Below are 111,595 nucleotides of genomic sequence, written 5' to 3'. Positions count from 1 at the left end.
GCGCGGGTACTGCAAGGGTACGGGCGGCACGACCCGAAGGAGCCGTACCGCCCGCGACCAGCGACCCGGGAAGCGTCAGACGCGACGACGCTTCGGCGGACGGCAGCCGTTGTGCGGGGTCGGGGTGACGTCCTGGATGGAGCCGACCTCGAGGCCCGTGGCCTGCAGGGAGCGGATCGCGGTCTCACGACCGGAACCCGGGCCCTTGACGAACACGTCGACCTTGCGCATGCCGTGCTCCTGGGCGCGGCGGGCGGCCGACTCGGCGGCCATCTGCGCGGCGAACGGCGTGGACTTCCGGGAGCCCTTGAAGCCGACGTGGCCGGCGGAGGCCCAGGAGATCACGTTGCCGGACGGGTCCGTGATCGACACGATCGTGTTGTTGAACGTGCTCTTGATGTGCGCGTGGCCGTGAGCGACGTTCTTCTTTTCCTTGCGGCGCACCTTCTTGGCAGCGCCCTGACGTCCCTTGGGGGGCATCTACAAACTCCTAGAGGGAGGTGGTCGGTCCTACAGCGAAGACCGTGGACAGGTGTCCGCTGCGGACTACTTCTTGCCCGGCTTCTTCTTGCCGGCGATGGCGCGACGCGGGCCCTTGCGGGTGCGGGCGTTGGTGCTGGTGCGCTGACCGCGGACGGGCAGACCGCGACGGTGACGGAGACCCTGGTAGGTGCCGATCTCGACCTTGCGGCGGATGTCGGCCTGGATCTCGCGACGGAGGTCACCCTCGGTCTTGATGTTGTTGTCGACGTACTCGCGGATCGCGACCAGCTGCTCTTCGGTCAGGTCACGGACGCGGGTGTTCGGGTCGACGCCGGTCGCAGCCAGCGTCTCCTTCGAGAGGGTCCGGCCGATGCCGAACACGTAGGTGAGGGCGATCTCCACGCGCTTGTCGCGCGGGATGTCGACACCGGAAACGCGTGCCATTCAATGGCTCCTGGTGAATCTTCGGAGGTCTTCCACAGAACCGGCTCCCGGCCGCCGTACTAGGTACGAACCGGGTCCCCGGCCTCCGAACCGGGGGTGTCGAGCTGGTGGGCTCGGGCTCTGCGTATGAACATATTCAGCTCGCGTCGCGCGAAGACTCTGCGATAGAGGTGCAGAGGGTGATGGTCGTGCGTCAGCCCTGGCGCTGCTTGTGGCGCGGGTTCTCGCAGATGACCATGACCCGGCCGTGACGGCGGATCACCCTGCACTTGTCGCAGATCTTCTTGACGCTCGGCTTGACCTTCATGGGGTGAGGTTCTCCGGGTCAGTGCCATCGCACCGGGCGGGCCCGGGGCGCGGGCAAGATCTACTTGTACCGGTAGACGATCCGGCCACGCGTCAGGTCGTACGGAGACAGCTCCACCACGACCCGGTCGTCAGGGAGGATGCGGATGTAGTGCATACGCATCTTGCCGCTGATGTGTGCCAGGACCTGGTGGCCGTTCTGGAGCTCGACCTTGAACATGGCGTTCGGCAGAGACTCGACGACAGTGCCCTCGATCTCGATGGCACCTTGCTTCTTGGCCACGCTTCGCCCTTCGAATCGACTACCTTGATCGACTCTCAGGCGATCCCTGGGATCCCCTTGCGGGAGCATGCGGACATGCGGGTGCACGAGAGCCGACGAGTCAGTCTACGTCGGCGCACCCCGAAAGGCGAATCGAGGAAGTCTGCCCTACGGGGGAGATCGTTAAGCGAGCGGGTCCGGTGCCGCGGTGACGCCGTGCTCGGCGAGCTTGGCCCTGCCTCCGTCGGGGGCGGTGAGGACCAGCGGGCCCTGCTCCGTCAGGGCGACGGAGTGCTCCCAGTGGGAGGACCAGGTGCCGTCGGTGGTGATGACCGTCCAGTCGTCCGACAGGACCTCGGTGCGCGGGGTGCCCAGCGACACCATCGGCTCGATCGCGAGGCAGAAGCCCGGGACCAGCTTGGGGCCCTTGCCGCGCCGGCGGTCGACGTAGTTCAGCAGGTGCGGGTCCATGTGCATCTCGGTGCCGATGCCGTGGCCGCCGTAGTCCTCGATGATCCCGTACCGGCCGCCGCCCGGCTTGGGCTGGCGGCGGATGTACGTCTCGATCGCCCGGGAGACGTCGACCAGGCGGTTGCCCTGCTTCATGGCCGCGATACCGGCCCACATCGACTCTTCGGTCACCCGGGACAGCTCGATCAGCTCCGGGGCGTGACCGGAGCCCACGAACGCGGTGTAGGCCGCGTCGCCGTGCCAGCCGTCGACGATCGCGCCGCAGTCGACGGAGATGATGTCGCCGTCCTTCAGGACGACGTCGTCGGAGGGGATGCCGTGGACGACCACGTCGTTCACGGAGGTGCAGATGGTCGCGGGGAAGCCGCCGTAGCCCAGGAAGTTCGACTTGGCGCCGTGCTCGGCGAGCACCTTGCGGGCCACCTCGTCCAGGTCCTTGGTGGTGGCGCCCGGCACCGCGGCCTCACGCGTCGCCGCGTGGATGGCGGCTACGACCAGGCCCGCCGCCCGCATCTTCGCGATCTGCTCGGGGGTCTTGATCTGCACCATGGGGGCCTGCGCTCTCCGTCACTCACATCGGCTGGGGATACCTGTACAACAGTACGGCCGCGGCGCCCCGGGGAGGGCACCGCGGCCGGAAGGGCCGGGAGCTACTTCTCGGCCTTCTCGCGCTTGAGGGCCTCCAGCGCCCGCCGCGTGATCTCGTCCACCGGGCCCAGGGAGGAGATCGTGACGACCAGGCCCTGCGCCTTGTAGTAGTCGATGATCGGCTCGGTCTGCGTGTGGTAGACCTCCAGCCGCTTGCGGACGGTCTCCTCGGAGTCGTCGTCGCGCTGGTACAGCTCGCCGCCGCAGACGTCGCAGACGCCCTCCTGCTTCGGCGGGCTGTACGTCACGTGGAAGACGTGGGAGGAGTCGTTGCGGCAGATGCGCCGGCCGGCGATGCGCTTGACGACCTCGTCCTCGGGGACCTCCAGGTCCAGCACCGCGTCCAGCGTGATGCCCTCGGTCTGCAGCAGCTGGTCCAGGGCCTCGGCCTGCGAGACGTTCCGCGGGAAGCCGTCCAGCAGGAAGCCGTTCTCCGCGTCGGGCTGCTCCATGCGGTCCTTGGCCATCGCGATCGTCACCTCGTCGGGAACGAGGTTGCCGGCGTCCATGTAGGACTTCGCGAGCTTGCCCAGATCCGTCTGCCGACTGATGTTGGCCCGGAACAGGTCGCCCGTGGAGATGTGCGGGACGCCCAGCTTCTCTGCGAGCCGGACGGCCTGCGTTCCCTTACCGGCACCCGGCGGCCCGACGAGGACGATACGCATCAGCGGAGGAACCCTTCGTAATTGCGCTGCTGGAGCTGGCTCTCGATCTGCTTCACCGTCTCGAGGCCGACACCCACGATGATGAGGATGCTGGTCCCGCCGAAGGGGAAGTTCTGGCTTGCCCCGAAGCCCACCAACGCCACTGTCGGTACGAGAGCGATCAGACCCAGATACAGCGAGCCCGGCCAGGTGATCCGGTTGAGCACGTAGCTCAGGTACTCAGCGGTCGGTCGGCCAGCCCGGATGCCCGGGATGAAGCCACCATACTTCTTCATGTTGTCGGCTACTTCTTCGGGGTTGAAGGAGATCGCCACGTAGAAGAACGCGAAGAAGACGATGAGCAGGAAGTACGAAGCGATGTAAATCGGGTGATCGCCCTTGGTGAGGTTCTGCTCGACCCAGGTCTTCCAGCCCGACTTGCCTCCCGCGAACTGCGCCACGAGCGCCGGGATGTAGAGCAGCGAGGAGGCGAAGATGACGGGAATCACACCCGCCTGGTTCACCTTGAGCGGGATGTACGTGGACGTGCCGCCGTAGGAACGGCGTCCGATCATGCGCTTCGCGTACTGCACCGGGATGCGGCGCTGGGCCTGCTCGACGAAGACGACGAGCGCGACCATGATCAGGCCCACCGCGATGACGGTGCCGAACTCGATCCAGCCGCCGGCCAGCGTGCCCTGCTTCTTGATGGCCCACAGCGCGGACGGGAAGGTCGCGGCGATCGAGATGAACATCAGGATCGACATGCCGTTGCCGATGCCGCGGTCGGTGACCAGCTCACCGAGCCACATCACGACCGCCGTACCCGCGGTCATGCAGATGACCATGGTGATCGTGGTGAAGATGGCCTGGTCCGGGACGATGCTCGTGGCGACCGAGCAGCCGCTGAAGAGCGCGCCGCTGCGGGCGGTGGCGACCAGGCCGGTGCCCTGGAGGATGGCGAGCGCCACGGTGAGGTAGCGGGTGTACTGCGTGATCTTCGCCGTGCCGGCCTGGCCCTCCTTCTTCAGGGCTTCCAGGCGCGGGATGACCACGGTCAGCAGCTGAAGGATGATGCTGGCCGTGATGTACGGCATGATGCCGAGCGCGAAGACCGTGATCTGCAGCAGCGCGCCACCGCTGAACATGTTCACGAGGCCGAACAGGCCCTGGTTGCCCTGGGCCTCGTTCACACAGGTCTGGACTGCCTTGTAGTTCACGCCGGGGATCGGGATGTGGGTACCGACCCGGTAGACCACGATGATGCCCAGCGTGAAGAGCAGCTTCTTGCGCAGGTCGGGCGTCCTGAACGCCCGGGCGAACGCGGTGAGCACGGTGCCTCCTGCGACCCCCGCGCAACTGCGTCAAGGGTGACGGTCTGAGGTTCGACGAATACGAAAAAGAACAGTGCAGGCCACCTTACCGGCGACACTGCCCCCCTAGGAACGACCAACCGGGGATACCTCATTGTGAGGTATCCCCGGTCGGGATCGTTTACGTCATCGAGGCGTCGTCCGAGGGACTCAGACGAGCTCGGTGACCGTGCCGCCGGCGGCGGTGATCTTCTCCTTGGCGGAGCCGGAGACGGCGTCGACCGTCACCTGCAGCGCCACGGAGATCTCGCCCTGGCCGAGGACCTTGACGAGGCTGTTCTTGCGAACGGCGCCCTTGGCCACCAGACCCTCGACCGTGACCTCGCCACCCTCGGGGTAGAGCGCGGCCAGCTTGTCGAGGTTCACGACCTGGTACTCGGTCTTGAACGGGTTCTTGAAGCCCTTCAGCTTCGGGAGGCGCATGTGGAGCGGCATCTGGCCGCCCTCGAAACTCTCCGGAACCTGGTAGCGGGCCTTGGTGCCCTTGGTACCACGACCGGCCGTCTTACCCTTCGACGCCTCACCACGACCGACACGGGTCTTGGCGGTCTTGGCGCCCGGGGCGGGACGGAGGTTGTGGATCTTGAGCGGGTTCTGCTCCGCCATGATCAGTCGACCTCCTCGACCGTCACGAGGTGGCGGACGGTGTGCACCATGCCGCGGAACTCGGGGCGGTCCTCCTTGACGACCTGCGTGTTGATGCCCTTGAGACCAAGGGAGCGCAGGGTGTCACGGTGGTTCTGCTTGCTGCCGATGTAGGACTTGACCTGCGTGATCTTGAGCTGCGCCATGATTACGCACCCACCCCGGCACGCGCACGCAGCAGGGCCGCGGGAGCGACGTCCTCGAGCGGCAGACCGCGGCGGGCCGCGATCTCCTCGGGACGCTGCAGGCCCTTCAGGGCCTCCACGGTCGCGTGCACGATGTTGATGGCGTTGTCGGAGCCGAGCGACTTCGACAGCACGTCGTGGATACCGGCGCACTCGAGCACGGCACGCACCGGACCACCGGCGATCACACCGGTACCCGGGGACGCGGGCTTGAGCAGCACGACGCCGGCAGCCTTCTCACCCTGGATGGGGTGCGGGATGGTGCCCTGGATCCGGGGGACCTTGAAGAAGTGCTTCTTGGCCTCCTCGACACCCTTGGCGATGGCGGCCGGCACCTCCTTGGCCTTGCCGTAACCGACACCCACGGTGCCGTCACCGTCGCCCACCACGACCAGCGCGGTGAAGCTGAAGCGACGACCACCCTTCACAACCTTGGCGACGCGGTTGATCGCGACGACGCGCTCGACGTACGCGGTCTTCTCGGCGGCAGCAGCGCCGCCGTCACGGCCCTTCCGGTCCCGCCGCTCGCCGCCACCGGCACCGCTTCCGCGGCGCTGGGGTCCAGCCATTGGATTACCTCTCTCTTTCCGCTAGCTACAAGCGGCTCAGAACTTGAGCCCGGCTTCGCGGGCGGCGTCCGCCAGGGCGGCGATGCGCCCGGCGTACTGGTTGCCACCACGGTCGAACACGACGGCCTCGACACCGGCGGCCTTGGCACGCTCGGCGACCAGAGCGCCGACCTGCTTGGCCTGCGCCGACTTGTCGGCCTCGCCGCCACGGATCGACGCGTCCAGGGTGGACGCCGACGCCAGGGTGTGGCCCTTCAGGTCGTCGATCACCTGCGCCACGATGTGGCGGTTGGAGCGGGTCACGACCAGACGGGGGCGCTCCGCCGTACCGGCGATCCGCTTGCGGATCCGGATGTGACGGCGCTTGATCGCGGCGCGCTTGTAGGCGTCGCCCTTGAGGATCTTCTGCCCGTATGCCATGGCTTACTTACCCGCCTTTCCGACCTTGCGGCGGATGACTTCGCCCTCGTACTTGACGCCCTTGGCCTTGTACGGGTCGGGCTTGCGCAGCTTGCGGATGTTGGCCGCAACCTCGCCGACCTTCTGCTTGTCGATGCCCTCGACCGAGAAACGGGTCGGGGTCTCCACCTTGAAGGTGATGCCCTCGGGGGCCTCGACCAGGATCGGGTGGCTGTAACCGAGAGCGAACTCCAGGTTCGAACCCTTGGCGGTCACTCGGTAACCGACACCGCTGATCTCGAGCTTCTTCACGTAACCCTGGGTCACGCCGGTGATCATGTTCGCCACCAGCGTGCGGGAGAGGCCGTGCAGGGCCTTGCTCTGACGCTCGTCGTTCGGGCGGGTCACCTGGAGGGTGCCGTCCTCGCCCTTAGCGATGTCGATCGGCGCGGCAACGGTGTGGGTCAGCGAGCCCTTGGGGCCCTTGACCGAGACCGTCCGGCCGTCGATGGTGACGTCCACGCCGGCGGGAACCGCGATGGGGAGCTTGCCGATGCGCGACATAGCTGTTTCCTCCGTTCCCTTCTGCTACCAGACGTAGGCGAGGACTTCCCCACCCACGCCCTTCTTGCCGGCCTGCTTGTCGGTGAGGAGCCCGTGCGACGTGGAGATGATCGCCACGCCGAGGCCGCCGAGCACCTTCGGCAGGTTGGTGGACTTCGCGTACACCCGGAGACCGGGCTTGGAGATCCGCTTGATGCCCGCGATGGAGCGCTCACGGTTGGGGCCGAACTTCAGCTCCAGGACGAGGTTCTTGCCGACCTCGGCGTCCTCGACCTTCCAGCCCGTGATGAAGCCCTCCTGCTGGAGGATCTCCGCGATGTGAGACTTGATCTTGGAGTGCGGCATCGACACCGAGTCGTGGTACGCCGAGTTCGCGTTCCGCAGACGCGTCAGCATGTCTGCGATCGGATCAGTCATGGTCATGAATTGGCCTGTGGCCTTTCTCGCCGGGGTTTCCTATATGCGCCATCCCTCTCCCCGTACATGGACGGGACGGGTGCGGTGCGGGGACCTACGGCGTAGTAAGTCGTTCAGGGCGGCAGAGGCCCAACCCTCCTAGCCTAAGCCATGAGGGCAGGCGCCCCTGCCGTCCCGGTTGCTTACCGAGAGGTCCAGGAATCCCTAAAAGTCGGGATTACCAGGAGCTCTTGGTCACGCCCGGCAGCTCGCCACGGTGAGCCATCTCACGAAGGCACACGCGGCAGAGGCCGAACTTGCGGTACACGGAGTGGGGACGGCCGCAGCGCTGGCAGCGGGTGTAGCCCCGCACACCGAACTTGGGCTTGCGAGCAGCCTTCGCGATCAGAGCCTTCTTCGCCATCTCGCTCACGCCTCCTTGAACGGGAAGCCGAGGTGACGGAGAAGGGCACGGCCCTCTGCGTCGTTGGTCGCCGTGGTGACCACGGTGATGTCCATACCCCGGACACGGTCGATCTTGTCCTGGTCGATCTCGTGGAACATGACCTGCTCCGTGAGACCGAAGGTGTAGTTGCCACGGCCGTCGAACTGCTTGGGGGACAGGCCGCGGAAGTCGCGGATGCGCGGCAGCGCGAGCGACAGGGTGCGGTCCAGGAACTCCCACATGCGGTCGCCACGAAGCGTGACGTGGGCACCGATCGGCTGACCCTCACGCAGCTTGAACTGCGCGATGGACTTGCGGGCCTTGGTGACGGCCGGCTTCTGACCGGTGATCGTGGTGAGGTCGCGGATGGCGCCCTCGATCAGCTTGGAGTCGCGGGCGGCGTCGCCCACACCCATGTTGACCACGATCTTGACGAGGCCCGGGACCTGCATGACGTTCTCGTACTTGAACTCGTCACGCAGCTTGCCCGCGATCTCCTCGCGATACTTCTGCTTCAGACGCGGAGTGGTGGTGGTAGCCATCAGATGTCCTCACCCGTCCGCTTGGCAACGCGGATCTTGTTGCCCTCTTCGTCGAAGCGGTAGCCGACACGCGTGACGACCTTCTGGCCGTCCTTCTCCACGACCAGCTGGACGTTGGAGATGTGGATCGGCGCCTCGGTGGTCACGATGCCGCCGGCCTGGGAACCGGTGGCCGTCGGACCGGCCTTGGTGTGCTTCTTGACCCGGTTGACACCCTCGACCAGGACGCGCTCCTCGCGCGGGTAAGCGGCAATGACCTTGCCCTGCTTGCCCTTGTCCTTGCCGGTGATGACCTGGACCAGGTCGCCCTTCTTGATCTTCATGCTTACAGCACCTCCGGAGCCAGCGAGATGATCTTCATGAACTTCTTCTCGCGCAGCTCACGCCCGACCGGGCCGAAGATGCGGGTGCCGCGAGGGTCACCGTCGTTCTTCAGAATGACGGCGGCGTTCTCGTCGAAGCGGATGTACGAGCCGTCCGGACGGCGGCGCTCCTTGACGGTGCGAACGATGACCGCCTTGACGACGTCACCCTTCTTCACGTTGCCACCGGGGATCGCGTCCTTGACGGTGGCGACGATGACGTCACCGATGCCCGCGTAGCGGCGACCGGAGCCACCGAGCACACGGATGCAAAGGATCTCCTTCGCACCAGTGTTGTCGGCGACACGCAGTCGCGACTCCTGCTGGATCACGTCTATCTCCTGATCGTCTGCCGGTTCCCCGGGGGCCGCTCGGCGAGCGGCCCCCGGAGCCTGGCGGAACTGTCCTGCGAGGGGCGCCCCGCAGGAGAATTACTTGGCCTTCTCGAGGATCTCGACGACGCGCCAGCGCTTCGTCGCGGACAGCGGCCGGGTCTCCATGAGGAGGACGCGGTCGCCGACACCCGCGGCGTTCTGCTCGTCGTGGGCCTTGAGCTTGTTCGTACGGCGGATGACCTTGCCGTACAGCGCGTGCTTCACACGGTCCTCGACGGCGACGACGACGGTCTTGTCCATCTTGTCGCTGACGACCAGACCCTCACGGGTCTTGCGGAAGCCTCGGGCTTCGGTGTTCTGCTCAGTCACGTTGCTCTCGCTCATCAGGCGCTCTCCACCGTCTCGATGCCCAGCTCGCGCTCACGCATCAGGGTGTAGATCCGCGCGATGTCCTTGCGGACGGCCTTCAGCCGACCGTGGTTCTCGAGCTGACCCGTCGCCGCCTGGAAGCGGAGGTTGAACAGCTCTTCCTTGGCCTCGCGGAGCTTCGCCAGAAGCTCCTCGTTGCCCAGCTCGCGCAGCTCGGACGCCTTGGTACCGGCCGACATCACGCTTCACCTGCCTCGCGCTTGACGATCCGGCACTTCATCGGCAGCTTGTGGGCCGCACGCGTCAGCGCCTCACGGGCGATCTTCTCGTTGGGGTACGACAGCTCGAACATCACACGTCCGGGCTTGACGTTGGCGATCCACCACTCCGGGGAACCCTTACCGGAACCCATGCGGGTCTCGGCCGGCTTCTTGGTGAGGGGACGGTCCGGGTAGATGTTGATCCAGACCTTGCCGCCACGCTTGATGTGGCGGGTCATCGCGATACGAGCCGCCTCGATCTGGCGGTTCGTCACGTAGGCCGGGGTCAGCGCCTGGATGCCGTACTCGCCGAACGCAACCTGCGTCCCACCCTTGGACATACCGCTGCGCTTCGGGTGGTGCTGCTTGCGGTGCTTGACCCTACGGGGGATCAGCATGACGGTCAGGCCTCCGTTCCGGTGCTCTCAGCCGGAGCGGCGGCGGGGGCCTCGGCCTTGGGGGCCTCGGCACCGGCAGCCTGCTGCGGCTTGCGACCGCGCCGCTCGCCACCGCGGCCACCACGGGCCGGGCGGTCGGCGCCACCGCGGGCCGGGCGGTTACCCGCACGGGCGGCAGCGTTCTCGGCGCGGACCTCGGCGATGTTCTTGACGTCGCCCTTGTAGATCCAGACCTTCACACCGATGCGGCCGAAGGTCGTCTTGGCCTCGAAGAAGCCGTAGTCCACGTTCGCGCGGAGCGTGTGCAGGGGCACGCGGCCCTCGCGGTAGAACTCCGAGCGGGACATCTCGGCGCCGCCGAGGCGGCCACCGCACTGGATCTTGATGCCCTTGGCGCCGGCCTTCATGGCGGACTGCATGCTCTTGCGCATGGCCCGACGGAAGGAGACGCGGGAGGAGAGCTGCTCGGCGACGGCCTGGGCCACGAGCTGAGCGTCGGTCTCGGGGTTCTTGACCTCGAGGATGTTCAGCTGGACCTGCTTGCCCGTGAGCTTCTCGAGGTCACCGCGGATGCGGTCGGCCTCGGCGCCACGGCGGCCGATGACGATGCCCGGACGAGCGGTGTGGATGTCCACACGCACGCGGTCACGGGTGCGCTCGATCTCGACCTTGGAGATGCCGGCGCGCTCCATGCCGGACGTCATCATCCGACGGATGGCGACGTCTTCCTTGACGTAGTCCTTGTACAGCTTGTCGGCGTACCAACGCGACTTGAAGTCGGTCGTGACACCGAGCCGGAACCCGTGCGGGTTTACCTTCTGGCCCATTACCGGGTTCCTTCCTTGCTGCTGACGACCACGGTGATGTGGCTGGTCCGCTTGCGGATCCGGTAGGCACGGCCCTGGGCACGCGGACGGAACCGCTTCAGGGTCGGGCCCTCGTCGACGTAGGCCTCGGAGATGAAGAGGCTGTCGACATCGGTGTGGTCGTAGTTGTGCGCGGCGTTGGCAATGGCGCTGTCCAGCACCTTGCCCACCGGCACCGAGGCGGCCTGCGGAGCGAATCGCAGGACGGCCTGGGCCTCCGTGGCGTCCATGCCACGGATGAGGTCCACCACGCGGCGGGCCTTCATGGGCGTGACGCGGATGTACCGCGCCTGGGCCCTGGCTTCCATGGTTGTCCCTTCAGTTACTTACGTGTCTGAATGCGATCCGCTGCTAGCGGCGCTTCGACTTCCGGTCTTCCTTGACGTGGCCCCGGAAGGTGCGCGTCGGCGAGAACTCGCCGAGCTTGTGGCCGACCATCGACTCGGTGACGAACACCGGGATGTGGGTCTTGCCGTTGTGCACCGCGATCGTGTGGCCCAGCATCGCCGGGACGATCATCGAGCGACGGGACCAGGTCTTGATGACGTTCTTGGTGCCGGCTTCGTTCTGCGAGTCCACCTTCTTGATGAGGTGGTCGTCGACGAAGGGCCCCTTCTTCAAGCTACGAGGCATCTCAACCCGTCCTTAGCGCTTCTTGTTCGTCTTGCGGCGGCGGACGATGTACTTGTTCGACGCCTTCTTGGGCGAACGAGTACGGCCTTCCTTCTTGCCCCACGGGGACACAGGGTGGCGACCACCGGAGGTCCGGCCCTCACCACCACCGTGCGGGTGGTCAACCGGGTTCATGACCACACCACGGACGGTCGGGCGAACGCCCAGCCACCGCTTGCGGCCCGCCTTGCCCCAGTTGATGTTGCTCTGCTCGGCGTTGCCGACCTCACCGACGGTGGCGCGGCAGCGCGCGTCCACCATGCGGATCTCACCGGACGGCATACGGAGGGTCGCCATGGCGCCCTCACGGGCGAGCAGCTGCACCGAGGCACCCGCGGAACGGGCGAACTTGGCGCCGCCACCGGGACGGAGCTCGATCGCGTGGATCGTGGTACCGACCGGGATGTTGCGGAGGGCCAGGTTGTTGCCCGGCTTGATGTCGGCCCCGGGACCGTTCTCCACGGTGTCGCCCTGCTGCAGGTTGCGCGGGGCGAGGATGTAGCGCTTCTCGCCGTCGGCGTAGTGCAGCAGCGCGATGCGCGCGGTGCGGTTGGGGTCGTACTCGATGTGCGCGACCTTCGCCGGCACGCCGTCCTTGTCGTGACGACGGAAGTCGATCACACGGTAGGCGCGCTTGTGTCCGCCACCCTGGTGGCGAACGGTCACACGACCGGCGTTGTTACGGCCGCCCTTGCTGTGCAGGGGACGGACCAGCGACTTCTCCGGCGTGGACCGCGTGACCTCGACGAAGTCGGCGACGCTGGCGCCACGACGGCCCGGCGTAGTCGGCTTGTACTTGCGGATTCCCATTTCTCAGTCCTCGTCCGATATCGGACGATCCGACCCGCTTACGCGGTCGGACCGCCGAAGATGTCGATACGGTCGCCCTCGGCGAGGGTCACGATCGCGCGCTTGCTGCCCGCGCGCTGACCGAAACCGGTCTTGGTGCGCTTGCGCTTGCCCTGGCGGTTGATCGTGTTGACCCCGGTGACCTTGACGTCGAAGACCGCCTGGACGGCCTGCTTGATCTGGGTCTTGTTGGCGTTCGGGTCGACGATGAACGTGTACTTGTTCTCGTCGAGGAGCGCGTAGCTCTTCTCGGAGACGACCGGCTTGAGCAGGACGTCACGGGGGTCCGTGTACGACTTGCTCAGCGGGGTCTCGACGGTGTTCTTGCCCTCGGTGGCGTGACGGCGCGCCTTGGCGACGCGCGCGGCCTTGGCGGCCTTGGCGGCCTTCGAGGCAATGGCGGGGTGACGGATGGCCATCAGACCTCGCTCCCTTCGGTGTCGTTGGCCTTGTTCGGGCCGGCGACGAAGGACTCGAAAGCGGCCTGGGTGAAGACCACGTCGTCCGAGACGAGAACGTCGTACGTGTTCAGCTGGCCCGGCTCCAGGATGTGGACCTGGGGCAGGTTGCGGGCGGACAGCCACGCGGCCTCGTCGGCGCGGTCGACGACCAGGAGCAGGTTCTTGCGCTCCGAGATCTTGCCGAACAGCGACCTGGCGGCCTTGGTGCTGGCGTTCCCGCCCTCGACCACGCCGGAGACGACGTGGATGCGGTTGTGGCGCGCCCGGTCGGTGAGGGCACCGCGCAGGGCGGCGGCCTTCATCTTCTTCGGGGTGCGCTGCGAGTAGTCGCGCGGCACGGGACCGTGCACGACGCCACCACCGGCGAACTGCGGCGCGCGGGTCGAACCCTGGCGGGCGCGACCGGTGCCCTTCTGGCGGTACGGCTTCTTGCCGCCACCACGGACTTCACCGCGGGTCTTGGTCTTGTGCGTGCCCTGGCGGGCAGCGGCCAGCTGCGCGACGACGACCTGGTGGATCAGCGGAACGCTGACCTTGGCGTCGAAGATCTCCGCGGGGAGCTCGACGGAACCGGCCTTCTCGCCCGCCGGCGAAAGGATGTCAACAGTGCTCATCGGTTACCTCAGGCCCCCTTGGCCGCGGTGCGGACCAGGACGAGGCCGCCGTTCGGACCGGGAACCGCGCCCTTGATGAGCAGCAGACCCTTCTCCGCGTCAACGGCGTGGACGGTCAGGTTCTGGGTGGTGACCCGCTCGTTGCCCATGCGACCCGCCATGCGGAGGCCCTTGAACACGCGGCCCGGGGTGGCGCAGCCACCGATGGAACCGGGCGAGCGGTGCTTGCGCTGGGTGCCGTGTCCGGCGCCGAGGCCCTTGAAGTTGTGACGCTTCATGACACCGGCGAAGCCCTTGCCCTTGCTCTTGCCGGTCACGTCGACCTTGATGCCGGCCTCGAACACCTCGGCGGTGATCTCCTGGCCGAGGGTGTACTCGCTGGCGTCAGCGGTACGGATCTCGACGAGGTGGCGGCGGGGGGTGACGTCGGCCTTGGCGAAGTGGCCCTTGAGGGGCTTGTTCACCTTGCGCGGGTCGATCTCGCCGAACGCGATCTGGACGGACTCGTAGCCGTCGACGTCGTTCGTACGGACCTGGGTGACGACGTTGGGGCCGGCCTTGACGACGGTGACCGGAACAACACGGTTGTTCTCGTCCCACACCTGCGTCATGCCGAGCTTCTCGCCCAGGATGCCCTTGATCTGCTTAGCCATTCTCAGCCCACCAGCCTCAGAGCTTGATCTCGATGTCGACACCGGCCGGGAGGTCGAGTCGCATCAGAGAGTCAACGGTCTTGGGGGTCGGGTCGAGGATGTCGATCAGGCGCTTGTGCGTGCGCATCTCGAAGTGCTCGCGCGAGTCCTTGTACTTGTGCGGCGACTTGATGACGCAGTACACGTTCTTCTCAGTGGGCAGCGGCACCGGGCCCGCGACCGACGCACCGGTACGGGTCACCGTCTCGACGATCTTCTTCGCCGAGGAGTCGATGACCTCGTGGTCGTAGGCCTTGAGCCGAATGCGGATCTTCTGTCCCGCCATGGCTACTCAGTAGTCCTGTCTCTTCTCACGCTCTGGAACCCGGTGGTTCCTGCATCCCTAGTTCTCCGACCCACGCGGTCGGGCGTGTCGTACTCCCGCTGACACAGATGCCCCTTGTTCGAACATCCCTGCGGGATTGACACGGCCCTTCCGGAACCGCGGACCGGGGACCTCGGGTCCACCGGGCGCCTGGCCGGTGCCGCGCCCACGCTTCCCGGAAGATTCCCGTACGTCCGTCCCAGTGCTGCCCTAGGGCAGTTAGGACGACGAGTACTGTGGGACTCGCTTCCGGTCCTCCCGGCGGGAGGCGCGCAGCATCAACACTCGACCGAGCAACTCGGACAGTCTGCCATATGGGGCAGGCAGACCGCCAATCGAGCCGAAGAGATTACCCCGAAGGTGACGTAGGTCAAACCGAGGCCCGTGCGGCGTACCCGACGAAGGCGGTCGATCCGGGAGACTCCCCAGCGCATCACTCACGGCAGCTCGGCCCACGTCCCCATCGTCGCCTCCAGGGTCCAGATCCGGACCTCCGCCTGGACGCGGGCCGCGTACAGATCCCGCTCGGCGACGATGCTCAGATCACCGGTGCCGAGCTGCTGGCGTACGGCGTGCTCGGCCAGATCCATCCCCGTCGTACCGCCGTCGCACAACGAGCCGAGGAACGCTCCGTCCCAGGTGCGCTCGTGCAGCACCCAGGGAGCCTCACCCGCCGCGGTCTTGCGCAGCATGCTCAGGAAGGTCCCCGCACAGGTGCGGCGTGCCGAACCGTCCTTGATCTGGAACACGTGGTTGCCGGTCTCCACCACCGTCGCGGTGGGCAGCACGAACCGGACCCTCGCCCTGAGCCGGTCGTCCATCTCCGCGAGGATCCGCGAACGGTGACCGTTCATGTGAGGCACATCGAGGATCTCGACGAAGACCGACGTGTCGAGGAAGTCGACGACAGGGAGCCGGAGCCCCGAGCGGTGCTGTCTGCTCAAGACTCACAGGCTCCTCAGGAAGTCCTCGACGCTGGCCACGCCCGTGTCCCGGGGGCGCACGGCATCCGGCAGGCGGTTCTTCGTCACCGCGTCACCCAGGTCTCCCGCGGCCAGCAGGTCCACGTAGCCGGGGAGCTCTGTGAGGCGAGCCAGCACACTCTCCCCCGACTCCGGGTCCCTGCTGCACACAACGACCCCCGAATGGTCTTGCGCCTCAAGGGAATTGAGCAGCGCGGGACTGTGCGTGGTGAACAGCACGTCGATGCTGCGCCGTTCGGACTCCGCTTTCATCAGGCGCAGCACCCGCGCGGCCTGCGTGGGGTACAGGCCGTTCTCCACCTCTTCGATCACCAGGTGCCGCTGGGCCCGGAGGGGCCCGTCGTCCCCGTCGGAGACCGGGGCACTGAGCAGGGCCGTGCCGAAGGCGAGGAAGCGCAGCATGCCGTCGCTGAGGAGCCGTGCCGGCACGTCGTGGTCAGTGCCGTGGTAGCCCGACTCGCGCAGTACGAGCTGCACGTCACCGAGCCGTGTGTCGACCGTGCTGATGCCTCTCACCGGATACTCGGGCATGCCCGCCACAAGCTCCGTGAGCTGCGCGAAAGCGGAGGGGTCGGTCTCCCGCAACCCCTCGACCGCCGCGCTCAGATTGTCGGCGCTGCGCCGGAGTTCCGTGTCGCGCGCGTTGACGTACTGCCTCATGAGGTGAGGCACCGGGTCCAGCAGGAAGACTTCACGCAGTACGGCCAGGACGTCCTGTGTCGCCCTGTGCACCAGCTTGGTCGCTTCCGTGGTCGCGGGCAGACGTACCGGCACCTGGCTGGTCAGCAGGCGGTCGGCGGCGAACGGGATACCCGGGTCCAGGCCCCGGCGCCCGTTGAAGTACCGGACCTTGAGATCGCTGCGGCGCGGGTCCGCCGGGTCGCTGGCCAGGAGCGAACGGCCGGCTGCGAGCCTGCGCCCCCCGTAGGGGACGCCTTCGACCGCCGTCAGCTCCTCTCTCAGGATCCGCACCTCGGGCTGTACCGCGATCTCCACGTCCAGATCGAAGACCGCCTGGCCCGAGCGGACGCGGCAGCCGAGCTGGAAGCTGTCGTTCCCCAGGGGCGCGCACCCCTCGGCCCCGCCCCGGATGGGCTCCTCGGTGCCGGTTCTCGGGCCGTCCAGCGCATCCCGCACCGGCTCGCCCAGCGCCAGGCGGGACAGCACCATCAGTCCGTCCAGGGCGTTGGACTTGCCACTGCCATTGCGTCCGATCAGCACCGTGAGGTCCTGCAACGGCAGACGCTGGCCCGTGAAGCTCTTGAAAGAGGTCAGGCGCACCTCCTCCAGGCGGGGAGTTTCCACCGCGCGCACCTCTCTCACTAGCTCCGGCCCGGCTCGTCCTGGCGTCCAGCTAAGCAGCAGCCCTCACGAACCGTCCAACGATGACCGGCTACGGCCCGCCGCCAGTCGTTCACGTGCAGTCGTACCAGAGCTTATGCCGCTCTACAGCCGGCCCTCCTCCACCCGACGGCTCTCCACCGGCCCCAGGTACAGCGTCGGCAGGCCCCCCGTGTCGATCAGCAGGCGCTGCACCACCACCGTCGGGTCCACCATCCAGAACCTCAGCCGGTGGACGCCCGGCTCGGTCACGGTGTGCGTGGTCGCCGTCGCGTTGATGTTGTCCGAGGTGTGGCGGGCCCAGACCGTGTTCAGGGCGCCGTCGTCCGCGCCCGCGGTGATGTCGACGGTCCGGACCGGGCCGTCGTCCAGCGAGATGCCGTAGCGCAGGCCCGGGACGCCGGGGAGGGCCGGGTTGCGCGGGGACAGGTGGGCCCACACCGTCACCTCGCCGGGGGCGGACAGCAGCGTCACCTCGTACTCCAGGTGCGGGGAGGAGCCGCCGGGGGTCCGGCTCGGGGACGTCACCGGCCACGGTGTCACGCCCGCCCCGGTCCGTCCGATGCCGTCGATGCGGCGCCACTGGCCGACCGCCCGGTCGTAGTGCCCGGCGTCGATCGCCACGTAGCCGCCGGCCTCCACGAAGCCGCGCGCCCGCACGCCCGACGGGCGCTCCGCCACGCACCGCACCGGCACCGACGCCCCCGCGCCGCGCACCGTCAGGGTCGCCTCCGCGCGGTCGGCGGGCAGGCGTGACCAGTCCACCTCCACCTCCAGGCGGACCTGCTGGTCCACCCGGCCGCGCGGGCGGTCCACCCGCAGCCACGGCGCCGAGACCGACACCTCGTACGGGAAGGGCGTACGGCCCCGGTTGAAGATCTCCACGTACTGCCGGGGGCGGGACTGGTACGGGCTGAACGGCGGCAGGGACGCGGCCGAGGAGGAGCCGCCCGGCCACCACTCCCCCGCGTCCTCCGCGCCGTCCACCGACACGCCCAGCTCCGCACCCGAGGGCACCTCGACGCGCCGCACCGCGGGGAACAGCACGTCCGGCAGCGCCACGTTGTCCTTCTCCGGCTGCTGCCAGCCCGCGTTGGGTCCGTAGCGGTCGACGTCGCCGTAGTCGATGTGAGGCTGGGTCTGGAAGCCCCGCCACTTGCCGCCGGCGACACCGGAGCCGAAACGGTCCGCCAGGGCGAAGTCCCGGCCCAGGGCGGCATCCGCCCGCGCGGCGAGGTCGTTCGCCGCGGCCCGGCCCTGTGCCGCGTACAGCAGGTTCGTGAACTCCGCCTCGCGCAGCGCGTACAGGTTCGCGGTCGCCGTGACCGCGTAGCCGGCCAGTTCGAACCACGCGTCCCGCAGCCGCTGCGGCAGTCTGCGCTCGACGCGTTCCGCGCGGCGGCCCAGCGCGCGCCACTCCTCGGTGACCCGTTCCAGCTCCCGGTGCGCGAAGTAGTAGGGGCTCTGCCGGTCGTCGTACACGACCTGGTCGCCCACGAGGGTGATCCGGCGGTTCAGCAGTTCCGGCTTGCGGCGGGCCTGGAGCCGGCCGTAGTCCGCCAGCAGGGACGCGATCTCCTTCGCCTGCGCCTCGCCGAAGTTCTGGCGGGCGTAGCGCTCCTCCCAGGCGCCGAGGCGCTCCAGCGGACAGGCGTCGGGGTTCCAGGCGTAGGAGAGGAAGAACTCCGTCGGCAGCTCGTTGCCCTTCAGGTCGCCGACGTTGGCCACCCACAGGCCGTGGTTGCCGTAGGCGTGCGCCTGGTGGAGCTGGTCCCAGACGTTCCTGAGGTTGGCGGTGTCGACCCACTTGTAGTTGCGGCCGGCACCGACGTAGTCGAAGTGGTAGTACAGGCCGTAGCCGCCGGTGCGCGGGCTGTCCGGGTGCTTGCGGATGTTGCCCCAGTTGTCGTCCGTGAGGACCACGGTGACGTCGTCGGGGGCGCGCAGGCCGCGGTCCCAGTAGCGCTGGACCTCCTTGTAGAGGGTCCAGACTTGGGGGGTCTCGGCCGCCGGTCTGCCGGTCACCTCCTCGATGATGCGGCGCTGGTCGGCGATGATCTGCTGCATCAGTTCGATGCCGTCGCCGTCGGGCAGGCTGGTGTCGCCGTTGCCGCGCATCCCGAGCGTGACGACGCCCTCGAAGCCCTGGTCGGCCATGCGCTGGATGCCGGCGCGCCAGTACGCGCGGATCGCCTCGGGGTTGCGGCGGTACGACCACTCGCCCGTGCCCCCGTAGGGGTCGGTCCCGGAGCCGGCGTGCCGGTTCCACTCCTCGATGCCCCGCATCATCGGCGCCTCGTGGGACGTGCCCATGACGATGCCGTACTCCGCCGCCCGGCGGTGGTTGTCCGGGTCGTCCTCCGCGAACGCCCGGCCCCAGACCGCCGGCCACAGGTAGTTGCCCTTCAGGCGCAGCAGGACCTCGAAGACCCTCGCGTAGAAGTCTGCGGTGAAGCCGCCGGGGTACCCCGGTGCCTTCCCCTCGCCGAAGTACGCCGGTGCCCAGGTGCCGAGCGCCGGGTTCTCGTCGTTGATGAAGACGCCCCGGTACTTCACCACCGGGGTGCCCTGGGTGAAGCGTCCGGCCGTCACCCAGACCGCGTCGCGCCGGGCCGGCGGTACGTCGTCCCACCAGTGCCAGGGTGAGACGCCGATGCCGTACGAGACGTCGTAGGCCCCGAAGATCGTGCCCCTCGGGTCGCTGCCCGCGATGACGAACGCCCGCTCCACACCCGGCATCGGGTGCTCCACGACCGTCTGCAGCGAGGTCTCCCACCTGCCCCGCACGCCCGTGACGTCCAGCTTCCCGGACCGGATCAGGCCGTCGATCAGCGGGCTGCGGCCGATCGTGCCGAGCAGGACCGGGAAGCGGCCGATCGTCGTGCCCGGGCGCACGCCGGTCACCCGCGCCAGGTCGTCCCGGAGGTCCCCGGCCACCCGTACGACCCCCGGGTGGTCCTCCGCGCTCACCACCACGGGCGCGCCGACCAGCGAGAACACCCCGCCCGTGAACGAGATGTACGCCCCCGGCTCCGTCACCCGGAGCCCGTCCCCCGGGGTGGCGGCCGCCGTCCCCGACGCCCCCACGGGCATCGCGGCCAGCCCCGCGCCGAGGACCGTCCCGCCGAGCACCGTCCTACGGCTGACGTGCGCAGACGACATACCTCACCCCTCCAGCCGCTCCCGCGTCTATTTGCTCACCGGCATGACAAATAGTGAGGGGAGGCGGGGGCGGGGGGAACGGGTCGTACGCGCCGAATAGTTTCGGAGCCGTCAGCGGGCCGCGCCCGCGAGCAGGAAGCCGTCTTCCAGCACCGGGTTGTTCGCCCGGAGCAGGTTGCCGCCCGGCGGGAGGCCGATCGTCCTGCGCTGCGCCCCTGATCCCCGGGTCGCGCACCGACACCGTCAGGGTGCGGGCCGGCTGCCCGGTGATGGCGTTCGAGGAGTCGACCGGCGGCTGGATCCCGTTCACCACGGTCTTCGCGTCCCGCCCGGGGCGCAGCGCCTTCAGCGGCGCGGACACCCGTGCGCCGTCCCCGGTGCCGGGCCTCGTGGCGTGGTCCCAGGTGACCGGCAGGCCGTGCGCTCCACCGACCAGCCCCCGCGGGCCCTCTGTCTCCACGGCGACGCCCTCACCGCCCAGGGTCCGCGACGGCTCCAGCGACCCTTTGAGACCGGGGGCATGAAGCGGCCAGGGGCGCGGGACGGCTTCCGTAGCCGGCAGCGGGAAGTAGTGGCAGCCGTTGACACCGCACCGGCCGCCGTAAGAGCCGGACACGCGAAGAGGCCCGTACGACCGGAGTCGTACGGGCCTCTCGCAGGTCGAGACCTTCGGGTCAGGTACTGGCCCTCAGGCCGTCAAGCCTCAAGCAAGCGGACTTACTTGACGATCTTGGTGACCTGGCCGGCGCCCACGGTGCGGCCACCCTCACGGATGGCGAACTTCAGGCCCTCTTCCATGGCGACGGGCTGGATGAGCTCCACCTTCATCTCGGTGTTGTCACCCGGCATGACCATCTCGGTGCCCTCGGGGAGGGTCACCACGCCGGTCACGTCCGTCGTGCGGAAGTAGAACTGCGGACGGTAGTTGTTGAAGAACGGCGTGTGGCGGCCACCCTCGTCCTTGGAGAGGATGTAGGCCTGCGCCTCGAACTCGGTGTGCGGGGTGACCGAGCCCGGCTTGATGATGACCTGGCCGCGCTCGACGTCCTCGCGCTTGATGCCACGGAGGAGCAGACCGACGTTCTCACCGGCCTGGCCCTCGTCGAGCAGCTTGCGGAACATCTCGATGCCGGTGACCGTGGTGGTGGTCTTCTCGGTCTTGATGCCGATGATGTCGACGGTCTCGTTGACCTTCAGGACACCACGCTCGATACGGCCGGTGACGACCGTACCGCGACCGGTGATCGTGAAGACGTCCTCGATCGGCATGAGGAACGGCTTGTCGACGTCGCGCTCCGGCTGCGGGATCGACTCGTCGACGGCCTTCATCAGGTTGAGGACGGAGTCCACCCACTCCTGCTCGCCCTCGAGGGCCTTGAGCGCGGAGACCTTGACGACCGGAACGTCGTCGCCGGGGAACTCGTACTCGGAGAGGAGCTCACGGACCTCGAGCTCGACGAGCTCCAGGATCTCCTCGTCGTCCACCATGTCGGCCTTGTTCAGGGCGACGACGATGTACGGAACGCCGACCTGGCGGGCCAGGAGCACGTGCTCCTTGGTCTGCGGCATCGGGCCGTCGGTCGCGGCGACCACCAGGATCGCGCCGTCCATCTGCGCGGCACCGGTGATCATGTTCTTGATGTAGTCCGCGTGACCCGGGCAGTCGACGTGGGCGTAGTGACGCGCCTCGGTCTGGTACTCGACGTGCGCGATGGAGATGGTGATACCGCGCTGACGCTCCTCAGGAGCCTTGTCGATGTTGTCGAACGGGGTGGCCTCGTTCAGGTCCGGGTACGCGTCGTGCAGCACCTTGGTAATGGCGGCCGTGAGGGTCGTCTTACCGTGGTCGATGTGACCGATGGTGCCGATGTTGACGTGCGGCTTAGTCCGCTCGAACTTCGCCTTCGCCACTGGGGTCCTCCTGTGGAGTGGTTCTGTACGCCTTACTTCATCGGCGCCAGGTGATCTTTGCTGTAAAGGCCCGGAACCCGGGGCAAACGCTCACGATTGCGGACGTTTGCCCCTGGAGGCTCCGGAGTCAAGCCTACGGCGTGTGAACGCGGTGCGTTACTCGCCCTTGGCCTTCGCGATGATCTCCTCGGCGACGTTCCGCGGAACCTCGGCGTAGGAGTCGAACTGCATCGAGTAGCTTGCGCGACCCGACGTCTTGCTGCGGAGGTCGCCGACGTAGCCGAACATCTCCGACAGGGGCACGAGGCCCTTCACGACGCGGGCACCAGCCCGCTCCTCCATGGCCTGGATCTGGCCACGGCGGGAGTTGATGTCGCCGATGACCTCACCCATGTAGTCCTCGGGCGTGGTGACCTCGACGGCCATCATCGGCTCAAGGAGCACAGGGCTGGCCTTGCGCGCGGCCTCCTTGAAGGCCTGCGAACCGGCGATCTTGAACGCCAGCTCGGAGGAGTCCACCTCGTGGTAGGCACCGTCGAGCAGCGTGACGCGGACACCGGTCATCTCGTAACCGGCGAGGATGCCGAACTGCATGGCCTCCTGCGCACCGGCGTCGACCGAAGGAATGTACTCCTTCGGCACGCGGCCACCGGTCACCTTGTTGACGAACTCGTACGAGGCGTCGCCGCTCTCGATCGGCTCGATCGCGATGATGACGCGGGCGAACTGACCGGTACCACCCGTCTGCTTCTTGTGGGTGTACTCGACCTTCTCGACCGCCTTGCGGATGGTCTCGCGGTACGCGACCTGCGGCTTGCCGACGTTGGCCTCGACCTTGAACTCACGGCGCATACGGTCGACGAGCACCTCGAGGTGCAGCTCGCCCATACCGCCGATGATGGTCTGGCCGGTCTCCTCGTCCGAGTGGACCTGGAAGGACGGGTCCTCCTCGGCCAGGCGCTGGATCGCGACGCCCAGCTTCTCCTGGTCGCCCTTCGACTTGGGCTCGATGGCGACCTGGATGACCGGCGCCGGGAAGTCCATGGACTCCAGGATCACCGGCTGCTTGTCGTCGGACAGCGTCTCACCGGTGGTGGTCTGCTTCAGGCCCATGACGGCGACGATGTCGCCGGCGCCCACCGACTCGATCTCCTCACGCTTGTTGGCGTGCATGCGGTAGATCTTGCCGATGCGCTCCTTCTTGCCCTTGACGGAGTTCAGCACGGAGGTGCCGGACTCCAGGCGGCCGGAGTACACGCGGACGAAGGTGAGCTTGCCCAGGTGCGGGTCGCTCATGATCTTGAACGCCAGCGCGGACAGCGGCTCGTCGTCGGACGGCTTGCGCTTGATGACCGTCTCCGGGTCCTTGACGTCGTGGCCCTCGATGGCCTCGATGTCGACCGGGGACGGCAGGTAGCGCACGACCGCGTCGAGCAGGGGCTGGACGCCCTTGTTCTTGAACGCGGTACCGCAGAACACCGGGGTGACGGTGGTGCCGGTGCCCTTGCCGGACGCGATGGTGATACGACGGATCGCGGCGTACAGCTGCTCCTCGGTGGGCTCCTCGCCCTCCAGGTACAGCTCCATGATCTCTTCGTCGTTCTCGGCGACGGCCTCGACCAGCTTGCCGCGCCACTCCTCGGCGGCCTCGGTGTGCGTGGCGGGGATGTCGACGGTGTCGTACATCTCGCCCTTGGTCGCCTCGGCCGACCAGACCAGGGCCTTCATCTTCACCAGGTCGACGACGCCCTTGAAGTCCGCCTCGGCACCGATCGGCAGCTGCATGACCAGCGGCTGCGCGCCCAGACGGTCGGAGATCATGTCGACACAGCGGTGGAACTCGGCACCGGTGCGGTCGAGCTTGTTGACGAAGCAGATACGCGGAACGCCGTAGCGGTCCGCCTGACGCCACACCGTCTCGGACTGGGGCTCCACGCCGGCGACGCCGTCGAACACCGTCACAGCACCGTCGAGCACGCGCAGGGAACGCTCCACCTCGACGGTGAAGTCGACGTGACCCGGCGTGTCGATGATGTTGATGGTGTGGTCGACGTCCTCCAGCGACCAGTGACAGGTGGTGGCAGCAGAGGTGATCGTGATGCCACGCTCCTGCTCCTGCTCCATCCAGTCCATGGTGGCAGCGCCGTCGTGGACCTCACCGATCTTGTAAGACACACCGGTGTAGAACAGGATCCGCTCGGTGGTGGTCGTCTTGCCCGCGTCGATGTGGGCCATGATCCCGATGTTTCGGACCCTGGCCAGGTCAAGTGAAGTGGTAGCCATACGGCTTCAGTCTTCTCTCGGTCTCGATGTGGGTAGCGACTACCAGCGGTAGTGCGCGAAGGCCTTGTTGGACTCGGCCATCTTGTGGGTGTCCTCGCGCTTCTTCACGGCCGCACCGAGGCCGTTGGAGGCATCGAGAAGCTCGTTGAGGAGACGCTCGGTCATGGTCTTCTCGCGACGGGCGCGGGAGTAACCGACCAGCCAGCGCAGCGCCAGGGTGTTGGCACGGCCGGGCTTGACCTCGACCGGAACCTGGTAGGTGGCGCCACCGACACGGCGGGACTTGACCTCGAGGGTCGGCTTGATGTTCTCAAGAGCGCGCTTGAGCGTGATGACCGGGTCGTTGCCGGTCTTCTCGCGCAGGCCCTCCATGGCGCCGTAGACGATGCGCTCGGCGGTGGAGCGCTTGCCGTTCAGCAGCACCTTGTTGATCAGGGAGGTCACCAGAGGAGAGCCGTAGACCGGGTCGATGATGACCGGGCGCTTCGGGGCGGGGCCCTTACGAGGCATTCTTACTTCTCCTTCTTGGCGCCGTAACGGCTGCGAGCCTGCTTGCGGTTCTTGACACCCTGGGTGTCGAGCGAGCCGCGGATGATCTTGTAGCGAACACCCGGCAGGTCCTTCACACGGCCGCCGCGCACGAGCACGATGGAGTGCTCCTGCAGGTTGTGTCCCTCACCCGGAATGTAAGCGGTGACCTCGATGCCGCTGGTCAGACGCACACGCGCGACCTTGCGGAGGGCCGAGTTCGGCTTCTTCGGGGTGGTCGTGAACACGCGCGTGCAGACGCCACGACGCTGAGGGGAACCCTCGAGTGCGGGCGTCTTGTTCTTCTCGACCTTGTCCTGCCGGCCCTTGCGGACCAGCTGCTGGATCGTAGGCACTACTTCTCCGGTTTCTGTGTGCCGATGGGTACAGCTAACCTGGAACGTCGCCGACCCACGCGGTCGGGTGTGTCGAATCCGCCAGACTCCCACCGCAAGGCGGGAAGGGCGCAGATTACGGTGGCCGCTGACAGCTCGCCATGCGGTTTGCAGGCACGCACAGGAGCCAGGGCACACCCCAGGCACAAGGTCTGAGCGTACCTACCTCATTCGCTGCGGTCAAAACAAATGGGGTGGGCTTCGACACGCCAGCCCTTGACAAGGCCGGGGTTCGATCGGCGGTGTGCGCCAGGTAGTCACGGATCAGCTTGACGTCTTCTTGATCCTTCTGCCTCCCCAGCCGCTCCTTCCAGGTCAGGACTCGCGCAGCGGCGAGAAGGGAATCCCCTGGACCCCGGAAGGCGGCACCTCCGGATCCCCGAACCGCAGGACCGCCTTCCAGGCGTTCCCCCGGGCGACGACGTCCAGATCGTGTTCGCCGCCAGGACCAGGGCGGCCGGTTCTGGCTGGCCGGCTGCGAGAAAGGCGAGAGAAGCCCTCTAAGGAGGGAGAACGTCCTTTCGCCGGCAAGTCCAGCCGGACAGGGGCAGCGCCGCCGCGAGAGCGGCCGTACCGAGCCGCCTCGGCGGGGCAAGCGTCCCGGACGTCCCCAACCGCATGTCCGGGAATCCCGAACGCCATGGATCCCCGGAGCGCTGCCGGAGCATCACCCCCAGAGCCGCCAGAACGGCGGCGGAGAGCGTGATCCAGGGCCGCAGGCGATCCATGTAGGGGAAGACGGTGTAAACGCTCCAGACACGCACCACGACGGCCGCCGGGCCGGGCCGCGTGCGCTGCCAGCCCAGCCCCGGGGCACCACCAGGGCGGCCGTCAAGCCGAAGAAGATCCGGGCCGCCTACTTGACCGTGCGGGACATCCTGCCCGCACACGCCGAAGGGCGGCCACCCCGCAAGGTGACCGCCCTTCAGTTCAAGCTGCTCGCTTACTGGTTGTACGGACCGTAGTCGTAGTCCTCCAGCGGTACGGCCTGGCCGGAGCCCGTGCCGAACGGCGAGTAGTCGATGTCGTCGTAGCCGACGGCCGAGTACATCGCGGCCTTGGCCTCCTCGGTCGGCTCGACCCGGATGTTGCGGTAGCGGGACAGACCCGTACCGGCCGGGATGAGCTTACCGATGATGACGTTCTCCTTGAGGCCGATCAGCGAGTCCGACTTGGCGTTGATCGCCGCGTCGGTGAGGACTCGCGTCGTCTCCTGGAAGGACGCCGCCGACAGCCAGGACTCGGTCGCCAGCGAGGCCTTGGTGATACCCATCAGCTGCGGACGACCGGAGGCCGGGTGACCGCCCTCCTGGACCACACGGCGGTTCTCCTGCTCGAAGCGGGAGCGCTCGACCAGCTCGCCGGGCAGCAGCTCGGCGTCGCCGGACTCGATGATCGTCACGCGGCGGAGCATCTGCCGGATGATGATCTCGATGTGCTTGTCGTGGATCGACACACCCTGCGAGTTGTACACCTTCTGGACCTCGCCGACCAGGTGGACCTGGACGGCACGCTGACCCAGGATGCGCAGCACGTCGTGCGGGTTGGTGGCACCCACGGTGAGCTGCTGGCCCACCTCGACGTGGTCGCCCTCGCGGACTAGGACCTTGGCGCGCTTCGAGATCGGGTACGCCGTCTCGTCGCTGCCGTCGTCCGGGGTGACGACGATCTTCTTGGTCTTCTCGGTCTCCTCGATCCGGACGCGGCCGGAGGCCTCGGAGATCGGGGCGACACCCTTCGGGGTACGGGCCTCGAAGAGCTCGACGACACGCGGCAGACCCTGCGTGATGTCGTCACCGGCCACACCACCGGTGTGGAAGGTACGCATCGTCAGCTGGGTACCGGGCTCACCGATGGACTGGGCGGCGATGATGCCGACCGCCTCACCGATGTCGACCAGCTTGCCGGTGGCCAGCGAGCGGCCGTAGCACATCGCGCAGGTACCGACGGCGGACTCGCAGGTCAGGACCGAGCGGGTCTTGACCTCCTCGACGCCACGGCCGACGAGCTCCTCGATGAGGACGTCGCCCAGGTCGGTGCCGGCCGGGGCCAGCACCTGGCCGTCGACCACGATGTCCTCGGCGAGGCAGCGCGCGTACACGGACGTCTCGACGTCGTCCGCCTTGCGCAGCACGCCGTCGGCGCCACGGTCGGCGATCCGCAGCCGCAGGCCGCGGTCGGTGCCGCAGTCCTCCTCGCGGATGATGACGTCCTGCGAGACGTCGACCAGACGACGGGTGAGGTAACCCGAGTCGGCGGTACGCAGGGCGGTGTCCGCCAGACCCTTACGGGCACCGTGCGTGGAGATGAAGTACTCCAGCACGGACAGACCCTCACGGAACGAGGCCTTGATCGGACGCGGGATGGTCTCGTTCTTCGCGTTCGACACCAGACCACGCATACCGGCGATCTGCCGCATCTGCATCATGTTTCCTCGGGCACCCGAGTCAACCATCATGAAGATGGGGTTGGTCTTGGGGAAGTTCTCGTTCATCGCCTCGGCGACCTCGTTGGTCGCCTTGGTCCAGATCGCGATGAGCTCCTGCGTGCGCTCTTCCTTGGTGATCAGACCGCGCTCGTACTGCTTCTGGACCTTCTCGTCCTGCGCCTCGTAACCGCGGACGATCTCCTTCTTCGCCTCGGGAACGACGACGTCGGAGATGGCCACGGTGACACCGGAACGGGTCGCCCAGTAGAAGCCGGCCGCCTTCAGGTTGTCGAGCGTCGCCGCCACGATGACCTTCGGGTAGCGCTCGGCCAGGTCGTTGACGATCTCGGAGAGCTGCTTCTTGCCCACCGAGTAGTCGACGAACGGGTAGTCCTCGGGCAGCAGCTCGTTGAAGAGCGCGCGGCCCAGGGTGGTGCGCAGGCGGAAGCTGTCACCCTGCTGCCACTCCGGCTCGCCCTCCTCGCGCGCCGGCGGGGTCCAGCCGCGCGGCGGGATGGTGCCCACCGGGAAGCGGATGTCGATCGGCGACTGCAGCGCAAGCTCACCGGCGTCGAACGCCATGATCGCCTCGGCCGTGGAACCGAACGCGCGGCCCTCGCCCTTGGTGTCACGCAGCTCGCCGTCGGTGGTGAGGAAGAACAGACCGAGGACCATGTCCTGGGTCGGCATCGTCACCGGACGTCCGTCGGCCGGCTTGAGGATGTTGTTCGAGGACAGCATCAGGATGCGGGCCTCGGCCTGCGCCTCCGCGGACAGCGGCAGGTGCACGGCCATCTGGTCACCGTCGAAGTCCGCGTTGAACGCGGTGCAGACGAGCGGGTGGATCTGGATGGCCTTGCCCTCGACCAGCTGCGGCTCGAAGGCCTGGATGCCGAGGCGGTGCAGGGTGGGAGCACGGTTCAGCAGCACCGGGTGCTCGGCGATGACCTCTTCGAGGACGTCGTACACGACGGTGCGGCCGCGCTCCACCATGCGCTTGGCGCTCTTGATGTTCTGCGCGTGGTTCAGGTCCACCAGGCGCTTCATCACGAACGGCTTGAACAGCTCCAGCGCCATGGCCTTGGGCAGACCGCACTGGTGCAGCTTCAGCTGCGGGCCGACGACGATGACGGAACGCGCCGAGTAGTCGACTCGCTTGCCGAGCAGGTTCTGACGGAAGCGGCCCTGCTTGCCCTTGAGCATGTCGGACAGCGACTTCAGCGGACGGTTGCCGGGGCCCGTGACCGGGCGGCCGCGACGGCCGTTGTCGAAGAGCGCGTCGACGGCCTCCTGGAGCATGCGCTTCTCGTTGTTCACGATGATCTCGGGGGCACCGAGGTCGAGAAGGCGCTTCAGGCGGTTGTTGCGGTTGATGACACGGCGGTACAGGTCGTTCAGGTCGGAGGTCGCGAAGCGGCCACCGTCCAGCTGCACCATCGGACGCAGGTCCGGCGGGATGACCGGGACGCAGTCCAGGACCATGCCCTTGGGGCTGTTGGAGGTCTGCAGGAACGCGGAGACGACCTTCAGCCGCTTCAGGGCACGGGTCTTCTTCTGGCCCTTGCCGGTGCGGATGATCTCGCGGAGCCTCTCGGCCTCTTCCTCCAGGTCGAAGGACTCCAGGCGCTTCTGCAGCGCCGCGGCGCCCATCGAGCCGTCGAAGTAGGTGCCGAAGCGGTCGCGCAGCTCGCGGTAGAGCAGCTCGTCGCCCTCCAGGTCCTGGACCTTGAGGTTCTTGAACCGGTTCCACACCTCGTCGAGGCGGTCGATCTCGCGCTGCGCGCGGTCGCGCAGCTGCTTCATCTCACGCTCGGCACCCTCGCGCACCTTGCGGCGCACGTCGGCCTTGGCGCCCTCGGCCTCCAGCTCGGCCAGGTCGGACTCGAGCTTCTTGGCGCGGGCCTCCAGGTCGGCGTCCCGGCGGTTCTCGATCTGCTGACGCTCGACCGAGACGTGCGCCTCCAGGGAGGGCAGGTCGCGGGTACGGCGCTCCTCGTCGACGTACGTGATCATGTACGCGGCGAAGTAGATGACCTTCTCGAGGTCCTTCGGCGCCAGGTCCAGCAGGTAGCCGAGGCGCGAGGGGACACCCTTGAAGTACCAGATGTGCGTGACGGGGGCGGCCAGCTCGATGTGGCCCATCCGCTCACGGCGCACCTTGGCGCGCGTGACCTCGACGCCGCAGCGCTCGCAGATGATGCCCTTGAAGCGGACGCGCTTGTACTTGCCGCAGTAGCACTCCCAGTCCCGGGTCGGACCGAAAATCTTCTCGCAGAAGAGTCCGTCCTTCTCGGGCTTGAGGGTGCGGTAGTTGATGGTCTCGGGCTTCTTGACCTCGCCGTGGCTCCACTGACGGATGTCGTCAGCGGTGGCCAGGCCGATCCGGAGCTCGTCGAAGAAGTTGACGTCGAGCACTATGCGTCAATCCCTCTCAGGGTTGTAAGTCTGTGGTCTGAAACGGGGGCCTGGGGGTCGGCGGGGGCCTCACACGGTGGCGAGGCCCCTACCGGACTCCCGTCAGACCTCTTCGACGCTGCTCGGCTCGCGCCGGGACAGGTCGATACCGAGCTCCTCCGCAGCGCGGAAGACGTCCTCGTCGGTGTCGCGCATCTCGATGGACATACCGTCGCTGGACAGCACCTCCACGTTCAGGCAGAGCGACTGCATCTCCTTGATGAGCACCTTGAAGGACTCGGGGATGCCGGGCTCGGGGATGTTCTCGCCCTTGACGATGGCCTCGTAGACCTTCACGCGGCCGGTGACGTCGTCGGACTTGATGGTCAGCAGCTCCTGGAGGGCGTACGCGGCGCCGTAGGCCTCGAGGGCCCACACCTCCATCTCGCCGAACCGCTGGCCACCGAACTGGGCCTTACCACCCAGCGGCTGCTGGGTGATCATCGAGTACGGACCGGTCGAACGGGCGTGCAGCTTGTCGTCGACCAGGTGGTGCAGCTTCAGGATGTACATGTAGCCGACCGAGATCGGGTCCGGGAACGGCTCACCGCTACGGCCGTCGAACAGCCGCGCCTTACCGGTCGGGAGCACCATGCGCTCGCCGTCCCGGTTCGGGATGGTGTGCTGCAGCAGACCCGCCAGCTCGTCCTCACGGGCACCGTCGAAGACCGGGGTCGCGACGTTGGTGCCGGGGGCGACCTGGTCGGCGCCGATGACCTGCAGGCGCTGGGCCCACTCCTCCGCGAGGCCGGAGACGTCCCAGCCGCGGCTGGCGAGCCAGCCGAGGTGGATCTCCAGGACCTGTCCCGGGTTCATTCGGGACGGCACACCCAGCGGGTTGAGGATGATGTCGACCGGGGTTCCGTCCTCCAGGAACGGCATGTCCTCGATCGGCAGGATCTTGGAGATGACACCCTTGTTGCCGTGCCGGCCGGCGAGCTTGTCACCGTCGGTGATCTTGCGCTTCTGCGCGACGTAGACGCGGACCAGCTGGTTCACGCCCGGCGGCAGCTCGTCGCCCTCCTCGCGGTCGAAGACGCGCACACCGATGACCTTGCCGGTCTCGCCGTGCGGCACCTTCAGCGAGGTGTCACGGACCTCACGGGCCTTCTCACCGAAGATCGCGCGCAGCAGGCGCTCCTCCGGCGTCAGCTCGGTCTCACCCTTCGGGGTGACCTTGCCGACGAGGATGTCACCGGCGATGACCTCGGCGCCGATGCGGATGATGCCGCGCTCGTCGAGGTCGGCGAGGACCTCCTCGGAGACGTTCGGGATGTCCCGGGTGATCTCCTCGGGGCCGAGCTTGGTGTCACGGGCGTCGACCTCGTGCTCCTCGATGTGGATCGAGGAGAGGACGTCGTCCTGCACGAGGCGCTGCGACAGGATGATCGCGTCCTCGTAGTTGTGACCCTCCCACGGCATGAACGCCACGAGCAGGTTCTTGCCGAGGGCCATCTCGCCGTTCTGGGTGGCCGGGCCGTCGGCGAGGACCTGGCCCTCGACGACACGGTCGCCCTCGTTGACGATGACCTTCTGGTTGACCGAGGTGCCCTGGTTGGAACGGGCGAACTTGGCCAGGCGGTACGTGATGTACGTGCCGTCGTCGTTGGCCGTGGTGATGTAGTCCGCGGAGACCTCCTGGACCACACCGGCCTTCTCGGCCTTGACGACGTCGCCGGCGTCGACGGCGGAGCGGTACTCCATGCCGGTGCCGACGAGCGGGGCCTCCGACTTAATCAGCGGAACGGCCTGGCGCATCATGTTCGCGCCCATGAGGGCACGGTTGGCGTCGTCGTGCTCGAGGAAGGGGATCATGGCGGTCGCGACCGACACCATCTGGCGCGGCGAGACGTCCATGTAGTCCACGTCCTCGGGGCCGACGTAGTCGACCTCGCCGCCACGACGGCGGACGAGCACGCGGCTCTCCTCGAACCGGAGGTCGTTCGTCAGCGGCGCGTTGGCCTGCGCGATGACGAAGCGGTCCTCCTCGTCGGCGGTCAGGTAGTCGACCTCGTCGGTGACCTGGCCGTCGATGACCTTGCGGTACGGGGTCTCGACGAAGCCGAACGCGTTGACCCGGCCGTAGGAGGCGAGCGAGCCGATCAGACCGATGTTCGGACCTTCGGGCGTCTCGATCGGGCACATACGACCGTAGTGCGACGGGTGCACGTCACGGACCTCGAAGCCGGCCCGCTCACGGGAGAGACCACCCGGGCCAAGAGCCGACAGACGGCGCTTGTGGGTGAGACCCGACAGCGGGTTGTTCTGGTCCATGAACTGCGACAGCTGGCTGGTGCCGAAGAACTCCTTGATGGAGGCGACGACCGGCCGGATGTTGATCAGGGTCTGCGGCGTGATCGCCTCGACGTCCTGGGTCGTCATCCGCTCGCGGACGACACGCTCCATACGCGCCAGACCCGTACGGACCTGGTTCTGGATGAGCTCGCCGACGCTGCGCAGACGACGGTTGCCGAAGTGGTCGATGTCGTCGGTCTCGACGACGACCGTCTCGCCGGTGTCACCGGTGGTCTCGGTCTCGCCGGCGTGCAGCTTCACCAGGTACTTGATCGTCGCGATGATGTCCTCGACGGTCAGGATGCCCGCGTCCAGCGGGGTGTCCGTACCCAGCTTCTTGTTGACCTTGTAGCGGCCGACCTTGGCGAGGTCGTAGCGCTTGGGGTTGAAGTAGAGGTTCTCCAGCAGCGTCTGCGCGGCCTCACGCGTGGGGGGCTCGCCCGGGCGCAGCTTGCGGTAGATGTCGAGCAGCGCGTCGTCCTGGCCCTGGGTGTGGTCCTTCTCCAGGGTGGCGCGCATCGACTCGTAGTCGCCGAACTCCTCAAGGATCTGCTCGGTCGTCCAGCCGAGCGCCTTCAGCAGCACGGTGACCGACTGCTTGCGCTTGCGGTCGATGCGGACACCGACCATGTCGCGCTTGTCGATCTCCATCTCCAGCCAGGCACCCCGGGACGGGATGATCTTGGCGGAGAAGATGTCCTTGTCGGACGTCTTGTCGATGCTGGAGTCGAAGTAGACACCGGGGGAACGGACCAGCTGCGACACCACGACACGTTCGGTGCCGTTGATGACGAAAGTGCCCTTGTTCGTCATGAGCGGGAAGTCGCCCATGAAGACGGTCTGGGACTTGATCTCGCCGGTCTCGTTGTTGGTGAACTCGGCGGTGACGAAGAGCGGGGCGGCGTACGTGAAGTCGCGCTCCTTGCACTCGTCGATCGAGTTCTTGGGCGGCTCGAAGCGGTGGTCCCGGAACGTCAGCGACATCGACCCGGAGAAGTCCTCGATCGGGGAGATCTCCTCGAAGATCTCCTCCAGACCGGACTTGGTGGGGACGTCCTGACCGTTCTCAAGGGCCTCCTCGACCCGAGTCTGCCAGGCGGTGTTGCCGAGCAGCCAGTCAAAGCTCTCGGTCTGCAGCGCGAGCAGGTTCGGAACCTCGAGGGGCTCCTTGATCTTTGCAAAGGAGATGCGCAGCGGGGCGGTGCTGGCGCCGTTGTTCGTATTCGCGGTCGAGGCAGTGCGCGAGGCGGCCAAGAGGGGGTCCTTCCGAGGGCTCGGACTCACTACGCGCGTACCGGTCCCTCTCCCGTACACAGAGACGGAAACCCCAGGTCGGGGGGGCTTCGGTCGACTGTGCTCAAGTGAGGGCAGACCCCTGGTGACGGGCAGGGGACAGCTAACAGGCAGCGCAAAGGGTCAGTGTAGCCACTTGGCACACTGATGTCCAGTGCGGGTTTTCGAAGACCCTCGTTGCCCTCAACGCCCTCTTCAACGCCCTTGGCATGCCTGCCCTCAACGCACGTTGATACTGCCCTCTTCGTCGCCGATCCATGCCTCGGATTCGGATCCTTGTGACGACGCGTCCTGAGAATTGCGCGCTGCGTGCGGTTCGTCAAGGGTTCCTTGCCGATACCGGGGCATCGGGAGACACGACGAAGATCACCTTACCCCTCACGAACAGAGGTGCAAGGCAGCCCAGCCGGACCCCGGGGAACGCCGAAGGGCGACCACCCGGATGGATGATCGCCCTTCGGTGCGTTCGCGTTACAGCCCTACGGGGCCGTTTCGGCGGTCGCGAAGGTCTTACTTGACCTCGACGGACGCGCCGGCGCCCTTGAGGGCCTCGGCGGCCTTGTCGGCCTGCTCCTTGTTGACCTTCTCGAGGACCGGCTTCGGGGTGCCGTCGACGAGGTCCTTGGCCTCCTTCAGACCCAGGGAGGTCAGCTCACGCACGACCTTGATGACCTGGATCTTCTTCTCGCCGGCGCCGGTGAGGACGACGTCGAACTCGTCCTTCTCCTCCTCGGCCTCGGCGGCGGCGCCACCAGCGGCACCACCGGCGACGACGACCGGCGCGGCAGCGGCGGCGGTGACGTCGAACTTGTCCTCGAAGGCCTTCACGAACTCGGAGAGCTCGATGAGGGTCATCTCCTCGAACTGGGCGAGCAGGTCTTCCTGGCTGAGCTTCGCCATGATGGCGGTCCTTCCACTCAAATCGGCAGGTGCCGGATGTACTGGGTAAGGCGGGCGTACGTCGGCCCGCTGCGACCCGCGCCGTTGGCGCGGGTCAGAAAGCGAGCCGAATTACTCGGCACCGCCCTGCTCGGCCTGCTTGGCGCGCAGCGCGTCCACGGTGCGGACGAGCTTCGACGGCAGCGCCTGGAAGACGGAGGCAGCCTGGGACTGCTTCGCCTTGAAGGCACCGGCCAGCTTGCTGAGCAGAACCTCGCGGGACTCGAGGTCCGCAAGCTTCTTGATCTCGTCGGCGGACAGCGCCTTGCCGTCAAGGACACCGCCCTTGATGACGAGATTGGGGTTGTCCTTGGCGAAGTCACGGAGACCCTTCGCCGACTCCACCGGGTCACCGGTGACGAAGGCGACGGCCGTCGGACCAGCGAAGAGCTGGTCGTCCAGCGTGATCCCGGCCTCGTTGGCCGCAATCTTGGTCAGCGTGTTCTTCACCACGGCGTACTGGGCGTTCTCACCGAGCGACCGGCGCAGCGTCTTGAGCTGCGCCACGGTGAGACCGCGGTACTCGGTCAGCACGGCGGCGTTGGAGCTGCGGAACTTGTCCGTCAGCTCAGCAACCGCGGCAGCCTTGTCGGGCCTCGCCATAGAGCCTCGGCCTCCTTCCGGGTGATTCGGACCGCGCGGACCCGAAGGAGGACTGGGTAAAACGAAACGCCCCGGCGCAGGTGCACGGGGCGGACTCGACCGGCCGCACACGCGCTCGGCGCGCGCACTCCGGGAGTTCTTCCACTGTCACCTGCGCGGGTCGCCCACTTTTCAGCGGATCCTTCGGCCACCGCACCCTCGTTCGAGCGTGCGGCAACGACCAGCGGTCTTTGGCTTCTCGGAGAGAGTACGGGACACGGCCTCCTCCGAGCAAATCGACCGTTTACGACCGCTCCACCCGGGGCAACGGGCTCCGCGAACGGGTCCCTCCGGGGGTTGCGGCGCATACGGCCAGGCTGTCACGGGAAGCCTTGGCTCGGACGGACGGGCGGGCGGGGGTTAGCGGGGCGGGCTGTGACGGCGGGCCTTGGCTCGGGTGGGCGGGGGTTTGCGGGGGCAGGCTGTGACGGAGACCTTAGGTCGGGCGGGCGGGCCTCCGCGGGGGCGGGCTGTGACGGCGGGCCGTGCCCCGGACTGGCTGTGCGTGCCGGCAGCCTTCGGCGCGGGCAAGCCTCTGCGAGGGGCACGGCGCGAACGGGCTATTGCGGGGGCGAGCGGTGACGGGAAGCCTTGGCTCGGGGGAGCGCGTTCCTGCGGGGATGGGCTGCGACAGCGGGCTGTGGCTCCGGCTAACGATGCATGCTGGCATGCCTCTACCCGGGCGAGCAGGCCTCGGCGCGAGCGGTCAGGCCCTGGCAAGGCGGGCTGTGACGGCATGCCTTGGCTCGGCGAGCGGAGCTCTGCCGGGAGGCCACGGCGCGTGCGGGCGCGCTGTGACGGGAGATCGGGGCCGGCCGTGCGGGCCCCTGCGGGAGACCGTGGCGGGTACGGGCGGGCCACCGCGACGGAAGGCCATGGCTCGGGCGAGCTATCCATGGCCGCAGCCCCCGGCGCCACAAGCGGGTCAAGCGCGGCAGGCCGTGGCTCGGGCAAGCTGGCCGTGACGGGAGCCCGGGCTCGGACAAGCGGCCCGTGGCCGCAGCCTCCGGCTCGGGCGAGGGGGCCAAGGCTGAGAGGTCATGACGCGCGCGGACAGGCCACGCGACGGGAGGTCGAGGCTCGGGTAAACGACCGGTGGCCGCAGCCCCGGCCCGCGCGAGCGGGCAGGCCGCGCAACGAAGGCTGTGGCTCGGACGAGCTGCCGCAGCCGCAGCCCCCGTCGGCCCGGACGAGCGGGCTCCTGCCGGGAAGCCACGGCGCGCGCGGGGAGGCCGCGCGACGGGAGGCCGTGGCTCGGACGAGCTATCCACGCCGGCAGCCCCGGCCCGGGCGATCGGGCTAAGGACGGAAGACCGTGTTGCCAGAGCGGGCGCCGCACAGCGGGAGGCTGCGGCGTGGACGAGCGACCCCTAGCCGCAACCCCGGCCCGGACAAGTAGGCCTCTGCCGGGAAACCACGGCTCAGATGAGCTAGCCGCAGCCGCAGCCCCCAGCCGGGGCGAGTGGGCCTCTGCAGAGAGGCCGTCGAGTGTTCCCTGGCCTCCGCCGTCCGGGCGGGAGGCCCTCCGGGGGGCCGGGGGCCTCGCGGAGGCGTCCGGTCAGGACGTCGCGCCGGTGCCGCCCGTCAGCGTGCCGCCGGACTTCATCATGTCCGCGAAGTCCTTGGTGTCGCCGGCCGGGGGCGCCTCGGCGGTGACCTTCACGCCGTAGTCGGTGTAGAAGGACGTGTTGGTCATGGCGCCGTTGGCCGTGTCCGCCTTCTCGGTCTTCTTCACCAGCAGGTCCTGGTCGTTGATCCAGATGTCGACCTTGTCGGTGGTGACGCCGGCCTGGCTGAGCTGCTTCTTCAGGGCCGACAGCTGCTCGGCGCTGAGGTTGCTGGTCTTGCCCGCGAGGTCGGCGACGTTCAGCGTGCCCGAGTAGTGGGTGGTGTGGACGCCGGAGACCGTCTCCTCGCCGACCTTCTTGACGTCGCCGGAGGCCAGCAGCATCTTCACGGACTGGTTCGGCGTGGCGTTCTGGATCTGGTCCTTCATGTACGAACCGGAGGCGCCGCCAAGCTTGGCGAGGTCGTCGTAGGAGTACTTGATCCAGTGCTTGCCACCGCCCGCCTGCTGGGCGTACGTGTCGCTCATGTGGGCGTAGTAGGCGTCCGGCAGGTACCGGGCCTCCATCGACTGCGTGCCGGCCTTCTTCATCAGCTCGGCCATCTGGCCGCCGGTGTACGTGATGGTGAGGTTGCCCTTGAGGCCGTCGCCCCAGGTGAGGGCGCCGTTCGCGGTCATCGACATGAGGTCGCCGATGGACGTGGTGGAGCGCACCTTGGCGGAGTCGGCCTTGTCGGTGGACTTCTCCGCGGAACGCAGGGCGGCGATGGGGCTGACGTGCGTCGCGGTCTTGCCGGCCGCCTTCTCACCGCCGTCCTTGCCGGAGTCGGAGGAGCCGCACGCGGCCACTCCGGTCAGCGCGGCCACCACGGCTGCGGCAAGGGCCGCCCGGCGCACGATCGTGCTCATCATGTACTCCCACCCCTAATGCGTGTCCTGTGCCTGCACCGTATGCCAGGCCACTGACAGTCGTGCGAAAAGTCGCACAAAGAAAGGACGGGCCCGGAACCTCCGAGGTTCCAGGGCCCGCCCTTTTTCTTTACGCGTACCTGACGCGGCTACCGGACTGAGCCGAGGGCTCAGACGGCGGCCGGGTCCTCCTCGACGAGGAGGTTACGGGTGCGGTTCGGGTCGACCGGGATGCCGGGGCCCATGGTGGTGCTGACCGCGGCCTTCTTGATGTAGCGACCCTTGGCGGCGGACGGCTTCAGACGGAGGATCTCCTCCAGCGCGGCGCCGTAGTTCTCCACCAGCTTGGTGTCGTCGAAGGACGCCTTGCCGATGATGAAGTGCAGGTTCGAGTGCTTGTCGACGCGGAACTCGATCTTGCCGCCCTTGATGTCGGTGACGGCCTTGGCGACGTCGGGGGTGACGGTGCCGGTCTTCGGGTTCGGCATCAGACCACGCGGGCCGAGGACGCGGCCGAGGCGGCCGACCTTGCCCATGAGGTCCGGGGTGGCGACGACGGCGTCGAAGTCCAGACGGCCCTTCGCCACCTCGTCGATCAGTTCGTCGGAGCCGACGATGTCGGCGCCGGCGGCCTCCGCGGCCGCAGCACGGTCACCGGTCGCGAAGACCAGGACCCGGGCGGTCTTGCCGGTGCCGTGCGGAAGGTTCACGGTGCCACGGACCATCTGGTCGGCCTTGCGCGGGTCGACACCCAGACGGAAGGCGACCTCGACGGTGGAGTCGAACTTGGTCGTGGAGGTCTCCTTGGCCAGACGGACGGCCTCGAGCGGGGCGTACAGCTTCTCCCGGTCGACCTTGGCGTCCGCAGCGCGGAGAGCCTTGCTGCGCTTGCTCACAACTTGCTCCTGTGTGTTCTGAAGGAGTCGTGGTCCCTGGGCCGAGCAGGCCCTGCCACGTGCGACCGGCTACGGCCGCATGACTGCTTGGGGGGTGGGGTCAGCCCTCGACCGTGACGCCCATGGAACGCGCGGTACCGGCGATGATCTTCGCGGCGGCGTCCAGGTCGTTCGCGTTCAGGTCGGGCATCTTGGTCTGGGCGATCTCGCGGACCTGCGCCTCGGTGATCTTGGCGACCTTGGTCTTGTGCGGCTCGCCGGAGCCCTTCTCGATGCCCGCGGCCTTGAGGATCATCTTCGCGGCCGGCGGCGTCTTGGTGATGAAGGTGAAGGAGCGGTCCTCGTAGACCGTGATCTCCACCGGGATGACCCAACCGCGCTGCGACTCGGTCGCGGCGTTGTAGGCCTTGCAGAACTCCATGATGTTGACGCCGTGCTGACCCAGCGCCGGGCCGACCGGCGGAGCCGGGTTGGCGGCGCCGGCCTGGATCTGGAGCTTGATGAGCCCCGTGACCTTCTTCTTCTTGGGAGGCATAGCTCTCCGGGTCCTTTCGGTTCGGGTCCTGCCCGCCTCCGGGGACCACCCGGATGCAGGCATACCGCACAACGATAACGGGTATAGATGCGCGGCTGAAAACCGTGCAGGTCAGGTGGGCTGAACCAGCCCACCTGACCTGCACGGAAGCGGTACGTCCAGAAAGTTCTAGTTCTTCTGGATCTGGTCGAAGGAGAGCTCGACCGGCGTCTCGCGGCCGAAGATCTCCACCAGGCCCTTGACCTTCTTCGAGTCGGGGTTGATCTCGTTGATGGTCGCCTGCAGCGTGGCGAACGGGCCGTCGGTGACGGTGACCGAGTCGCCGACCTCGAAGTCCAGCACCTGGACCTCGACCTTGCGCTGCGGGGCGGGCTTGCCCTCGGCCTCGGCGGCCTCGCGGGCGGCCTTCTCCTCGGCCTCCGGGGCGAGCATCTTGACGATCTCGTCCAGGGTCAGCGGGTACGGGTCGTAGGCGTTGCCGACGAAGCCGGTGACGCCCGGGGTGTTGCGGACGACGCCCCAGGACTCGTTCGTCAGGTCCATGCGGACCAGGACGTAACCCGGCAGCTTGTTCTGCTTGATCGTCTTGCGGTCGCCGTTCTTGATCTGGACGACCTCTTCCTGCGGCACCTCGGCCTGGAAGATGTAGTCCTCGACGTTCAGCGAGACGGCGCGCTGCTCCAGGTTGGTCTTCACGCGGTTCTCGTAACCGGCGTAGGTGTGGATGACGTACCACTCGCCGGGCAGGGTGCGCAGTTCCTCGCGCAGGGCCTCGACCGGGTCCACCGGAGCGGCGGGCTCCTCCTCGGCGGCCTCCGCGACGGCGGCCTCCTCGTCGGTCTCGGCCTCTTCGTCCTCGTCCTCGGCGTGCAGGGCGGCCTCCTCGGCCGGCTCACCCGCCTCGGCCTCGGCAGCCTCGAACTCGTCCTGCTCGTCCGCGCCCTCGACGATGTCGAGCTCGTCGTCCACCGTCTCGGCGGCCAGCCCTCGGGGCTCGGTGGCGTCGTCGTTCAGGTTCGGGTCAGACACGATGGCTGCTTCTTCCTGGATACATAGGGGTGGAACATGCGAAAACGGGCGCCGGTACCACGGCGCCCTTCGCTCTTGGCTCAGCCGAAGACGTACTTGGCCGCGTGGTTGAGCCCATAGTCAATCACGGTCACCAGGGCGATCATGATGGCGACGAAGAAGATCACCACGGTGGTGTACGAGGTCAGCTGGTTGCGCGAGGGCCAGACGACCTTCCGGAGCTCCGCGATGATCTGGCGGTAGAAGGTGGCCAGGCGCTTGAGCGGGCCCTTCTTGGCGCGCTTGCCGCCCTTGCGAGCCCTCTTCTTGGACTCGGACACCTCGTCCTGGGCGTCAGGCGTGTCGATGGAGCCCACGGCGTCCGTCATAATCCTCACCTGATCCCGGGTCATGGCCGTGCCGCGCCCGGTTTCTGAGCCGCACGGCGGTGCATTGCAGTACGTACATGCGCACACATCCTGGCGGTGTGTGTAGCAGGGCCGGAGGGACTTGAACCCCCAACCGCCGGTTTTGGAGACCGGTGCTCTACCAATTGAGCTACGACCCTTTGTGTGTCCCCCAACGTACCGCATCCGACCGGGTGCCCGGTGTGCACCGGCCCGGCGGCGGCTGCTGGAGGCCAACGAGGTGAGAGTGTACGTGGTCCGGGGCGCGGCGTCGAACAGAAAGTGCCCGTTCGGGGCCGCGTGGCCAGAGATCGTCCTGGCCGGGGCCCGGATTCGGACCCGTGTTCACGCCTCGACCCTTCCTGTTCAGTCTGTGAAACCCGTGTGCCGGGCTCATTTCCGGTCTGGAACGATGGGCGGCATGAGCGCTGCAACCCCTCCCACCGAGCGCCGGGTCTCCGCCCGAGTCGGCGCGATCTCCGAGTCCGCCACCCTCGCCGTGGACGCCAAGGCGAAGGCCCTGAAGGCCGCCGGGCGTCCGGTGATCGGCTTCGGCGCCGGTGAGCCCGACTTCCCGACCCCGGACTACATCGTCGAGGCGGCCGTCGAGGCCTGCAAGAACCCCAAGTACCACCGGTACACCCCGGCCGGCGGCCTGCCGGAGCTGAAGGCCGCCATCGCGGCGAAGACGCTGCGCGACTCCGGCTGGGAGCCCGACGTCTCGCAGATCCTCGTCACCAACGGCGGCAAGCAGGCCATCTACGAGGCGTTCGCCGCGATCCTCGACCCGGGCGACGAGGTCATCGTCCCGGCGCCGTACTGGACGACCTACCCGGAGTCGATCCGCCTGGCCGGCGGTGTCCCGGTCGAGGTCGTCGCCGACGAGACCACCGGCTACCGGGTCTCGGTCGAGCAGCTGGAGGCGGCGCGCACGGAGAAGACGAAGGTCGTGCTGTTCGTCTCCCCGTCCAACCCGACCGGCGCGGTGTACTCCGAGGCCGAGACCGAGGCGATCGGCCGCTGGGCCGTGGAGCACGGCCTGTGGGTGCTCACCGACGAGATCTACGAGCACCTGGTCTACGGCGAGGCCGCCGCCGTGTCCCTGCCGGGGCTCTTCCCCGAGCTGCGCGACAAGTGCATCGTGGTCAACGGTGTGGCGAAGACGTACGCCATGACCGGCTGGCGCGTGGGCTGGGTCATCGGCCCGAAGGACGTGGTCAAGGCCGCGACGAACCTCCAGTCGCACGCCACCTCGAACGTCTCCAACGTCGCCCAGGTGGCCGCGCTGGCCGCCGTCTCCGGTGACCTCGACGCCGTGGCGACGATGCGCGAGGCCTTCGACCGGCGCCGCAAGACCATCGTGCGGATGCTCAACGAGATCGACGGCGTGGTCTGCCCGGAGCCCGAGGGCGCCTTCTACGCCTACCCGTCGGTCAAGGCGCTGCTCGGCAAGGAGATCCGCGGCAAGCGCCCGAAGGACACCGTCGAGCTGGCCGCGCTGATCCTGGAGGAGGCCGAGGTCGCGGTCGTCCCGGGCGAGGCGTTCGGCACGCCGGGCTACCTGCGGCTGTCGTACGCGCTCGGTGACGAGGACCTCGTCGAGGGCGTGAGCCGCGTCCAGAAGCTGCTGGCGGAGGCCAGGGACTGAGTCGTCCATTTGTCGTCCATTTCTGGACAGGGGCACTTCCGGATCTCCGGAGGTGCCCCCGTTCCTTTGTGCGAGCAAGACCACGTGAGGGGAAACGGCTACCGGGACAGCGGGGACATACGGCAGGATCTGGGAATGGAGCGTGTACGTGATCTCTCTGAGCTGCCGAAAGCCCATCTGCACCTGCACTTCACCGGCTCGATGCGACCGGGCACCGTCCTGGAACTCGCCGACAAGTACGGTGTCCGCCTGCCCGACGCGCTGACGGAGGCGCTGACCAGCGGGGAACCGCCGAGACTGCGGGCCACGGACGAGCGGGGCTGGTTCCGTTTCCAGCGGCTGTACGACGCCGCGCGCTCCTGCCTGCGCGAGCCGGAGGACATCCAGCGCCTGGTCCGGGAGGCCGCCGAGGAGGACCTGCGGGACGGCTCGGGCTGGCTGGAGATCCAGGTGGACCCGACGTCGTACGCGCCCCGGCTGGGCGGTCTGATCCCGGCCCTGGAGATCATCCTCGACGCGGTGGACACGACCTCGCGGGAGACCGGGCTCGGCATGCGGGTGCTGGTGGCCGCGAACCGGATGAAGCACCCGCTGGACGCGCGCACCCTGGCCCGGCTGGCGGTGCGCTACGCGGACCGGGGCGTGGTCGGCTTCGGGCTCTCCAACGACGAGCGGCGGGGCATGGCGCGGGACTTCGACCGGGCCTTCCACATCGCGCGGGAGGGCGGTCTGCTGTCGGCCCCGCACGGCGGTGAGCTGGCCGGCCCGGCGTCGGTCCGGGACTGCCTGGACGACCTGGACGCCACGCGGATCGGGCACGGGGTGCGGGCGGCGGAGAACCCCCGGCTGCTGAAGCGGCTGGCCGACCGGGGCGTGACCTGCGAGGTGTGCCCGGCGTCGAACGTGGCGCTCGGCGTGTACGAGAAGGCGGAGGACGTGCCGCTGCGCACGCTCTTCGAGGCGGGCGTCCCGATGGCGCTGGGCGCCGACGACCCGCTGCTGTTCGGGTCCCGGCTGGCCGCCCAGTACGAGATCGCCCGCCACTCCCACGGCTTCACGGACGCGGAACTCGCGGAGCTGGCCCGGCAGTCGCTGCGCGGTTCGGCCGCCCCGGAGGAGGTCAGGAAGCGGCTGCTGGCCGGCGTGGACGACTGGCTGGCGCGCCCGGCGGCCTGAGACGGGCGTACGGCGGACAGGGCCTGAAGCAGACCGTCATCTCGACGGGGTGCCCGCCGCCGGGCGGATCGGCCAGGGGCGGGAACGATCCCAGGTATGCGGTGCGCCCCGGCGCGGACGCGTGCCCGGTCCCGGCGCCCGCTCCACACGGCGGCGTCCCGCGCGGGTCGGTGCGGACGGTCAGCGAGGTTCCCTGCCGCAGCCGGCGGCGCAGGCCGGGGCTTTCGTGGACGAGGAGCAGGTCCACCGGTTCGCCGGCGCCCTCGTCGGACGGGACGCCGCGCAGCAGCGGCAGGTGGACGATCGTGTGCGGGGAGCGGGCGGCGAAGGCGAACAGCCCGGCGAGCCGGTCGAGCGGTGCCTCATGGCGTCAGGGTCGCGGGTCGCCCGGCGCGTCCGCGACGGAGATTCCGCCCGCCAGGGTGCGGGCGATGCGGGTGGCGAACTCGTCCACGGGCGGGCGGGCGCCGGTCTCGGTGGCGTCGTAGGCGAACGCGCGCTGGGCGCAGGCGCCGAGGAGGAGGGAGGCGGCGGCGTAGGTGTCGGCGTCGGCACGGACCCGGCCGGCCGCCTGTTCGGCACGGAGGTAGGCGTCCAGGCCCTGGATGGGCAGGTGCGGGCCGGAGCCGATCGCGCGCAGCGCCTCGTCGTGGCGGCGCTTGAGCTGGGTCTCGGCGTAGAGGGAGGCGGCGATCGGGAAGCTCTGCTCGTAGAAGAGGGCGGCCTGGCGGGCGATCTCCGTGAGGTTCCCCGCGAGCGTGCCCCGGCCCGGTTCGGCGGCGAGGCCGCCGAGCAGCGGGGTGAGGCGGGGCAGGCGCTCGGTGAGGACCCGTACGAACAGCTCCTCCTTGCTGTCGAAGTACTTGTAGAGAGCCGCTTCGGAGCAGCCGGCCGCGCGGGCGATCTCCTTGGTGGTGGCGCGGGCGAGTCCGACGGTGAGCATCAGCTCGTGCGCCGCGTCGAGGATGCGGACACGCGCCGGCTTCGTCTCCATGGGGCTCCGATCGGGACTTGACGGGTGGGTGAGTGCCTACCCACCCTAGAGGCCACAGGGATGAGTGAACACTTACCCACCAGTCGGCGGACCAGGGGAGTCGGACGTCACTATGAAGCTCACTGTCTTCGGCGCCACGGGAGGGATCGGCCGGGAGCTGGTCCGCCAGGCCCTGGACGCCGGTCACGAGGTCACCGCCGTGGTACGGGACCCGGCCCGGCTCTCCGTCACCGGCGACCGTCTGGAGGTCGTGCGCAGCGGCCTGAGCGGCTCCGAGGAGCTGCGGCCCGCCGTACGGGGCCGGGACGCCGTGCTGTCGGGCCTGGGCGCGCGCAGCCGCAAGGACGCCGGGGTGGCCACCCGGCTGACCCGTACGGTGCTGGACGCCATGGAGGCGGAGGGGGTGCGCCGGCTGCTGGTGGTGAGCGCCGCGCCGGTCGGCCCGGCCCCGGCGCACGACGGCCCCCTGGACCGGGGGGTGCGGCGCCTGGTGTCGGCGGTCCTCAAGGACGTCTACGCCGACCTGCGGGCAATGGAGGCGGAGCTGGCCCGCAGCGGCACGGACTGGACGTCCGTACGGCCGCCCCGGCTCCAGGACAAGCCGCTCACCGGCCGCTACCGCACCGTCGTCGGCGGCTTCCCGCCCCGGGGACGCTTCATCGGCCGCGCGGACGTCGCGCACGCCATGCTTGCGATGATCGGCTCCGGGGAGACCCTGAAGCAGGGGGTCGGGGTGGCCTACTGAGCGGCGCGGCCCGCCACCGACGGCTCCCGGAACCGCTCCTAGACGCTGACGCCGACGGTCACCGGCTCGTTGACCAGGGTGACGCCGAACGCCTCACGGACGCCGGCGATCACCTCGCGGGCCAGGGCGAGCAGGTCCTCCGTGGTGGCACCGCCCCGGTTGGTGAGCGCGAGGGTGTGCTTGGTGGAGATGCGGGCGGGGCCGCTGCCGTACCCCTTGGTGAAGCCCGCCTTGTCGATCAGCCAGGCCGCGGAGGTCTTCGTACGGCCCTCCCCCGCCGGGTAGGCGGGCGGCTCGACGCCCTCGCCCAGCCGTGCGCGCACGCGCGCGTGGAACGCGGCGAACTGCTCGTCGCTGAGGATCGGGTTGGTGAAGAAGGAACCGGCCGACCAGGTGTCGTGGTCCTCGGGGTCGAGGACCATGCCCTTGCCGGCGCGCAGCTTCAGGACGGCCTCCCGGGCGTCGGCCAGCGGCACCCGGTCCCCCGGCTCCACGCCGAGCGCACGGGCGGCCTCGGCGTACCTGACCGGCGCGGACAGCCCGCCCGCGTCCTCCAGCTCGAAACGGACCCGGAGCACGACGTAGCGCTCGGGGTCGTCCTTGAAGCGGCTGTGGCGGTACGAGAAGGCGCACTCCTCGTTCGTCAGCGTGACGGTCTCGCCGGCCCGCCGGTCGTAGGCGATCACCTCGGTGATCGTCGAGGAGACCTCCTGGCCGTAGGCGCCCACGTTCTGGATCGGCGTGGCGCCCGCGGATCCGGGGATGCCGGCCAGGCACTCGATCCCGGCGAGCCCGGCCTCCACGGTGCGGGCGACGGCGTCGGTCCACACCTCGCCGGCCGCCAGCTCCAGGGTGGTGCCGCGCAGCTCGACCCCGCGCGTGGCGATGCGCAGCGCGGTGCCGTCGAAGCCCTTGTCGCCGATGACCAGGTTCGATCCGCCGCCGATGACCAGCAGCGGGGTGCCGCTGTCGTCCGCCTCGCGGACGGCGGCGATCACCTCGGCGTCGGTGGCGGCGGTCATCAGCCGCGTCGCGGGTCCACCCAGCCGGAAGGTGGTCAGCGGGGCAAGGGGGGCGTCGTGGAGTACCTGCACGGCCCCAAGACTACGAGACGGTCCGACGGCGGCCACGCCGACCGACAGGAGACCGCCGACGGACCCGGACCCGCCTGCACCACCGGCCTGCCGGTCCGGTGCCGACCCGGCGCGCATGACAGCGCGCTGCCGGACGATGCCCTGCCACTCCCCCTCCCACGCCGCACACGCACCCGTCCCCCACGCCCGGGGCGCATGCACGCGTGGCCTTCCCCCGCTGGGCCACAGGTCGACGCGCGGCGCCACCAGGCTGCCCGCGCGGCACGCCTAGCAGCGCGCTCCCGGACGGTGCCCCGCCGCACCCCGTCCCACGCCGCGCATGCACCCCTCCCCACGCCCGAAAACGCACGCACGCGCACGTGCCTGCGAGCCGCAGGCCCACGCGCGTGGCGCACCAGCCTGCCCGCGCGGCGCGCATGACAGCGCGCTCCCGCCCCCGCCGGGCACGCACCCCTCCCCGCACCCGAAAACACACGCACGCGCGCGTGGACCTCCCCTGCGGGCCACAGGTCCACGCGCGCGTGCGGCGTTGTGCGGTGCGGTGCTGTCCTGCACAGGCAACGGCTACGTCAGTCGCCGTGTCGCCTCCTCCCAGCTCACCGGGAGGCCGTCGGCGGAGGTCTGCCAGGTGGCGAACCGGACGTCGCGCATCTGGTCCGCCAGGGCGCGGGACGTCGGCCGGTGGGCTCCGGAGCGGGCGAACTCCCGTAGTGCGGCGGCCGACTCCCAGGCGGACAGGGTCCAGAAGGTCCGCCGCAGGGGCCGGGCCCTGAGGGCGGCCCCGTAGGCGCCCGGTGCGCGGCCGGCCTGCCGCCAGACGGCCGGTGTGCGCACGAGGAAGCGGAGGGCGCCCCACAGGGTGCGGGTCTCGAAGCGCGAGGCGAAGACGTGCGCCTCGGCGCCGGCCGGCGGCGGGTGGGGCACGGTCCAGGGAAGCGTGGGCATCGCGGGCTCCTCGCGGGGTGGTGGCAGGTCAGCGGGAGACGGTCTCGAGGACCGGCGCGGGCGCCTCCCCGGCCGCGGGGACGGCGCCGCGGCGCCCGGGGATCACCAGGGCCGCGACCGCGGCGAGGGCGACCACCGCCGAGCCGGTGACCAGGGCCGGCCGCAGACCGTCGACGAAGCTCTGCGCGGACTCGTAGCCGCCCCGCGCGGAGAAGATCGACGACATCACCGCGATGCCGAGCGCGCCGCCCACCTCGCGGAGCGCGTTGTTGGCGCCGGAGGCGATCCCCTGCTCCTGCGGGCGCACGCTGGCCATGACCAGGCTGGCGGCCGGCGCGAAGTACAGGGCCATGCCGACTCCGCTGATGACGAGGCCGGGCAGCTGGGCGCCATAGGAGACGTCCGTGGTGACGACCCAGGCCATGTAGCCGAGCCCGGCGGCCTGGAGGAACAGGCCCGCGGCGACGACCGGCCGGCCGCCGATCCGGTCGGACAGGAGCCCCGCGACGGGCGCGACGAGCATCGGCATGCCGGTCCACGGCAGCATCCTCAGTCCCGCCTCGGTGGGCGAGTAGCCGAGGACGCCCTGCATGTACTGGCTGAGCAGGAAGATGGAGCCGAACATCCCGACGAACATCAGCAGGCTGGCGGCGTTGATCCCGGAGAAGGACCGGGAGCGGAACAGCCGCATGGGCAGCATCGGGTGCGCCGCGCGGGAGCTGTAGCCGACGAAGCCCGCGAGCAGCGCCCCGCCCGCGCCGAGCGCGGTCAGCACCACGGAGTCGGTCCAGCCGTCGGCGGGCCCGCGGACCAGGCCGTAGACGATCCCGAAGAGCCCGCCGCTGGCGAGGAGCGTGCCGGGGACGTCGAGGCGGGCGCCGGTGCCGTGGGACTCGGCGAGGCGCAGCCGGGCGAGCGGCAGCGCGGCGAGGCCCAGCGGGACGTTCAGCCAGAAGATCCAGTGCCAGGAGACGTGCTCGGTGAGGCTGCCTCCGATCAGCGGCCCGGAGGCGACGGCGAGGCCGTTGACGGCGCCCCAGATGCCGTACACCGTCCCGCGCCGGGCCGCGGGCACGGCCGCCGTGAGCAGGGTCAGCGTGAGCGGCATCATCACGGCCGCGCCGACGCCCTGGACCGCGCGGGCGGCGATCAGGGAGTCGATGCCGGGTGCCATGGCCGCGGCGCCGGACGCGCCGGTGAAGACGGCGAGTCCGGCGAGGAACATCCGCCGGCGTCCGAACCGGTCGCCGAGCGCGGCACCGAACATCAGCAGGACGGCGAAGGTGAGCGTGTACGCGCTCACGGTCCACTCCAGGTCGTCCAGCGCCCCGCCGAGGTCCTCGCGGATGGAGGGCAGGGCGGTGGTGACGACGAGGTTGTCCAGGGACGCCATGAACCCGGCGACGCTCGTGATGACGAGGGCCCATATCCCGCTCGCGCGTGACGGTTCGGTGACGGGTGGTGCTGTCTGCTGTGCCATCGTCCCCCCAAGGGATCATAGTTAGTTATTGATGACTAACTTTCGTGGGCATGCGTGTGCGCATGCTCGTGCCCGCCGAGACGACAGGGCCAGGCCCCTACGCCTCCAGGCGACCCGTGAGCCGGGCCGAGGGATAGAGCCCCTCCCACACCCGGTGCTCGGGCGGAAAACCCATGGCCACCAGGCAGTTGATGAGCATCCCGTGAGCCAGGAAGGCGGTCGTCTCGTCGACGTCCGCGCCGAGCGCCAGCCGCACGGTGTCCCACAGCCGCATCCAGCCGGCCCGTACGCTCTCGCCGAACTCCCGGTCGCCCTCCTGCTCCGCGGCGGCCACGGCGATGTACATCTGCATCTGCATCATCAGCCACTCGGGCCGCTCCGCGATGACCTTGGTGTACGCGTTCGCCATGGCGTGCAGGGCCTCCTCGCCCCGCAGCCCCTCCGACGCCCGCTCGAAGGTCCGGATGGTGTCCTCCACGCAGCGTTCGGCCGCCGCGAGGAAGATCGCCTTCTTTCCCGGGAAGAGCCGGAAGAGGTACGGCTGGGAGACGCCGACCCGCTTGGCGATGGCCTCCGTGGAGGTGCCGTGGTACCCGCCGCGTGCGAACTCGGCGGTCGCCGCGCGGATGACACTCTCGCGTCGCTCCTCTGCGCTCATCCTTGCCATGCCACGAAGTTAGTGCTCAATCACTAACTTCGTCAAGGGTGTGCGGAGCCGTGCGGGAGGACGGCGTGCGCGAGGGGCGCCCCGCCGAAGGAGGACGCCCCGCTCACGCGGCAAGCGGGCCGTCAGGCGAGCCGTACGACCGCCCGGGACATGCCCAGCACCTTCTGACCGGCGCTCATCGCCGTCAGGTCCACCCGTACGGTGTTGTCGTCCAGCTTGGCCGCGACCTTGGCGCTGACCTCGATCAGGGCGCCGTGGTCGTCGTTCGGGACGACGACGGGCTTGGTGAAACGGACGCCGTACTCCACGACCGCGCCCGGGTCGCCGGTCCAGTCGGTGACCACGCGGATCGCCTCGGCCATGGTGAACATGCCGTGCGCGATGACGTCCGGCAGGCCCACCTCCTTGGCGAACTTCTCGTTCCAGTGGATCGGGTTGAAGTCCCCGGAGGCGCCCGCGTAGCGCACGAGGGTGGCGCGGGTCACGGGGAAGGTCTGCGCCGGCAGCTCGGTGCCGACCTCGACCTCGTCGTAGGCGATCTTCGCCGTCATCGGGTCCTCACGCCTCCTCGGCCGCGCGGGCCACGAGTTTGGTCCAGGCGGTCACGACGTGCTCGCCGGCCTCGTCGTGCACCTCACCGCGGATGTCCAGGATGTCGTTGCCCGCGAGGGACTTGATCGCCTCGATCGTGGAGGTGACCGTGAGCCGGTCGCCGGCGCGCACCGGGCGGGCGTAGGCGAACTTCTGGTCGCCGTGCACCACGCGGCTGTAGTCGAGCCCCAGCTGGGGGTCCTCGACGACCTGGCCCGCCGCGCGGAAGGTGATGGAGAACACGAAGGTCGGCGGGGCGATCACATCGGAGTGACCGAACGCCTTGGCGGCCTCGGGGTCCGTGTACACCGGGTTGGTCTCGCCCACCGCCTCGGCGAACTCGCGGATCTTCTCCCGGCCCACCTCGTAGGGCGCGGTGGGCGGGTAGGTCCGTCCCACGAAGGACTGGTCGAGCGCCATGGCCCGGCACCTCCTGATGTCTGCTGTGCTGGCCCCAAATTAGCCGGAAACCGGCCGCGGGACGCGCACGGGGGCGGCGCGGCGGGCGGGTACGGCGGGCTGGGTGCCGAGCCGGTGAAACGCCGTGAGGCCGCCCCCTCGGAAGGGGACGGCCTCACAGTCGAGCCTGATTATCGCGTTTCGCGGTGCGCGGTGTGCGCGTTGCAACGCGGGCAGTGCTTCTTCATCTCAAGACGATCCGGGTTGTTACGCCGGTTCTTCTTGGTGATGTAGTTCCGCTCCTTGCACTCCACGCAGGCCAGCGTGATCTTCGGGCGGACGTCGGTGGCAGCCACGTGAGTGCTCCTATGACGAACGGGTGGACTTGTTCAACGCAAGAAAGAGTAGCCGATCGAAGGACCGACCCCGCAATCGGCTACTGTCAGTAGCGGTGACCGGACTTGAACCGGTGACACAGCGATTATGAGCCGCTTGCTCTACCGACTGAGCTACACCGCTTTGATGAGATCAGCCCCCGCCTCGCGGCGGGAACCTCTCACACCAGAGCCCCAAAACGGAATCGAACCGTTGACCTTCTCCTTACCATGGAGACGCTCTGCCGACTGAGCTATTGGGGCGAGCGATGAAGACATTACACGGTCCGCAGCCGTTCACCCAAATCCGTATCCCGCCGCCCGGCGGAACCCTCCCCGCAGCGAACTCGACGGCCCCTCGGGCCCCTGGAGACGCGGCGCGATCACCGATCGCCCGCGCGCGTGAGCGGCCCGTGTGACCTCCGGGGCGGACCACGCCGGTACGACTATTGCGCTCCTCCGCGTCCCGCGCGGCTCGTCGTCCTAGGCTCGACTCACTCTGCGTGATCTTGGGGCGGTGGACGGCCCCGATTCCCCCACGCCAGCCCGCCCGCCCCCCGGCCCCCACCTGGAGCGCGATGCCCGACAGCCAGCCGCAGCCGCAACCGCCGTCGAACCCGTCGGGGTCCTCCGGGCCCTCCGACCAGGCCGCGCTCCTGCTCTGCGGGGCCCGCCTCACCGACGGCCGGACGGTGGACGTGCGGCTGGGCGGCGGGCGCATCGAGGCCGTGGGCACCACCGGCAGTCTCGCGCCGGGCCCGGCCCGCACGAGCGCCCCGCGCGTGGACCTGAGCGGCTACCTGCTCCTGCCGGCGCCGGCCGAACCGCACGCCCACGGCGACACCGCCCTGTCCGCCGAGCAGCCCGGCCCCGCGTCGTACGCCCCCGAGGACGTCCAGCGCCGGGCCACGGAGGCGGCCCTGCTCCAGCTCGGGCACGGGGCGACGGCGGTACGCGCGCACGTGCGCGTGGGCGACGTCCAGGGGCTCGGCGCGCTGGGCGCGGTCCTCCAGGCGCGCCGGTCGCTGCGCGGGCTGGCGGAGCTGACGGCGGTGGCGATGCCCCGGCTGCTGACCGGGGTTGCCGGGGCCGACGGGCTCGCGATGCTGCGGGACGCGGTGAAGATGGGCGCCGGTGTGGTGGGCGGCTGCCCGGACCTGGACCCCGACCCCACCGGCTACGTGGAGACGGTCCTGGAGGTGGCCTCCGAACACGGCTGCCCCGTGGACCTGCACACCGACGCCGCCGACCCGGCCCGGCTCTCCCGGCTCGCGGCGATGGCGGGGGGCCTGCGCCCCGGCGTGACGATCGGACCGTGCGCCGGTCTCGCGCGCCTGCCCGGCGATGCCGCCTCCCGCGTGGCCGACCAGCTCGCGGCGGCCGGGGTGACGGTCGTGTGCCTGCCCCAGGGCGGCTGCGGCGGCGCCGACCGGCGGGGCACCGCGCCGGTACGGCTGCTGCGTGCCGCCGGGGTGCGGGTGGCGGCCGGCAGCGGTGCCCTGCGGGACGTCTCCAACCCCGTCGGCCGCGGTGACCCGCTGGAGGCCGCGTACCTCCTCGCCTCCGCCCACGGCCTGCGCCCCGAGGACGCCTACGACGCGGTGTGCGCTTCGGCACGCGCGGTGCTGGGCCTGCCGGAGGTCCGGGTGGAAGCGGGCTTCCCGGCCGAACTGCTGGCCGTACGCGGTGACCACCTCCCCGGCGCGCTGTCCCTGGCCTACAGCCGGATCGTCGTCCACCGCGGCCGGGTCGTGGCCCGCACGAGCGCGGTCCGCGAGTACTGCAACTCAGCGGTCACGGCGGAACTGGGCCTGCCGCGACAGGGGCGGGGGGAGCTGTCCTGAGTGGGCGGCGGCACGGGTGGGTGCGGGAGCCGTCCGGGTGCCGCGAGGCCCCGCCCGCCGGCACCGCCTGACCACGCTCGTGGTGCTCCGGAACGCGGTGGTCGACTCGTGCGGCGGATGCGGCTCGCCGGGCGTACGGTCGGTTCCATGCGCATTGTCATCGCTGGTGGTCATGGTCAGATCGCGCTGCGGCTGGAGCGTGTGCTCTCCGCGCGCGGGGACGAGGTGGCGGGCATCATCCGCAGAGCCGAGCAGGGCGACGATCTGCGCGCGGCCGGCGCCGAACCGGTCCTGCTCGACCTCGAGTCCGCCTCGGTGGAGGAGGTCGCGGCGCACCTCCAGGGCGCGGACGCGGCGGTGTTCGCGGCCGGCGCGGGCCCGGGCAGCGGCGCGGCCCGCAAGGACACGGTGGACAGGGGCGCGGCGGTGCTGTTCGCGGACGCGGCCGTACGCGCGCGCGTGCGCCGCTTCGTGGTGGTGTCCTCGATGGGAGCGGATCCCGCGCACCGGGGGGACGACGTCTTCGACGTGTACCTGCGTGCCAAGGGCGAGGCCGACGCCTACGTCACCCGGCAGGAGGCTCTGGACTGGACGATCCTGCGCCCGGGCGCGCTGACGGACGACGCGGGCACCGGCCTGGTCCGGCTGGAGGCGCACACGGGGCGCGGCTCGATCCCCCGGGACGACGTGGCGACCGTCCTCGCGGAACTGGTGGACACGCCGGCGACGTCCGGTCTCACGCTGGAGCTGATCAGCGGTTCGACGCCGGTGTCGGTGGCGGTGAAGTCGGTGGCCGGGAACTGAGCGGGGCCGCCGGCCGTTGACCTGTCGGGCCCGCCTCGGCCCTCCTCGCCCTCCCCGCGCGCGTCCTGACGAGCCGTGGGAACCCCGCCCCGCCTGCCGCCGGCCCGTCAGGCCCTCAGAACAGCGGCAGCTGCCCGGGAAAGTCCGGCACGGCGTACCCGTCCAAGGACGGCTGCGCCGCCCCGAGTTGCGCCGGCTGTCGCGACCCGGCGCAGGAGACCAGTTCCCCGTTCTCCCGCGCCCCGGGCGGGTCGTGCCGTGCGAAGCGGCCCGCGACGACGGCGATGTCGCGGTGGCACACGGGGCAGGTTCTGCGTCGGGAGGACATGCCGTCAGTGTGCCCGAGCGGGCGGTCGACGTACCTCTCCCCCGGCGGCGACGGCGGTGTGATCAGGTCCGGGTCTCCGCCTCCCACCGCTCGGGGCCCACTCCGCGCCAGTCGATCAGCGGCGAGTCGGCCACCTCCTCCGGCTCGATCTCCAGCCCCGCCCGGCGAAGGAACTCCACCAGGTCCCGCACGTTGTGCGCGAGGCCGAGGATCTCGCCGTCCACCCGGACCCGGCGACCGCCGGTCGGGGACGGCAGGTGCACGATGATGGGACGTTTCCCGGCCATGGCTCCAGCATCATCCGGACCGGCCGGGCCCGCACCCGGGCCGGTCATTCGAGAATCCCCAGCGCGGTGTCCGGCCGGCACAGCGGGCACGCGGGGACTCCTTCCTCGGTGAGGGCCCGTACCGCCTGCTCCCGGCCGACGCCCTTGGCCCGCCCGCCGCCGGCGCCCGTACAGCCGCCGACGTGGACGTACACCGCGCTCCGGCCGTTGAGACCGCGCTCGACGGCCCACTCCGCGACGGCCCGCCGGGCGCCGGGACGGCGCTGCCGTTCGGCCTCCCGGCGTTCCTCGTCGGCGATCCACCGGTCCATCAGCGCGAGCTGCCTGGCGGCCTGGTGTTCGACGACGCGGCGGGCGAAGCGCAGCATGTCGAGACGCGTCAGCGGACGGTCCTCGTTCACACGTTCGATTCTAATGAGGTACGGGGCCGGGGCGCGACAGCGGTACCCCGATCCGCCGACACGGCGCTCCGGACAACGACGAAGGCCCCGTGATCCGCTTTCGCAGATCACGGGGCCTCGCTCCCGTGTGGCGGCGCCAGGATTCGAACCTGGGAAGGTAGAACCGGCAGATTTACAGTCTGCTCCCTTTGGCCGCTCGGGCACACCGCCGGGTGGTGCTGCCGCTTCGAACCCGCTTTCGGCGGGGCTCCCCGGCAACGACGTAAACAATACCCGATGCCCGGGGGTGCTTCGCCACCCGGTTGATCTCCGCCCGGCGGAGCACGGGGTGGCTAGGCTGGTGCGGATGCGGACCGGTTACTCCACCGTGCCCGGCGGTCGCCGCCGCGCACGCCGGCACGCACCCGATACGCACCCGCACCCCGATACAAGGAGCCACAGGACATGGCCGACTCCAGTTTCGACATCGTCTCGAAGGTCGAGCGGCAGGAGGTCGACAACGCCCTCAACCAGGCCGCCAAGGAGATCTCGCAGCGCTACGACTTCAAGGGCGTGGGGGCCTCGATCTCGTGGTCCGGTGAGAAGATCCTCATGGAGGCGAACTCCGAGGACCGGGTGAAGGCTGTCCTCGACGTCTTCCAGTCGAAGCTCATCAAGCGCGGCATCTCGCTGAAGGCCCTGGAAGCAGGCGAGCCGCAGCTCTCCGGCAAGGAGTACAAGATCTTCGCGTCGATCCAGGAGGGCATCTCCCAGGAGAACGCCAAGAAGGTGGCGAAGATCATCCGCGACGAGGGCCCCAAGGGCGTGAAGGCCCAGGTCCAGGGCGACGAGCTGCGCGTCAGCTCCAAGAGCCGCGACGACCTCCAGGCCGTCATCGCCCTCCTGAAGGGCAAGGACTTCGACTTCGCCCTGCAGTTCGTGAACTACCGGTAGGAACCACCGGCACAGAGAACGAAGGGTGGGCATCCCGCGCCCCGCGGCGCGGAACCGCGCGGTGCGGTGCCCACCCTCTCGTCTGCCGTACCCCGCCTGCCTCCGCGCCGCGCGGTCAGTCGCGTGAGTTGCCGAACAGGATCCGGTAGACGATCAGCAGCACCAGGGAGCCGCCGATGGCAGCGGCCCAGGTGGCACCGTCGTAGAAGTGCTTGCTGACGGGGTGGTCCAGCCAGCGGGCCGATATCCAGCCGCCGATGAACGCGCCCGCGATGCCGATGAGGGTCGTGCCGATGAAGCCGCCGGGGTCGCGTCCCGGCAGGAGGACCTTGGCGATGGCTCCGGCCAGCAGTCCGAGGATGATCCAACCGATGATGCTCATGCCGTGAACCTGCCCTTCCGCGCTGTGTCCGCACTGTCGGTTCCCTGGGAGTTCCGGCTCCCGGGCCCGCTGCGCGTCGTGCGCGTGTTCGTGCCGTGTCGATGAAGAGGACGTCACGGGGCCACCCGCCGGTTGCCACGATCAGTAGGGTGCGGCCCATGACACGGACCGATGCCCGGCTGCGCCGGACTCTGGGCGTGCGGGACGCCGTCGTCGTCGGACTCGGCTCGATGATCGGCGCCGGCGTCTTCTCGGCCCTCGGGCCGGCCGCGCGGGCGGCCGGGTCGGGGCTGCTGCCGGGTCTCGCCCTCGCCGCGGTCGTGGCCTACTGCAACGCCATGTCCTCGGCCCGGCTCGCCGCCCGTTACCCGGCTTCCGGCGGCACGTACGTGTACGGCAGGGAGCGGCTGGGCCCCTTCTGGGGATACCTGGCCGGCTGGGCCTTCGTGGTCGGCAAGACGGCCTCCTGCGCGGCCATGGCGCTCACCGTGGGCGCGTACGTGTGGCCGGGGCAGGCGCACACGGTGGCGGTCGCGGCGGTGGTGGCCCTGACCGCGGTCGACTACGGCGGGATCCAGAAGTCCGCGTGGCTGACGCGGGCGGTCGTCGCCGCCGTCCTGGCCGTGCTCGCGGCCGTGGTCGTGGTGTGCCTGACCTCCCCACGGGCCGGCGCGGGACGGCTGGACATCGGCCTGTCGACGGGTGCCGGCGGGGTGCTCCAGGCGGCCGGACTGCTGTTCTTCGCGTTCGCCGGGTACGCGCGGATCGCCACCCTCGGGGAGGAGGTGCGCGATCCGGCGCGCACGATCCCACGGGCGGTCCCGCTGGCCCTGGGCATCACGCTGGCTGTGTACGCGTGCGTGGCCGTCGCCGTGCTCGCCGTTCTCGGCGCGGGCCGGCTCGGGCAGGCGGCGGCGCCGCTGGCCGACGCGGTGCGGGTGGCCGGGGCGCCCGGGCTCGTGCCCGTGGTCCGGGCCGGAGCCGCGGTGGCCGCGCTGGGCTCGCTGCTCGCCCTGATCCTCGGCGTCTCCCGCACGACGCTCGCCATGGCGCGGGACGGGCACCTGCCGGGCGCGCTGGCGGCCGTGCACCCGCGCTTCGGGGTGCCGCACCGGGCGGAACTGGCCGTGGGCGCGGTGGTCGCCGTCCTGGCCGCGACGGTGGACGTGCGCGGCGCGATCGGCTTCTCGTCCTTCGGTGTGCTGGCCTACTACGCCGTCGCCAACGCCTCGGCCTGGACGCTGGGCGCGGCCCCGCGCTCGCGCGTGGTGCCCGCGGTGGGCCTGCTGGGCTGCGCCACGCTGGCGTTCGCGCTGCCCGCGGCCTCGATCGCCGTGGGCGCCGGCGTCCTCGCGGTGGGCGTGGCGGTCTACGGCGTACGGCGCCGGCGGCCGGGACGGCACCCGGGCTGACGTACGGGCGTACGCCCGCCTGCGCCCCACCGTGCGCTTCGCTCAAGGGCGGTCCACTTCCTCCTGAGCGCGTGATCCGCCGATACTGGGCGTAGCAGGCACGCCGACCGAGCTGCCTGGAGAGGTACCGGTCATGAAGGTGTTCAACCTGCTGCTCAACATCCTGTGGCTCGTCTTCTGCGGGCTGTGGATGGCGATCGGTTACCTGATCGCCGCCCTGATCTGCTTCGTCCTGATCATCACGATCCCGTTCGGCATCGCGTCGCTGCGCATCGCCGGGTTCGTCCTCTGGCCGTTCGGCCGTACCACCGTGCGGCGGCCCGGCGCCGGGGCGCCGTCGTTCGTCGGCAACGTCATCTGGATCGTCTTCGCGGGCTGGTGGCTGGCACTGGCCCACCTGATCACGAGCATCCCCCTGTTCCTGTCGATCGTCGGAATTCCCTTCGGCTGGGCGAACCTCAAGCTCGTTCCGCTCTCGCTCATGCCGCTGGGACAGGAGGTCGTACCCACGGACCAGGCGTTCGGCGGGCGCTGAATTCAGCCCGCCGTATCGCTCGGGCGGACTCCGTTCAGGCTGTCCACGAGCATCGCGGGCGGCGGATGCGGAGGCTCGGGAACCTGGACCAGGAAAGGCACGTACACCACTTCGCCGTGCCTGAACTCCGCCTTCCAGGAATTCCGGTAGCACACGACATCGTCCGGGTGGGCCCGCGTCGCATAGCACCGAGTCGTCGACTTCGCGGGTGAGCCGCTCGCTCCACGCGCCTCACCTGTCGCGGCGCCCCATGCGCCCAGCGTGACGCAGCAGGTCATCGCCGCCGCGAGACCGCCTGCACGTGAGGCCGCTTGCCGTGTTCTCATCAGCCTGCGACAGTCCGGCGGCCAGGGAGCTTCGGGCACCCGGCCGCCGGACTCTCAAGTTCAGCCGTTGTTGTTGTTATTGTTGTTGTTCCCCCCACCGCCATTGTTGTTGTTATTGTTGTTGTTGTTCCCGCCACCGCCGTTATTGTTGTTGTTATTGTTGTTGTTCCCACCTCCGCCGTTGTTATTGTTGTTATTGTTGTTGTTCCCACCCCTACCGCCGTTGTTGTTGTTATTGTTGTTGTTGTTCCCGCCCCTGCCGCCGTTGTTGTTATTGTTATTGTTGTTGTTGTGGTGGTGTCCGCCGTGGTCGCTCGGTGCCACCGCGTGGATTCCGGTGGGTGCCGGGGCGGCGAAGGCGCTCGACGGTGCCAGGGCGCCTCCTGCGGCCAGAGCTGCCGACGCGGCTATCAGGGCCGCGCGCTTGGCGTACTTCTTCGCCATGATGTTTCCCTTCCGTGGGCATGGACGTCCCGGATCGCAGTCCATTTCGGGGGTGAACTCTCCGGCCAGCATGCCCAGCCGTGGTCGGCGGGCGCATCGGGTGAGCACCCCAAGTTCCACCCGCCTCACCCCACTTCCGACCCCGGCACACCCCAGATGCCGCCCGGCAGCCCACGACAACGCTCCACCAGCGCGGGGCTCTTGATCGGTCTGGATCTTTTGCGCGGCTCCCGGCGCGGGGGGAAACTGCTGGTGATGGACCTTCTAGAGCGAGAGGCCGTGCTACAGGACCTCGCCGGTCACCTGAAGGCAGCCGTGAGCGGCCCTGGACGCCTGGCCCTTGTCCGCGGCGAGGCCGGCATCGGTAAGACCGCCGTCGTCCACCGTCTGGCCCAGCTGGCCGACCCCCACGTCCGCGTCGTGATCGGCGCTTGCGACCCGCTCGCCACACCGCGGCCCCTGGGCCCCCTGCTGGACCTGGCGCCGCGCCTGGGCCGGGAGGTGCGCACCGCCCTGACGGGCACGCTGACCGGCACCGGCCGTTCGGACGAGGTCTACGACTGCCTGCTCGCCGACCTCAGCGCGTACCCCAGCCTGCTGGTCGTCGAGGACGTCCACTGGGCCGACGAGGCCACGATGGACCTGCTGCGGTACCTGGCCCGGCGCCTGCCGGACGTTCCGGCGCTGGTGCTGGCCACGTACCGTGACGACGAGATCGGCCGCACCCACGGCCTGACCGCCCTCCTCGGCACCCTCGCCGGCTATCCGTGGGTGTACCGGCACGATCTCGCCCCCCTGAGCCGCGAGGCCGTCGCCCGGCTGGCCACAGGGCGCACCGTGGACGCCGAGCAGCTGTACCGCCTCTCGGCCGGCAACCCGTTCATGGTCGCCGAGATCCTGGCCGCGCCCGCCGAACCCGTTCCCGCCACGGTGCGCGAGGCCGTCGCGGGCCGCCTGGCGGGACTGTCGGGCCCGGCGCGCAAGGTGGTCGACGTCCTGGCCGTCCTGGGCACCCGGGTCCCGCTGCCCCTGCTGGCCGGTATCCTGCCGGCCCCGGAGGAGGCCCTGGACGAGGCCGCGGCCTGCGGAATCGTGCGGACGCACGGGCAGGTGACGGAGTTCCGCCACGAGCTGACCCGGCTGGCGGTGCAGGAGGCCGTGCCGGCCGCCTACCGCCTGCGGGTCCACCGGCAGGTGCTGGCGGCGATGCGGTCCGGGCCGGTCTCCGCGGAGGACCTGCCGCTGCTCGCGGATCACGCCGACGGCGCCGGGGACCCTGCCGCCGTGTTGGAGTACGCGCCCGCGGCGGCCGTCCGTGCCGCCGCGCACGGCGCGCACCGGGAGGCCGCCGCCCAGTACGCCTGTGCCCTGCGGTACGCCGACCGCCTGCCGCCCGAGCGACGGATCTCCCTGCTGGAGGGCCACTCCCAGGCCTGTCTGCTGTCCAGCCGGCTGGACGAGGGGATCGCTTCGCGCCGTACGGCGGTGTGGCTGCGCCGTGCGCTCGGCGACCGGTTGCGCGAGGGGGACGACCTGCGCTGGCTGTCCTGCTGGTTGTGGCCGGCCGGCCAGGCCGCCGAGGCCAGGCGGACCGGCCTGGACGCGGTGCGGGTGCTCGAAGGGCTCCCACCGGGCCGCGAGTTGGCGAGGGCGTACCTGAACCTCTGCCAACTGGCCTGCTACGGGCACGAGGGCGCGGCGGTGGTCGCCGCCCACGCCGAGAAGGCGATCGCGCTGGGCGAGCGCTCCGGCGATCCGGGAGTCCTCGTCCAGGCACACTTCCATGCCGCGGCGGCGCGCGTGCTGGGCGAGGGGCGCGGCTGGGAGGAGTGCGAGCGGGCGGTGTCCGACGCGGAGGCGCGGGACCTGTCGCCCGACACGGGCCTCATGACGCTCGTCCTGTGCTGGCTGGCCGCGTTGCGGCGGGACACCGCCCGCTCGACCGCCGCCGTGGGCCGGGCCGAGGCCTACTGCCTCGATCACGGCCTGCCGGCCTACCTGCTGTGCGCGAGGGCCTGGGGCAGTTGGGGGCTGCTCCACCGGGGCTTGTGGCCACAGGCCGCCGATGCCGCGGAGAAGGTCCTGTCCCACCCGGGCTCGCCGCCGGCCGCCCGGGCCCTCGCGCTGACCGCGCTGGGCCTGGTGCGGGCCCGCCAGGGCAGGCCCGAGGTGTGGCCGGCGCTGGCGCAGGCGGCGGGCCTGGTCGATGAGGGCTGCCTGCTGGACACGGGCCTGGGGTGGGAGGCCCGGGTCGAGGCGGCCTGGCTGGCAGGTGATCAGGAGCAGGTCCAGGCCGAGGGGCGGCGCGGTCTGGCCGCGCTCGGGGAGCGTACCCATCCCTGGCTGTCCGGTCCCCTGGCCTGCTGGATCCGCCGTGCCGGAGGAAAACCTCCGCGGGTCCCGGCGGCCGGACCGTACGCGCTGGAACTTGCGGGCGACTGGGCGGGCGCCGCGGCCCGGTGGGACGGGCTCGGCTGCCCGTACGACGCCGCGCTGGCCCGTCTGTCCGGTGACGCGCCCGCGCTGCGCCAGGCGCTGGCCGCCTTCGAGGCCCTCGGGGCCCGGCCGGCCGTGGCTCGCGCCCGCTCCCTGATGCGGGTCCGCGGTGTCCGCCCGGTCCGGCGGGGCCCGCGGCCGGCCACCCGGGCCAATCCGTACCGGCTCACCAACCGGGAGATGGACGTCCTGAAACTGCTGGACGAGGGCCTCTCGGACGCCGAGATCGCCGCCCGCCTCTACATCAGCCCGAAGACCGCGGGGCACCACGTGGGCGCCGTACTGACCAAGCTCAACGTCCACACCCGGCACGAAGCCGCCCGCAAGCTCCACCACCCCGGGCGCGGATAGGGCTTCGCGGCGGATTCGTCATCTCAACATCTCAACTGAATTTGCAGTTGAGGTTCTGGCTGCCGGTGAAGGTGTTGTTCCCGTGGGCGGCCTGTCCCGTCGGGTTGCAGATCTGAAGGAGCGGCGGGACGCCGAGGAGCGAGAGAAGTCCCCCGCCGCCTTGCGTCTGAGGCCCGGCGAGGATGTTGTTGTTGTTGGTGTTGTTATTCGTGTTCCGGTCCCCGTTGTTGTTGTTATTGTTGTTGTTGTTCACCCCACCGGCGTTGTTGTTGTTATTGTTGTTGGTATTGTTTTTCGTGGTGGTGTTCGTGGTGCTCTGCGTGTCGGCGCCCCCCTGCGCCCCGCGGTAGGGGGCCTGGAGCAGCGACGTGACGCCCAGGCGGGACAGGAGTCCCGCGTCGCCGTGAGCCTGTGCGCCGCCGGCGCTGAGGAGCACCAGCGTGATCGCGGCGGTACTGATCGTGGCGAACCGCTTGGTGAACTTCACTCGGCCAACCTTTCGTCGTCCCTGGTGCCGCATTCCCAGAGCACAGGATGGCGAGGGCGCGCCTCGGACAATCCCCAGGCGCGCGGTGACGCCCGCGTTTTCCCCCGGACAGCCTCAGGGTTTGCCGCGGATTATCGAGTGGGGAACAGCGGTCGCCTGAACGACGAATACGGATGCGGTCTTCACCGGTCGCCGCCCGCCATCTTCTCGAGCCGGGCGATGCGCTCCGCCATCGGCGGGTGCGTGGAGAACATCTTGGACAGCCCCTGGCCGGGGCGGAAGGGATTGGCGATCATCATGTGGCTCGCCGTCTCGATCCGGGGCTCGGGGGGCAGCGGCAGTTGCCGGGTGCCCGTCTCCAGCTTGCGCAGGGCGCCGGCCAGGGCGAGCGGGTCGCCGGTGAGCTGGGCGCCGGAGGCGTCCGCCTCGTACTCCCGCGAGCGGCTGATGGCCAGCTGGATCAGGCTGGCGGCGAGCGGGCCGAGGATCATGATCAGCAGCATGCCGAACAGTCCGGGGCCGTCGTCGTCGTCCGAGCGGCCTACCGGGATCAGCCAGGCGAAGTTGACCAGGAACATGATCACGGAGGCGAGCGCGCCGGCGACCGAGGAGATGAGGATGTCCCGGTTGTAGACGTGGCTCAGTTCATGGCCGATGACGCCGCGCAGCTCCCGCTCGTCCAGCAGGCACAGGATGCCCTCGGTGCAGCAGACGGCCGCGTTGCGCGGGTTGCGGCCCGTGGCGAAGGCGTTCGGGGCCTCCGTCGGCGAGATGTACAGCCGGGGCATGGGCTGGCGGGCCTGCGTGGACAGTTCCCGCACCATCCGGTAGAGCGCCGGCGCCTCGAACTCGCTGACCGGGCGGGCGCGCATCGCGCGCAGGGCCAGCTTGTCGCTGTTCCAGTACGCGTACGCGTTCGTGCCCAGAGCGACCAGGACCGCGACGACGAGTCCCGCGCGGCCGAAGAAGCTGCCGATGACGATGATGAGTGCGGACAGTCCCCCGAGGAGTACGGCGGTCCTGAGCCCGTTGTGCCGGCGGTGCACGGTGCGTCCTCCAAGTCGTGCAGCTGGGGAACACTCTGATCCAGTGGACCCTCCCGCTGGTGACAACGCCAGGCGACGGCCCCGAGTTCCCCGGTGCGTACGGCGGAGCGGCGCGGCCGTACGGGTTCGGCCGCGCGCGCGTGCCGGCACGAGTGCCCCGCGCGCGCGTGACGACTCCTCAGAACAGTCCGCCGGCCGCGAAGCGGAGGACGAGCTGGGGTGCTCCGGAGAGGGCGACGGCGAGGACCCCGGTGACGGCGAGGGCGGCGGTGACGGGCGCCGGGACACGGTGCCGGGCGGGCTCGCCCTCGGGTGCGCGGAACAGCAGGGCCGTCCACTGGAGGTAGTAGAAGAGGGCGATCACGACGTTGACGGCCATGACGACCGCGAGCCAGCCGAGGCCCGCGTCGACAGCCGCCGAGAACACGGTGACCTTGGCGAACAGGCCGATGACGCCCGGCGGCAGCCCGGCCAGGCACAGCAGGAAGAAGGCCAGCAGGAGGGCGCTGAGCGGGTTGGCGGCGTACAGGCCCCGGTAGTCGCTGATCCGGTTCAGGGCGCGGCCGCGGCCCACCAGGGCGGCCACCGCGAAGGCGCCGAGGTTCACGGCGGCGTACATCAGGGCGTACGCGACCGTGGAGCCGATCGCCTTCTGGGCGTCCTTGGAGTACCCGGCGGCGGCGATCGGCACCAGCAGGTAGCCGGCCTGCCCGACGGAGGACCAGGCGAGCAGCCGTACGGCGCTGTACGCGCGCGTGGCCTGCTGGCGCAGGGCCGCGACGTTGCCGACGGTCATGGTCAGGGCGGCCAGGGCGGCGAGCGCGGGCCCCCAGACGTCGGCGTACGACGGGAACGCGACGACCGTGACGAGGATCAGGCCGGAGAAGCCGACGGCCTTGCCGACGACGGACAGGTAGGCGGCGACGGGCAGGGGCGCGCCCACGTAGGTGTCCGGCACCCAGAAGTGGAAGGGCACGGCGGCCGTCTTGAAGGCGAAGCCGACGAGGGTGAGGACCACACCGGCCTGGGCGAGGGTGTGCAGCTGTCCGCCGACGTGCGGGAGGCGCTGGGCGACCTGGGTGAGGTAGAGGGTGCCCGTGGAGGCGTAGACGAAGCTGATGCCCATCAGGCTGACCGCGGTGGCGGTGACCGAGGACAGGAAGAACTTCAGGGCGGCCTCGGAGGACCGCTTGTCGCCGTGCCGGATGCCGACCAGCGCGAAGGCCGGCAGGGAGGCGACCTCCAGGGCGACGATCAGGGTGGCCAGGTCCCGGGAGGCCGGCAGCAGGGCGGCACCGGCCGCGGAGGACAGCAGCAGGAACCAGAACTCGCCCGCGGGGACGCGCCGCCGGTCGTCGTCCAGGTGGGTGACGGACAGCAGGGCGGCCAGCAGGGCGCCGCCCAGGACCAGGAACTGGATGACGAGGGTGAAGCGGTCGGCGGTGTAGCTGCACGCGCGCGCGGGGCCGGTGAGGCAGAAGGTGCTGCGGTCGCCGTCCAGGAGGGGCAGGAGCAGCAGGGCCGCCGCGGCGAGGCCCGCGACCGAGATCCAGCCGAGCACGGCCTTGCGGGCCTCCGGCAGGAACAGGTCGGCGACGAGGACGGCCAGCGCCACGACGGCCGCGAGGGCGGGCGGGGCGATCGCGAGCCAGTCGACGGACTGGACCAGCGACTCGGCAAGCGGCTGGGCGCTCATCGGGTGCCTCCTGCGAGGAGCTGCTGCACGGCCGGGTCGGTCAGGCCGAGCAGCGCCTTCGGCCACAGTCCGGCGAGGACGGTGAGGGTGACGAGCGGGGTCCAGGCGGCGAACTCGTACCCGTGGACGTCGGCGAGCTTCGGCACCTCGCGCTCCGCGCCCCCCATGCAGACGCGGCGGACCACGATCAGCATGTACGCGGCGGTCAGCAGGGTGCCGAACGCGCCGATCGCCATGAAGGTGAGGAAGGCGGGGCGGCTGAGGCCGGCGGCGGGCCGGAACGCCCCGAACAGGGCCAGCATCTCGCCCCAGAACCCGGCGAGTCCGGGCAGCCCGAGGGAGGCGACGGCACCGAAGGCGAGCAGACCGCCGAGGCGCGGGGCCCTGCCGTACAGGGCGGCGCCGGTCTGGAACCGGTCCGGCGCGGCGGAGCCGCTCGGTGAGGGGTGGTGGCCGGGCGACGAGTGGGCGAGGGTGTCGAGGTCGGTGGTGCCGGTGCGGTCCTTCAGGGCGCCGACCAGGAAGAACAGCAGGCCGGTGATGAGGCCGTGGGCGATGTTGGCGAACAGGGCGCCGTTGACGCCGGTCGGGGTCATGGTGGCGATGCCGAGCAGGACGAAGCCCATGTGGCCGACGGAGGAGTACGCGATGAGGCGCTTGAGGTCGCCCTTCGCGCCCCGCTTGGCGAGGGCCAGGCAGGCCAGGGACCCGTAGACGATCCCGACGACGGCGAACGCGGCGAGGTACGGCGCGAAGGTGTGGAAGCCGTGCGGCGCCACCGGCAGCAGGATGCGGACGAACCCGTACGTACCCATCTTCAGCAGGACGCCGGCCAGCAGGACCGAACCGACGGTCGGCGCGGCGGTGTGGGCGTCGGGCAGCCAGCTGTGCAGCGGCCACATCGGCGCCTTCACCGCGAGCCCGATCCCGATCGCCAGCACGGCGATGACCTGCACGGACGCGGTGAGTGACCGGCCGTTGTCAGTGGCGAGTGCCACCATGTCGAACGTGCCCGCCTTGATGCCGATCAGGAGCAGGCCGAGCAGCATGACCACGGAGCCGAGCAGCGTGAACAGGATGAACTTCCACGCGGCCCGGGTCCGGCCCTCGCCGCCCCAGCGGGCGATGAGGAAGTACATCGGGATGAGCACCATCTCGAACGCGAGGAAGAACAGCAGCAGGTCGAGGACGGCGAAGGTCGCGAGGGTGCCGGACTCCAGCAGGAGCAGCAGGGCGACGAACGCCTTCGGGGACGGGCCCGACGGCGGCTTGGAGTAGGAGTAGAGCGCGCAGAGGAAGGTCAGCAGCGCGGTCAGGACCAGAAGGGGGAGGGAGATGCCGTCGGTGCCGAGGTGGATCCGCACGTCGAGTGCGGGGATCCAGCTGATGTCGGTCGTGGCCTGCATCTTCGACGGGTGGTCGTGGTCGAAGCCGAGCGCGAGGACGATCGCGGCGATGAGGACCGCGCCGGTCACGGTCACGCCGTGCCGGAGCACGGCCTGCTCGGGCGACTTCCCCTTCAGCCCGGGCGGGGCCGGGAGGAGAGCGGCGACGGCGCCGAGGAGCGGGCCGGCGACGACGAATGCCAGAAGGAACTGCATCACGGACTCGTTGATATCGATCACGCCTGCTCACACTCCCGTGGCGACGAGGAGGACGGCGACCGCGAGGACGACGGTGCCGGCGAGCAGCGCGCTCACATAGGTCTGCACGTTGCCGGTCTGGGCGCGCCGCACGGCGGCCCCGAGCAGCCGGGGCAGGGCGGCGGCGCCGTGGACGTAGGTGTCGACGACCTCGCGGTCGAGGAACCGGACGAGACTCGCTCCGGCCTGGACCGGGCGGACGAACAGCGCCGAGTACACGGCGTCCAGATGGAAGCCGGCGGCCGCGTGCCGGTGCAGCGGGCCGAGCAGCAGCCGTGCCGGGTCCGCCGGGTCGGGGGCGTAGGCGATGTCGCCGTAGGCCGGCTCGTGGGAGGCGATGGCCTCGGCCTCGACCAGTCCGGCGTCCCCCTCGGGGTGGGCGGCGACCGCGCCGAGCGGGACGCGGGCGGCCGGCGCGGCCGTGCGCTGCCAGACGCCGTAGGTGAGCAGCCCGCCGGCCAGGGCGAGGCCCGTGCCCAGGACCGAGGTGAGCAGGGTGGGGGTCAGGGCGCGGCCGTCGAACCAGCCGGGCAGCGCGCGGTAGGCGAGCCCGCCGAGAGCGAGGGAGGGGACCGCCAGGACCCAGAGCACCACGGTCATCGTCAGCGGCTGGCGGCCGTGGTCGGGGGCCTCGGCGCCCCGGCCGCGGAAGGCCAGCAGCCACAGCCGGGTGGCGTACGCGGCCGTCAGCACGGCGGTGACCAGGCCGGCGACGAGGACGATCCAGCCGGCCGCGCCGGGGGCGTGCTCGGTGTGGCCCGAGGTCACGTGCTCGGCGGCGCCGAGGACGGACTCCTTGGAGAAGAAGCCGCTGAAGGGCGGGATCGCGGCGAGGGAGAGCAGCGCCACGGTCATCGTCCAGTAGGCGTCCGGGATGCGGTCGCGCAGGCCGTGCATGCGGGACATGGCGGCCAGCGAGTTGGTGCCGGCGGCGTGGATGACCACGCCGGCCGCGAGGAACAGCAGCGCCTTGAAGGCGCCGTGCGTGAGGAGGTGGAAGACGGCGGCACCGCGGTCGCCGACGGCGAGGGCGCCGGTCATGTAGCCGAGCTGGCCGATCGTCGAGTAGGCGAGGACGCGCTTGATGTCGTCCTGGGCGAGCGCGGCGAGACCGGAGCCGGCCATGGTGACGGCGGCCATGACGGCGAGGACCACCATCGCGGCCCGGGAGGCCTCGAAGAGCGGGAGGAGACGGGCGGTGAAGTAGACACCGGCGGCGACCATCGTCGCGGCGTGGATCAGCGCCGAGACGGGCGTCGGGCCCGCCATCGCGTCCGGGAGCCAGGTGTGCAGCGGGAACTGCGCCGACTTGCCCGCGACGCCCGCGAGCAGCAGCAGCGCGATCACCGTCGGGTGGCCGATGCCGCCGCTCGCGACGGCGCCGAGGACCCGGGTGATGCGGAACGAGCCGGCGTCGGCGCCCAGCGCGAACAGGCCGATGAGGAACGGCACGTCGCCGAGCTTGGTGACCAGGAAGGCCTTCAGGGAGGCGGCGCGGGCCTCGGGGGTCTCCCAGTAGTGGCCGACCAGGAAGTAGGAGCAGATGCCCATGACCTCCCAGCCGACCAGCAGCACGATCAGGTCGCCGGAGTAGACGACCAGGAGCATCGCGGAGGTGAACAGGGAGACGAGCGCGGCGTACGAGGGGTAGCGCGGGTCGTCCCGCAGGTAGCCGGTGGAGTAGATCTGCACGCAGGCCGCGACGAACGCGACCAGGACGGCGACGAGCGCGGCGAAGCCGTCGATGTGCAGGGCCAGCTCGATCGGCACGGATCCGGTGGGCGTCAGCTCGGTGTGGGCGTCGACGGCCGCGTCACCGCCCTGCCGCGCGGCGACCAGCGCGGCCAGCACCAGGGAGGCCAGCGGCGGCAGCACGGCGAGCGGGCGGACGAACCCGGGGGCGGTGCGGCCGAGGAGCAGGCCGGCCGCGGCGCCCAGGAACGGCAGGAGGGGGACGAGGACGGCGAGGGTGGTCGTGGTCACGCGGTGGCCTCAGCCTTCCCGGCCGCGGGGGTGCCGGGGCCCTCGGTGCCGGGACCGGCGGCGTCGGGGCCCTCGGCGGTGTCGCGGAGCTTGTCGATGTCGGAGGTGCCGCGGTTGCGGTGGACGGCGAGCACGATCGCCAGGCCGATGCCGATCTCGGCGGCGGCGATGGCGATGGTGAACAGGGTCAGGGCCTGGCCGGAGTGCAGGGTCTCCTTCGCGGCACGGCTGAGCCAGACGTCGAAGGCGACCAGGTTGAGGTTGACGGCGTTGAGCATCAGCTCGACCGACATCAGGACCAGGATCGCGTTGCGGCGGGCGAGGACGCCGTACAGGCCGGTGCAGAACAGGAGGGCGGAGAGTACGGCGGGGTAGGCGAGGTGCATCAGCGGGCGCCTTCCTTCCCGGGGGCCGCGGGGCCGGCGTCGGCCCTGGCCTTGCGGGACAGGACGATCGCGCCGACCAGCGCGGCGAGGAGCAGCACGGACAGGGCCTCGAAGGGCAGCACCCAGTGCCGGAACAGGCTCGCCCCGGTGACCTCGGTGGTACCGGCGGCCGGGCCGCCCAGGTCGATCCAGGTGGCCCTGAAGGCGTCGACGACCACCCACACCAGGGCGACGGCGGCGGCCACCGCGACCGTGAGGGCGGCCCAGCGGTTGCCGGAGTCGGCGTCCGGGGAGCGGCCGATGGGGGCCTTGGTGAGCATGAGGCCGAAGAGGAGGAGGACGACGACGGAACCGACGTAGATCAGGACCTGCACCCAGGCGATGAACTCGGCCGTGAGGAGCAGGTACTCCACGGCGAAACCGCCGAGCGCGACCACCAGCCACAGGGCGGCGTGCACCAGCTGCCGGGTGGTGACGGTGACCAGCGCGGCGCCGAGGGTGACCAGTCCGACGAGCAGGAACGCGATCTCGACGCCGGTCGGGGACAGGAAGCCCGGTGTTCCGGAGGCGGCCACCGTGGTTGCGGCGGGGGTCACGACTCCCCCTCCCGCGGCTCGGCCGGCACCGCCTGGGCGGCGGCCAGCTTCTCCGCGGTCTTGCGGGCGGCGGCGATCTCCTTGGGCTCCTCCGCGCCGGGGTCCAGGGCGGGCGGGGCCGGCACGGTCCACATCCACTCGCGGAGCTTGTCCCGCTCGTGGGTGAGGTCGCGGATGTCGGTCTCGGCGTACTCGAACTCCGGTGACCAGAACAGGGCGTCGAAAGGACACACCTCGATGCAGATGCCGCAGTACATGCACAGGGAGAAGTCGATGGCGAACCGGTCGAGGACGTTGCGGCTGCGCTCGCGCCCGCCGGGGGCGGCGGGCGGGACCGTCTCCTTGTGCGAGTCGATGTAGATGCACCAGTCCGGGCACTCCCGGGCGCACAGCATGCAGACCGTGCAGTTCTCCTCGAACAGGCCGATGACGCCACGGCTGCGGGGCGGGAGTTCGGGCAGGACGTCCGGGTACTGCTCGGTGACGTGTTTCCTGGTCATCGTGCGGAGGGTGACGGCCAGGCCCTTGGCGAGGCCGCTGCCGGGAATGGGGGCCATGGTTAGCTGATCACCACCTTGACGATGCCGGTGAGGGCGATCTGGGCGAGGGAGAGGGGGACGAGGAGGGTCCAGGACAGCTTCTGGAGCTGGTCCTCGCGCAGCCGCGGGTAGGTGACGCGGAGCCAGATGACGAGGAAGGCGAGGATCGCGGTCTTCAGCAGGGTCCACAGCCAGCCCAGGCCGTCGTGGCCCCACGGCCCGTGCCAGCCGCCGAGGAAGAGGACGGTGGTCAGGCCGCACAGGACGACGATCCCGGCGTACTCGGCGAGGAGGAAGAGCGCGAACCGCAGCCCGGTGTACTCGGTGTACGCGCCGAAGATGATCTCCGAGTCGGCGACGGGCATGTCGAACGGCGGGCGTTGCAGCTCGGCGAGTCCGGCGACGAAGAAGACGATCGCGCCGACGATCTGCCACGGCAGCCACCACCAGTGGAAGGCGTGCACGATGCCAGGCAGGGAGACGGTGCCCGCCGCCATCGCGACCGAGGCCGCCGCCAGCAGCATCGGGAGTTCGTAGGCGAGCAGTTGGGCGGCCGTGCGCAGGCCGCCGAGCAGGGAGAACTTGTTGGCGCTGGCCCAGCCGGCCATCAGCGAGCCGAGGACGCCGACGCCCATCACCGCGAGGACGAAGAACACGCCGGCGTCCAGCACCTGGCCGACGGCGCCCTCGCCCGGGCCGATGGGGATGGCGAGGAGGACGAGGAGGTACGGCAACAGGGCGACGGCGGGGGCGAGCTGGAAGACGCGGCGGTCGGCGCCCGCCGGGACCACGTCCTCCTTCTGCGCGAACTTCACGCCGTCCGCGATGAGCTGGGCCCAGCCGTGGAAGCCGCCGGCGTACATCGGTCCGAGCCGGCCCTGCATGTGGGCCATCACCTTGTGCTCGGTCTGGCCCACGATCAGCGGGAAGGTGAGGAAGACGACGAAGACGACCACGAGTCGCAGGGCGACGTCCAACGCGCCGTTCACTGCGGGCCTCCTGCGGGGTCGTCGGGGGTGGTCGGGTCGTGCTCGGGGGCGTCGGGGCGCGGCTCGGGGGCGCGTGCCTGCTCCGCCTCCGGCTCCGGGGCCGGTTCCGCAGGTCGCTCAGGTTCCGCAGGCCGCTCAGGTTCCGCGGGCCGCTCCGGCCCGGCTGCCTTCCGCGGCTCCGGTTCAGCAGGGGTCTCCGGCTCGGCGAACGCCGGGCGGGCGTGGTGCCACGGGGCGTCGGAACTGCGCGGGGCGGTGCCGCGGCGGGCGGGGCCAGTGGCGCCGGCCGGCTCCGTCGGCTCCGTCGGTTCCGTCGGTTCCGTCGGTTCCGTCGGCTCCGTCGGGGAGGGTTCCGGCGCCGTCGTGGGCCGCTGTGAGGCCGAGCCCTGTGCGGCGCTGCGGGCGCGGCGCGGCCGGGCGGGTGCGGGCGTCGGGCCGGGCTCGTACGCCACCGAGGCCTCGGCGGCCGGCCCTTCCGTGGGTCCTTGCGCCGCCGCCCGGGTGGCGTCGCCCTCGGTCGCGGCCTGCTCGCGCGTCGCCGCGTCCTCGGCGGCCGGCACCGCCGACTGGCTCACCGAGCCCTGGCTCGCACTCCGCATCCGACGCGGCCGGCCGGAGGCACCGGCACCGGCACCGGCACCGGCATCAGCACCAGCACCAGCACCAGCACCAGCACCAGCACCAGCACCAGCACCAGCACCAGGAGCCTCCCCGGCTCCGCCCGCGGCTGCGGCCTGGCTGGCCGAGCCCTGGGAGGCCGAGCGGGCGCGCCGTACCGGACGCTCCCCCGCCGCGCCTGCCGCGGCACCTGCCGCCGTGCGGCCCGCCGCCGCCCTCGCCGGGCGGGCCGGGGCGGGTGGGAGCTGGCCCTTCAGGGGGCCCCACTCGTTGGGGTCGGGGACGCCGGGGGGCAGCATCTGCCGGCGTTTGGGGCCGCCGTGCTCGGACTCGCCGGGTTCCTTCGCGCCCGGCCAGGCCTTGGCGACGCGGGCGGCGAGGACGAAGTCCTTGCGGAGGGGATGGCCCTCGAAGGTCTCCGGGAGGAGGAGGTGCTCCAGCCCGGGGTGGCCCTCGAAGACGACGCCGAACATCTCGTGGGTCTCGCGCTCGTGCCAGGCGGCACCGGCGTAGACGCCGACGGCGGAGGGCAGGGCGGGGGCGTCGTGCGGCACGGTCGTGCGGACGAGGAGCCGGCGGACCGGGTGCAGGGCGACGACGTGCGCGCAGATCCGGAAGCCGGTGCCCGGCTCGTCGACCGCGCTCAGCCAGTCGAAGTAGGTGCAGGACAGGGTCGTACGGGCCGTCTCCAGGGCGGAGAGCCAGGCGGACGGCGGTACGTCCACGGTCAGGACGTCGTAGGACTCCTCGGCCGTGGCTCCCGTACCGAAGAGTTCCTCGGCGGGAGCGGGCAGCCAGCCGGCGGCCGTGTTCATCGCGTGTCCCCCTCACCGGCCGGCGCCGGGGGCCGCACCAGGCCGCTCTGGAGGGCGGCGGCGGACGGCCGGGCGGGCCCGCTGCCGTACCGCTCGTCCAGCGACTCGCGGGCGATCTTCTCCTGGAGCTTGAGGATGCCCTGGAGCAGCGCCTCGGGGCGCGGCGGGCAGCCGGGGACGTAGACGTCGACGGGGATGATCTGGTCGACGCCCTTGGTCACCGAGTACGAGTCCCAGTAGGGGCCGCCGCAGTTGGAGCAGGCGCCGAAGGAGATGACGTACTTGGGTTCCGGCATCTGCTCGTACAGGCGCTTGACCGCCGGGGCCATCTTGTCCGTCACCGTGCCCGAGACCACCATCAGGTCGGCCTGGCGGGGGCCCGGCGCGAACGGGATCACGCCGAGGCGGATGAAGTCGTGGCGGGCCATCGACGCGGCGATGAACTCGATCGCGCAGCAGGCGAGGCCGAAGTTGAACACCCAGAGCGAGTAGCGGCGGCCCCAGTTCAGGACGACCTTCATCGGCTCCGGGGCGAGGCGGGCGATCGCGCCCAGCCTCTTCGGCTCGGGCAGGTACACGGGCTCGGCGGGGTTCACGTCCATGCCAGGACGCCCTTCTTGTATGCGTACAGCAGGCCGACGGCGAGGAAGCCGAGGAAGACGAACATCTCCACCAGGGTCGCCGCGCCGTAGCCGGGGGCGGCGAAGACCGTCGCCCAGGGGAACAGGAAGATCGAGTCGACGGCGAAGATCACGTACAGGAAGGCGTACACGTAGTAGCGGACCTGGGTGTGGGCCCAGCCCTCGCCGACGGGGTCGACTCCGCACTCGTAGGTCAGGAGTTTCTCCGGTGTCGGCACGACCGGGCGCAGCAGGCGGCCCGCGCCGAAGGCGACCGCGACGAAGAGCACGCCGATGAGGGCGAGCAGTCCGACCACCGAGTAGGACCGGAAGTAGCCGGCCGCGACGACGTTCACCGCGGCGTACGACGAGTCCCCCAACGTCTCCCGCACCGTCCGTCCCTCGTTCCCTGACCTCGTTGACCTCGTTGACCTGTACGCACGGGAGTCTAGGCCCTGATAAAGAACCGGTAAGCAGCCCGTCAGGCCGTGAGACAGCCGGTACCCGGGATGGGGTGGGGTTTTCCCCCGGCGGCGGAGGGCGGCGTACCGCATGGCGTGGACGGTGCCGGGCACGGCAGGCTGATCAGCATGACCGCTCCCAGCCCCGCCGCCGACCGGACCGGCGGCACCGACGAACGTGACGGCCGTGCCGGTAACCGCGGACACGGCGGACACGACGGACACGACGGCCCGCACCGGCTGCCGCCGCCCCAGCCGGCCTTTGAGGCGCACACCTGGAAGGAGATCGCGTATCTCCTGCTGAACCTGCCGGTGGCGCTGTTCGGATTCACGTACGCGGTCACCGTGCTGGTGGCCGGCGGCGCCCTCACCCTCACCGTGATCGGTCTGCCGCTGCTCGCGCTGTCCCTGCTGGGCGCGCGGCAGCTGGGCAAACTGGAACGGGCCCGGGCCCGCAAGCTGCTCGGGGTGCGGGTGGAGGAGCCCTCGCCGCTGCCGCTCGCCAAGGGCGGGGGCCCGGTGCAGCGGCTGTGGATGGCGCTGAAGGACCCGGTGGGGTGGCGCACGATGCTGTACGACGCCGTCCGGCTGCCCTGGGGCATCCTCACCTTCTGCACGGTGCTGGTCTCGCTGTTCGTGCTGTGGCCGCTGCTGCCGTACCTGGCGCGGGGCATGGCGAACCTGGACCGGGCGATGGTGCGGGGGCTGCTGTCGCCCTCGGACGAGCTGGAGCGCCGGATCGCCGAGCTGGAGTCCGACCGCGGGATCGTGGTGGACACGGCGGCGGCGGACCTGCGCCGGATCGAACGGGACCTGCACGACGGGGCCCAGGCGCGGCTGGTCAACCTGGCCATGGGGCTGGGCCTCGCCAAGGAGAAGCTGCTGGAGGACCCGGACGCGGCGGCGGCGATGGTGGACGAGGCGCACGGCGAGGTGAAGCTGGCCCTCCAGGAGCTGCGCGACCTGGCCCGGGGCATCCACCCGGCCGTGCTCACCGACCGCGGCCTGGACGCGGCCCTGTCGGCGGTCGCCTCCCGCTGCACGGTGCCGGTGACGGTGACCGTGGACCTGCCGGCCCGGCCGGCGGCGGCCATCGAGGGCATCGCCTACTTCACCGTCTCCGAGCTGCTCCAGAACATCAGCAAGCACAGCGGCGCCCGGTCCGCCTCCGTCGACGCGTGGCACTCGGAGGACCGGCTGCTCATCCAGGTCCGGGACGACGGCCGGGGCGGCGCCCGGCTGGACGGGGGCAGCGGGATGCGGGGCCTGGCGGACCGGCTGGGCGCGGTGGACGGCCTGTTCGTCGTCGACTCCCCGGCGGGCGGCCCGACGGTGGTCACGGCGGAGCTGCCCTGGCGGGACCGGCAGGAGTAGCCCCGCCCGCACCTGGCCGGCGGCCGCGGCGGCACGCGCGCGTGAGACGTGAAAGACGCCTCACGCGCGCGTGGCCGCGTTTCCGGGCCGCGCGACCGCGGCGCCCTCCACGGCTCTACGGCTGGGCGGAGCGCGGGGGTGGGGAAAACCCCCCGCTCAAGACGCCGACGGACTCCATGTCCCGGGAGGGCCCGGCGGACGACCCTGGTGGTACGGCTGGAACCGCCGCCGCAACGAGGAGAACGGGACGACACCGATGGTCACGGACTACGGACAGGGATACGCCACCCGCAGCGAGCCGCGGCACCGGCTGCCCGCCGGGCTGCGGGCGCCCTTCGAGGGCCGCAGCTGGCGCGAGTTCGGCTACGTGCTGCTGAGCCTGCCGGTGGCGGTCGTCCTGTTCAGCTGGACGGTGACGATGGTCGCGCTCGGCGCGGGCCTGCTGGTGACCTTCCTCGGCATCCCGGTGCTGGCGGCGGCGCTCGCCGGCTGCCGGGGCTTCGGCGTGCTGGAGCGGGCGCGGGCGCGCGGCCTGCTGGACCTGGAGGTGGCCGACCCGGAGCCGCTGCGGCCGCGCAAACAGGGTGCGGCGGCCTGGATGGGCGCGGTACTCAAGAGCGGCGCCTCCTGGCGGCACGCGCTGTACGCGCTGGTGCAGTTCCCGTGGGCGGTGTTCTCGTTCTCGGTGGCGGTGACCTTCTGGTCCTGCGGCTGGGCGCTGCTGAGCTATCCGCTGTGGTTCTGGGTGTTCCCGGCGTACGCCGGCCAGGGCGGGATCCAGCTCTACGGCGACGCCCACCACAGCGTCTATCTCGACAACCCCTTCGAGATCACCGTGACCGCGCTGGTCGGGCTGGTGTTCACCCTGGCCACGCCCTGGCTCGTACGGGCCCTGACGACCGTGGACGGACTGCTCGTGCGCGGGCTGCTCGGCCCGTCGCGACTGTCGGCGCGGGTGGTGGAGCTGGAGTCGGACCGGGGGGTCGTGGTCGACACGGCCGCCGCCGATCTGCGCCGCATCGAGCGGGACCTGCACGACGGGGCGCAGGCCCGGCTGGTGAACCTGGCGATGGACCTGGGGCTGGCGAAGGAGAAGCTGCGGGAGGACCCGCGGACGGCGGCGCGGATGGTGGAGGAGGCGCACGGCGAGGTGAAGACGGCCCTCCAGGAACTCCGGGACCTGGCCCGGGGCATCCACCCGGCCGTGCTCACCGACCGCGGCCTGGACGCGGCCCTGTCGGCGGTCGCCTCCCGCTGCGCGGTGCCGGTGCGGGTCGAGGTCGACCTGCCGGCCCGGCCCGCGCCCGCCATCGAGGGCATCGCCTACTTCACCGTCTCCGAGCTGCTCCAGAACATCAGCAAGCACAGCGGCGCCCGGTCCGCCTCCGTCGACGTGTGGCGCTCGGAGGACCGGCTGATGCTCCAGGTGACCGACGACGGCGTGGGCGGCGCCGACACGTCCCGGGGCTCCGGGCTGGCCGGCCTCGCCACCCGCCTGGACGCGGTGGACGGCATCCTCATGGTGGACTCCCCGGCGGGCGGCCCCACCCGGGTGATCGCGGAACTCCCCTGGCGCGGCTGACCCCCGAACGGCCCACAGCCGGAACGGCGCCACGCGTGGGCGCTCCGCGCGGCAGAACGGCGACACGCCTGGGCCCGGGGGCGGCGGTACGGGGGCACTCCGAGCGGCTGAACAGGCGGCACGCCAAAGCCCGCCCGCGCGGCAGAACGGCGGCACGGCTGGGCGCGGGGGCCGCGGTACGGGAGCATTCCGAGCGGCAGAACAGGCGGCACGCCTGAGCACCCCGCGCGGCAAAACGGCGTGGCGGCGCAACTCGCTGGGCAGAGCGGTGACACGCCTGACCGAGGGAACAACGCCGCACCCGCGCGGCAAAACGGCCGCACGCCAAAGCGCCCGCACAACCGAAGGCGGTACGCCAAAGCCCGCCCGCGCGGCAGAACGGCGGCACGGCTGGGCGCGGGGGCCGCGGTACGGGAGCATTCCGAGCGGCAGAACAGGCGGCACGCCTGAGCACCCCGCGCGGCAGAACGCCGTAGCGGCGCAACTCGCTGGGCAGAGCGGTGACACGCCTGACCGACGGAACAACGCCGCACCCGCGCGGGAAAACGGCCGCACGCCGAGCGACAAGCGCTGAGCACCAAGCACCCCCGTATCCGCCCGGCGCAGCGCATGCGACCACGTCCGCTCCCCCAGGACACGCCCCGGCGCGCCCCCGGTGTTCCTCCGGTATTCCGCCCGGTCCGGCGGCGGACCGGGCGGATTGCTGGAATGCTGGACCACCGGAAGGACGCCCCGGGCGGTCGGCGTCGCGGGGGATCGGGCTGTGGGGGGCCGGAAGAATCGTGGAGGACAGGGTGCGGGTGGTCATCGCCGAGGATTCAGTGCTGCTGCGGGAGGGCCTGACCCGGCTGCTGACCGACCGCGGGCACGATGTGGTGGCGGGCGTCGGCGACGCGGACGCGCTGGTGAAAACCATCTCCGAGCTGGACGAGGGGGGTGAGCTGCCCGACGTGGTCGTCGCGGACGTACGGATGCCGCCGACGCACACCGACGAGGGTGTCCGGGCGGCCGTACTGCTGCGCCGGCTGCACCCCGGGCTCGGGGTGCTGGTGCTGTCGCAGTACGTCGAGGAGCGCTACGCCACCGAGCTGCTGGCCGGTTCCAGCCGGGGCGTCGGCTATCTGCTCAAGGACCGGGTGGCGGACGTCCGGGAGTTCGTGGACGCGGTGGTGCGGGTCGCCGAGGGCGGCACGGCACTGGACCCGGAGGTGGTCGCGCAGCTGCTCGGCCGCAGCCGCAAGCAGGACGTGCTGGCGGGGCTGACGCCCCGGGAGCGCGAGGTGCTGGGGCTGATGGCGGAAGGGCGGACGAACTCGGCGATCGCCCGGCAGCTGGTGGTCAGCGACGGCGCCGTCGAGAAGCACGTCAGCAACATCTTCCTGAAGCTCGGCCTGGCCCCGAGCGAGGGGGACCACCGGCGGGTTCTGGCCGTTCTCACCTACCTGAACTCCTAGCCGGCCGGACCCGTGTCAGCCTCCCGTCAGCGCCCCGTCAGCCGCTCCCGCTCCGGTGGAGGCGGGTACCCGGGAGGAAGGCCCGGAGCGATCCGTAGGGGGCGACCGGGGCTCCAGACGGGAGCCGGAGGAGAGAACCTGTACACGCGCGGGGAGCGCCTTGACCGGCGCTCCGGCGATGCGGGACATGATGTGCACACAGCGCGACAGGCCGTCTCGAAATGTCGTCCAATCCCTGGATGGCCTCGGGAAGGCGACCCTAACCGACGTAGGGTTGATCCTGGGATGGTCCGTGGGACGACCAGGCCCCGGACAGCCGCCTCGAAGGAGGTCCAGTTCAGTGACCAGCCAGGTCAGCAGCCCAGCGGAGCAGACCGACGGAACCGTCGTGGGAGAGCAGCGCAAACCGGGCGGCGCGAAGGACGTGCGGCGCCTGGACCGGGTGATCATCCGGTTCGCGGGGGACTCGGGTGACGGCATGCAGCTCACCGGGGACCGTTTCACCTCGGAGACCGCTTCCTTCGGCAACGACCTCTCCACCCTCCCGAACTTCCCCGCCGAGATCCGCGCCCCCGCCGGCACCCTGCCGGGTGTCTCGTCCTTCCAGCTCCACTTCGCCGACCACGACATCCTCACCCCCGGTGACGCGCCGAACGTCCTGGTCGCCATGAACCCGGCCGCCCTGAAGGCCAACATCGGCGATCTCCCACGCGGAGCCGAGATCATCGTCAACACCGACGAGTTCACCAAGCGGGCCCTGCAGAAGGTGGGGTACGCCAGCGACCCGCTGCAGGACGGCTCGCTGGACGGCTACAGCCTCCACCCGGTGCCGCTGACCACGCTCACCGTGGAGGCGCTGAAGGAGTTCGACCTCTCCCGCAAGGAGGCCGAGCGCAGCAAGAACATGTTCGCGCTGGGCCTGCTGAGCTGGATGTACCACCGGCCCACCGAGGGCACCGAGAAGTTCCTGAGGTCGAAGTTCGCGAAGAAGCCGGACATCGCCGAGGCCAACATCGCGGCGTTCCGCGCGGGCTGGAACTTCGGCGAGACGACCGAGGACTTCGCGGTCTCCTACGAGGTCGCGCCGGCCGCCAAGGCCTTCCCGGTCGGCACCTACCGGAACATCTCCGGCAACCTCGCCTTGGCCTACGGCCTGATCACCGCGTCCCGCCAGGCGGATCTGCCGCTGTTCCTGGGGTCGTACCCGATCACGCCGGCCTCGGACATCCTGCACGAGCTGAGCAAGCACAAGAACTTCGGCGTGCGCACCTTCCAGGCCGAGGACGAGATCGCGGGCATCGGCGCGGCGCTGGGCGCCGCGTTCGGCGGTTCGCTGGCGGTGACCACGACGAGCGGCCCCGGTGTCGCCCTGAAGAGCGAGACGATCGGCCTCGCGGTCTCGCTGGAGCTGCCCCTGCTGGTGGTGGACATCCAGCGCGGCGGCCCGTCGACGGGTCTGCCGACCAAGACCGAGCAGGCCGACCTGCTCCAGGCGATGTACGGCCGCAACGGCGAGGCGCCGGTGCCGGTGGTCGCACCGCGGACCCCGGCGGACTGCTTCGACGCCGCCCTGGAGGCGGCCCGGATCGCGCTGACGTACCGCACCCCGGTGATGCTGCTGTCGGACGGCTACCTGGCCAACGGCTCCGAGCCGTGGCGCATCCCCGACCTGGAGGAGCTGCCCGACCTGCGGGTGCGCTTCGCCTCCGGCCCGAACCACACGCTGGAGGACGGCACCGAGGTCTTCTGGCCGTACAAGCGGGACCCGCGCACCCTGGCCCGGCCGTGGGCGATCCCGGGCACCCCGGGCCTGGAGCACCGCATCGGCGGCATCGAGAAGCAGGACGGCACGGGCAACATCTCCTACGACCCGGCCAACCACGACTTCATGGTCCGCACCCGGCAGGCCAAGGTCGACGGCATCGACGTCCCCGACGTGGAGGTCGACGACCCGCACGGCGCGCGGACCCTGGTGCTCGGCTGGGGCTCGACCTACGGGCCGATCACGGCGGCGGTACGGCGGCTGCGCGCCGCCGGCGAGTCGATCGCGCAGACCCACCTGCGCCACCTCAACCCCTTCCCGCGCAACCTCGGCACGGTCCTGAAGGGCTACGACAAGGTGGTCGTCCCCGAGATGAACCTCGGGCAGCTCGCCACCCTCATCCGGGCGAAGTACCTGGTCGACGCCCACTCCTACAACCAGGTCAACGGGATGCCGTTCAAGGCGGAACAGCTCGCCGCGGCGCTGAAGGAGGCCATCGATGACTGACGCCACCAACGGGCTGCTCCAGCTGGTCCCCAAGGCTGAGGCCAAGCAGTCGATGAAGGACTTCAAGTCGGACCAGGAGGTGCGCTGGTGCCCGGGCTGCGGTGACTACGCGATCCTCGCGGCCGTGCAGGGCTTCATGCCGGAGCTGGGCCTGGCGCGGGAGAACATCGTCTTCGTCTCCGGCATCGGCTGCTCCTCCCGCTTCCCGTACTACATGAACACCTACGGGATGCACTCCATCCACGGCCGCGCCCCGGCCATCGCGACGGGCCTGGCCTCCTCCCGCCGGGACCTGAGCGTGTGGGTCGTCACCGGTGACGGCGACGCGCTGTCCATCGGCGGCAACCACCTGATCCACGCCCTGCGCCGCAACGTCAACCTGAAGATCCTGCTGTTCAACAACCGGATCTACGGCCTGACGAAGGGCCAGTACTCGCCGACCTCCGAGGTCGGCAAGGTCACCAAGTCGACGCCGATGGGCTCGCTGGACGCGCCGTTCAACCCGGTGTCGCTGGCGATCGGCGCGGAGGCGTCCTTCGTGGCGCGCACGATCGACTCGGACCGCAAACACCTGACCGAGGTGCTGCGCGCCGCCGCCGGCCACCCGGGTACGGCGCTGATCGAGATCTACCAGAACTGCAACATCTTCAACGACGGCGCGTTCGACGCCCTGAAGGACAGACAGCGGGCCGAGGAAGCGCTGATCCGGCTGGAGCACGGGCAGCCGATCCGCTTCGGGGCGGACGGCGCGAGAGGCGTGGTCCGCGACGCACGGACCGGCGACCTGAAGGTGGTGACCGTGACGCCGGAGAACGAGGCGGACGTCCTGGTGCACGACGCCCATGCCGCGTCCCCGACCACGGCGTTCGCGCTGTCCCGGCTGGCCGACCCGGACACCCTGCACCACACGCCGATCGGGGTGTTCCGCTCGGTCGAGCGGCCGGTGTACGACGTCCGGATGGCCGAGCAGCTCGACACCGCGATCGAGCAGCACGGCAAGGGCGACCTGGCCGCGCTGCTGGCCGGCGGGGACACCTGGACGGTCGTCGGCTGATCCGTCCGCCGGCTCAGGAGGCCCGGGGCTGGTTTCCCCGGGCCTCTTCGTATGCGCCGCGGCTCTCGTCGTAGGACCGGCGGCTCTCGTCGTACGCCCGGCGGCTCTCGTCGTAGGACCGGCGGGCCTCCTCCACCGCGTCCATGCGGGCGTGCGCCCACTGGGCGAGGGCCCGGACCTGCTCGGCCGCTTCCCGGCCGAGTGCGGTGAGCGAGTAGTCGACGCGGGGCGGGATGACCGGCTTGGCGTCCCGGTGGACCAGGCCGTCGCGCTCCAGGGTCTGGAGCGTCTGGGTGAGCATCTTCTCGCTGACGCCCCGGCCCCCGAGGCCGCTGATCGCGCGGCGCAGCTCGCTGAACCGGTACGGCCGCTCCAGCAGCTCGATGAGGACGAGGACGCCCCAGCGGCTGGTGACGTGCTCCAGGACCAGGCGGTGCGGGCACATGGCCTCGGCGTCCACCGCGTTCTTGCTTACCGGCATGCCAGTACCTTACTTCAAAGTGGGTACTTTCGCTCGGTTAGCGCCGCCCTTAGGGTGAGTGACATACCCACTGGAGAAGGAGCCACCCCTCATGAGCATCGTCGTCACCGGAGCCACCGGACACCTCGGCCGGCACGTCGTGGAACAGCTGCTGGAGAAGGTGCCGGCCGACCGGATCACGGCCGTCGTGCGGGACGAGGCGAAGGCCGGCGACCTCGCCGCGCGCGGGGTGAAGCTGGCCGTCGCCGACTACAACGTGCCGGAGACCTTCGACGGCCTGTTCGCCGCCGGCGACAAGGTCCTGCTGATCTCCGGCAACGAGTTCGACAAGGGACGCGTGGGGCAGCACACGGTGGTCATCGAGGCGGCCAAGGCGGCCGGCGTGGCACTGCTCGCCTACACCAGCGCCCCGGGCACCCTGAAGGCCGCGCTGGCGGACGACCACCGGGCGACCGAGGAGGTGCTCCTCGCCTCCGGCCTGCCCTACAGCCTGCTGCGCAACGGCTGGTACCACGAGAACTACACCGAGAACCTGGCGCCGGTGCTGGAGCACGGCGCGGTCGTGGCCGCCGCCGGTGACGGCCGGGTCTCCTCGGCCGCCCGTGCCGACTACGCCGCCGCCGCGGTCGCGGTGCTGACCGGCGAGGGCCACGAGAACACGACGTACGAACTGGGCGGCGACGAGGCGTGGAGCTTCGCCGAGTACGCGGCCGAGCTGAGCCGGCAGACCGGCAGGGAGATCGTCTACAACGCGGTCCCGGTGGAGACCCTCACCGGCATCCTGACCGGCGCCGGGGTGCCCGCGCCGGTGGCCGGGATGCTGGCGGGCGTGGACGCGTCGATCGAGAAGGGGGAGCTGGTCGTCTCCTCCGGCGACCTGTCCCGCCTGACCGGCCGTCCGACGACGCCGCTCGCCGAGGCCGTCACCGCCGCGCTCAAGGGCTGACCCCGGCCGGCCGCCCCGGATGTCATGACCGTATGGCGATACGAGCATGACATCCGGGGCGGCCGGCGTTACCTTCGTCCTCGTGCGTCCACGCCGGACGCGCGAGCGAGAAGGAGGGGGACGTGGCAGCGACGTCCGAGGGTGAGCACCGCACAGGTCTGCTGAACGGCTTCGCCGCCTACGGCATGTGGGGGCTGGTGCCCCTGTTCTGGCCGCTGCTCAAACCGGCCGGCGCCATGGAGATCCTGGCCCACCGCATGGTGTGGTCCCTGGTGTTCGTCGCCGTCGCGCTGCTCTTCGTGCGCCGCTGGGCCTGGGCCGGAGAGCTGCTGCGCCAGCCCCGGCGGCTGGGCCTCGTCGCCGTGGGGGCCGCTGTCATCACCGTGAACTGGGGCGTCTACATCTGGGCGGTGAACGCCGGCCACGTCGTCGAGGCCTCGCTCGGCTACTTCATCAACCCGCTGGTCACCATCGCGATGGGCGTGCTGCTCCTCAAGGAGCGGCTGCGGCCCGTGCAGTGGGCGGCGGTCGGCATAGGCCTCGCCGCCGTCGTCGTGCTGACCGTCGGCTACGGCCGCCCGCCGTGGATCTCCCTCTGTCTCGCCTTCTCCTTCGCCACCTACGGCCTGGTGAAGAAGAAGGTGGACCTCGGCGGTGTCGAGTCGCTGGCCGCCGAGACCGCCATCCAGTTCCTGCCGGCGCTCGGCTATCTGCTGTGGCTGACCGCGCACGGCGGGGCCAGCTTCCTGGACGAGGGCGCCGGACACGCCACCCTGCTCGCGTCCACGGGCCTCGTCACCGCCCTCCCGCTGGTCTGCTTCGGCGCGGCGGCGATCCGCGTGCCCCTGTCCACGCTGGGCCTGCTGCAGTACCTGGCCCCGATCTTCCAGTTCCTGCTCGGCGTCCTCTACTTCCACGAGGCCATGCCGGCCGAGCGGTGGGCCGGGTTCGCGCTGGTCTGGCTGGCGCTGATCCTGCTCACCGGCGACGCGCTGCGGTGGGCGAGGCGACCCGCACGGCTCGCGGTGCCGCCGGCCCGAACGGCCGGGACGTCGCCCTCGCCGTCGGCACCCGCATCGGCTGCCGCGCCTTCCACATCTTCCGCGCCCTCCGCGTCGGCTCCTGCTTCGACCGCGGCGGATGCCTGACCGGAGGGGCCGCCGGGACCGGAGTGGTCGGAGTGCCCCCCTCCGCCGACGCGTCCGGCTATAAGTGGGAGCCATGACCGAACAGGCGCCCACCCCCCTGCACTGGAAGCTCGTCATCGACGCGGCGGACCCGCACGCACAGGCCGACTTCTGGGCCGCCGCGCTGCACTACACCCCGGAGGACAACAGCGCCCTCGTCGAACGGCTGCTCTCCCTCGGCGCGCTGGCCGGGGAGGCCACCGTCGAGTACCACGGGCGGCCCGCGTTCCGTGACCTGATCGCCGTACGGCACCCCGACGACCCGTACGACCCCGGGACCGGCACCGGACTCGGGCGGCGGCTGCTGTTCCAGCGGGTACCGGAGCCGAAGACCGTGAAGAACCGGCTCCACATCGACCTCCACGCCGGCCCGGAACGGCGCGCGGACGAGGTGGCACGCCTTCAGGCGCTGGGCGCGCGGGTGGTGCGCGAGGTGAAAGAGCCCGCGGGCCAGTGGGTGCTGATGGCGGACCCGGAGGACAACGAGTTCTGCGTGCAGTGACCCCGGGCGCGCCGGCTCCGCGCAGGAGGGGTCACGCCCGCGCCGCCGCCTCGGCCGCGCGGGCGGTCAGGCGGACCATGCGGGCACGGGCGGACTCCAGCGGGCCCGGGTCGCCGGCGGCGGGGCCCGGCTCGGCGGTGAGGTCCGTCCACAGGTCGATCAGGTCGCGGCCCAGCCGCAGGCCCTCCTCCGGGTCGCGCACCGCGCGCCAGGCGGTGGCCGCGCTGCGCACGTTGTCGTAGGCGGCCTCTCCGTCCCGTGCCTGGCGGCGCAGCCGGGCGACGTCCAGGGACAGCCGGAAGGCGCGGACCGGGTCACCGGCCAGGTAGGCGATGTAGGCGGACAGTTCGAGCAGGTGCAGGACCTCGGCGTGGTGCGGGCCGAACACGGCGGTGGCCTCGGCGAGCGTCCGGTCGGCCAGTTCCGCCGCGGTGTCGATACGGCCCGCCCGGACGGCCTCGTTGATCCGGCCCATCGGCCCGGTGAGCAGCTTGGCGCCCTCGGCGGTCTCGGTCAGCGGCCCGTCGCCGAGCACCTCCTCGGCGACCGCGTCGAACCCACGGGCCGGGGTGGGCGTGGGAGCGGGGGGCTCGGGCGGTACGTCGGCGAGGAGGCTGTGAGCCGCGCGTTCCCGACTGTCCGTACCGGGGCCCTCCGCCACCGGCGCCGGTCCCACCTGCCCGGTCGGGTTCCGCGCGGCACCAGGCGTCCCGGACCCGGTCGGCCGCGGGCCCACCCGGACCGCCTCCCCCGTCACCCGGCTCGAGCCGTCCGCCGAGACCTCCAGGGGGACCACGCAGCCCGCGAGGTCGTCGTGGACCGTGGCGCGTATGGGCGCCCCGACGCTGATGGCCAGGCGCTGGAGGTGGTCGAGCACGGCCTGCTGGATCTCCTGGCCCGGTGCCGCCACGACCTGCGCCCCGTCCACCGACGCGCCCCCCGCCCCGGACACCCGGACGGACACCGCCGCCGGACGCCCCACGGGCTGCGGCGCCCGCTTCTTCTCGAAGCTGAGTCCAGCCATCGGTGTCCCTCACTCCCCCGGCGTCGCGATCCGGTCGTACGCGTCCTGCCCACCAGTCTGTCCGCTTCTCGCGGTTTTCCACGTCACCGCGGCGTCACAGCCTCGCACCAGCCGCACCCTGGCGGAGATTGCTTGCGCATGCATAGAATGCGTACGCATTTAATCGGCGTACGACACGACGCGTATGGGGGACCCATGAACCGCCGCTTCCTCTTCGTCCTGGGCAGCGCCCGCGAGGCGGGCAACACCGAACTGCTGGCCCGCGAGGCCGCCGCGCAACTGCCCGGCGACACCGAACAGCGCTGGATCCGCCTCGCCGACCACCCCCTGCCCGACTTCGCGGACCTGCGGCACGACAGCGACCACGTCCGGCCGTCCCCGGACACCCCGGCCGGCCTGCTCCTGGACGCCACACTGGCGGCGACGGACATCGTGATCGCCTCGCCGCTGTACTGGTACTCGGTGTCCAGCCTCACCAAGCGCTACCTGGACTACTGGTCGGCCTGGCTGCGCACCCCGGGCGTCGGCTTCAAGGAGACGATGGCCGGCCGCACCCTCTGGGGCATCGCCGCGCTGGCGGACGACGAGCCGTCCGTCGCCGACCCGTACGCCGGCACGCTCAACAACTCGGCCGCCTACCTGCGGATGCGCTTCGGCGGGGTCCTGCTCGGCAACGGCAGCGCGCCGGGCGACGTACGCAAGGACACCGGGGCACTGGCGCGCGCCAAGACGTTCTTCGCGCAGGACGCGCCGCTCGCGCGCTTCCCGTACGAGACCGCCGGCGCCGCACCCCGGTGAGCGGGCGCTAGGCGTTGATGTCCTTGGCCGTGAACCGAGCCCAGGCCGCCGCGCCGAACACGGCCGCGTACAGCCCTTGCAGACCGAGGTTCCTCACCAGGTCGTCCCAGTAGACCGGGTCGCGCATCAGGTCGGCGAACGACAGCCAGTAGTGCGAGAACAGATACGGCTGGAGCACGTGCAGCTGGGGTATCTGGTCGACGATCTGCACGGTGATGAGCAGGCCGACCGTGGTGGCCATCGCCGCGATGCCGCTGTTGGTGAGCGTCGACACGAACAGGCCGAGGGCCGCGACACCGACCAGTGACGCGGCGACGACGAGGGCGATCAGCACGGCGCGGCCGAGCCCCTCGGCGAGGCTGATCCGGGTGCCGGAGATCGTCGTCAGCTCGCCGAGCGGGAACAGCAGCGCGCCGACGAGCAGCGCGGAGACGGTGACGACCAGCGTGGCCAGCAGACAGAAGGCCAGCACCGTCGCGTACTTGGTCAGCAGCAGGCGGGTACGGCCGGCCGGGGCGACCAGCAGATAGCGCAGGGTGCCCGCGCCGGCCTCCCCGGCGATCGCGTCGCCCGCGACGACGCCGACCGCCATCGGCAGGAAGAACGGCAGGGTCGCGGCCAGCGCGGTGAACACCAGGAACAGGCCGTTGTTGGTGATCTGCGAGATGAACGCCGGACCCTCGCCGCCCCCGCCCGCCGGTCCGCCGCCCCGCGTCTCGATCTTCACGGCGATCCCGACCAGCACCGGCACCGCGGCCAGCACCCCGAGCAGGGCCAGCGTGCGCCAGCGGCGGACGGTGGTGACCAGCTCGCTGCGCAGCAGCCCGAGAGTCCACAGCGGATTCGGCCGGCGCCCGGCGCCCACCTGGACCGCATCAGCCCGCGACATCGAAGCCCTCCCCGGTCAGCGCCACGAACGCGTCCTCCAGCGAGGCCCGTTCGACGGTGAGGCCACGGACCCGGACGCCCGCCGTGACCAGGGCCTGCGTCACCTCGGCCAGATCCCGCGCGGGCGGCTCGCCGGTGACCCGGTCCCCGTCGGCCAGCACGTCCCCGACGCCCAGTTCCTTCAGCACGCGCGCCGCCTCGGCCGGGTCCGGGGTGATGACCACCAGCCGGTCGCGCGCCCCGGCGGCCAGGTCGGCGACCGCGCCCTGGGTGACGAGCCGGCCCTGTGTCATGACCGCCGCGTGGGTGCACACCTGCTCGATCTCGTCGAGGAGGTGGGAGGAGAGGAAGACGGTCGTGCCGTCGGCGGCCAGCTCCCTGATCAGCGTGCGGATCTCGCGCATGCCCTGCGGGTCGAGGCCGTTGGTGGGCTCGTCCAGGACGAGCAGTCTGCGCGGCTGGAGCAGCGCGGCGGCCAGTCCCAGGCGCTGTTTCATGCCGAGCGAGTACGCCTTCGCCTTCTTGCCGGCGGCGGCCGCGAGACCGACCCGGTCCAGCGCCGCGGCGACGCGGGCGCGCCGGGTGCGCGGGTCGGCGGTCGGGTCGGCGGCGTCGTAGCGCAGCAGGTTGTCCCGGCCGGAGAGGAAGCCGTACAGGGCGGGGCCCTCGATGAGGGCGCCGACCTGCGGGAGGACCGTACGGGCCGCCCGCGGCATGGGCCGGCCGAGCACCCGGGCGGTGCCCGCCGTCGGTTCGATCAGGCCCATCAGCATGCGGATCGTGGTGGTCTTGCCGGAGCCGTTCGGGCCGAGGAAGCCGAAGACGCTGCCCGCCGGGACGGTCAGGTCCAGACCGTCCACGGCGAGCTGTCCGCCGCGGTAGCGCTTGGTGAGGCCGCGCGTGGCGATCACACTCGCCGTCGGGTCGCCCGGCTCCGGCTGCGTGGCGGACGGTTCGTCCATCGGCTCCCCTCGGTTCGTCCGGTTCGTCTCATCGGGTGCGGTGTGCCGGGAAGGTCACTTCCCGGCGTCGGCCGCCTTCACCAGGGCCTCCTTGGTCACCGTGCCGGCGTAGACCTTGCCGTCGTCGGTGATCAGGGCGTTGACCAGGCGGGTGGAGAAGACCGTGCCCTTGCCGAACTTCCCGGAGACCGGGTCGCCCAGCGAGCCGAGGAAGCCGCCGAGTTCACCGCCCTGGGAGCCGGTCGGCACGCCGCCCTTGGCGCCGGTGTCGAAGGTGGCGACGGACGTCCAGCCCTTGCCCAGCACCTTCAGCCCGTCCTTGCCCTCCAGGCCCCCGGCGAAGCCCTCACCGTGCTCCGGAGCGTGCTCCCGGGCGCCGCCGGCGTCCTTCCCCTCGGTGACCTTCGCGCCCTTGGGCGGCGTGAAGTCGAACGTGGAGGCGGCGGGCCGGGCGAAGGAGACCTGGGTGAAGCCCGCGTCGAGCACGGCGGCGCCGCCGCTCCTCGGGGTCAGCGTGAACTTCAGCGGCATCCCGGTCTTCGCGTCCACGGCGATGCTGATCGCACCGACCGTGGTGCCGGACTGCCTGGGCCGGATCAGCAGCTTGTAGGCGTCGCGCCCGGCGACGTGGGCGGTGCCGTCGACGGTGACGGACGTGGTGTCGTCCACCGACTTCAGGGCCTGGTCGGCGAAGTCCTTGGGCGTGGCCGGCGGCTCGGTGCCGCGGTCCTTGCCGGAGGCGGCCCCGGTGGCGTGGTAGACCTCGTTGCTCTTGCTGTCGTAGCCCCAGACGTCCTTGCCGTCGTGGATGAGGCTGTACTCGGCGCCGCTCTCCAGCAGCGACAGCTTCTGCCGGTCGGGGCCGTCGGCGGCGACGCGCAGGGTGTGCGTGCCGGAGACCAGCTCGGTGAGCTTGGCCTTCGGGTCGGCGGAGGAGCCGTCGCCGGAGCCGCCCCGGCCCGAGCCGGACATCAGGCCGTTCTGGAGGCCGCCCAAATCGGGCAGGCCGAGGTCGGTGCTGACCTTCACCGTGCCGGACAGCTGCTGCACGTCCGACTTGGCGATCTTCTCGATGAGCTGCTGGGCGCTGATCCTCGGCAGGTCGGGGTCACCGGAGTCGGCGAGCGCCGGGACCAGCCCGATCGTGGCCGCCGCCACCCCCACCACCGCGACCGGCACGGCGTACCGGGCGGCCTTGCGCCGGCCCGAGCGCGGGTGCTCGTCCCGCGCGGCGCCCACTGCGTCGTCGGATTCGTACGGTGCCATGTGTGCCTTACCTCCGTCGTCGGCGGCGGCTGTCCTCACCCTGGTCCGCTGGTCCACCCTGAGCCGCCATTCTCACCCGAAACGGTGAGGAGTGGTGATTTCCGTGATGTCCATCTGACCAAATCGGCTGTGCACAAGCGTCAGACCACGGAGCCAACTCCGTCTACACCTGCGGTATGACATCCGGCGGTGGTTCCTCCGCCCGACCCGTAGGGGTCGCGCCGGACGCCGGGGCCCGTACGGGTGACCGGCCCGGTCAGCCGGCGCGGTGCACGACCGCGTCGCACAGCTCGATCAGCGCCGCCTTGGCATCGCACTCGCGCAGCGGGGCGAGCGCGGCCCGCGCCTCCTCCGCGTACCGCACGGTGTCCCGGCGGGCCTGCTCCAGCGCGGGGTGCGCGCGCAGCGCGGCCAGCGCCTCGGCGTGCCGGGCGTCGTCGCTGAGGTCGGAGTCCAGCAGCGCGCACAGCGCGACGTCCTCGGCCAGGCCCAGCCGGGCGGCCCGCTCGCGCAGCCGGAGCACCGGCAGGGTCGGGATGCCCTCCCGCAGGTCGGTGCCCGGGGTCTTGCCGGACTCGTGGGAGTCGGAGGCGATGTCCAGGACGTCGTCCGCGAGCTGGAAGGCGACGCCGAGGCGTTCCCCGTACTGGGTGAGGACGTCGACGACCGTCTCGTCCGCGCCGGACATCATCGCGCCGAACCGGCACGACACCGCCACCAGGGAGCCCGTCTTGCCGGCGAGCACGTCCAGATAGTGCTCGACCGGGTCTCGGCCGTCCGAGGGACCCGCGGTCTCCAGGATCTGGCCGGTGACGAGCCGTTCGAAGGCGAGGGCCTGCACCCGGACCGCCTCGGGACCGAGGTCGGCGAGGATCTGGGACGCGCGGGCGAAGAGGAAGTCGCCGGTGAGGACCGCGACGGAGTTGCCCCAGCGGGTGTTGGCGCTGTCCACGCCACGCCGTACGGCCGCCTCGTCCATGACGTCGTCGTGGTACAGCGTGGCCAGGTGGGTCAGCTCCACGACCACGGCCGAGGGCACCACGCCCGGGGCGTAGGGGTCGCCGAACTGGGCCGCGAGCATCACGAGCAGTGGCCGGAACCGCTTCCCGCCCGCCCGCACCAGGTGCTGCGCTGCCTCCGTGATGAACGGGACCTCGCTCTTGGTGGCTTCGAGCAAGCCTTCCTCGACAGCCGCCAATCCGGCCTGGACATCGGCTTCCAGAGCCTGGTCCCGCACGCTCAGCCCGAACGGCCCGACGACGGTCACGAGGGGTCTCCTGTCTGCTGGTGTCTGCTGGCGGTTACACGGTTTGTCGATAGGTCGCTGCCATCACTCAAGTCAGCGTATCCGGTCCTGTTTCGATCACCGATAGCGCCCACCGGTCCAGCCTGGGCGATACCGGATCATGACCGGCATGGTTTTGATCACACAGTGTGAGCGGATTTTTATCCATATAAGAGTAATCCGGACACTGTGCCCTCGCCTCGGCAACGACGCCCCCCATATGCCAGGTTCCGCCACCACCCCGACTTCCGGTGCAAATCCCCCTAATCCCTCATATCCGATTTAAAACTGTTTGCCATTTCGTGAGTTGGGTCACGCGCCCGGCCGGCCCGGCCGCCCGGCCCGGTTCTCGCAACCCCTTGCCGTGTCGGCGAGTTGAGGATTGGCAACCGCAAAGGATCAAGCACCTCATACGGCATCGATCAAGGTCAAATCGCACGTTGTATGAATCCGGCCCTTGTTCCCGACATGTGCTCTCGCATACGTTCCGGGCCGTCGGGCGGACGCCGAATCCTGCCGCCGCCCGCATACCCATCGACGAACTCATTCGTACGGCAGGAGCGGGGGACCCAGGTAAGCCGCCGGTCCGGAACGGCACACGCCGCGCCGGGACGGCTAGGGGTGAAGCCATGCCTCCGTCAGGGGCACGGCCGGGCATCTCCCCGCCCGAACCCGACAGCTCACCTCGCAGGCGCCGGAGAGGAACGCCCCCATGTCTGCTGTCGCCCAGCCCCGCCGTACCCGGAACAGCCGCCTGGTCCGCGCGCTCACCGCCGTCGGCACCGGTGCCGCCGTCCTCGCCCTGCCGCTCATCGGCGCGGCCGACGCCTCCGCGGCCCCCCGCACCACCACCACGCCGGCCACCACCCCGGCCGGCTACCCGAACAACCTCGACGGCTGGATCCGCGAGTCACTGGCGATCATGGCCGAGAAGCACATCCCGGGCACGTACAACGGCATCCACCGCAACATCATCCGCGAGTCCTCGGGCAACCCGAAGGCCATCAACCTCTGGGACTCCAACGCCGCCAAGGGCATCCCGTCCAAGGGCCTGCTCCAGGTCATCGACCCCACGTTCAACGCGTACCACGTGGCCGGGACGTCCTTCGACATCTACGACCCGGTCGCCAACATCACCGCCGCCTGCAACTACGCGGCCGCGCGGTACGGGTCCATCGACAACGTGTTCGGCGCGTACTGACGGGCACCGGCGGCCTGACCGGGCACCGGCCGGCCGCCTGACCGGGCGCTGCCGGTGTCCCGGTCAGCCGGTCAGCCGGTCGGGAAGAGTCGTTCGAGGACGACGGCGACGCCGTCGTCCTCGTTCGACGAGGTGACCTCGTCGGCCACCGCCTTCAGTTCCGGGTGCGCGCCGGCCATGGCGACACCGCGCCCGGCCCAGTCGAACATCGGGATGTCGTTGGGCATGTCGCCGAACGCGAGGGCCCGTTCGGCGGCGATCCCGAGCCGTTCCGCGGCCAGCGCCAGCCCGGTCGCCTTCGTCACCCCGCACGGCTGGAGCTCCACCGTGCCCGGCCCCGACATCGTGACCGTCGCGAGCGAGCCCACCGCCGCGCGGGCCACGGCCGCCAGCTCGTCGTCGGACAGGGTGGCGTGCCGCAGCAGCACCTTGCTGATGGGCGCGCACCACAGGTCGTCCCGCCGGCCGACCCGCACCGCGGGCAGTGTCGGGTGGGGCATCCGGTAGCCGGGCTCGATGAGCGTGAGCCCGTCCACGCCGTCCTGGTCGACCGCCGCGTAGACCTCCCCCACCTCCGCCTCGATCTTGCCGAGCGCCGTCTCGGCCAGCTCCCGGTCCAGCCGGACGGACCACAGCAGACGGTCGGTCGCGGCGTCGTAGACCTGGGCCCCCTGTCCGCACACCGCGAGCCCGGCACCGCCGAGGTCCGCGAGCAGCGACCGCACCCGCGGGGCCGGGCGGCCCGTCACCACCAGGTGGCGGGCACCGGCCCGCGCCACCCGCGCGAGCGCGGCGAGGGACCGGTCCGAGACGGTGTCGTCGCCGCGCAGCAGCGTCCCGTCCAGGTCGGTGGCGATCAGTGCATATGCCGGGGTGGGTGCCATGATCAGAGAATACGGACAGCACGCCCCGCCGACTCATCTGTCGTTCCCCGCACTTACGTGCCGCTCCCGCCCAACCGCTCACCGCTGTTGGCGCGATGGGCACCGCTCGGCCCAGACCTGCCGAGCCCCGGGTGAGGCACTGCCCAAGACACGCGCCTCGGCCGTAACGTGTGGCCCGACCACATGGAACGCAGTGCCATGCATGGCCCGGATGAGAGTGAGGCAGCACCCCATGCCCCCCTTCGACGTCCCCGAGGGCGACCCCTTCGGTCCGCACAACCTCCCCTACGGCGTGTTCTCGCCCTCCGGCAGCACGGAGCGGAGGATCGGCGTCCGGCTCGGGAACCACGTCCTCGACGCGGGCGCCGCGGCCGCCGCGCTCGGCTCGCCCCACCAGCCGCTGCTCGCCCGGCCCACCCTCAACCCGCTGCTGGCCGCCGGCCGCGCCACCTGGTCGGACGTACGGCGCTCCGTCGCGTCCTGGGTCACCGACCCGGCGCACCGCGCGACCGTCGAGCCGCTGTTCCACCCCCTGTCCGAGGTGAGCCTGCACCTGCCCTTCGAGGTCGCGGACTACGTCGACTTCTACGCCTCGGAGAACCACGCCCGCAACGTCGGCCGGATCTTCCGCCCCGACGCCGAGGACTCCCTCACCCCCAACTGGAAGCACCTGCCGATCGGTTACCACGGCCGCTCCGGCACCGTCGTCGTCTCCGGCACGGACGTCGTACGCCCGTGCGGGCAGCGCAAGGGCCCGGCCGACCCCGCGCCCGTCTTCGGCCCCTCGATCCGGCTGGACATCGAGGCCGAGGTCGGCTTCGTCGTGGGCGTGCCGTCGCGGCTCGGCGCCCCGGTCGCGCTCGGCGACTTCCGGGAGCACGTCTTCGGGCTGTGCCTGCTGAACGACTGGTCCGCGCGCGACATCCAGGCCTGGGAGTACGTCCCCCTCGGCCCGTTCCTCGGCAAGTCCTTCGCGACCTCGGTGTCGGCGTGGATCACACCGCTGGAGGCGCTGGAGCACGCGCGCGTGGCGCCTCCCGAGCGTACGCACCCGCTGCTGCCCTACCTGGACGACTCGGCGCCCGGCACCGAGCCCGGCGGTTACGACCTGCGCATCTCGGTCGCCGTCAACGGCCACGTGGTCTCCGAACCGCCCTTCTCCACCATGTACTGGACCGCCGCCCAGCAACTCGCCCACATGACCGTGAACGGCGCCTCGCTGCGCACCGGCGACCTGTACGGCTCCGGGACGGTGAGCGGCCCCACCGAACGCCAGCGCGGCTCCCTGCTGGAACTGACCTGGAACGGCCGCGACCCCCTCGAACTCCCCGACGGCAAGCGGGCCTTCCTGGAGGACGGCGACGTGGTCACCCTGTCGGCATGGGCCCCGGGCCCGGACGGCAGCCGGGTGGGGCTCGGCGAGGTCAGCGGGCGCGTGGTGCCGGCCTGACCCTGCGCAGGGGTGCCGGGCGGGCCGGGTAACGCGCCGGGCGGGCCGGGTCGCTTCCGGGGCGGCCGGGGGGCGTGGACCCGGGCCGGTCGACGGCGGATCGGTGTCGGCACCTGACTCCGGCCGCCCGTCTTCGTCATACTGACGGGGACACGCATCACGCGCGAGCCGCCGTCGCGTGACGCGTGCCCGGCACCACCGTCACCCGCCCACTCTCCGACCAGGAACCGGAGCCCCGGCATGACTGTCTGCCTGCTCCTGCTGAGCGTCGTCGCCCTGACGGCCGCCGTACCGGCGCCGCGCGCGCTGACCCATGCCGCCTGGCCCGAGCGGGAACCCGTGGTCGCGCTGTGGGTGTGGCAGTGCCTCGTCGCCACCGTCCTGCTGTGCTGCCTCACCGCGCTCGTCCTGGGCGCGGCGGCCGTCTTCCACACCGTCCGCGACCGCGTGTTCGCGCCCGCGCCGCCCGCCGTCACCGCGGCCTACGACCTGTCCACCGCGCCGGTGTGGGCCGCCGCGCTCACCGTGCTGCTGGCCTGCGGGGCCGCCTGGACGACCGCGATGCTGGCCCGCGAACTCGTCGAGGCCCGCCGCAGCCGCGGCCAGGCCCGGGCGCACCTGCGCGAGCGCGCACCCGAGCTGCCGGCCGGGCTGCCGGCGGCGCGCGGGCCGATGCTGGTGCTGGAGGACGAGTACCCGGACGCCTGGTGGATGCCGGGGCACCGGCCCCAACTCGTCGTCACCACAGGTGCGTTGCACCGCCTCACCGACCTTCAGCTGGACGCCGTCCTCACCCACGAGCGCGGACACGCCCGCGCCCACCACGACTGGCTGCTGCACCTGTCCACCGCCCTCGCCACGGGCTTCCCGCGCGTGCCGCTGTTCGCCCACTTCTGCGACCAGACGCACCGCCTGGTCGAGCTGGCCGCGGACGACACGGCCTCCCGGCGCTGCGGGCACCTCACCACGGCCCTGGCCCTGATCGAGCTGAACCAGCACCGGGGTGTGCTGTCCTGCGACTCCAGCCGCCGCCTCCTCGGCGAACGCGTCGACCGCCTGCTGGAGCCGCCTCCCCGGCTGCTGCGCCGGCACCGCGCGCTGACGACGACGGTGGCCGCGCTGGTGCCGCTGCTCCCGCTGCTGATCACCTTCGCCCCGGGCCTGACGGCACTGTCCTGAGGGACCGGCGGCACCGCCTGGTACTCCCCCTGGGCGTCGCCGGCCGTCCTGCTTATATCCAGTCGTCCGGTTCCGGCTCGTCCACCGGGTCGGGCCACTCGGCGTCCTGGCTGCCGACGTCCTGGCTGCCGGCATCATGGCTGCCGGTGGCCGGGGTGGCCTCGGCAGCCGGGGTGTCCTCGGCCGCGGCAGCCCCGTCCAGCGAGGCCAGCACCTGGATCACCCCTTCGCCGTACGTCGCCAGCTTCTTCTCGCCGACGCCGTTCACCGTGCCCAGCTCCCGCACCGAGCCGGGCCACCGGGTCACGATCTCGCGCAGGGTGGCGTCGTGGAAGATGACGTACGCCGGGACGCCCTGTTCCCGGGCCTGTTCGGCGCGCCAGGCCCGCAGGGCCTCGAAGGCGGGGAGCAGTGCCTCGGGCAGCTCGGCCGCGACGGCCTTGGCCTTGCGGTCGCCCCCGGAGGAGCCGGTGGAACGCGACCGGGAGGCGGCCGGCTTCTTCGGCTCCTTGCGCAGCGGCACCTCGCGCTCCCGCCGCAGCACCGAGCCGCTCGCTTCCGTGAGCACCAGCGTGCCGTACTCCCCCTCGACCGCGAGGAGCCCCTGGGCCAGCAGCTGCCGGACGACACCGCGCCACTCGCCCTCGGAGAGGTCCTGGCCGATGCCGAAGACGGACAGCTGGTCGTGGTCGAACTGGATCACCTTGCCGGTGCGCTTGCCGAGCAGGATGTCGACGATCTGCATCGCGCCGAACTTCTGCCCGCGCTCCCGCTGCAACCGCACCACCGTCGACAGCACCTTCTGCGCGGCGATCGTGCCGTCCCAGGTCTCGGGCGGGGTGAGGCAGGTGTCGCAGTTGCCGCAGGCCGCGGCCTCGGGGTCCTGACCGAAGTAGGCGAGCAGCTGTCCACGGCGGCACTGGGCGGTCTCGCACAGCGCGAGCATGGCGTCGAGGTGGGCGGCGGCCCGGCGGCGGAACGCCTCGTCGCCCTCGCCGGACTGGATCAGCTTGCGCTGCTGGATGACGTCGTTCAGGCCGTACGCCATCCACGCCGTGGACGGCAGGCCGTCGCGGCCCGCCCGGCCGGTCTCCTGGTAGTACCCCTCGATCGACTTGGGCAGGTCGAGGTGGGCGACGAAGCGTACGTCCGGCTTGTCGATGCCCATGCCGAAGGCGATGGTCGCGACCACGACCAGGCCGTCCTCGCGCAGGAAGCGGGCCTGGTGCGCCGCGCGCGTGGCCGCCTCCAGGCCCGCGTGGTAGGGCACCGCCTGGATGCCGTTGGCGGTCAGGAACTCGGCCGTGCGCTCCACCGAGTTGCGCGAGAGGCAGTACACGATGCCGGCGTCGCCCGCGTGCTCCTCGCGGAGGAAGGCGAGCAGCTGCTTCCTGGGGTCGGCCTTGGGCACGATCCGGTACTGGATGTTGGGCCGGTCGAAGCTGGCGACGAAGTGCCGGGCCGTCGGCAGGTTCAGCCGCTGGGTGATCTCCTGGTGGGTGGCGTGGGTGGCCGTGGCGGTGAGGGCGATCCGCGGGACGTCCGGCCAGCGCTCGCCGAGCAGGGAGAGGGTGAGGTAGTCCGGGCGGAAGTCGTGGCCCCACTGGGCCACGCAGTGGGCCTCGTCGATCGCGAAGACGGAGATCTTGCCGCGGGAGAGCAGATCCAGCGTGGCCTCCACGCGCAGCCGCTCCGGGGCCAGGTACAGCAGGTCGAGCTCGCCGGCCAGGAACTCGGCCTCGACCATGCGCCGCTCGTCGAAGTCCTGGGTGGAGTTGATGAAGCCGGCGCGGACGCCGAGGGCGCGCAGGGCGTCCACCTGGTCCTGCATGAGGGCGATCAGGGGCGAGACGACCACGCCCGTGCCGGGCCGGACCAGGGCCGGGATCTGGTAGCACAGCGACTTGCCGCCGCCGGTCGGCATCAGGACGACGGCGTCGCCGCCCGCCACCACGTGCTCGATGATCTCCTGCTGCTCGCCCCGGAAGGCGTCGTACCCGAAGACCCGGTGCAGCGTGGCCAGCGCCTCGCTGCCGGCCGCTCCCGGCCCCTCGGTCACCTGTGTCATCTCGCTGATCCCGCCCGTCACGCCCATCGTCCTGTCCCCCGCCGGTCCCCCGTGTGTCGTCTCTCGACCGCTGCCTCCACCATAGGGGTCCGCACCGACAGTCCCGGAGTTGTCCACAGGGCAGCCGGGGAAACGCACGTCAAGGACACGACTGTCGTTCACACGTTCGCGCGAGCCCCGCCCGTTTCGGGCCGATAGTCTGAACGCACCGGCGAGACTCCGTCCCATGGGAGCACTGATGAACGTCGCACCGAAGGCGTCCACGCCCAGCTGGCCGACCCCGCCGGAAGGCGGCTGGACCGCCGACGACCTGGACCGCCTCCCGAATCTTCCTCCGCACACGGAATTGATCGACGGGAGCCTGGTCTTCGTGAGTCCGCAGACGATGTTTCACGTACGGGCTGTCGACTTCTTCAACTGGCAGCTCCAGTCGCTGGCGCCGGAGGAATTCGAGGTCGTCCGCGAGTTCACGATCGACATCGACCGCCAGAACAGGCCCGAGCCGGACGTCGTGGTCGTCAGCGCGGACGTGGTGGAGGAGCCGAGCCAGACCCGCTTTCCGGCGGAGTCCGTCGTCGTGGCCATCGAGGTCGTCTCCGAGGACTCCCTCTCCCGCGACCGCGAGACCAAGCCCCTGAAGTACGCCCGCGCCAAGATCCCCCACTACTGGCGGGTCGAGAACGAGAACGGGCGGGCCGCGGTGCACGTCTTCGAGCTGGAGCCGACGACCGGCATCTACACGAGCACCGGCATCTTCCGCGAGCGCATGAAGCTGGACGTGCCCTTTCCGATGGACCTCGACCTCACCCGGATCAGGACGCGCCGCGACAGGAACCAGTGACCACGGCAGCATGCCGCTGCCCGGCGCCCTCCTGTGAGGGTGCCGGGCAGCGGCGCCGGTGGTGCGGGCGTCAGCGCACGAAGACCCCCGCCTGGTTCGCCAGGTCGAGGAAGTACTGCGGCGCCACGCCGAGGACCAGCGTCACGGCCACGCCCAGGCCGATCGCGAGCATGGTCAGCGGTGACGGGACGGCGACGGTCGGGCCCTCCGGCCGCGGCTCGCTGAAGAACATCAGCACGATCACGCGGATGTAGAAGAACGCGGCGATGGCCGAGGAGATCACACCGATCACGACCAGCGGGGCCGCGCCGCCGTCCGCCGCCGCCTTGAACACGGCGAACTTCCCGGCGAACCCGGAGGTCAGCGGGATACCGGCGAAGGCCAGCAGGAACACCGCGAAGACGGCGGCCACCAGCGGGGAGCGACGGCCGAGGCCCGCCCACTTGGACAGGTGGGTCGCCTCGCCGCCCGCGTCGCGCACCAGCGTGACCACGGCGAACGCGCCGATCGTGACGAAGGAGTAGCCCGCCAGGTAGAAGAGGACGGACGACACGCCGTCCTTCGAGGTGGCGATCACGCCCGCGAGGATGAAACCGGCGTGCGCGATGGACGAGTACGCCAGCAGCCGCTTGATGTCGGTCTGGGTGATGGCGACGACCGCACCGCCCAGCATGGTGACGATCGCCACGGCCCACATCACCGGCCGCCAGTCCCAGCGCAGGCCGGGCAGGACGACGTACAGCAGGCGCAGCAGCGCGCCGAACGCGGCCACCTTCGTCGCCGCGGCCATGAAGCCGGTCACCGGGGTGGGCGCGCCCTGGTAGACGTCGGGCGTCCACATGTGGAACGGCACCGCGCCCACCTTGAACAGCAGGCCCATCAGGAGCATGGCGCCGCCGATCAGCAGCAGCGCGTCGTTGCCCATGGTGTTGGCGAGGGCCGGGTCGACGTCGGTGACGGTGCCGTCGACGACCTGGGCGATGCGCGCGTACGACATCGAGCCCGCGTAGCCGTACAGCAATGCGATGCCGAACAGGGTGAACGCGGAGGCGAACGCGCCCAGCAGGAAGTACTTGACCGCGGCCTCCTGCGACATCAGCCGCTTGCGGCGGGCCAGCGCGCACAGCAGGTACAGCGGCAGCGAGAAGACCTCCAGGGCCACGAACAGGGTGACCAGGTCGTTCGCCGCCGGGAAGATCAGCATGCCGCCGACCGCGAACAGCAGCAGCGGGAAGACCTCCGTGGTGGTGAAGCCCGCCTTCACGGCGGCCTGCTCGCTGTCGCTGCCGGGGACGGAGGCGGCCTGCGCGGCGAAGGAGTCCACCCGGTTGCCGTGTGCCGCCGGGTCCAGGCGCCGCTCGGCGAAGGTGAACAGGCCGACCAGGCCGGCCAGCAGGATCGTGCCCTGGAGGAAGAGGGCCGGGCCGTCGACCGCGATGGCGCCCATCGCCGCGATGTGCGCCTTCGTGGTGCCGAACCCGTCCGCCGCCAGCGCGACGACCGCGGCGAACGCGGCGCACAGGGCGACGACGGACACGAACACCTGCGCGTAGTAGCGGGACCGGCGCGGCACGAACGCCTCGATGAGCACCCCGACCAGCGCGGCGCCGATGACGATCAGCGTCGGCGACAATTGTCCGTATTCGATCTTCGGCGCGTCGATCTTCGAGATCGGTTCGGCCGCGGTTGTCCACAGGCTGTGGACAGCTTGTGCGCTCACTTGGCCGCCTCCACCTCGGGCTTGGGGTCCTTCTTCTGGACGTCGGACATGGTCTGCTTGACCGCCGGGTTGACGATGTCCGTCACGGGCTTCGGGTAGACGCCCAGGAAGATCAGCAGCACGATCAGCGGGGCGACGACCACCAGCTCGCGCACGCGGAGGTCGGGCATCGCGGAGACCTCCGGCCGCACCGGGCCGGTCATCGTCCGCTGGTACAGCACGAGCGTGTACAGCGCGGCGAGGACGATGCCGAAGGTGGCGATGGCGCCGATCACCGGGTAGCGCGAGAACGTGCCGACCAGGACCAGGAACTCGCTGACGAACGGCGCGAGGCCGGGCAGCGACAGGGTGGCCAGGCCGCCGATCAGGAAGGTGCCGGCGAGCACCGGGGCGACCTTCTGCACGCCTCCGTAGTCCGCGATGAGCCGGGAGCCGCGCCGGGAGATGAGGAAGCCGGCGACCAGCATCAGGGCGGCCGTGGAGATGCCGTGGTTGACCATGTAGAGCGTGGCGCCGGACTGGCCCTGGCTGGTCATCGCGAAGATGCCCAGGATGATGAAGCCGAAGTGCGAGATCGACGCGTAGGCCACCAGGCGTTTGATGTCCCGCTGGCCGACGGCGAGCAGCGCGCCGTAGACGATGCTGATGAGCGCCAGGACGAGGATGACGGGCGTCGCCCACTTCGACGCCTCCGGGAACAGCTGGAGGCAGAAGCGGAGCATCGCGAAGGTGCCCACCTTGTCGACGACCGCGGTGATGAGGACGGCGACCGGTGCGGTGGACTCCTGCATGGCGTTGGGCAGCCAGGTGTGCAGCGGCCACAGCGGCGCCTTCACCGCGAAGGCGAAGAAGAAGCCGAGGAACAGCCAGCGTTCGGTGCTGGTCGCCATGTGCAGCGAGCCGTTCGCGCGGGCCTCGGCGATCTGCGTGAGCGAGAAGTTCCCGGCGACCACGTACAGGCCGATCACCGCGGCCAGCATGATCAGACCGCCGGCCAGGTTGTAGAGCAGGAACTTCACCGCCGCGTACGACCGCTGCGTGGCGGCCGCCTCCTCGCCGTGCTCGTGGGCACGGTCCCCGAAGCCGCCGATGAGGAAGTACATCGGGATGAGCATGGCTTCGAAGAAGATGTAGAAGAGGAAGACGTCGGTGGCCTCGAAGGAGATGATCACCATCGCCTCCACGGCCAGGATCAGCGCGAAGAAGCCCTGGGTGGGCCGCCAGCGCCGGCTGCCGGTCTCCAGCGGGTCGGCGTCGTGCCAGCCCGCGAGGACGATGAACGGGATCAGTAGGGCGGTCAGCGCGATCAGCGCGACCGCGATGCCGTCGACGCCCAGTTCGTACCTGACCCCGAAGTCCTTGATCCACGCGTGGGACTCGGTGAGCTGGTAGCGGGAGCCGTCCGGGTCGAAGCGGACCAGGACGGTGATCGCCAGGGCGAGCGTGGCGAGCGAGACGGTCAGCGCCAGCCATTTGGCGGCGGTGCGCCGGGCGGCCGGCACGGCGGCCGTGGCGACCGCCCCGAGGGCCGGGAGCGCCGCCGTCGCTGTCAGCAGGGGAAAGGACATCGGTATCAGACCGCCCTCATCAGCAGGGTCGCGGCGACCAGGAGCGCCGCGCCGCCGAACATCGAGACCGCGTAGGAGCGGGCGAAGCCGTTCTGGAGCCGGCGCATCCGTCCGGACAGGCCGCCGAAGCCGGCCGCCGTGCCGTTGACGACGCCGTCGACCAGGGTGTGGTCGACGTAGACCAGGGAGCGCGTCAGGTGCTCGCCGCCGCGCACCAGGACCACGTGGTTGAAGTCGTCCTGGAGCAGGTCGCGGCGGGCCGCGCGGGTGAGCAGGGAGCCGCGCGGGGCGACGGCCGGGACCGGCTTGCGGCCGTACTGGGCCCAGGCGATGGCGACGCCGACGACCAGGCAGACCATGGTGGCGCCGGTGACGGTCGCCGCGCTGAGCGGGGAGTCGCCCTCGCTGTGTCCCGTGACGGGCTCCAGCCAGTGCAGGAAGCGGTCGCCGATGCTGAAGAAGGCACCGCCGAAGACCGAACCGACGGCGAGGACGATCATGGGGATCGTCATGACCTTCGGGGACTCGTGCGGGTGCGGCTCGGCGTGCTCGCCCCGGGTCTCGGCGGCGGGCTCCACGCTGGGCTCGGCCGGCGACGGAGTCGGGGCCTTGCGCCACCGCTCCTCCCCGAAGAACGTCATCAGCATCACGCGCGTCATGTAGAAGGCGGTGATGGCCGCGCCCAGCAGGGCCGCGCCGCCGAGGATCCAGCCCTCGGTGCCGCCCTTGGCGAACGCCGCCTCGATGATCTTGTCCTTGGAGAAGAAGCCGGACAGGCCGGGGAAGCCGATGATGGCGAGGTAGCCGAGGCCGAAGGTGATGAACGTGACCGGCATGTACCTGCGCAGGCCGCCGTAGCGGCGCATGTCGACCTCGTCGTTCATGCCGTGCATCACGGAGCCGGCACCGAGGAACAGCCCGGCCTTGAAGAAGCCGTGCGTCACCAGGTGCATGATCGCGAAGACGTAGCCGATGGGGCCGAGGCCCGCCGCGAGGACCATGTAGCCGATCTGCGACATGGTCGAGCCGGCCAGCGCCTTCTTGATGTCGTCCTTGGCGCAACCGACGATCGCACCGAACAGCAGCGTGACCGCGCCGACGACCGTGACGGCCAGCTGCGCGTCGGGGGCGGCGTTGAAGATCGCGCCGGAGCGGACGATCAGGTAGACGCCCGCGGTCACCATCGTCGCCGCGTGGATGAGGGCGGAGACCGGGGTCGGGCCCTCCATGGCGTCCCCGAGCCAGGACTGCAACGGCACCTGGGCGGACTTGCCGCAGGCGGCGAGCAGCAGCATCAGGCCGATCGCCGTGAGCTTGCCCTCGGAGGTGTCACCGGTGTGGCTGAGGACCGGACCGAAGGCGAAGCTGCCGAAGGTGGTGAACATCAGCATGATCGCGATCGACAGGCCCATGTCGCCGACCCGGTTCACCAGGAAGGCCTTCTTCGCGGCCGTCGCGGCGCTGGGCTTGTGCTGCCAGAAGCCGATCAGCAGGTACGAGGCGAGACCGACGCCCTCCCAGCCGACGTACAGCAGCAGGTAGTTGTCGGCGAGGACGAGCAGCAGCATCGCCGCCAGGAACAGGTTCAGATAGCCGAAGAAGCGGCGGCGGCGCTCGTCGTGCTCCATGTACCCGACCGAGTACAGGTGGATCAGCGAACCGACGCCCGTGATGAGCAGGACGAACGTCATGGACAGCTGGTCCAGGCGGAAGGTGACGTCCGCCTGGAAACCGGCCACCGGGACCCAGCTGAACAGGTGCTGCGTCAGGGTGCGGTGCTCCGCGCCCTTGCCGAGGAGGTCGGCGAAGAGGATGAGGCCGAACACGAAGGAGGCGGCCGACAGGAGCGTGCCGATCCAGTGGCCGACGCGGTCCAGGCGCCGGCCACCGACCAGAAGGACGGCCGCTCCGAGCAGGGGCGCCGCGATGAGCAGCGCGATCAGGTTCTCCACGATTCTTCCGACCCCTTACAGCTTCATCAGGCTGGCGTCGTCGACCGAGGCCGAGTGGCGGGCGCGGAACAGCGACACGATGATCGCCAGGCCCACCACGACCTCCGCGGCGGCGACGACCATCGTGAAGAAGGCGATGATCTGGCCGTCGAGGTTGCCGTGCATCCGGGAGAAGGTGACGAACGCGAGGTTGCAGGCGTTCAGCATCAGCTCGATGCACATGAAGACCACGATGGCGTTGCGCCGGATCAGGACGCCGGTCGCGCCGATCGCGAACAGCAGGGCGGCGAGGTAGAGGTAGTTGACCGGGTTCACTTCGACGCCTCCTCGGGCCGCTTGAACGTCTCCGGCTCGACCGCCCGGCGCTCCAGGCGCTCCTCCGCGCGCTGCTCCAGCGCCCGCAGGTCGTTCAGCGCCTCCGCGGACACGTCACGGATCTGCCCGCGTGCGCGCAGCGTCTTGTTGACGGTCAGCTCGGACGGGGTGCCGTCGGGCAGCAGGCCCGCGATGTCCACGGCGTTGTGCCGGGCGTAGACACCGGGGGCGGGCAGCGGCGGGAGGTGCTTCCCCTCGCGGACGCGCTGTTCGGACAGCTCGCGCTGCGTCTTGGCGCGCTCGGTGCGCTCCCGGTGGGTGAGCACCATGGCGCCGACCGCGGCCGTGATGAGCAGCGCGCCGGTGATCTCGAAGGCGAAGACGTACTTGGTGAAGAGGAGGGACGCCAGCCCCTCCACGTTGCCGTTCGCGTTCGCCCGGCCGGCGCCGTCGAACTCCTTCAGGGAGGCGTTGGCGATGCCGGCGAACAGCAGGACCCCGAAGCCGGCCCCGCACACGAGGGCCAGCCAGCGCTGGCCCTTGATGGTCTCCTTCAGGGAGTCCGCGGCCGTGACGCCGACGAGCATCACCACGAACAGGAACAGCATCATGATCGCGCCGGTGTAGACGACGATCTGCACGATCCCGAGGAAGTAGGCGCCGTTGGCGAGGTAGAACACGGCCAGGACGATCATGGTGCCGGCGAGGCACAGCGCGCTGTGCACGGCCTTCTTCATGAAGACGGTGCACAGGGCGCCGATCACCGCGACCGTGCCGAGGACCCAGAACTGGAAGGCCTCACCGGTGGAGGTGGTGTAGGCGGCGAGGTGCTGAGCGGTCATCGGCCGATCACCTTCTCCGAGGCCGGCTCGTCCTCGCCGAAGGTGGAGGCGGCCTCCTGCGGGACCTCGCCCTTGGAGACGGCCACCTGGCGGACCGTACCGGGCGCGGCCTGCGTCACCAGGCCGCGGTAGTAGTCCTGTTCGTCCGTCCCCGGGAAGATCGAGTGGGGCGTGTCGACCATGCCCTCCTCGAGACCGGCGAGCAGCTGCTCCTTGGTGTAGATGAGGTTGGCGCGGCTGGAGTCGGCCAGCTCGAACTCGTTCGTCATCGTCAGCGCGCGCGTGGGGCACGCCTCGATGCACAGCCCGCACAGGATGCAGCGGGCGTAGTTGATCTGGTAGACGCGGCCGTACCGCTCGCCCGGCGAGTAGCGCTCCTCGTCGGTGTTGTCGGCGCCCTCCACGTAGATGGCGTCGGCGGGGCAGGCCCAGGCGCACAGCTCGCAGCCGACGCACTTCTCCAGGCCGTCCGGATGGCGGTTGAGCTGGTGCCGTCCGTGGAACCGCGGAGCCGTGGTCTTCTTCTGCTCCGGGTACTGCTCGGTCAGCCGCTTCTTGAACATGGCCTTGAAGGTCACGCCGAAGCCGGCCACGGGGTTCTGGAAACCGGGCTTGGTCTGCCCGGACTCCTGAGGCTCCTCAGCCATCGGACGCCTCCTTTCCATCCGAAGATCCGTCACTGACAGTGTCCGGCCCACCACTGACAATCAGCTCCGGCTCACCCCAGCGGGGGCGGCGCCGCGGCACCGCGGGCAGCTCCTGCCCGGGCAGCGGCGGCACCGGGAACCCGCCCGCCATCGGGTCGAACGCCGGCTCCCCGTCGGCGGGCTCCTCGGCCGGCCTGCCCTTGTCGCGGAACATGTCCGCGACGAAGGAGATCAGCAGCAGGGCGAGGACACCGCCGCCCACGTAGAGGGCGATGTCGGCGAAGTCGTAGTTCTCGTTGCGCAGGGCGCGGACGGTGGCGACCAGCATCAGCCAGGTCACCGAGACCGGGATGAGCACCTTCCAGCCGAGCTTCATCAGCTGGTCGTAGCGCACGCGCGGGAGCGTGCCGCGCAGCCAGATGAAGAAGAACAGCAGCAGCTGCACCTTGATGACGAACCAGAGCAGCGGCCACCAGCCGTGGTTCGCGCCCTCCCAGAAGGAGCTGACCGGCCAGGGCGCGCGCCAGCCGCCGAGGAACAGGGTGGTCGACACGGCCGAGACCGTCACCATGTTCACGTACTCGGCGAGCATGAACATCGCGAACTTGATCGACGAGTACTCGGTGTTGAAGCCGCCGACCAGGTCGCCCTCGGACTCCGGCATGTCGAACGGGGCGCGGTTGGTCTCGCCGACCATCGTGACGATGTACAGGATGAAGGAGACCGGCAGCAGCAGGATGTACCAGCGGTCGTGCTGCTGCTCCACGATCGTGGACGTCGACATCGAGCCCGAGTAGAGGAACACGGAGGCGAACGCGGCGCCCATGGCGATCTCGTACGAGATCATCTGCGCGCAGGAGCGCAGACCGCCGAGGAGCGGATAGGTGGAGCCGGAGCTCCAGCCCGCCAGCACGATGCCGTAGATGCCGACCGAGGCGACCGCGAGGATGTAGAGCATCGCGATCGGCAGGTCGGTGAGCTGCATCGCGGTGCGGTGACCGAAGACCGAGATCTCGTTCCCGGCCGGCCCGAAGGGGATCACCGCGATCGCCATGAAGGCCGGGATGGCCGCGACGATCGGCGCGAGGACGTAGACCACCTTGTCCGCGCGCTTGACGATGAGGTCTTCCTTGAGCATCAGCTTCACGCCGTCGGCGAGCGACTGGAGCATGCCCCAGGGGCCGTGCCGGTTGGGGCCGATGCGCAGCTGCATCCAGGCGACGACCTTGCGCTCCCAGACGATGGAGAACAGGACGGTCACCATCAGGAACGCGAAGCAGAAGACCGCCTTGACGACGACCAGCCACCACGGGTCGCGGCCGAACATCGAGAGGTCTTCAGCGGCGAGGTACGGGCTCATGCCTCCACCTCCTTGGGGGCCTCTCCGGCGACTGCCGCCGGGCCGATGCGGACGAGGGAGCCGGGACGCGCCCCGGTGTCGGAGGCGACGCCGGCGCCGGCGGAGTTCAGCGGGAGCCAGACCACCCGGTCGGGCATCTCGGTGATCTGGACGGGCAGTCCCACCGTGCCGGCGGGGCCGGTGACGGTCAGGACCTCGCCGTCCGCGACGCCCGCCTCGGCGGCCGTCGCGGCGGACACGCGCGCGCGTGCGGCGTGCCGGGTTCCGGCGAGCGCCTCGTCGCCCTCCTGGAGGACGCCCTGGTCGAGCAGCAGCCGGTGCCCGGCGAGCACGGCCTCACCGGCGGCCGGGCGGGGCAGCGCGCCCGCGGTCTCCAGGGGACCGGAGGCACGGGGGCCGTCCCAGGAGCCGAGCCGGTCGATCTCCGCGCGCGTGGCGCGCAGATCCGGCAGGCCCAGCTGCCGGCGCCCGTCGGCGCCCTCGGCGCCGTCCATGGCGTCGGCGAGCATGTGCAGCACCCGCGTGTCGGTCGGCGCGAGCGGGCGGGTCATCTGATCGGGCTTGAGCGCGGCCTCGAAGAGGCGTACGCGGCCTTCCCAGTTGAGGAAGGTGCCCGCCTTCTCGGCGACCGCGGCGACCGGCAGGACGACGTCGGCGCGGGCGGTGACCTCGCTGGGCCGCAGCTCCAGCGACACCAGGAAGCCGACGTTCTCCAGCGCCTCACGCGCGCGTGCCGGGTCGGGCAGGTCGGCGACCTCCACCCCGGCGACCAGGAGCGCCGAGAGTTCGCCGGTGGCGGCGGCCTCGACGATCTGGTGGGTGTCGCGGCCGTAGCGGGCCGGGAGTTCGGCGACGCCCCAGGCCGCGGCGACCTCCTCCCGCGCGCGCGGGTCGGTCGCCGGACGGCCGCCCGGCAGCAGCGTGGGCAGCGCGCCCATCTCGACGGCGCCGCGTTCACCGGCCCGGCGCGGGATCCACACCAGTCCGGCGCCGGTCGCGGTGGCGGCGCGCAGCGCGGCGGTGAGCCCGCCCGCGACACCGGCCAGCCGCTCTCCCACGACGATGACGGCGCCCTCGGCGCGCAGGGCCTCGGCGGCGAGCGTGCCGGGCTCCTCCAGGCCGACGCCGCTCGCGAGCGCGTCCAGCCACTCCGTCTCGGTGCCCGGAGCGGCCGGCAGCAGCGTGCCGCCCGCCTTCTCCAGGCCCCGGGTGGCGTGCGTGGCCAGCGAGAACACCCGCTGCTTGCGCTTGCGCCAGGCCTTGCGCAGCCGCAGGAAGACGCCGGGCGCCTCCTCCTCCGATTCGAAGCCCACCAGCAGGACGGCGGGCGCCTTCTCCAGGGAGGTGTACGTGACGCCCGTACCCCCGCGGGACCCCTGGAGGTCCCGGCCCCGGCCGGCCACAAAGGCGGCCAGGAAGTCGGCCTCCTCGCCGCTGTGCACGCGCGCGCGGAAGTCGATGTCGTTGGTGTCGAGCACCACGCGCGCGAACTTGCTGTACGCGTAGGCGTCCTCGACGGTCAGCCGGCCGCCGATGAGGACACCGGCCCGGGAGCGGGCGGCGCCCAGACCGCGCGCCGCCGCCTCCAGTGCCTCGGGCCAGGAGGCGGGCTCCAGGACACCGTCGGCGTTGCGCACCAGCGGCGTGTCGAGGCGGTCCTTCGTCTGCGCGTACCGGAACGCGAAGCGTCCCTTGTCGCAGATCCACTCCTCGTTGACCTCGGGGTCGTAGGCGGCGAGCCGTCGCATGACCTTGCCGCGCCGGTGGTCGGTGCGGGTGGCGCAGCCGCCGGAGCAGTGCTCGCACACCGACGGGGAGGAGACGAGGTCGAAGGGGCGGGAGCGGAACCGGTAGGCGGCCGAGGTGAGCGCGCCGACCGGGCAGATCTGGATGGTGTTGCCGGAGAAGTACGACTCGAACGGGTCGCCCTCGCCGGTGCCGACCTGCTGGAGCGCGCCCCGCTCGACCAGTTCGATCATGGGGTCGCCCGCGATCTGGTTGGAGAAGCGGGTGCAGCGGGCGCACAGCACGCACCGCTCGCGGTCGAGCAGCACCTGGGTGGAGATCGGTACGGGCTTCTCGTAGGTCCGCTTCTTGCCGTCGAAGCGGGACTCGGCGTTGCCGTGCGACATCGCCTGGTTCTGCAGCGGGCACTCGCCGCCCTTGTCGCAGACCGGGCAGTCCAGCGGGTGGTTGATGAGCAGCAGCTCCATCACACCGTGCTGGGCCTTCTCGGCGACCGGCGAGGTGAGCTGGGTCTTCACGACCATGCCGTCCGTGCAGGTGATCGTGCAGGACGCCATCGGCTTGCGCTGGCCCTCGACCTCGACGATGCACTGCCGGCAGGCGCCGGCCGGGTCCAGCAGGGGGTGGTCGCAGAAACGCGGGATCTCGATGCCGAGCTGCTCGGCGGCACGGATGACCAGGGTGCCCTTGGGCACGCTGATCTCGATGCCGTCGATCGTCAGCGTGACGAGGTCCTCCGGCGGGACCGCCGCCTCTCCCCCACCCGCGGGAGCACTGGTGGTCACGGTCATGCGTTCACCTCCGGGCGGTCCGCCCAGGCCGTCGACTTGGCCGGGTCGAAGGGGCAGCCCCGGCCCGTGATGTGCTGCTCGTACTCCTCGCGGAAGTACTTCAGCGAGGAGAAGATCGGGGACGCGGCGCCGTCGCCGAGGGCGCAGAAGGACTTGCCGTTGATGTTGTCGGCGATGTCGTTGAGCTTGTCGAGGTCGGACATCACGCCCTTGCCGGCCTCGATGTCCCGCAGCAACTGCACCAGCCAGTACGTCCCTTCCCGGCAGGGCGTGCACTTGCCGCAGGACTCGTGGGCGTAGAACTCGGTCCAGCGGGTCACCGCCCGCACCACGCAGGTCGTCTCGTCGAAGCACTGCAGCGCCTTGGTGCCGAGCATGGAGCCGGCGGCGCCGACGCCCTCGTAGTCGAGGGGGACGTCGAGGTGCTCGTCGGTGAACATCGGTGTGGAGGAGCCGCCCGGCGTCCAGAACTTCAGGCGGTGGCCCGGCCGCATGCCGCCGCTCATGTCGAGGAGCTGGCGCAGCGTGATGCCGAGCGGGGCCTCGTACTGGCCGGGGCTCGCGACGTGGCCGCTGAGCGAGTAGAGCGTGAAGCCCGGGGACTTCTCGCTGCCCATCGCCCTGAACCAGTCCTTGCCGTTTTTCAGGATGGCGGGAACCGACGCGATCGACTCGACGTTGTTCACCACAGTGGGACAGGCGTAGAGGCCTTCCACCGCAGGGAAGGGGGGACGGAGCCGCGGTTGACCACGGCGGCCTTCGAGCGAGTCGAGCAGTGCGGTCTCCTCGCCGCAGATGTACGCGCCGGCGCCGGCGTGCACGGTGAGGGTCAGGTCGAGCCCGCTGCCCAGGATGTTCTCGCCGAGGTAGCCCGCCGCGTAGGCCTCGTGCACGGCCTCGTGCAACCGCCGCAGGACGGGGACGACTTCACCCCGCAGATAGATGAAGGCATGCGACGACCTGATGGCGTAGCACGCGATCACGATGCCCTCGATGAGGCTGTGCGGGTTCGCGAAGAGGAGCGGGATGTCCTTGCAGGTGCCCGGTTCCGACTCGTCGGCGTTGACAACAAGATAGTGCGGTTTCCCATCACCCTGAGGGATGAACTGCCACTTCATCCCGGTCGGGAATCCCGCGCCGCCGCGGCCCCGCAGCCCGGAGTCCTTGACGTACGCGATCAGGTCGTCCGGTGACATGGCGAGGGCCTTGCGGAGTCCCTCGTACCCCTCGTGCCTCCGGTAGACGTCCAGAGTCCATGACCGGTCCTCGTCCCAGAAGGCAGACAGCACGGGTGCGAGCAGCTTCTCGGGGCTCGGGTCCTTGACCTCGGATACCACGGTCATCACTCCCCCTCCTCTGCGGTGGGCCCCGCGGGGTGGGCAGGGTCGGAGGCCGATGTGTCCTGCGGCGCGTCGTGGGAGCTGAGGTGCTCGGCCGGCGACGGCTCGTGCACCCGGTCCTGCGATTCCTCGTGCGGACCTCCGCGCGGATGGACCACGCGCGCGGGTGCGGTCTCCCCCTTGGCCAGGCGGAGGCCCACCAGCGACGCGGGTCCCGCACTGCCGCCCTCCTCGACGGCCCCGGGCCGCTCGTCGGGGAAGCCGGCCAGGATCCGCGCGGTCTCCTTGAAGGTGCACAGGCGCGCCCCGCGCGTGGGCTGCACGGGGCGCCCCGCCCGCAGGTCGTCGACGAGGTGCTTGGCGCTCGCCGGGGTCTGGTTGTCGAAGAACTCCCAGTTGACCATCACGACCGGCGCGAAGTCGCAGGCCGCGTTGCACTCGATGTGCTCCAGGGTGACCTTGCCGTCGTCGGTGGTCTCGCCGTTGCCGACGCCCAGGTGCTCCTGGAGGGTCTCGAAGATCGCGTCACCGCCCATGACCGCGCACAGCGTGTTGGTGCAGACGCCGACCTGGTAGTCGCCGGACGGCTTGCGCCGGTACATCGTGTAGAAGGTGGCGACGGCGGTGACCTCGGCCGTGGTCAGACCCAGCATGTCCGCGCAGAACCGCATGCCGGTGCGCGTGACGTGGCCCTCCTCCGACTGCACGAGGTGGAGCAGCGGCAGCAGGGCGGACCGGGAGTCCGGGTAGCGCGCGATCACTTCGCGCGCGTCCGCCTCCAGCCGGGCCCGGACGTCGTCCGGGTAGGCGGGCGCGGGCAGTTCGGGCATGCCCAGGCTGACGCCCCGCTCGGAAGAAGAGGTGGTCACCGGTCGACGCCTCCCATCACGGGGTCGATGGACGCGACGGCGACGATGACGTCGGCGACCTGGCCGCCCTCGCACATCGCCGCCATGGCCTGAAGGTTGGTGAAGGACGGGTCGCGGAAGTGGACCCGGTAGGGGCGGGTGCCGCCGTCGGACACCGCGTGCACCCCGAGTTCGCCCTTGGGCGACTCGACGGCCGTGTACGCCTGTCCCGGCGGGACGCGGAAGCCCTCGGTGACCAGCTTGAAGTGGTGGATCAGGGCCTCCATGGAGGTGCCCATGATCTTCTTGATGTGGTCGAGGGAGTTGCCGAGTCCGTCCGGTCCGAGGGCGAGCTGGGCCGGCCAGGCGATCTTCTTGTCGGCGACCATGACCGGGCCGGGCTGGAGCCGGTCCAGGCACTGCTCGACGATCCCGAGCGACTGGCTCATCTCCTCCAGGCGGATGAGGAAGCGGCCGTAGGCGTCGCAGGTGTCGGCGGTCGGGACGTCGAAGTCGTACGTCTCGTAGCCGCAGTACGGCTGGGCCTTGCGCAGGTCGTGCGGCAGGCCGGTGGCGCGCAGGATCGGGCCGGTCGCGCCGAGGGCCATGCAGCCGGCCAGGTCGAGGTAGCCGACGTCCTGCATGCGGGCCTTGAAGATGGGGTTCCCGGTGGCGAGCTTG

Annotated in this window: 110 protein-coding genes, 4 tRNA genes and 1 riboswitch (1 of these 115 cut by a window edge); of the genes, 22 read left to right on the top strand and 92 right to left on the bottom strand. The window is 70.5% G+C overall.

Features of this window, described 5'->3' with window-relative positions:
• Positions 1-75: 75 nt before the first annotated feature.
• The 45 genes from rpsK to AB0947_RS03195 all read right to left on the bottom strand — a co-directional run bounded on the left by rpsK (position 76) and on the right by AB0947_RS03195 (position 40,716).
• Entirely contained in the window at positions 76-480 is a 405-nt protein-coding gene (gene rpsK / locus AB0947_RS03415) for a 30S ribosomal protein S11 (RefSeq protein ID WP_003956432.1), read from the bottom strand.
• 66 nt (positions 481-546) lie between these two features.
• A complete protein-coding gene (rpsM, locus tag AB0947_RS03410) occupies positions 547-927 on the bottom strand; it encodes a 30S ribosomal protein S13 (RefSeq protein ID WP_030641206.1) in 381 nt (126 codons plus the stop codon).
• A gap of 193 nt (positions 928-1,120) precedes the next feature.
• Positions 1,121-1,234 (bottom strand): 50S ribosomal protein L36, encoded by a 114-nt coding sequence (rpmJ, locus tag AB0947_RS03405; RefSeq protein WP_003998809.1) that lies wholly within the window; start codon positions 1,232-1,234, stop codon positions 1,121-1,123.
• Positions 1,235-1,294: 60 nt separating this feature from the next.
• Positions 1,295-1,516, bottom strand: a complete 222-nt coding sequence (gene infA, locus AB0947_RS03400; protein WP_003948620.1) for a translation initiation factor IF-1 — start codon at positions 1,514-1,516, stop codon at positions 1,295-1,297.
• Between the two features lie 162 nt (positions 1,517-1,678).
• Positions 1,679-2,515, bottom strand: a complete 837-nt coding sequence (gene map, locus AB0947_RS03395) for a type I methionyl aminopeptidase (protein WP_366748564.1) — start codon at positions 2,513-2,515, stop codon at positions 1,679-1,681.
• 101 nt (positions 2,516-2,616) lie between these two features.
• Positions 2,617-3,279 (bottom strand): adenylate kinase, encoded by a 663-nt coding sequence (locus AB0947_RS03390; RefSeq protein ID WP_366748562.1) that lies wholly within the window; start codon positions 3,277-3,279, stop codon positions 2,617-2,619.
• On the bottom strand, positions 3,279-4,592 hold the full coding sequence (gene secY, locus AB0947_RS03385) for a preprotein translocase subunit SecY (RefSeq protein ID WP_189816459.1): 1,314 nt from the start codon (positions 4,590-4,592) through the stop codon (positions 3,279-3,281). The genes AB0947_RS03390 and secY overlap by 1 nt, the downstream gene beginning before the upstream one ends.
• A gap of 189 nt (positions 4,593-4,781) precedes the next feature.
• Positions 4,782-5,237: a 50S ribosomal protein L15 gene (gene rplO, locus AB0947_RS03380; protein WP_004984514.1), complete on the bottom strand. Its 456-nt coding sequence runs from the start codon at positions 5,235-5,237 to the stop codon at positions 4,782-4,784.
• A 2-nt stretch (positions 5,238-5,239) separates the two neighbouring features.
• Positions 5,240-5,422: a 50S ribosomal protein L30 gene (gene rpmD / locus AB0947_RS03375; RefSeq protein WP_003974250.1), complete on the bottom strand. Its 183-nt coding sequence runs from the start codon at positions 5,420-5,422 to the stop codon at positions 5,240-5,242.
• A gap of 2 nt (positions 5,423-5,424) precedes the next feature.
• Positions 5,425-6,030 (bottom strand): 30S ribosomal protein S5, encoded by a 606-nt coding sequence (gene rpsE, locus AB0947_RS03370; RefSeq protein WP_014674381.1) that lies wholly within the window; start codon positions 6,028-6,030, stop codon positions 5,425-5,427.
• A 36-nt stretch (positions 6,031-6,066) separates the two neighbouring features.
• Complete coding sequence (rplR, locus tag AB0947_RS03365; protein ID WP_030641198.1) at positions 6,067-6,450, bottom strand: 50S ribosomal protein L18; 384 nt, start codon at positions 6,448-6,450, stop codon at positions 6,067-6,069.
• Positions 6,451-6,453: 3 nt separating this feature from the next.
• Positions 6,454-6,993, bottom strand: a complete 540-nt coding sequence (gene rplF, locus AB0947_RS03360; RefSeq protein WP_014674379.1) for a 50S ribosomal protein L6 — start codon at positions 6,991-6,993, stop codon at positions 6,454-6,456.
• 24 nt (positions 6,994-7,017) lie between these two features.
• Entirely contained in the window at positions 7,018-7,416 is a 399-nt protein-coding gene (gene rpsH / locus AB0947_RS03355) for a 30S ribosomal protein S8 (RefSeq protein WP_014674378.1), read from the bottom strand.
• A 211-nt stretch (positions 7,417-7,627) separates the two neighbouring features.
• Positions 7,628-7,813 (bottom strand): type Z 30S ribosomal protein S14, encoded by a 186-nt coding sequence (locus AB0947_RS03350; RefSeq protein ID WP_003948630.1) that lies wholly within the window; start codon positions 7,811-7,813, stop codon positions 7,628-7,630.
• 5 nt (positions 7,814-7,818) lie between these two features.
• Positions 7,819-8,376 (bottom strand): 50S ribosomal protein L5, encoded by a 558-nt coding sequence (gene rplE / locus AB0947_RS03345; RefSeq protein WP_019753095.1) that lies wholly within the window; start codon positions 8,374-8,376, stop codon positions 7,819-7,821.
• Positions 8,376-8,699: a 50S ribosomal protein L24 gene (gene rplX, locus AB0947_RS03340; protein ID WP_366748561.1), complete on the bottom strand. Its 324-nt coding sequence runs from the start codon at positions 8,697-8,699 to the stop codon at positions 8,376-8,378. The genes rplE and rplX overlap by 1 nt, the downstream gene beginning before the upstream one ends.
• A gap of 2 nt (positions 8,700-8,701) precedes the next feature.
• A complete protein-coding gene (gene rplN, locus AB0947_RS03335) occupies positions 8,702-9,070 on the bottom strand; it encodes a 50S ribosomal protein L14 (protein ID WP_003998823.1) in 369 nt (122 codons plus the stop codon).
• A 99-nt stretch (positions 9,071-9,169) separates the two neighbouring features.
• Positions 9,170-9,457, bottom strand: coding sequence for a 30S ribosomal protein S17 (rpsQ, locus tag AB0947_RS03330; RefSeq protein WP_030641193.1), 288 nt, complete (start codon positions 9,455-9,457; stop codon positions 9,170-9,172).
• Entirely contained in the window at positions 9,457-9,681 is a 225-nt protein-coding gene (rpmC, locus tag AB0947_RS03325) for a 50S ribosomal protein L29 (RefSeq protein WP_003974259.1), read from the bottom strand. The genes rpsQ and rpmC overlap by 1 nt, the downstream gene beginning before the upstream one ends.
• Complete coding sequence (rplP, locus tag AB0947_RS03320) at positions 9,681-10,100, bottom strand: 50S ribosomal protein L16 (RefSeq protein WP_030745246.1); 420 nt, start codon at positions 10,098-10,100, stop codon at positions 9,681-9,683. Before rplP ends, rpmC begins: the two co-directional genes overlap by 1 nt.
• 5 nt (positions 10,101-10,105) lie before the next feature.
• On the bottom strand, positions 10,106-10,927 hold the full coding sequence (rpsC, locus tag AB0947_RS03315; protein ID WP_014674374.1) for a 30S ribosomal protein S3: 822 nt from the start codon (positions 10,925-10,927) through the stop codon (positions 10,106-10,108).
• Positions 10,927-11,274 carry a 50S ribosomal protein L22 gene (gene rplV / locus AB0947_RS03310; protein WP_006130776.1) on the bottom strand — a complete coding sequence of 116 codons (348 nt, stop codon included), beginning with the start codon at positions 11,272-11,274 and terminating at the stop codon, positions 10,927-10,929. The genes rpsC and rplV overlap by 1 nt, the downstream gene beginning before the upstream one ends.
• Positions 11,275-11,317: 43 nt before the next feature.
• Positions 11,318-11,599 carry a 30S ribosomal protein S19 gene (gene rpsS, locus AB0947_RS03305; RefSeq protein WP_041665437.1) on the bottom strand — a complete coding sequence of 94 codons (282 nt, stop codon included), beginning with the start codon at positions 11,597-11,599 and terminating at the stop codon, positions 11,318-11,320.
• Between the two features lie 12 nt (positions 11,600-11,611).
• On the bottom strand, positions 11,612-12,448 hold the full coding sequence (rplB, locus tag AB0947_RS03300) for a 50S ribosomal protein L2 (RefSeq protein WP_041665436.1): 837 nt from the start codon (positions 12,446-12,448) through the stop codon (positions 11,612-11,614).
• A gap of 38 nt (positions 12,449-12,486) precedes the next feature.
• On the bottom strand, positions 12,487-12,906 hold the full coding sequence (gene rplW, locus AB0947_RS03295) for a 50S ribosomal protein L23 (protein WP_030601206.1): 420 nt from the start codon (positions 12,904-12,906) through the stop codon (positions 12,487-12,489).
• Complete coding sequence (gene rplD / locus AB0947_RS03290) at positions 12,906-13,562, bottom strand: 50S ribosomal protein L4 (RefSeq protein WP_366748560.1); 657 nt, start codon at positions 13,560-13,562, stop codon at positions 12,906-12,908. Before rplD ends, rplW begins: the two co-directional genes overlap by 1 nt.
• 8 nt (positions 13,563-13,570) lie before the next feature.
• A complete protein-coding gene (rplC, locus tag AB0947_RS03285) occupies positions 13,571-14,215 on the bottom strand; it encodes a 50S ribosomal protein L3 (protein WP_020135811.1) in 645 nt (214 codons plus the stop codon).
• 16 nt (positions 14,216-14,231) lie between these two features.
• Positions 14,232-14,540: a 30S ribosomal protein S10 gene (rpsJ, locus tag AB0947_RS03280; protein WP_003948644.1), complete on the bottom strand. Its 309-nt coding sequence runs from the start codon at positions 14,538-14,540 to the stop codon at positions 14,232-14,234.
• A 476-nt stretch (positions 14,541-15,016) separates the two neighbouring features.
• A complete protein-coding gene (locus AB0947_RS03275) occupies positions 15,017-15,523 on the bottom strand; it encodes a hypothetical protein (protein WP_366748559.1) in 507 nt (168 codons plus the stop codon).
• Between the two features lie 3 nt (positions 15,524-15,526).
• Complete coding sequence (locus AB0947_RS03270) at positions 15,527-16,867, bottom strand: ATP-binding protein (protein WP_366748558.1); 1,341 nt, start codon at positions 16,865-16,867, stop codon at positions 15,527-15,529.
• Between the two features lie 141 nt (positions 16,868-17,008).
• On the bottom strand, positions 17,009-19,996 hold the full coding sequence (locus AB0947_RS03265; protein ID WP_366748793.1) for a glycosyl hydrolase 115 family protein: 2,988 nt from the start codon (positions 19,994-19,996) through the stop codon (positions 17,009-17,011).
• 786 nt (positions 19,997-20,782) lie between these two features.
• Positions 20,783-21,976: an elongation factor Tu gene (tuf, locus tag AB0947_RS03260; protein ID WP_014674366.1), complete on the bottom strand. Its 1,194-nt coding sequence runs from the start codon at positions 21,974-21,976 to the stop codon at positions 20,783-20,785.
• A 156-nt stretch (positions 21,977-22,132) separates the two neighbouring features.
• Positions 22,133-24,259, bottom strand: coding sequence for an elongation factor G (fusA, locus tag AB0947_RS03255; RefSeq protein WP_366748557.1), 2,127 nt, complete (start codon positions 24,257-24,259; stop codon positions 22,133-22,135).
• Positions 24,260-24,298: 39 nt separating this feature from the next.
• Complete coding sequence (rpsG, locus tag AB0947_RS03250; RefSeq protein ID WP_003998848.1) at positions 24,299-24,769, bottom strand: 30S ribosomal protein S7; 471 nt, start codon at positions 24,767-24,769, stop codon at positions 24,299-24,301.
• Between the two features lie 2 nt (positions 24,770-24,771).
• Positions 24,772-25,143 (bottom strand): 30S ribosomal protein S12, encoded by a 372-nt coding sequence (gene rpsL / locus AB0947_RS03245; protein ID WP_003948652.1) that lies wholly within the window; start codon positions 25,141-25,143, stop codon positions 24,772-24,774.
• 982 nt (positions 25,144-26,125) lie between these two features.
• Entirely contained in the window at positions 26,126-30,025 is a 3,900-nt protein-coding gene (locus AB0947_RS03240) for a DNA-directed RNA polymerase subunit beta' (protein WP_171153693.1), read from the bottom strand.
• Between the two features lie 102 nt (positions 30,026-30,127).
• On the bottom strand, positions 30,128-33,613 hold the full coding sequence (gene rpoB, locus AB0947_RS03235) for a DNA-directed RNA polymerase subunit beta (RefSeq protein ID WP_366748556.1): 3,486 nt from the start codon (positions 33,611-33,613) through the stop codon (positions 30,128-30,130).
• 549 nt (positions 33,614-34,162) lie between these two features.
• Positions 34,163-34,552, bottom strand: coding sequence for a 50S ribosomal protein L7/L12 (gene rplL, locus AB0947_RS03230; RefSeq protein WP_366748555.1), 390 nt, complete (start codon positions 34,550-34,552; stop codon positions 34,163-34,165).
• Positions 34,553-34,663: 111 nt separating this feature from the next.
• Positions 34,664-35,194 (bottom strand): 50S ribosomal protein L10, encoded by a 531-nt coding sequence (gene rplJ, locus AB0947_RS03225; RefSeq protein ID WP_030641169.1) that lies wholly within the window; start codon positions 35,192-35,194, stop codon positions 34,664-34,666.
• Between the two features lie 1,597 nt (positions 35,195-36,791).
• A complete protein-coding gene (locus tag AB0947_RS03220) occupies positions 36,792-37,712 on the bottom strand; it encodes a hypothetical protein (RefSeq protein WP_366748554.1) in 921 nt (306 codons plus the stop codon).
• A 167-nt stretch (positions 37,713-37,879) separates the two neighbouring features.
• Entirely contained in the window at positions 37,880-38,605 is a 726-nt protein-coding gene (gene rplA, locus AB0947_RS03215; protein WP_366748553.1) for a 50S ribosomal protein L1, read from the bottom strand.
• Between the two features lie 100 nt (positions 38,606-38,705).
• Positions 38,706-39,140: a 50S ribosomal protein L11 gene (gene rplK, locus AB0947_RS03210; RefSeq protein ID WP_030345386.1), complete on the bottom strand. Its 435-nt coding sequence runs from the start codon at positions 39,138-39,140 to the stop codon at positions 38,706-38,708.
• A gap of 168 nt (positions 39,141-39,308) precedes the next feature.
• Positions 39,309-40,169 carry a transcription termination/antitermination protein NusG gene (nusG, locus tag AB0947_RS03205; protein ID WP_366748552.1) on the bottom strand — a complete coding sequence of 287 codons (861 nt, stop codon included), beginning with the start codon at positions 40,167-40,169 and terminating at the stop codon, positions 39,309-39,311.
• A gap of 80 nt (positions 40,170-40,249) precedes the next feature.
• Complete coding sequence (gene secE / locus AB0947_RS03200) at positions 40,250-40,537, bottom strand: preprotein translocase subunit SecE (RefSeq protein WP_014674349.1); 288 nt, start codon at positions 40,535-40,537, stop codon at positions 40,250-40,252.
• Positions 40,538-40,643: 106 nt separating this feature from the next.
• Positions 40,644-40,716 (bottom strand) — tRNA-Trp (locus AB0947_RS03195).
• A 260-nt stretch (positions 40,717-40,976) separates the two neighbouring features.
• Here AB0947_RS03195 and AB0947_RS03190 point away from each other — a divergent pair.
• Both AB0947_RS03190 and AB0947_RS03185 read left to right on the top strand, forming a co-directional pair.
• The gene (locus AB0947_RS03190; RefSeq protein ID WP_366748551.1) at positions 40,977-42,203 is read left to right on the top strand and encodes a pyridoxal phosphate-dependent aminotransferase; all 1,227 of its coding nucleotides are present in this window, start codon (positions 40,977-40,979) and stop codon (positions 42,201-42,203) included.
• A 135-nt stretch (positions 42,204-42,338) separates the two neighbouring features.
• A complete protein-coding gene (locus AB0947_RS03185; RefSeq protein WP_366748550.1) occupies positions 42,339-43,379 on the top strand; it encodes an adenosine deaminase in 1,041 nt (346 codons plus the stop codon).
• Between the two features lie 370 nt (positions 43,380-43,749).
• Here the strand turns inward: AB0947_RS03185 and AB0947_RS03180 are convergent, their stop codons facing one another.
• A complete protein-coding gene (locus tag AB0947_RS03180) occupies positions 43,750-44,373 on the bottom strand; it encodes a helix-turn-helix domain-containing protein (protein WP_366748549.1) in 624 nt (207 codons plus the stop codon).
• A gap of 112 nt (positions 44,374-44,485) precedes the next feature.
• Here AB0947_RS03180 and AB0947_RS03175 point away from each other — a divergent pair, with 112 nt between their 5' ends.
• On the top strand, positions 44,486-45,118 hold the full coding sequence (locus AB0947_RS03175) for an NAD(P)H-binding protein (protein WP_366748548.1): 633 nt from the start codon (positions 44,486-44,488) through the stop codon (positions 45,116-45,118).
• Positions 45,119-45,156: 38 nt separating this feature from the next.
• Here the strand turns inward: AB0947_RS03175 and AB0947_RS03170 are convergent, their stop codons facing one another.
• The 9 genes from AB0947_RS03170 to AB0947_RS03130 form a co-directional block, all read right to left on the bottom strand.
• On the bottom strand, positions 45,157-46,212 hold the full coding sequence (locus tag AB0947_RS03170) for a UDP-N-acetylmuramate dehydrogenase (protein ID WP_366748547.1): 1,056 nt from the start codon (positions 46,210-46,212) through the stop codon (positions 45,157-45,159).
• Positions 46,213-46,776: 564 nt separating this feature from the next.
• The gene (locus AB0947_RS03165; RefSeq protein ID WP_366748546.1) at positions 46,777-47,157 is read right to left on the bottom strand and encodes a DUF3291 domain-containing protein; all 381 of its coding nucleotides are present in this window, start codon (positions 47,155-47,157) and stop codon (positions 46,777-46,779) included.
• A 28-nt stretch (positions 47,158-47,185) separates the two neighbouring features.
• Positions 47,186-48,637, bottom strand: a complete 1,452-nt coding sequence (locus AB0947_RS03160; protein WP_366748545.1) for an MFS transporter — start codon at positions 48,635-48,637, stop codon at positions 47,186-47,188.
• 97 nt (positions 48,638-48,734) lie between these two features.
• Complete coding sequence (locus tag AB0947_RS03155; RefSeq protein ID WP_366748544.1) at positions 48,735-49,304, bottom strand: helix-turn-helix domain-containing protein; 570 nt, start codon at positions 49,302-49,304, stop codon at positions 48,735-48,737.
• 122 nt (positions 49,305-49,426) lie between these two features.
• On the bottom strand, positions 49,427-49,855 hold the full coding sequence (locus tag AB0947_RS03150) for a MaoC family dehydratase (protein ID WP_171153717.1): 429 nt from the start codon (positions 49,853-49,855) through the stop codon (positions 49,427-49,429).
• Between the two features lie 7 nt (positions 49,856-49,862).
• Positions 49,863-50,315 carry a MaoC family dehydratase N-terminal domain-containing protein gene (locus AB0947_RS03145; RefSeq protein WP_171153719.1) on the bottom strand — a complete coding sequence of 151 codons (453 nt, stop codon included), beginning with the start codon at positions 50,313-50,315 and terminating at the stop codon, positions 49,863-49,865.
• 170 nt (positions 50,316-50,485) lie between these two features.
• A complete protein-coding gene (rpmG, locus tag AB0947_RS03140) occupies positions 50,486-50,650 on the bottom strand; it encodes a 50S ribosomal protein L33 (RefSeq protein ID WP_003948671.1) in 165 nt (54 codons plus the stop codon).
• A gap of 90 nt (positions 50,651-50,740) precedes the next feature.
• A tRNA-Met gene (locus AB0947_RS03135) sits at positions 50,741-50,813 on the bottom strand.
• Between the two features lie 46 nt (positions 50,814-50,859).
• Positions 50,860-50,932, bottom strand: a tRNA-Thr gene (locus tag AB0947_RS03130).
• 314 nt (positions 50,933-51,246) lie between these two features.
• On the opposite strand from AB0947_RS03130, the gene AB0947_RS03125 reads away from it, so the two are divergent.
• Positions 51,247-52,512, top strand: coding sequence for an amidohydrolase family protein (locus AB0947_RS03125; RefSeq protein WP_366748543.1), 1,266 nt, complete (start codon positions 51,247-51,249; stop codon positions 52,510-52,512).
• Positions 52,513-52,659: 147 nt separating this feature from the next.
• Positions 52,660-53,316: an NAD(P)H-binding protein gene (locus AB0947_RS03120; protein WP_366748542.1), complete on the top strand. Its 657-nt coding sequence runs from the start codon at positions 52,660-52,662 to the stop codon at positions 53,314-53,316.
• A gap of 115 nt (positions 53,317-53,431) precedes the next feature.
• Here AB0947_RS03120 and AB0947_RS03115 read toward each other — a convergent pair whose 3' ends face one another.
• From AB0947_RS03115 to AB0947_RS03100, 4 genes are all read right to left on the bottom strand, one after another.
• Positions 53,432-53,644, bottom strand: a complete 213-nt coding sequence (locus AB0947_RS03115) for a hypothetical protein (protein ID WP_366748541.1) — start codon at positions 53,642-53,644, stop codon at positions 53,432-53,434.
• Between the two features lie 62 nt (positions 53,645-53,706).
• Positions 53,707-53,931, bottom strand: coding sequence for a hypothetical protein (locus tag AB0947_RS03110; RefSeq protein ID WP_171153724.1), 225 nt, complete (start codon positions 53,929-53,931; stop codon positions 53,707-53,709).
• Positions 53,932-53,975: 44 nt separating this feature from the next.
• The gene (locus AB0947_RS03105; RefSeq protein WP_366748539.1) at positions 53,976-54,332 is read right to left on the bottom strand and encodes a DUF6233 domain-containing protein; all 357 of its coding nucleotides are present in this window, start codon (positions 54,330-54,332) and stop codon (positions 53,976-53,978) included.
• Between the two features lie 128 nt (positions 54,333-54,460).
• A tRNA-Tyr gene (locus AB0947_RS03100) sits at positions 54,461-54,542 on the bottom strand.
• A 234-nt stretch (positions 54,543-54,776) separates the two neighbouring features.
• On the opposite strand from AB0947_RS03100, the gene AB0947_RS03095 reads away from it, so the two are divergent.
• The gene (locus AB0947_RS03095; protein ID WP_356147287.1) at positions 54,777-55,265 is read left to right on the top strand and encodes a YajQ family cyclic di-GMP-binding protein; all 489 of its coding nucleotides are present in this window, start codon (positions 54,777-54,779) and stop codon (positions 55,263-55,265) included.
• A gap of 115 nt (positions 55,266-55,380) precedes the next feature.
• On the opposite strand, the gene AB0947_RS03090 is transcribed toward AB0947_RS03095, so the two are convergent.
• Positions 55,381-55,647: a GlsB/YeaQ/YmgE family stress response membrane protein gene (locus AB0947_RS03090; protein ID WP_361466213.1), complete on the bottom strand. Its 267-nt coding sequence runs from the start codon at positions 55,645-55,647 to the stop codon at positions 55,381-55,383.
• 158 nt (positions 55,648-55,805) lie between these two features.
• Here AB0947_RS03090 and AB0947_RS03085 point away from each other — a divergent pair, with 158 nt between their 5' ends.
• Both AB0947_RS03085 and AB0947_RS03080 read left to right on the top strand, forming a co-directional pair.
• A complete protein-coding gene (locus AB0947_RS03085; protein WP_366748538.1) occupies positions 55,806-57,059 on the top strand; it encodes an amino acid permease in 1,254 nt (417 codons plus the stop codon).
• A gap of 133 nt (positions 57,060-57,192) precedes the next feature.
• Positions 57,193-57,594 carry a YccF domain-containing protein gene (locus tag AB0947_RS03080; RefSeq protein ID WP_366748537.1) on the top strand — a complete coding sequence of 134 codons (402 nt, stop codon included), beginning with the start codon at positions 57,193-57,195 and terminating at the stop codon, positions 57,592-57,594.
• Between the two features lie 386 nt (positions 57,595-57,980).
• Here the strand turns inward: AB0947_RS03080 and AB0947_RS03075 are convergent, their stop codons facing one another.
• Complete coding sequence (locus tag AB0947_RS03075; protein WP_366748536.1) at positions 57,981-58,364, bottom strand: hypothetical protein; 384 nt, start codon at positions 58,362-58,364, stop codon at positions 57,981-57,983.
• Positions 58,365-58,619: 255 nt separating this feature from the next.
• Between AB0947_RS03075 and AB0947_RS03070 the strand changes: the two genes are divergently transcribed.
• Positions 58,620-61,211, top strand: a complete 2,592-nt coding sequence (locus AB0947_RS03070) for an AAA family ATPase (protein ID WP_366748535.1) — start codon at positions 58,620-58,622, stop codon at positions 61,209-61,211.
• A gap of 31 nt (positions 61,212-61,242) precedes the next feature.
• Here the strand turns inward: AB0947_RS03070 and AB0947_RS03065 are convergent, their stop codons facing one another.
• The 12 genes from AB0947_RS03065 to AB0947_RS03010 form a co-directional block, all read right to left on the bottom strand.
• Complete coding sequence (locus AB0947_RS03065) at positions 61,243-61,698, bottom strand: hypothetical protein (protein ID WP_366748534.1); 456 nt, start codon at positions 61,696-61,698, stop codon at positions 61,243-61,245.
• A 182-nt stretch (positions 61,699-61,880) separates the two neighbouring features.
• Complete coding sequence (htpX, locus tag AB0947_RS03060) at positions 61,881-62,744, bottom strand: zinc metalloprotease HtpX (protein ID WP_366748533.1); 864 nt, start codon at positions 62,742-62,744, stop codon at positions 61,881-61,883.
• Between the two features lie 178 nt (positions 62,745-62,922).
• On the bottom strand, positions 62,923-64,440 hold the full coding sequence (locus AB0947_RS03055) for an NADH-quinone oxidoreductase subunit N (RefSeq protein WP_366748532.1): 1,518 nt from the start codon (positions 64,438-64,440) through the stop codon (positions 62,923-62,925).
• Positions 64,437-66,065 (bottom strand): NADH-quinone oxidoreductase subunit M, encoded by a 1,629-nt coding sequence (locus AB0947_RS03050; RefSeq protein ID WP_366748531.1) that lies wholly within the window; start codon positions 66,063-66,065, stop codon positions 64,437-64,439. Before AB0947_RS03050 ends, AB0947_RS03055 begins: the two co-directional genes overlap by 4 nt.
• A 6-nt stretch (positions 66,066-66,071) precedes the next feature.
• Positions 66,072-68,066 (bottom strand): NADH-quinone oxidoreductase subunit L, encoded by a 1,995-nt coding sequence (locus tag AB0947_RS03045; RefSeq protein WP_366748530.1) that lies wholly within the window; start codon positions 68,064-68,066, stop codon positions 66,072-66,074.
• On the bottom strand, positions 68,063-68,452 hold the full coding sequence (nuoK, locus tag AB0947_RS03040; RefSeq protein ID WP_171153742.1) for an NADH-quinone oxidoreductase subunit NuoK: 390 nt from the start codon (positions 68,450-68,452) through the stop codon (positions 68,063-68,065). Before nuoK (AB0947_RS03040) ends, AB0947_RS03045 begins: the two co-directional genes overlap by 4 nt.
• Positions 68,452-69,048: an NADH-quinone oxidoreductase subunit J gene (locus AB0947_RS03035; protein WP_366748529.1), complete on the bottom strand. Its 597-nt coding sequence runs from the start codon at positions 69,046-69,048 to the stop codon at positions 68,452-68,454. The genes nuoK (AB0947_RS03040) and AB0947_RS03035 overlap by 1 nt, the downstream gene beginning before the upstream one ends.
• Entirely contained in the window at positions 69,045-69,605 is a 561-nt protein-coding gene (locus tag AB0947_RS03030; protein WP_366748528.1) for an NADH-quinone oxidoreductase subunit I, read from the bottom strand. Before AB0947_RS03030 ends, AB0947_RS03035 begins: the two co-directional genes overlap by 4 nt.
• A gap of 2 nt (positions 69,606-69,607) precedes the next feature.
• Positions 69,608-70,576 carry a complex I subunit 1 family protein gene (locus AB0947_RS03025; RefSeq protein ID WP_366748527.1) on the bottom strand — a complete coding sequence of 323 codons (969 nt, stop codon included), beginning with the start codon at positions 70,574-70,576 and terminating at the stop codon, positions 69,608-69,610.
• Positions 70,573-72,009: an NADH-quinone oxidoreductase subunit C gene (locus AB0947_RS03020; RefSeq protein ID WP_366748526.1), complete on the bottom strand. Its 1,437-nt coding sequence runs from the start codon at positions 72,007-72,009 to the stop codon at positions 70,573-70,575. Before AB0947_RS03020 ends, AB0947_RS03025 begins: the two co-directional genes overlap by 4 nt.
• On the bottom strand, positions 72,006-72,611 hold the full coding sequence (locus AB0947_RS03015; protein ID WP_366748525.1) for an NADH-quinone oxidoreductase subunit B family protein: 606 nt from the start codon (positions 72,609-72,611) through the stop codon (positions 72,006-72,008). Before AB0947_RS03015 ends, AB0947_RS03020 begins: the two co-directional genes overlap by 4 nt.
• Positions 72,602-73,021, bottom strand: a complete 420-nt coding sequence (locus tag AB0947_RS03010) for an NADH-quinone oxidoreductase subunit A (protein ID WP_225811474.1) — start codon at positions 73,019-73,021, stop codon at positions 72,602-72,604. Before AB0947_RS03010 ends, AB0947_RS03015 begins: the two co-directional genes overlap by 10 nt.
• Before the next feature lie 198 nt (positions 73,022-73,219).
• On the opposite strand from AB0947_RS03010, the gene AB0947_RS03005 reads away from it, so the two are divergent.
• The 5 genes from AB0947_RS03005 (at position 73,220) to AB0947_RS02985 (ending at position 80,823) form a co-directional block, all read left to right on the top strand.
• On the top strand, positions 73,220-74,464 hold the full coding sequence (locus tag AB0947_RS03005) for a sensor domain-containing protein (protein WP_366748523.1): 1,245 nt from the start codon (positions 73,220-73,222) through the stop codon (positions 74,462-74,464).
• Positions 74,465-74,720: 256 nt separating this feature from the next.
• Positions 74,721-76,046: a sensor domain-containing protein gene (locus AB0947_RS03000; RefSeq protein WP_366748522.1), complete on the top strand. Its 1,326-nt coding sequence runs from the start codon at positions 74,721-74,723 to the stop codon at positions 76,044-76,046.
• A gap of 782 nt (positions 76,047-76,828) precedes the next feature.
• Positions 76,829-77,500 (top strand): response regulator transcription factor, encoded by a 672-nt coding sequence (locus tag AB0947_RS02995; RefSeq protein WP_366748521.1) that lies wholly within the window; start codon positions 76,829-76,831, stop codon positions 77,498-77,500.
• A gap of 340 nt (positions 77,501-77,840) precedes the next feature.
• On the top strand, positions 77,841-79,769 hold the full coding sequence (locus AB0947_RS02990) for a 2-oxoacid:acceptor oxidoreductase subunit alpha (RefSeq protein WP_366748520.1): 1,929 nt from the start codon (positions 77,841-77,843) through the stop codon (positions 79,767-79,769).
• Positions 79,762-80,823 (top strand): 2-oxoacid:ferredoxin oxidoreductase subunit beta, encoded by a 1,062-nt coding sequence (locus tag AB0947_RS02985; RefSeq protein ID WP_366748519.1) that lies wholly within the window; start codon positions 79,762-79,764, stop codon positions 80,821-80,823. Before AB0947_RS02990 ends, AB0947_RS02985 begins: the two co-directional genes overlap by 8 nt.
• A 13-nt stretch (positions 80,824-80,836) precedes the next feature.
• Here AB0947_RS02985 and AB0947_RS02980 read toward each other — a convergent pair whose 3' ends face one another.
• A complete protein-coding gene (locus tag AB0947_RS02980; protein ID WP_366748518.1) occupies positions 80,837-81,304 on the bottom strand; it encodes a helix-turn-helix domain-containing protein in 468 nt (155 codons plus the stop codon).
• Between the two features lie 91 nt (positions 81,305-81,395).
• Here AB0947_RS02980 and AB0947_RS02975 point away from each other — a divergent pair, with 91 nt between their 5' ends.
• From AB0947_RS02975 to AB0947_RS02965, 3 genes are all read left to right on the top strand, one after another.
• Positions 81,396-82,250 carry an SDR family oxidoreductase gene (locus AB0947_RS02975; RefSeq protein WP_366748517.1) on the top strand — a complete coding sequence of 285 codons (855 nt, stop codon included), beginning with the start codon at positions 81,396-81,398 and terminating at the stop codon, positions 82,248-82,250.
• 122 nt (positions 82,251-82,372) lie between these two features.
• Positions 82,373-83,398: an EamA family transporter RarD gene (rarD, locus tag AB0947_RS02970; protein WP_366748516.1), complete on the top strand. Its 1,026-nt coding sequence runs from the start codon at positions 82,373-82,375 to the stop codon at positions 83,396-83,398.
• A gap of 73 nt (positions 83,399-83,471) precedes the next feature.
• On the top strand, positions 83,472-83,939 hold the full coding sequence (locus AB0947_RS02965) for a VOC family protein (RefSeq protein ID WP_366748515.1): 468 nt from the start codon (positions 83,472-83,474) through the stop codon (positions 83,937-83,939).
• A 31-nt stretch (positions 83,940-83,970) separates the two neighbouring features.
• On the opposite strand, the gene AB0947_RS02960 is transcribed toward AB0947_RS02965, so the two are convergent.
• Positions 83,971-84,963, bottom strand: a complete 993-nt coding sequence (locus AB0947_RS02960; RefSeq protein ID WP_366748514.1) for a tetratricopeptide repeat protein — start codon at positions 84,961-84,963, stop codon at positions 83,971-83,973.
• 195 nt (positions 84,964-85,158) lie between these two features.
• Between AB0947_RS02960 and AB0947_RS02955 the strand changes: the two genes are divergently transcribed.
• Positions 85,159-85,761, top strand: a complete 603-nt coding sequence (locus AB0947_RS02955; RefSeq protein ID WP_366748513.1) for an NAD(P)H-dependent oxidoreductase — start codon at positions 85,159-85,161, stop codon at positions 85,759-85,761.
• A 7-nt stretch (positions 85,762-85,768) separates the two neighbouring features.
• Here the strand turns inward: AB0947_RS02955 and AB0947_RS02950 are convergent, their stop codons facing one another.
• The 4 genes from AB0947_RS02950 to AB0947_RS02935 all read right to left on the bottom strand — a co-directional run bounded on the left by AB0947_RS02950 (position 85,769) and on the right by AB0947_RS02935 (position 90,144).
• Entirely contained in the window at positions 85,769-86,650 is an 882-nt protein-coding gene (locus AB0947_RS02950; RefSeq protein ID WP_366748512.1) for an ABC transporter permease, read from the bottom strand.
• The gene (locus tag AB0947_RS02945; protein WP_366748511.1) at positions 86,637-87,611 is read right to left on the bottom strand and encodes an ABC transporter ATP-binding protein; all 975 of its coding nucleotides are present in this window, start codon (positions 87,609-87,611) and stop codon (positions 86,637-86,639) included. Before AB0947_RS02945 ends, AB0947_RS02950 begins: the two co-directional genes overlap by 14 nt.
• A 54-nt stretch (positions 87,612-87,665) precedes the next feature.
• Complete coding sequence (locus tag AB0947_RS02940) at positions 87,666-88,877, bottom strand: DUF2092 domain-containing protein (RefSeq protein ID WP_366748510.1); 1,212 nt, start codon at positions 88,875-88,877, stop codon at positions 87,666-87,668.
• Between the two features lie 256 nt (positions 88,878-89,133).
• Positions 89,134-90,144 carry a polyprenyl synthetase family protein gene (locus tag AB0947_RS02935; RefSeq protein WP_171153778.1) on the bottom strand — a complete coding sequence of 337 codons (1,011 nt, stop codon included), beginning with the start codon at positions 90,142-90,144 and terminating at the stop codon, positions 89,134-89,136.
• A gap of 543 nt (positions 90,145-90,687) precedes the next feature.
• A riboswitch (cyclic di-AMP (ydaO/yuaA leader) is annotated at positions 90,688-90,869 on the top strand.
• A gap of 5 nt (positions 90,870-90,874) precedes the next feature.
• Between AB0947_RS02935 and AB0947_RS02930 the strand changes: the two genes are divergently transcribed.
• Entirely contained in the window at positions 90,875-91,363 is a 489-nt protein-coding gene (locus AB0947_RS02930; protein WP_366748509.1) for a transglycosylase SLT domain-containing protein, read from the top strand.
• 71 nt (positions 91,364-91,434) lie between these two features.
• Here AB0947_RS02930 and AB0947_RS02925 read toward each other — a convergent pair whose 3' ends face one another.
• Entirely contained in the window at positions 91,435-92,247 is an 813-nt protein-coding gene (locus tag AB0947_RS02925; RefSeq protein ID WP_366748508.1) for an HAD family hydrolase, read from the bottom strand.
• Between the two features lie 232 nt (positions 92,248-92,479).
• Here AB0947_RS02925 and fahA point away from each other — a divergent pair, with 232 nt between their 5' ends.
• On the top strand, positions 92,480-93,697 hold the full coding sequence (gene fahA, locus AB0947_RS02920) for a fumarylacetoacetase (RefSeq protein WP_366748507.1): 1,218 nt from the start codon (positions 92,480-92,482) through the stop codon (positions 93,695-93,697).
• A 240-nt stretch (positions 93,698-93,937) separates the two neighbouring features.
• Positions 93,938-94,876, top strand: coding sequence for a M56 family metallopeptidase (locus AB0947_RS02915; protein ID WP_366748506.1), 939 nt, complete (start codon positions 93,938-93,940; stop codon positions 94,874-94,876).
• 52 nt (positions 94,877-94,928) lie between these two features.
• Here the strand turns inward: AB0947_RS02915 and recQ are convergent, their stop codons facing one another.
• On the bottom strand, positions 94,929-96,944 hold the full coding sequence (recQ, locus tag AB0947_RS02910; protein WP_366748505.1) for a DNA helicase RecQ: 2,016 nt from the start codon (positions 96,942-96,944) through the stop codon (positions 94,929-94,931).
• Between the two features lie 238 nt (positions 96,945-97,182).
• On the opposite strand from recQ, the gene AB0947_RS02905 reads away from it, so the two are divergent.
• Positions 97,183-97,785, top strand: a complete 603-nt coding sequence (locus AB0947_RS02905; RefSeq protein ID WP_366748792.1) for a Uma2 family endonuclease — start codon at positions 97,183-97,185, stop codon at positions 97,783-97,785.
• A gap of 70 nt (positions 97,786-97,855) precedes the next feature.
• On the opposite strand, the gene nuoN is transcribed toward AB0947_RS02905, so the two are convergent.
• The 11 genes in view from nuoN to AB0947_RS02850 are tightly spaced (at most 15 nt apart) and all read right to left on the bottom strand, a layout consistent with a single transcriptional unit that may run on beyond the window.
• Positions 97,856-99,505 (bottom strand): NADH-quinone oxidoreductase subunit NuoN, encoded by a 1,650-nt coding sequence (nuoN, locus tag AB0947_RS02900; protein ID WP_366748504.1) that lies wholly within the window; start codon positions 99,503-99,505, stop codon positions 97,856-97,858.
• Positions 99,502-101,073: an NADH-quinone oxidoreductase subunit M gene (locus AB0947_RS02895; RefSeq protein WP_366748503.1), complete on the bottom strand. Its 1,572-nt coding sequence runs from the start codon at positions 101,071-101,073 to the stop codon at positions 99,502-99,504. The genes nuoN and AB0947_RS02895 overlap by 4 nt, the downstream gene beginning before the upstream one ends.
• Before the next feature lie 5 nt (positions 101,074-101,078).
• The gene (gene nuoL / locus AB0947_RS02890) at positions 101,079-103,025 is read right to left on the bottom strand and encodes an NADH-quinone oxidoreductase subunit L (RefSeq protein ID WP_366748502.1); all 1,947 of its coding nucleotides are present in this window, start codon (positions 103,023-103,025) and stop codon (positions 101,079-101,081) included.
• 15 nt (positions 103,026-103,040) lie between these two features.
• A complete protein-coding gene (nuoK, locus tag AB0947_RS02885) occupies positions 103,041-103,340 on the bottom strand; it encodes an NADH-quinone oxidoreductase subunit NuoK (protein ID WP_052580850.1) in 300 nt (99 codons plus the stop codon).
• Complete coding sequence (locus AB0947_RS02880; RefSeq protein ID WP_366748501.1) at positions 103,337-104,182, bottom strand: NADH-quinone oxidoreductase subunit J; 846 nt, start codon at positions 104,180-104,182, stop codon at positions 103,337-103,339. The genes nuoK (AB0947_RS02885) and AB0947_RS02880 overlap by 4 nt, the downstream gene beginning before the upstream one ends.
• Positions 104,179-104,829 (bottom strand): NADH-quinone oxidoreductase subunit NuoI, encoded by a 651-nt coding sequence (gene nuoI / locus AB0947_RS02875; protein ID WP_366748500.1) that lies wholly within the window; start codon positions 104,827-104,829, stop codon positions 104,179-104,181. The genes AB0947_RS02880 and nuoI overlap by 4 nt, the downstream gene beginning before the upstream one ends.
• Positions 104,822-106,189: an NADH-quinone oxidoreductase subunit NuoH gene (gene nuoH, locus AB0947_RS02870; protein WP_366748499.1), complete on the bottom strand. Its 1,368-nt coding sequence runs from the start codon at positions 106,187-106,189 to the stop codon at positions 104,822-104,824. The genes nuoI and nuoH overlap by 8 nt, the downstream gene beginning before the upstream one ends.
• On the bottom strand, positions 106,186-108,726 hold the full coding sequence (locus AB0947_RS02865) for an NADH-quinone oxidoreductase subunit G (RefSeq protein ID WP_366748498.1): 2,541 nt from the start codon (positions 108,724-108,726) through the stop codon (positions 106,186-106,188). The genes nuoH and AB0947_RS02865 overlap by 4 nt, the downstream gene beginning before the upstream one ends.
• Positions 108,723-110,072, bottom strand: a complete 1,350-nt coding sequence (gene nuoF, locus AB0947_RS02860) for an NADH-quinone oxidoreductase subunit NuoF (RefSeq protein WP_366748497.1) — start codon at positions 110,070-110,072, stop codon at positions 108,723-108,725. The genes AB0947_RS02865 and nuoF overlap by 4 nt, the downstream gene beginning before the upstream one ends.
• Positions 110,069-110,935: an NADH-quinone oxidoreductase subunit NuoE gene (gene nuoE, locus AB0947_RS02855; protein ID WP_366748495.1), complete on the bottom strand. Its 867-nt coding sequence runs from the start codon at positions 110,933-110,935 to the stop codon at positions 110,069-110,071. Before nuoE ends, nuoF begins: the two co-directional genes overlap by 4 nt.
• Positions 110,932-111,595 carry the 3' end of an NADH-quinone oxidoreductase subunit D gene (locus AB0947_RS02850; protein WP_366748494.1) on the bottom strand. It continues 677 nt past the right edge of the window, so the window shows 664 of its 1,341 coding nt (coding positions 678-1,341); its start codon lies off the right edge, out of view; it ends in the stop codon at positions 110,932-110,934. The genes nuoE and AB0947_RS02850 overlap by 4 nt, the downstream gene beginning before the upstream one ends.

The sequence above is a fragment of the Streptomyces sp. NPDC047841 genome, assembly GCF_040704085.1.
Taxonomy (GTDB): domain Bacteria; phylum Actinomycetota; class Actinomycetes; order Streptomycetales; family Streptomycetaceae; genus Streptomyces; species Streptomyces argyrophylli.
This window is presented reverse-complemented; position numbering and strand designations above follow the sequence as displayed.

What these genes read in the sequence shown, in the direction of transcription:
- map (WP_366748564.1), bottom strand. Translation starts at nt 2,515, where the DNA reads ATGGTGCAGATCAAGACCCCCGAGCAGATCGCGAAGATGCGGGCGGCG.
- fusA (WP_366748557.1), bottom strand. Translation starts at nt 24,259, where the DNA reads ATGGCTACCACTTCACTTGACCTGGCCAGGGTCCGAAACATCGGGATC.
- AB0947_RS03000 (WP_366748522.1), top strand. Translation starts at nt 74,721, where the DNA reads ATGGTCACGGACTACGGACAGGGATACGCCACCCGCAGCGAGCCGCGG.
- rplO (WP_004984514.1), bottom strand. Translation starts at nt 5,237, where the DNA reads ATGGCGGAGCAGAACCCGCTCAAGATCCACAACCTCCGTCCCGCCCCG.
- nuoI (WP_366748500.1), bottom strand. Translation starts at nt 104,829, where the DNA reads ATGGCTGAGGAGCCTCAGGAGTCCGGGCAGACCAAGCCCGGTTTCCAG.
- AB0947_RS02985 (WP_366748519.1), top strand. Translation starts at nt 79,762, where the DNA reads ATGACTGACGCCACCAACGGGCTGCTCCAGCTGGTCCCCAAGGCTGAG.
- rpsJ (WP_003948644.1), bottom strand. Translation starts at nt 14,540, where the DNA reads ATGGCGGGACAGAAGATCCGCATTCGGCTCAAGGCCTACGACCACGAG.
- rpsC (WP_014674374.1), bottom strand. Translation starts at nt 10,927, where the DNA reads ATGGGCCAGAAGGTAAACCCGCACGGGTTCCGGCTCGGTGTCACGACC.
- rplE (WP_019753095.1), bottom strand. Translation starts at nt 8,376, where the DNA reads ATGGCTACCACCACCACTCCGCGTCTGAAGCAGAAGTATCGCGAGGAG.
- AB0947_RS02915 (WP_366748506.1), top strand. Translation starts at nt 93,938, where the DNA reads ATGACTGTCTGCCTGCTCCTGCTGAGCGTCGTCGCCCTGACGGCCGCC.
- AB0947_RS02965 (WP_366748515.1), top strand. Translation starts at nt 83,472, where the DNA reads ATGACCGAACAGGCGCCCACCCCCCTGCACTGGAAGCTCGTCATCGAC.
- AB0947_RS02930 (WP_366748509.1), top strand. Translation starts at nt 90,875, where the DNA reads ATGTCTGCTGTCGCCCAGCCCCGCCGTACCCGGAACAGCCGCCTGGTC.
- AB0947_RS02940 (WP_366748510.1), bottom strand. Translation starts at nt 88,877, where the DNA reads ATGGCACCGTACGAATCCGACGACGCAGTGGGCGCCGCGCGGGACGAG.
- AB0947_RS02905 (WP_366748792.1), top strand. Translation starts at nt 97,183, where the DNA reads ATGAACGTCGCACCGAAGGCGTCCACGCCCAGCTGGCCGACCCCGCCG.
- AB0947_RS03125 (WP_366748543.1), top strand. Translation starts at nt 51,247, where the DNA reads ATGCCCGACAGCCAGCCGCAGCCGCAACCGCCGTCGAACCCGTCGGGG.
- rpmC (WP_003974259.1), bottom strand. Translation starts at nt 9,681, where the DNA reads ATGTCGGCCGGTACCAAGGCGTCCGAGCTGCGCGAGCTGGGCAACGAG.
- AB0947_RS02980 (WP_366748518.1), bottom strand. Translation starts at nt 81,304, where the DNA reads ATGCCGGTAAGCAAGAACGCGGTGGACGCCGAGGCCATGTGCCCGCAC.
- rpsK (WP_003956432.1), bottom strand. Translation starts at nt 480, where the DNA reads ATGCCCCCCAAGGGACGTCAGGGCGCTGCCAAGAAGGTGCGCCGCAAG.
- AB0947_RS03020 (WP_366748526.1), bottom strand. Translation starts at nt 72,009, where the DNA reads ATGAACACGGCCGCCGGCTGGCTGCCCGCTCCCGCCGAGGAACTCTTC.
- AB0947_RS03055 (WP_366748532.1), bottom strand. Translation starts at nt 64,440, where the DNA reads ATGAGCGCCCAGCCGCTTGCCGAGTCGCTGGTCCAGTCCGTCGACTGG.
- AB0947_RS02960 (WP_366748514.1), bottom strand. Translation starts at nt 84,963, where the DNA reads ATGGCTGGACTCAGCTTCGAGAAGAAGCGGGCGCCGCAGCCCGTGGGG.
- secE (WP_014674349.1), bottom strand. Translation starts at nt 40,537, where the DNA reads ATGACGGACGCCGTGGGCTCCATCGACACGCCTGACGCCCAGGACGAG.
- AB0947_RS02975 (WP_366748517.1), top strand. Translation starts at nt 81,396, where the DNA reads ATGAGCATCGTCGTCACCGGAGCCACCGGACACCTCGGCCGGCACGTC.
- rpsG (WP_003998848.1), bottom strand. Translation starts at nt 24,769, where the DNA reads ATGCCTCGTAAGGGCCCCGCCCCGAAGCGCCCGGTCATCATCGACCCG.
- AB0947_RS03075 (WP_366748536.1), bottom strand. Translation starts at nt 58,364, where the DNA reads ATGGCGAAGAAGTACGCCAAGCGCGCGGCCCTGATAGCCGCGTCGGCA.
- rpsE (WP_014674381.1), bottom strand. Translation starts at nt 6,030, where the DNA reads ATGGCTGGACCCCAGCGCCGCGGAAGCGGTGCCGGTGGCGGCGAGCGG.
- recQ (WP_366748505.1), bottom strand. Translation starts at nt 96,944, where the DNA reads ATGACACAGGTGACCGAGGGGCCGGGAGCGGCCGGCAGCGAGGCGCTG.
- AB0947_RS02950 (WP_366748512.1), bottom strand. Translation starts at nt 86,650, where the DNA reads ATGTCGCGGGCTGATGCGGTCCAGGTGGGCGCCGGGCGCCGGCCGAAT.
- AB0947_RS03165 (WP_366748546.1), bottom strand. Translation starts at nt 47,157, where the DNA reads ATGCCCACGCTTCCCTGGACCGTGCCCCACCCGCCGCCGGCCGGCGCC.
- AB0947_RS03390 (WP_366748562.1), bottom strand. Translation starts at nt 3,279, where the DNA reads ATGCGTATCGTCCTCGTCGGGCCGCCGGGTGCCGGTAAGGGAACGCAG.
- rplR (WP_030641198.1), bottom strand. Translation starts at nt 6,450, where the DNA reads ATGGCATACGGGCAGAAGATCCTCAAGGGCGACGCCTACAAGCGCGCC.
- AB0947_RS03160 (WP_366748545.1), bottom strand. Translation starts at nt 48,637, where the DNA reads ATGGCACAGCAGACAGCACCACCCGTCACCGAACCGTCACGCGCGAGC.
- rplB (WP_041665436.1), bottom strand. Translation starts at nt 12,448, where the DNA reads ATGGGAATCCGCAAGTACAAGCCGACTACGCCGGGCCGTCGTGGCGCC.
- AB0947_RS03175 (WP_366748548.1), top strand. Translation starts at nt 44,486, where the DNA reads ATGAAGCTCACTGTCTTCGGCGCCACGGGAGGGATCGGCCGGGAGCTG.
- AB0947_RS03080 (WP_366748537.1), top strand. Translation starts at nt 57,193, where the DNA reads ATGAAGGTGTTCAACCTGCTGCTCAACATCCTGTGGCTCGTCTTCTGC.
- AB0947_RS03005 (WP_366748523.1), top strand. Translation starts at nt 73,220, where the DNA reads ATGACCGCTCCCAGCCCCGCCGCCGACCGGACCGGCGGCACCGACGAA.
- AB0947_RS03150 (WP_171153717.1), bottom strand. Translation starts at nt 49,855, where the DNA reads ATGACGGCGAAGATCGCCTACGACGAGGTCGAGGTCGGCACCGAGCTG.
- AB0947_RS03110 (WP_171153724.1), bottom strand. Translation starts at nt 53,931, where the DNA reads ATGGCCGGGAAACGTCCCATCATCGTGCACCTGCCGTCCCCGACCGGC.
- rpmJ (WP_003998809.1), bottom strand. Translation starts at nt 1,234, where the DNA reads ATGAAGGTCAAGCCGAGCGTCAAGAAGATCTGCGACAAGTGCAGGGTG.
- rplC (WP_020135811.1), bottom strand. Translation starts at nt 14,215, where the DNA reads ATGGCTAAGCAGATCAAGGGCATCCTGGGCGAGAAGCTCGGCATGACG.
- AB0947_RS02880 (WP_366748501.1), bottom strand. Translation starts at nt 104,182, where the DNA reads ATGACCGCTCAGCACCTCGCCGCCTACACCACCTCCACCGGTGAGGCC.
- AB0947_RS02945 (WP_366748511.1), bottom strand. Translation starts at nt 87,611, where the DNA reads ATGGACGAACCGTCCGCCACGCAGCCGGAGCCGGGCGACCCGACGGCG.
- AB0947_RS03350 (WP_003948630.1), bottom strand. Translation starts at nt 7,813, where the DNA reads ATGGCGAAGAAGGCTCTGATCGCGAAGGCTGCTCGCAAGCCCAAGTTC.
- AB0947_RS03180 (WP_366748549.1), bottom strand. Translation starts at nt 44,373, where the DNA reads ATGGAGACGAAGCCGGCGCGTGTCCGCATCCTCGACGCGGCGCACGAG.
- AB0947_RS03085 (WP_366748538.1), top strand. Translation starts at nt 55,806, where the DNA reads ATGACACGGACCGATGCCCGGCTGCGCCGGACTCTGGGCGTGCGGGAC.
- AB0947_RS02955 (WP_366748513.1), top strand. Translation starts at nt 85,159, where the DNA reads ATGAACCGCCGCTTCCTCTTCGTCCTGGGCAGCGCCCGCGAGGCGGGC.
- AB0947_RS02895 (WP_366748503.1), bottom strand. Translation starts at nt 101,073, where the DNA reads ATGTCCTTTCCCCTGCTGACAGCGACGGCGGCGCTCCCGGCCCTCGGG.
- rplP (WP_030745246.1), bottom strand. Translation starts at nt 10,100, where the DNA reads ATGCTGATCCCCCGTAGGGTCAAGCACCGCAAGCAGCACCACCCGAAG.
- rplW (WP_030601206.1), bottom strand. Translation starts at nt 12,906, where the DNA reads ATGGCCATCCGTCACCCCGCCATTGCCTCGAAGGCCGCCAAGGCCGCC.
- rplV (WP_006130776.1), bottom strand. Translation starts at nt 11,274, where the DNA reads ATGGAAGCCAGGGCCCAGGCGCGGTACATCCGCGTCACGCCCATGAAG.
- AB0947_RS03030 (WP_366748528.1), bottom strand. Translation starts at nt 69,605, where the DNA reads ATGGCCCCCATTCCCGGCAGCGGCCTCGCCAAGGGCCTGGCCGTCACC.
- AB0947_RS03015 (WP_366748525.1), bottom strand. Translation starts at nt 72,611, where the DNA reads ATGGACGTGAACCCCGCCGAGCCCGTGTACCTGCCCGAGCCGAAGAGG.
- AB0947_RS03190 (WP_366748551.1), top strand. Translation starts at nt 40,977, where the DNA reads ATGAGCGCTGCAACCCCTCCCACCGAGCGCCGGGTCTCCGCCCGAGTC.
- AB0947_RS03070 (WP_366748535.1), top strand. Translation starts at nt 58,620, where the DNA reads ATGGACCTTCTAGAGCGAGAGGCCGTGCTACAGGACCTCGCCGGTCAC.
- fahA (WP_366748507.1), top strand. Translation starts at nt 92,480, where the DNA reads ATGCCCCCCTTCGACGTCCCCGAGGGCGACCCCTTCGGTCCGCACAAC.
- AB0947_RS03090 (WP_361466213.1), bottom strand. Translation starts at nt 55,647, where the DNA reads ATGAGCATCATCGGTTGGATCATCCTCGGACTGCTGGCCGGAGCCATC.
- rplD (WP_366748560.1), bottom strand. Translation starts at nt 13,562, where the DNA reads ATGAGCACTGTTGACATCCTTTCGCCGGCGGGCGAGAAGGCCGGTTCC.
- AB0947_RS02925 (WP_366748508.1), bottom strand. Translation starts at nt 92,247, where the DNA reads ATGGCACCCACCCCGGCATATGCACTGATCGCCACCGACCTGGACGGG.
- rplK (WP_030345386.1), bottom strand. Translation starts at nt 39,140, where the DNA reads ATGCCTCCCAAGAAGAAGAAGGTCACGGGGCTCATCAAGCTCCAGATC.
- AB0947_RS03120 (WP_366748542.1), top strand. Translation starts at nt 52,660, where the DNA reads ATGCGCATTGTCATCGCTGGTGGTCATGGTCAGATCGCGCTGCGGCTG.
- AB0947_RS02865 (WP_366748498.1), bottom strand. Translation starts at nt 108,726, where the DNA reads ATGACCGTGACCACCAGTGCTCCCGCGGGTGGGGGAGAGGCGGCGGTC.
- AB0947_RS03145 (WP_171153719.1), bottom strand. Translation starts at nt 50,315, where the DNA reads ATGGCGCTCGACCAGTCCTTCGTGGGACGGACCTACCCGCCCACCGCG.
- rpmD (WP_003974250.1), bottom strand. Translation starts at nt 5,422, where the DNA reads ATGGCGCAGCTCAAGATCACGCAGGTCAAGTCCTACATCGGCAGCAAG.
- rplF (WP_014674379.1), bottom strand. Translation starts at nt 6,993, where the DNA reads ATGTCGCGCATCGGCAAGCTCCCCATCGCGGTTCCCGCCGGCGTGGAC.
- AB0947_RS03265 (WP_366748793.1), bottom strand. Translation starts at nt 19,996, where the DNA reads ATGCCCGTGGGGGCGTCGGGGACGGCGGCCGCCACCCCGGGGGACGGG.
- rpsQ (WP_030641193.1), bottom strand. Translation starts at nt 9,457, where the DNA reads ATGAGCGAGAGCAACGTGACTGAGCAGAACACCGAAGCCCGAGGCTTC.
- AB0947_RS03095 (WP_356147287.1), top strand. Translation starts at nt 54,777, where the DNA reads ATGGCCGACTCCAGTTTCGACATCGTCTCGAAGGTCGAGCGGCAGGAG.
- rplJ (WP_030641169.1), bottom strand. Translation starts at nt 35,194, where the DNA reads ATGGCGAGGCCCGACAAGGCTGCCGCGGTTGCTGAGCTGACGGACAAG.
- nuoH (WP_366748499.1), bottom strand. Translation starts at nt 106,189, where the DNA reads ATGAGCCCGTACCTCGCCGCTGAAGACCTCTCGATGTTCGGCCGCGAC.
- nuoK (WP_171153742.1), bottom strand. Translation starts at nt 68,452, where the DNA reads ATGCACCTCGCCTACCCCGCCGTACTCTCCGCCCTCCTGTTCTGCACC.
- AB0947_RS03155 (WP_366748544.1), bottom strand. Translation starts at nt 49,304, where the DNA reads ATGGCAAGGATGAGCGCAGAGGAGCGACGCGAGAGTGTCATCCGCGCG.
- AB0947_RS03115 (WP_366748541.1), bottom strand. Translation starts at nt 53,644, where the DNA reads ATGTCCTCCCGACGCAGAACCTGCCCCGTGTGCCACCGCGACATCGCC.
- rplX (WP_366748561.1), bottom strand. Translation starts at nt 8,699, where the DNA reads ATGAAGATCAAGAAGGGCGACCTGGTCCAGGTCATCACCGGCAAGGAC.
- rplL (WP_366748555.1), bottom strand. Translation starts at nt 34,552, where the DNA reads ATGGCGAAGCTCAGCCAGGAAGACCTGCTCGCCCAGTTCGAGGAGATG.
- AB0947_RS03185 (WP_366748550.1), top strand. Translation starts at nt 42,339, where the DNA reads ATGGAGCGTGTACGTGATCTCTCTGAGCTGCCGAAAGCCCATCTGCAC.
- rpsH (WP_014674378.1), bottom strand. Translation starts at nt 7,416, where the DNA reads ATGACCATGACTGATCCGATCGCAGACATGCTGACGCGTCTGCGGAAC.
- rpsM (WP_030641206.1), bottom strand. Translation starts at nt 927, where the DNA reads ATGGCACGCGTTTCCGGTGTCGACATCCCGCGCGACAAGCGCGTGGAG.
- rpsS (WP_041665437.1), bottom strand. Translation starts at nt 11,599, where the DNA reads ATGCCTCGTAGCTTGAAGAAGGGGCCCTTCGTCGACGACCACCTCATC.
- AB0947_RS03220 (WP_366748554.1), bottom strand. Translation starts at nt 37,712, where the DNA reads ATGATGAGCACGATCGTGCGCCGGGCGGCCCTTGCCGCAGCCGTGGTG.